The organism is Bacillus sp. CH140a_4T (assembly GCF_008923725.1).
Classification (GTDB): domain Bacteria; phylum Bacillota; class Bacilli; order Bacillales; family Bacillaceae_G; genus Bacillus_A.
This window is the reverse complement of record NZ_WBPF01000005.1, coordinates 446891-562233: the sequence shown is the minus strand read 5'-3', so window position 1 is coordinate 562233 and position 115343 is coordinate 446891. Positions and strand designations below refer to the sequence as shown.

At 33.1% G+C, this 115343-nt stretch carries 91 protein-coding genes, 19 pseudogenes and 1 riboswitch (1 of these 111 cut by a window edge); of the genes and pseudogenes, 78 read left to right on the top strand and 32 right to left on the bottom strand.

From position 1 onward, the window contains the following. From F8162_RS03920 to F8162_RS03905, 4 genes and pseudogenes are all read right to left on the bottom strand, one after another. Positions 1 to 565, bottom strand: a pseudogene (locus tag F8162_RS03920) (IS4 family transposase) (it extends 872 nt beyond the left edge of the window). A 161-nt stretch (positions 566 to 726) separates the two neighbouring features. Next, entirely contained in the window at positions 727 to 1428 is a 702-nt protein-coding gene (locus tag F8162_RS03915; RefSeq protein WP_047956565.1) for a CPBP family intramembrane glutamic endopeptidase, read from the bottom strand. Positions 1429 to 1805: 377 nt separating this feature from the next. Continuing rightward, positions 1806 to 2140: pseudogene (locus F8162_RS03910) on the bottom strand (hypothetical protein). Positions 2141 to 2425: 285 nt separating this feature from the next. Next, positions 2426 to 2818, bottom strand: a complete 393-nt coding sequence (locus F8162_RS03905; RefSeq protein ID WP_151634789.1) for a VOC family protein — start codon at positions 2816 to 2818, stop codon at positions 2426 to 2428. Between the two features lie 111 nt (positions 2819 to 2929). On the opposite strand from F8162_RS03905, the gene F8162_RS03900 reads away from it, so the two are divergent. The 11 genes and pseudogenes from F8162_RS03900 to F8162_RS29220 all read left to right on the top strand — a co-directional run bounded on the left by F8162_RS03900 (position 2930) and on the right by F8162_RS29220 (position 15723). Continuing rightward, positions 2930 to 5239 carry an AAA domain-containing protein gene (locus tag F8162_RS03900; protein WP_151634791.1) on the top strand — a complete coding sequence of 770 codons (2310 nt, stop codon included), beginning with the start codon at positions 2930 to 2932 and terminating at the stop codon, positions 5237 to 5239. A 75-nt stretch (positions 5240 to 5314) separates the two neighbouring features. Beyond that, a riboswitch (SAM riboswitch) is annotated at positions 5315 to 5416 on the top strand. Positions 5417 to 5504: 88 nt separating this feature from the next. Further along, entirely contained in the window at positions 5505 to 6710 is a 1206-nt protein-coding gene (locus F8162_RS03895) for a M20 family metallopeptidase (RefSeq protein WP_151634793.1), read from the top strand. 249 nt (positions 6711 to 6959) lie between these two features. After that, positions 6960 to 8333: a sigma-54 interaction domain-containing protein gene (locus F8162_RS03890; RefSeq protein ID WP_151634796.1), complete on the top strand. Its 1374-nt coding sequence runs from the start codon at positions 6960 to 6962 to the stop codon at positions 8331 to 8333. A gap of 273 nt (positions 8334 to 8606) precedes the next feature. Continuing rightward, positions 8607 to 9563, top strand: a complete 957-nt coding sequence (gene speB / locus F8162_RS03885; RefSeq protein WP_151634798.1) for an agmatinase — start codon at positions 8607 to 8609, stop codon at positions 9561 to 9563. A gap of 23 nt (positions 9564 to 9586) precedes the next feature. Next, positions 9587 to 11011, top strand: a complete 1425-nt coding sequence (locus F8162_RS03880) for a sodium:solute symporter (RefSeq protein WP_151634800.1) — start codon at positions 9587 to 9589, stop codon at positions 11009 to 11011. A 65-nt stretch (positions 11012 to 11076) separates the two neighbouring features. Then, positions 11077 to 12396: an aspartate aminotransferase family protein gene (locus tag F8162_RS03875; RefSeq protein WP_151634802.1), complete on the top strand. Its 1320-nt coding sequence runs from the start codon at positions 11077 to 11079 to the stop codon at positions 12394 to 12396. A 517-nt stretch (positions 12397 to 12913) separates the two neighbouring features. Beyond that, positions 12914 to 13426 (top strand): annotated as a pseudogene (locus tag F8162_RS03870) (GNAT family N-acetyltransferase); the annotation flags it as partial. A 52-nt stretch (positions 13427 to 13478) separates the two neighbouring features. After that, entirely contained in the window at positions 13479 to 14462 is a 984-nt protein-coding gene (locus F8162_RS03865; protein ID WP_151634804.1) for a phosphotransferase enzyme family protein, read from the top strand. Positions 14463 to 14517: 55 nt separating this feature from the next. After that, a complete protein-coding gene (locus tag F8162_RS03860) occupies positions 14518 to 15117 on the top strand; it encodes a DJ-1/PfpI family protein (RefSeq protein ID WP_151634806.1) in 600 nt (199 codons plus the stop codon). Positions 15118 to 15250: 133 nt separating this feature from the next. After that, positions 15251 to 15469 (top strand): annotated as a pseudogene (locus F8162_RS03855) (SAM-dependent methyltransferase); the annotation flags it as partial. 128 nt (positions 15470 to 15597) lie between these two features. After that, entirely contained in the window at positions 15598 to 15723 is a 126-nt protein-coding gene (locus F8162_RS29220) for an exosporium leader peptide-containing protein (RefSeq protein WP_264158318.1), read from the top strand. Between the two features lie 135 nt (positions 15724 to 15858). On the opposite strand, the gene F8162_RS03850 is transcribed toward F8162_RS29220, so the two are convergent. Next, positions 15859 to 16464 carry a hypothetical protein gene (locus tag F8162_RS03850; RefSeq protein ID WP_225990139.1) on the bottom strand — a complete coding sequence of 202 codons (606 nt, stop codon included), beginning with the start codon at positions 16462 to 16464 and terminating at the stop codon, positions 15859 to 15861. Between the two features lie 853 nt (positions 16465 to 17317). Here F8162_RS03850 and F8162_RS03840 point away from each other — a divergent pair. Both F8162_RS03840 and F8162_RS03835 read left to right on the top strand, forming a co-directional pair. Continuing rightward, positions 17318 to 18409 carry a glycosyltransferase gene (locus tag F8162_RS03840; protein WP_151634811.1) on the top strand — a complete coding sequence of 364 codons (1092 nt, stop codon included), beginning with the start codon at positions 17318 to 17320 and terminating at the stop codon, positions 18407 to 18409. A 292-nt stretch (positions 18410 to 18701) separates the two neighbouring features. Continuing rightward, a complete protein-coding gene (locus tag F8162_RS03835) occupies positions 18702 to 18890 on the top strand; it encodes a hypothetical protein (RefSeq protein ID WP_151634813.1) in 189 nt (62 codons plus the stop codon). Between the two features lie 198 nt (positions 18891 to 19088). Here F8162_RS03835 and F8162_RS03830 read toward each other — a convergent pair whose 3' ends face one another. Beyond that, positions 19089 to 19448 (bottom strand): ArsR/SmtB family transcription factor, encoded by a 360-nt coding sequence (locus tag F8162_RS03830; protein WP_151634815.1) that lies wholly within the window; start codon positions 19446 to 19448, stop codon positions 19089 to 19091. 322 nt (positions 19449 to 19770) lie between these two features. Here F8162_RS03830 and F8162_RS03825 point away from each other — a divergent pair, with 322 nt between their 5' ends. The 6 genes from F8162_RS03825 (at position 19771) to menA (ending at position 25733) form a co-directional block, all read left to right on the top strand. Next, positions 19771 to 20520: a metal ABC transporter ATP-binding protein gene (locus tag F8162_RS03825; protein WP_151634817.1), complete on the top strand. Its 750-nt coding sequence runs from the start codon at positions 19771 to 19773 to the stop codon at positions 20518 to 20520. Continuing rightward, complete coding sequence (locus F8162_RS03820; RefSeq protein ID WP_098662346.1) at positions 20517 to 21383, top strand: metal ABC transporter permease; 867 nt, start codon at positions 20517 to 20519, stop codon at positions 21381 to 21383. Before F8162_RS03825 ends, F8162_RS03820 begins: the two co-directional genes overlap by 4 nt. Positions 21384 to 21400: 17 nt before the next feature. After that, complete coding sequence (mntA, locus tag F8162_RS03815) at positions 21401 to 22336, top strand: manganese ABC transporter substrate-binding protein/adhesin MntA (RefSeq protein WP_151634819.1); 936 nt, start codon at positions 21401 to 21403, stop codon at positions 22334 to 22336. Positions 22337 to 22578: 242 nt separating this feature from the next. Then, positions 22579 to 23574, top strand: coding sequence for a glycosyltransferase (locus F8162_RS03810; protein ID WP_151634821.1), 996 nt, complete (start codon positions 22579 to 22581; stop codon positions 23572 to 23574). 167 nt (positions 23575 to 23741) lie between these two features. Further along, positions 23742 to 24626 carry an alpha/beta fold hydrolase gene (locus tag F8162_RS03805; RefSeq protein WP_151634823.1) on the top strand — a complete coding sequence of 295 codons (885 nt, stop codon included), beginning with the start codon at positions 23742 to 23744 and terminating at the stop codon, positions 24624 to 24626. 195 nt (positions 24627 to 24821) lie between these two features. Beyond that, positions 24822 to 25733 carry a 1,4-dihydroxy-2-naphthoate polyprenyltransferase gene (gene menA, locus F8162_RS03800; RefSeq protein ID WP_151634825.1) on the top strand — a complete coding sequence of 304 codons (912 nt, stop codon included), beginning with the start codon at positions 24822 to 24824 and terminating at the stop codon, positions 25731 to 25733. A gap of 80 nt (positions 25734 to 25813) precedes the next feature. Here the strand turns inward: menA and satA are convergent, their stop codons facing one another. Then, positions 25814 to 26365, bottom strand: coding sequence for a streptothricin N-acetyltransferase SatA (satA, locus tag F8162_RS03795; RefSeq protein WP_151634827.1), 552 nt, complete (start codon positions 26363 to 26365; stop codon positions 25814 to 25816). A gap of 252 nt (positions 26366 to 26617) precedes the next feature. Between satA and F8162_RS03785 the strand changes: the two genes are divergently transcribed. From F8162_RS03785 to F8162_RS03770, 4 genes are all read left to right on the top strand, one after another. Beyond that, positions 26618 to 27304 carry a response regulator transcription factor gene (locus F8162_RS03785; protein WP_151634831.1) on the top strand — a complete coding sequence of 229 codons (687 nt, stop codon included), beginning with the start codon at positions 26618 to 26620 and terminating at the stop codon, positions 27302 to 27304. After that, entirely contained in the window at positions 27301 to 29085 is a 1785-nt protein-coding gene (locus F8162_RS03780) for a sensor histidine kinase (RefSeq protein WP_151634833.1), read from the top strand. Before F8162_RS03785 ends, F8162_RS03780 begins: the two co-directional genes overlap by 4 nt. Positions 29086 to 29211: 126 nt before the next feature. Beyond that, positions 29212 to 29895: an N-acetylmuramoyl-L-alanine amidase family protein gene (locus tag F8162_RS03775; RefSeq protein WP_151634835.1), complete on the top strand. Its 684-nt coding sequence runs from the start codon at positions 29212 to 29214 to the stop codon at positions 29893 to 29895. 338 nt (positions 29896 to 30233) lie between these two features. After that, positions 30234 to 31028: a polysaccharide deacetylase family protein gene (locus F8162_RS03770; RefSeq protein ID WP_151634837.1), complete on the top strand. Its 795-nt coding sequence runs from the start codon at positions 30234 to 30236 to the stop codon at positions 31026 to 31028. A 190-nt stretch (positions 31029 to 31218) separates the two neighbouring features. Here F8162_RS03770 and F8162_RS03765 read toward each other — a convergent pair whose 3' ends face one another. Next, positions 31219 to 31767, bottom strand: coding sequence for a TetR/AcrR family transcriptional regulator (locus F8162_RS03765; protein WP_151634839.1), 549 nt, complete (start codon positions 31765 to 31767; stop codon positions 31219 to 31221). Between the two features lie 173 nt (positions 31768 to 31940). Here F8162_RS03765 and F8162_RS03760 point away from each other — a divergent pair, with 173 nt between their 5' ends. Together F8162_RS03760 and F8162_RS03755 are read left to right on the top strand one after the other, a co-directional pair. Next, positions 31941 to 33395: a DHA2 family efflux MFS transporter permease subunit gene (locus F8162_RS03760; RefSeq protein ID WP_151634841.1), complete on the top strand. Its 1455-nt coding sequence runs from the start codon at positions 31941 to 31943 to the stop codon at positions 33393 to 33395. Between the two features lie 263 nt (positions 33396 to 33658). Beyond that, the gene (locus F8162_RS03755) at positions 33659 to 34369 is read left to right on the top strand and encodes an alpha/beta hydrolase (RefSeq protein WP_151634843.1); all 711 of its coding nucleotides are present in this window, start codon (positions 33659 to 33661) and stop codon (positions 34367 to 34369) included. 102 nt (positions 34370 to 34471) lie between these two features. Here the strand turns inward: F8162_RS03755 and F8162_RS03750 are convergent, their stop codons facing one another. Then, positions 34472 to 34837: a YxeA family protein gene (locus F8162_RS03750; protein WP_151634845.1), complete on the bottom strand. Its 366-nt coding sequence runs from the start codon at positions 34835 to 34837 to the stop codon at positions 34472 to 34474. Between the two features lie 618 nt (positions 34838 to 35455). On the opposite strand from F8162_RS03750, the gene F8162_RS03740 reads away from it, so the two are divergent. From F8162_RS03740 to F8162_RS03715, 6 genes and pseudogenes are all read left to right on the top strand, one after another. Then, on the top strand, positions 35456 to 35842 hold the full coding sequence (locus F8162_RS03740) for a general stress protein (RefSeq protein ID WP_151634847.1): 387 nt from the start codon (positions 35456 to 35458) through the stop codon (positions 35840 to 35842). Between the two features lie 85 nt (positions 35843 to 35927). Then, a complete protein-coding gene (locus F8162_RS03735; RefSeq protein WP_151634849.1) occupies positions 35928 to 36269 on the top strand; it encodes a peptidase U61 in 342 nt (113 codons plus the stop codon). A gap of 35 nt (positions 36270 to 36304) precedes the next feature. Beyond that, complete coding sequence (locus tag F8162_RS03730) at positions 36305 to 37330, top strand: ParM/StbA family protein (protein ID WP_151634851.1); 1026 nt, start codon at positions 36305 to 36307, stop codon at positions 37328 to 37330. Positions 37331 to 37635: 305 nt separating this feature from the next. Further along, a complete protein-coding gene (locus tag F8162_RS03725) occupies positions 37636 to 38586 on the top strand; it encodes a magnesium transporter CorA family protein (protein WP_151634853.1) in 951 nt (316 codons plus the stop codon). A 469-nt stretch (positions 38587 to 39055) separates the two neighbouring features. After that, positions 39056 to 39425, top strand: a pseudogene (locus F8162_RS03720) (MarR family winged helix-turn-helix transcriptional regulator). 230 nt (positions 39426 to 39655) lie between these two features. Continuing rightward, positions 39656 to 40534 (top strand): LysR family transcriptional regulator, encoded by an 879-nt coding sequence (locus tag F8162_RS03715; RefSeq protein WP_151634855.1) that lies wholly within the window; start codon positions 39656 to 39658, stop codon positions 40532 to 40534. 320 nt (positions 40535 to 40854) lie between these two features. Here the strand turns inward: F8162_RS03715 and F8162_RS03705 are convergent. The 4 genes and pseudogenes from F8162_RS03705 to ycaC form a co-directional block, all read right to left on the bottom strand. After that, a pseudogene (locus F8162_RS03705) lies at positions 40855 to 42691 on the bottom strand (amidohydrolase). Between the two features lie 13 nt (positions 42692 to 42704). Further along, positions 42705 to 43298, bottom strand: coding sequence for an antibiotic biosynthesis monooxygenase (locus F8162_RS03695; RefSeq protein ID WP_061671943.1), 594 nt, complete (start codon positions 43296 to 43298; stop codon positions 42705 to 42707). Beyond that, complete coding sequence (locus F8162_RS03690) at positions 43295 to 43939, bottom strand: hydrolase (protein ID WP_151634864.1); 645 nt, start codon at positions 43937 to 43939, stop codon at positions 43295 to 43297. Before F8162_RS03690 ends, F8162_RS03695 begins: the two co-directional genes overlap by 4 nt. A 172-nt stretch (positions 43940 to 44111) precedes the next feature. Further along, the gene (gene ycaC / locus F8162_RS03685; protein WP_000131218.1) at positions 44112 to 44756 is read right to left on the bottom strand and encodes an isochorismate family cysteine hydrolase YcaC; all 645 of its coding nucleotides are present in this window, start codon (positions 44754 to 44756) and stop codon (positions 44112 to 44114) included. 506 nt (positions 44757 to 45262) lie between these two features. Between ycaC and F8162_RS03680 the strand changes: the two genes are divergently transcribed. From F8162_RS03680 to F8162_RS03650, 8 genes and pseudogenes are all read left to right on the top strand, one after another. After that, entirely contained in the window at positions 45263 to 46099 is an 837-nt protein-coding gene (locus tag F8162_RS03680; RefSeq protein ID WP_151634866.1) for an alpha/beta fold hydrolase, read from the top strand. A 385-nt stretch (positions 46100 to 46484) separates the two neighbouring features. Continuing rightward, positions 46485 to 48074 carry a bifunctional metallophosphatase/5'-nucleotidase gene (locus tag F8162_RS03675; RefSeq protein ID WP_151634868.1) on the top strand — a complete coding sequence of 530 codons (1590 nt, stop codon included), beginning with the start codon at positions 46485 to 46487 and terminating at the stop codon, positions 48072 to 48074. Positions 48075 to 48510: 436 nt separating this feature from the next. Then, positions 48511 to 49842 (top strand): erythromycin esterase family protein, encoded by a 1332-nt coding sequence (locus F8162_RS03670; RefSeq protein ID WP_151634870.1) that lies wholly within the window; start codon positions 48511 to 48513, stop codon positions 49840 to 49842. A 509-nt stretch (positions 49843 to 50351) separates the two neighbouring features. Beyond that, complete coding sequence (locus tag F8162_RS03665; RefSeq protein ID WP_151634872.1) at positions 50352 to 51509, top strand: serine hydrolase domain-containing protein; 1158 nt, start codon at positions 50352 to 50354, stop codon at positions 51507 to 51509. Between the two features lie 753 nt (positions 51510 to 52262). Then, positions 52263 to 52472: pseudogene (locus F8162_RS03660) on the top strand (hypothetical protein); the annotation flags it as partial. Positions 52473 to 52568: 96 nt separating this feature from the next. Next, positions 52569 to 53554, top strand: a pseudogene (locus F8162_RS03655) (NAD(P)-binding domain-containing protein); the annotation flags it as partial. Between the two features lie 27 nt (positions 53555 to 53581). Next, a pseudogene (locus tag F8162_RS28650) lies at positions 53582 to 53813 on the top strand (protein phosphatase); the annotation flags it as partial. Positions 53814 to 55346: 1533 nt separating this feature from the next. Continuing rightward, positions 55347 to 55676, top strand: coding sequence for a hypothetical protein (locus F8162_RS03650; RefSeq protein ID WP_151634875.1), 330 nt, complete (start codon positions 55347 to 55349; stop codon positions 55674 to 55676). 584 nt (positions 55677 to 56260) lie between these two features. Here F8162_RS03650 and F8162_RS03640 read toward each other — a convergent pair. Further along, positions 56261 to 56530, bottom strand: coding sequence for a transposase (locus tag F8162_RS03640; RefSeq protein ID WP_225316023.1), 270 nt, complete (start codon positions 56528 to 56530; stop codon positions 56261 to 56263). Positions 56531 to 57006: 476 nt separating this feature from the next. Here F8162_RS03640 and F8162_RS03635 point away from each other — a divergent pair, with 476 nt between their 5' ends. Together F8162_RS03635 and F8162_RS03630 are read left to right on the top strand one after the other, a co-directional pair. Further along, complete coding sequence (locus F8162_RS03635) at positions 57007 to 58422, top strand: exosporium leader peptide-containing protein (protein WP_151634878.1); 1416 nt, start codon at positions 57007 to 57009, stop codon at positions 58420 to 58422. Positions 58423 to 58474: 52 nt separating this feature from the next. Then, positions 58475 to 58591, top strand: a pseudogene (locus F8162_RS03630) (IS6 family transposase); the annotation flags it as partial. A gap of 203 nt (positions 58592 to 58794) precedes the next feature. Here F8162_RS03630 and F8162_RS03625 read toward each other — a convergent pair. Then, positions 58795 to 59391: a cupin domain-containing protein gene (locus F8162_RS03625; protein WP_000291468.1), complete on the bottom strand. Its 597-nt coding sequence runs from the start codon at positions 59389 to 59391 to the stop codon at positions 58795 to 58797. 371 nt (positions 59392 to 59762) lie between these two features. Here F8162_RS03625 and F8162_RS29015 point away from each other — a divergent pair, with 371 nt between their 5' ends. The 6 genes and pseudogenes from F8162_RS29015 to F8162_RS03590 all read left to right on the top strand — a co-directional run bounded on the left by F8162_RS29015 (position 59763) and on the right by F8162_RS03590 (position 63191). Then, complete coding sequence (locus tag F8162_RS29015; RefSeq protein WP_000609747.1) at positions 59763 to 59984, top strand: hypothetical protein; 222 nt, start codon at positions 59763 to 59765, stop codon at positions 59982 to 59984. A 192-nt stretch (positions 59985 to 60176) separates the two neighbouring features. Then, positions 60177 to 60835: pseudogene (locus tag F8162_RS03615) on the top strand (acyl-ACP desaturase); the annotation flags it as partial. 217 nt (positions 60836 to 61052) lie between these two features. Next, entirely contained in the window at positions 61053 to 61514 is a 462-nt protein-coding gene (locus F8162_RS03610) for a CarD family transcriptional regulator (protein ID WP_000486312.1), read from the top strand. A 549-nt stretch (positions 61515 to 62063) separates the two neighbouring features. Continuing rightward, positions 62064 to 62210, top strand: coding sequence for a BC1881 family protein (locus F8162_RS03600; RefSeq protein ID WP_000738547.1), 147 nt, complete (start codon positions 62064 to 62066; stop codon positions 62208 to 62210). Positions 62211 to 62507: 297 nt separating this feature from the next. Beyond that, positions 62508 to 62741: a hypothetical protein gene (locus F8162_RS03595; RefSeq protein ID WP_014895257.1), complete on the top strand. Its 234-nt coding sequence runs from the start codon at positions 62508 to 62510 to the stop codon at positions 62739 to 62741. A gap of 227 nt (positions 62742 to 62968) precedes the next feature. Beyond that, positions 62969 to 63191, top strand: a pseudogene (locus tag F8162_RS03590) (DUF2642 domain-containing protein). 67 nt (positions 63192 to 63258) lie between these two features. Here the strand turns inward: F8162_RS03590 and F8162_RS03585 are convergent. Together F8162_RS03585 and F8162_RS03580 are read right to left on the bottom strand one after the other, a co-directional pair. Next, positions 63259 to 63534 carry a hypothetical protein gene (locus F8162_RS03585; protein ID WP_001069278.1) on the bottom strand — a complete coding sequence of 92 codons (276 nt, stop codon included), beginning with the start codon at positions 63532 to 63534 and terminating at the stop codon, positions 63259 to 63261. Between the two features lie 728 nt (positions 63535 to 64262). Then, positions 64263 to 64619, bottom strand: coding sequence for a winged helix-turn-helix transcriptional regulator (locus tag F8162_RS03580; protein ID WP_151634882.1), 357 nt, complete (start codon positions 64617 to 64619; stop codon positions 64263 to 64265). 124 nt (positions 64620 to 64743) lie between these two features. On the opposite strand from F8162_RS03580, the gene F8162_RS03575 reads away from it, so the two are divergent. The 4 genes from F8162_RS03575 (at position 64744) to gshAB (ending at position 69474) form a co-directional block, all read left to right on the top strand. Then, positions 64744 to 65859 (top strand): S-(hydroxymethyl)glutathione dehydrogenase/class III alcohol dehydrogenase, encoded by a 1116-nt coding sequence (locus F8162_RS03575; RefSeq protein ID WP_000842151.1) that lies wholly within the window; start codon positions 64744 to 64746, stop codon positions 65857 to 65859. Positions 65860 to 65863: 4 nt separating this feature from the next. Next, positions 65864 to 66697 (top strand): S-formylglutathione hydrolase, encoded by an 834-nt coding sequence (gene fghA / locus F8162_RS03570; protein WP_151634884.1) that lies wholly within the window; start codon positions 65864 to 65866, stop codon positions 66695 to 66697. A gap of 166 nt (positions 66698 to 66863) precedes the next feature. Continuing rightward, positions 66864 to 67136, top strand: coding sequence for a UDP-N-acetylmuramoylalanyl-D-glutamate--2,6-diaminopimelate ligase (locus tag F8162_RS03565; protein ID WP_151634886.1), 273 nt, complete (start codon positions 66864 to 66866; stop codon positions 67134 to 67136). Positions 67137 to 67206: 70 nt separating this feature from the next. After that, a complete protein-coding gene (gene gshAB / locus F8162_RS03560) occupies positions 67207 to 69474 on the top strand; it encodes a bifunctional glutamate--cysteine ligase GshA/glutathione synthetase GshB (protein WP_151634888.1) in 2268 nt (755 codons plus the stop codon). Between the two features lie 307 nt (positions 69475 to 69781). Here gshAB and F8162_RS03555 read toward each other — a convergent pair whose 3' ends face one another. Next, positions 69782 to 71212 carry an IS4 family transposase gene (locus F8162_RS03555; RefSeq protein ID WP_151634890.1) on the bottom strand — a complete coding sequence of 477 codons (1431 nt, stop codon included), beginning with the start codon at positions 71210 to 71212 and terminating at the stop codon, positions 69782 to 69784. A 234-nt stretch (positions 71213 to 71446) separates the two neighbouring features. Between F8162_RS03555 and F8162_RS03550 the strand changes: the two genes are divergently transcribed. Beyond that, on the top strand, positions 71447 to 72367 hold the full coding sequence (locus tag F8162_RS03550; RefSeq protein ID WP_070147252.1) for a Nif3-like dinuclear metal center hexameric protein: 921 nt from the start codon (positions 71447 to 71449) through the stop codon (positions 72365 to 72367). Positions 72368 to 73235: 868 nt separating this feature from the next. Here F8162_RS03550 and F8162_RS03540 read toward each other — a convergent pair. Both F8162_RS03540 and F8162_RS03535 read right to left on the bottom strand, forming a co-directional pair. Further along, positions 73236 to 74324: a saccharopine dehydrogenase gene (locus F8162_RS03540; RefSeq protein WP_097861305.1), complete on the bottom strand. Its 1089-nt coding sequence runs from the start codon at positions 74322 to 74324 to the stop codon at positions 73236 to 73238. A gap of 120 nt (positions 74325 to 74444) precedes the next feature. After that, positions 74445 to 74756, bottom strand: a complete 312-nt coding sequence (locus F8162_RS03535) for an ArsR/SmtB family transcription factor (protein ID WP_097861304.1) — start codon at positions 74754 to 74756, stop codon at positions 74445 to 74447. 247 nt (positions 74757 to 75003) lie between these two features. On the opposite strand from F8162_RS03535, the pseudogene F8162_RS03525 reads away from it, so the two are divergent. The 3 genes and pseudogenes from F8162_RS03525 to F8162_RS03510 form a co-directional block, all read left to right on the top strand. Beyond that, positions 75004 to 75152 (top strand): annotated as a pseudogene (locus F8162_RS03525) (IS4 family transposase); the annotation flags it as partial. A gap of 1049 nt (positions 75153 to 76201) precedes the next feature. Continuing rightward, positions 76202 to 76713: pseudogene (locus F8162_RS03515) on the top strand (carbonic anhydrase). A gap of 382 nt (positions 76714 to 77095) precedes the next feature. After that, positions 77096 to 78313: an NAD(P)/FAD-dependent oxidoreductase gene (locus F8162_RS03510; protein WP_151634896.1), complete on the top strand. Its 1218-nt coding sequence runs from the start codon at positions 77096 to 77098 to the stop codon at positions 78311 to 78313. Positions 78314 to 78478: 165 nt separating this feature from the next. On the opposite strand, the pseudogene F8162_RS29010 reads toward F8162_RS03510, so the two are convergent. Both F8162_RS29010 and F8162_RS29005 read right to left on the bottom strand, forming a co-directional pair. After that, positions 78479 to 78946 (bottom strand): annotated as a pseudogene (locus tag F8162_RS29010) (Tn3 family transposase); the annotation flags it as partial. After that, a pseudogene (locus F8162_RS29005) lies at positions 78927 to 79349 on the bottom strand (DUF4158 domain-containing protein). The pseudogenes F8162_RS29010 and F8162_RS29005, both read right to left, overlap by 20 nt. 203 nt (positions 79350 to 79552) lie before the next feature. Between F8162_RS29005 and F8162_RS03500 the strand changes: the two are divergent. From F8162_RS03500 to F8162_RS03465, 8 genes are all read left to right on the top strand, one after another. Next, positions 79553 to 80119 carry a recombinase family protein gene (locus F8162_RS03500; RefSeq protein WP_076538635.1) on the top strand — a complete coding sequence of 189 codons (567 nt, stop codon included), beginning with the start codon at positions 79553 to 79555 and terminating at the stop codon, positions 80117 to 80119. A gap of 356 nt (positions 80120 to 80475) precedes the next feature. Next, a complete protein-coding gene (gerXB, locus tag F8162_RS03495; RefSeq protein WP_151635402.1) occupies positions 80476 to 81543 on the top strand; it encodes a spore germination protein GerXB in 1068 nt (355 codons plus the stop codon). A gap of 43 nt (positions 81544 to 81586) precedes the next feature. Beyond that, complete coding sequence (gene gerXA / locus F8162_RS03490; protein WP_097861300.1) at positions 81587 to 83065, top strand: spore germination protein GerXA; 1479 nt, start codon at positions 81587 to 81589, stop codon at positions 83063 to 83065. After that, positions 83052 to 84221, top strand: coding sequence for a Ger(x)C family spore germination protein (locus tag F8162_RS03485; protein WP_076539245.1), 1170 nt, complete (start codon positions 83052 to 83054; stop codon positions 84219 to 84221). Before gerXA ends, F8162_RS03485 begins: the two co-directional genes overlap by 14 nt. 956 nt (positions 84222 to 85177) lie before the next feature. Beyond that, positions 85178 to 86704: an MDR family MFS transporter gene (locus tag F8162_RS03480; protein WP_097861299.1), complete on the top strand. Its 1527-nt coding sequence runs from the start codon at positions 85178 to 85180 to the stop codon at positions 86702 to 86704. A 76-nt stretch (positions 86705 to 86780) separates the two neighbouring features. Further along, positions 86781 to 87362, top strand: a complete 582-nt coding sequence (locus tag F8162_RS03475) for a PadR family transcriptional regulator (RefSeq protein ID WP_151634898.1) — start codon at positions 86781 to 86783, stop codon at positions 87360 to 87362. A gap of 148 nt (positions 87363 to 87510) precedes the next feature. Next, positions 87511 to 88941 carry a cryptochrome/photolyase family protein gene (locus F8162_RS03470; RefSeq protein WP_151634900.1) on the top strand — a complete coding sequence of 477 codons (1431 nt, stop codon included), beginning with the start codon at positions 87511 to 87513 and terminating at the stop codon, positions 88939 to 88941. 111 nt (positions 88942 to 89052) lie between these two features. After that, positions 89053 to 89508 (top strand): TspO/MBR family protein, encoded by a 456-nt coding sequence (locus tag F8162_RS03465; RefSeq protein WP_142245278.1) that lies wholly within the window; start codon positions 89053 to 89055, stop codon positions 89506 to 89508. Positions 89509 to 89628: 120 nt separating this feature from the next. On the opposite strand, the gene F8162_RS03460 is transcribed toward F8162_RS03465, so the two are convergent. Then, positions 89629 to 89991, bottom strand: coding sequence for a carboxymuconolactone decarboxylase family protein (locus F8162_RS03460; RefSeq protein ID WP_076538624.1), 363 nt, complete (start codon positions 89989 to 89991; stop codon positions 89629 to 89631). A gap of 253 nt (positions 89992 to 90244) precedes the next feature. On the opposite strand from F8162_RS03460, the gene F8162_RS03455 reads away from it, so the two are divergent. Continuing rightward, on the top strand, positions 90245 to 90418 hold the full coding sequence (locus tag F8162_RS03455; protein ID WP_071739411.1) for an asparagine synthase: 174 nt from the start codon (positions 90245 to 90247) through the stop codon (positions 90416 to 90418). Positions 90419 to 91119: 701 nt separating this feature from the next. Beyond that, positions 91120 to 91458 (top strand): DUF378 domain-containing protein, encoded by a 339-nt coding sequence (locus tag F8162_RS03450; protein ID WP_000849456.1) that lies wholly within the window; start codon positions 91120 to 91122, stop codon positions 91456 to 91458. A 446-nt stretch (positions 91459 to 91904) separates the two neighbouring features. Here F8162_RS03450 and F8162_RS03445 read toward each other — a convergent pair whose 3' ends face one another. Beyond that, positions 91905 to 92201 carry an ArsR/SmtB family transcription factor gene (locus F8162_RS03445; RefSeq protein ID WP_000063807.1) on the bottom strand — a complete coding sequence of 99 codons (297 nt, stop codon included), beginning with the start codon at positions 92199 to 92201 and terminating at the stop codon, positions 91905 to 91907. Positions 92202 to 92868: 667 nt separating this feature from the next. Between F8162_RS03445 and F8162_RS03440 the strand changes: the two are divergent. Then, a pseudogene (locus tag F8162_RS03440) lies at positions 92869 to 92997 on the top strand (MMPL family transporter); the annotation flags it as partial. A 303-nt stretch (positions 92998 to 93300) separates the two neighbouring features. On the opposite strand, the gene F8162_RS03435 reads toward F8162_RS03440, so the two are convergent. Then, positions 93301 to 94209, bottom strand: a complete 909-nt coding sequence (locus F8162_RS03435) for a TIGR01777 family oxidoreductase (RefSeq protein WP_151634902.1) — start codon at positions 94207 to 94209, stop codon at positions 93301 to 93303. A gap of 581 nt (positions 94210 to 94790) precedes the next feature. Here F8162_RS03435 and F8162_RS03430 point away from each other — a divergent pair. Beyond that, complete coding sequence (locus tag F8162_RS03430; protein WP_076538622.1) at positions 94791 to 95762, top strand: YbgA family protein; 972 nt, start codon at positions 94791 to 94793, stop codon at positions 95760 to 95762. A 340-nt stretch (positions 95763 to 96102) separates the two neighbouring features. Here F8162_RS03430 and F8162_RS03425 read toward each other — a convergent pair whose 3' ends face one another. Beyond that, positions 96103 to 96351, bottom strand: coding sequence for a DUF3243 domain-containing protein (locus tag F8162_RS03425; RefSeq protein WP_000114446.1), 249 nt, complete (start codon positions 96349 to 96351; stop codon positions 96103 to 96105). A 463-nt stretch (positions 96352 to 96814) separates the two neighbouring features. Here F8162_RS03425 and F8162_RS03420 point away from each other — a divergent pair, with 463 nt between their 5' ends. Together F8162_RS03420 and splB are read left to right on the top strand one after the other, a co-directional pair. Next, the gene (locus F8162_RS03420; RefSeq protein ID WP_076538621.1) at positions 96815 to 97078 is read left to right on the top strand and encodes a transcriptional regulator SplA domain-containing protein; all 264 of its coding nucleotides are present in this window, start codon (positions 96815 to 96817) and stop codon (positions 97076 to 97078) included. Further along, positions 97075 to 98103, top strand: coding sequence for a spore photoproduct lyase (gene splB / locus F8162_RS03415; RefSeq protein WP_076538619.1), 1029 nt, complete (start codon positions 97075 to 97077; stop codon positions 98101 to 98103). The genes F8162_RS03420 and splB overlap by 4 nt, the downstream gene beginning before the upstream one ends. Positions 98104 to 98436: 333 nt before the next feature. On the opposite strand, the pseudogene F8162_RS29410 reads toward splB, so the two are convergent. From F8162_RS29410 to F8162_RS03390, 5 genes and pseudogenes are all read right to left on the bottom strand, one after another. Continuing rightward, positions 98437 to 98550, bottom strand: a pseudogene (locus F8162_RS29410) (transcriptional regulator); the annotation flags it as partial. 23 nt (positions 98551 to 98573) lie between these two features. Beyond that, positions 98574 to 99308, bottom strand: coding sequence for a hypothetical protein (locus tag F8162_RS03405; protein WP_074651245.1), 735 nt, complete (start codon positions 99306 to 99308; stop codon positions 98574 to 98576). A gap of 12 nt (positions 99309 to 99320) precedes the next feature. Then, the gene (locus tag F8162_RS03400; protein WP_074651246.1) at positions 99321 to 101048 is read right to left on the bottom strand and encodes a tyrosine-type recombinase/integrase; all 1728 of its coding nucleotides are present in this window, start codon (positions 101046 to 101048) and stop codon (positions 99321 to 99323) included. Positions 101049 to 101141: 93 nt separating this feature from the next. Beyond that, a complete protein-coding gene (locus F8162_RS03395) occupies positions 101142 to 104024 on the bottom strand; it encodes a hypothetical protein (protein WP_151634904.1) in 2883 nt (960 codons plus the stop codon). Next, positions 103990 to 105375 (bottom strand): hypothetical protein, encoded by a 1386-nt coding sequence (locus F8162_RS03390; RefSeq protein ID WP_074651249.1) that lies wholly within the window; start codon positions 105373 to 105375, stop codon positions 103990 to 103992. The genes F8162_RS03395 and F8162_RS03390 overlap by 35 nt, the downstream gene beginning before the upstream one ends. Positions 105376 to 105546: 171 nt before the next feature. Between F8162_RS03390 and F8162_RS03385 the strand changes: the two are divergent. The 3 genes and pseudogenes from F8162_RS03385 to ppsA all read left to right on the top strand — a co-directional run. After that, positions 105547 to 106614 (top strand): annotated as a pseudogene (locus F8162_RS03385) (Y-family DNA polymerase); the annotation flags it as partial. Beyond that, the gene (locus F8162_RS03380) at positions 106611 to 106952 is read left to right on the top strand and encodes a YolD-like family protein (protein ID WP_151634906.1); all 342 of its coding nucleotides are present in this window, start codon (positions 106611 to 106613) and stop codon (positions 106950 to 106952) included. The pseudogene F8162_RS03385 and the gene F8162_RS03380, both read left to right, overlap by 4 nt. Positions 106953 to 107071: 119 nt before the next feature. After that, on the top strand, positions 107072 to 109678 hold the full coding sequence (gene ppsA / locus F8162_RS03375; RefSeq protein WP_151634908.1) for a phosphoenolpyruvate synthase: 2607 nt from the start codon (positions 107072 to 107074) through the stop codon (positions 109676 to 109678). A 57-nt stretch (positions 109679 to 109735) separates the two neighbouring features. Here ppsA and F8162_RS03370 read toward each other — a convergent pair whose 3' ends face one another. Beyond that, positions 109736 to 110353: a TetR/AcrR family transcriptional regulator gene (locus F8162_RS03370; protein ID WP_318826078.1), complete on the bottom strand. Its 618-nt coding sequence runs from the start codon at positions 110351 to 110353 to the stop codon at positions 109736 to 109738. A gap of 171 nt (positions 110354 to 110524) precedes the next feature. On the opposite strand from F8162_RS03370, the gene F8162_RS03365 reads away from it, so the two are divergent. The 6 genes from F8162_RS03365 to F8162_RS28645 all read left to right on the top strand — a co-directional run. Further along, the gene (locus F8162_RS03365; RefSeq protein WP_151634912.1) at positions 110525 to 111706 is read left to right on the top strand and encodes a YhgE/Pip domain-containing protein; all 1182 of its coding nucleotides are present in this window, start codon (positions 110525 to 110527) and stop codon (positions 111704 to 111706) included. Positions 111707 to 111865: 159 nt separating this feature from the next. After that, a complete protein-coding gene (locus F8162_RS03360) occupies positions 111866 to 112300 on the top strand; it encodes a ferritin-like domain-containing protein (RefSeq protein ID WP_048527760.1) in 435 nt (144 codons plus the stop codon). Between the two features lie 232 nt (positions 112301 to 112532). Then, the gene (locus F8162_RS03355; RefSeq protein ID WP_151634914.1) at positions 112533 to 112994 is read left to right on the top strand and encodes a DUF2691 family protein; all 462 of its coding nucleotides are present in this window, start codon (positions 112533 to 112535) and stop codon (positions 112992 to 112994) included. A gap of 26 nt (positions 112995 to 113020) precedes the next feature. Next, complete coding sequence (locus F8162_RS03350) at positions 113021 to 113536, top strand: GNAT family N-acetyltransferase (RefSeq protein WP_151634916.1); 516 nt, start codon at positions 113021 to 113023, stop codon at positions 113534 to 113536. Continuing rightward, on the top strand, positions 113537 to 114415 hold the full coding sequence (locus F8162_RS03345) for an aminoglycoside phosphotransferase family protein (RefSeq protein ID WP_151634918.1): 879 nt from the start codon (positions 113537 to 113539) through the stop codon (positions 114413 to 114415). It begins immediately after the preceding gene. A 241-nt stretch (positions 114416 to 114656) separates the two neighbouring features. Next, positions 114657 to 115343, top strand: a 687-nt coding sequence (locus F8162_RS28645; protein WP_192797599.1) for a hypothetical protein, incomplete at its 3' end; no start/stop codon positions are given.

Below are 115343 nucleotides of genomic sequence, written 5' to 3'. Positions count from 1 at the left end.
AGGTATCTAAGCACTCCGTACCAAATGTTTTGTCATTATTTTTTCCTGGTCCAACTTGAAAGTTAAGAAATTCCCCACTGTGTAGATCATATTCTAATTGGATTTTGATTCCAGCTTTTTGAGCACATCCTCCAGAGCCTGGATATACATTTTCTAAAGCATTTGGCACTTGAAATACGGTGGCATCTAGGATACGAATTCGTTGGAAATAAGAGAAGAAATGGTTAGAAATTTGCGTTTGTTCACATACTTTTTGTTGTAACAGTAAAGAAAAAATATGTTGTAAAAACAAAACTGCTTTTGTATTTAAGCGTTTATTTAAGCCCTCAGGGCTGAGTAGAGTGCCTGTCGCTGCATGAAGCCTACTACATAATCGAACTAAGGGAGCACTTGCCACCCGTTGACTCATCCAAATACAAATAGTAGCTAAGTCTGAGCCAGAAAACTTGCGTTTTCGTTTTACAAACCCAAGTTCTTTTGCTAGTTCTTCTAAAAATACAGGTGTAACATATCGCTGTAATTCTTCCGCAAATGGTTGTAGTTCATCTTGAATCGAGAGATTCATAAGAAAACGTCATCCTTTCTAATCTAGCTTGTTTAGAAAGAATAACGTTTTTTAGTACTTAAGAGTATTAAAATCTCTTAAGTTTATGGGCATGTATGGTGACCCCTAATGCATAAAGAAAAGACACCCAAAGGTGCCTTTCTTCAATTCCTTCATTACGATTATATAAATGTATATAAGTTGTATGTTATATGTCCAATTATTCCTGGGATTATAGAGTTAGTTCTTTTATAAAGTAACCCATCAATTATCCCTGATAAGGTTGCAAAAATAATGAATACAAAGTCATAGTCATGGGCTAAACCAAATAATAAACTGGATATAATTAACCCAGTAAAAAAAGAATACCTGATTTCTAAAAATCTAAGAATAATCCCACGATAAAAGATTTCTTCAAAAACAGGTCCCAATAATACAATTGATAATATAGCAATCATGTATATTGTGAAAGATTGTTCGGGTAATGTTTCTATCCCTAAATTTGTTGCTTGTATATTTGCAGAATCATTTGAGATGAGATTGGTTGCATTAGCCAATAGAATGGTACTTATATTTGCGATCAAAATATATAAATATGTCTTACCTTGATTTAGGGATTTAATGTTAAGTGTAGATAATATTAGATTATAAAAAGGGTTATATTTAAAAATAAAGTAAAGGGTAACTAAAAGTATAGCGAAATCTAATGAAAAATTTTCCAATATCTCCAAACTAGAATTATTGAATGATTGTTTAATTGCATGTGATGAGAATACTATTTTTAATGAAATTCCCAAAATCATTGGTGCAAAAAAAGATATTAATAGTGATCCTAAAATAAATTGCTTCCATGAAATTAGACTTTGATTATGTAAATTAGTCATAGATGTTAAGTCCTTTATATTTTATTGTAGAGTTTTGAGAAATTTGATGAATAATAAAAAAACTATGTTATGAATGTTCATTTTGAATTTTTAGTTATAGTTTAATTATAACTTAAGGTTTGTAAAAATAATAAATTTTAATATTATCTTATATTAAAATTTTCTTCCAGGTGCACCATGTTTATTCCGCATTTTCCTGACGGTACCCCATCGCTATCAAGCTAAGGTTTTGAAGTACCCCCAAAATGAAAATTTTCTTGCTCTGCAGTTAGTTATTTGGAAAAGTCATCTCTTTTTGGTTTTGGGGGTGTTTATTTTTCTTAAGTTGATGGGCATGTGGCGCTACCCCATTAAAAAAAGAAATAGGAGAGAACATCCTATTTCTTTTTATTATTATTATAAAATATAACTGCTAAATCTAAAGTAATGATAATAATTAGAAGTAACAAGTGTATAAGTGCATCAGTTTTACCGTGTAATAAAGACTTTATAAAGACTTTATAAAGAAATTCCATTCTGTTTCATAGGGAGGCTCTGACCAATTTCGTTGCATTCCTAAAGTTATTCCATTTATGAAAAAGATAATACTTAATAGAATTCTTCCAATAAATACGGCAGCTACTTTTAAATTCCAATGCTTTATCTTGATTACATACAGGATTGGAAATAGTATAACTATCCAAAAAATAATAATATAGATTGTATTTACCATTCTTTACTCCTAACAAAATGATTGTTTTTAATATAGGTGAGTTTTCGGATTGAAGGTATGTTTTATTGTTACTAGTTAAAAACAAGGGCTGGAATTCCGGTTCTTTTTCTATCCCGCACAATAAAGCTTTACTTTATCCCGCATTTAACGTGCAGTAAGACCCCCACCTCAAAATTCAGCGAAAGCAAAGAAGTTAGATGGGGGATCAACTGCCCGTAAAAGCCCGATTGGTTTAACTAATAATCAGTGGGGGATGAACAAAACCCCACTGATTAAAGTTTCACTTTATCTCTCCGTTTCAAAAAACTCAATCCATTCTCCATCAGGACCTGCGAAGAATATGTAACGTGTTTCATCTGGTAATGTTTCAATTTCTTCTCCTAGTAAAAAAGTTATTTCGTGTTTCTTGAGTCTTTCGATCTCATCCTCTAATGAATCCACTTTAAAGCAAATGTGATGTACTTTTCCTTCTGCCGGAAGAGAAGAGTTGTAGCCTTCAATGAGTTCGAGTATCGTTTCCTTCGATTCTTCTACACCTAAAAAAGCGAGTTTTAAGTCTGGATTCGGATGCCCCATACGTTTAATGAGTTGTAAGCCAACTACTTCCTCATAAAATGAAATAGATGTTTCTAAGTTTGCGACCATAAGTCCGACGTGTTCAATTCTTCTAACTGGCATGTAGATTCCTTCTTTCTGAAAATTATACACAATATTTTATTGAAAATTAAGAAAATAAGCAAGATAAAAACCTTACAAATTTTAGCGTGTTATATGGTATAGTGAGAAAGTATGTTTGGGGAGAAGGAAGGAGATTATACGATGAATACACCTACTCAAACTCCTTCATTATCGGCAACGATGAAAGAGTGGCATTATGCATTAGCGTATGAAATTAAACATTGGAAAACGATAGGTGGTAGTAAAATTTCTATCATGAACGGTCGTTTTTTATATACAGATTATGAAAGTACAGTATACGTATTTCAGCTTATTTCGGAAGTAAGCTTACCGGAAGGTTCACCAATTCGAATTGAGTTTGATGGTGAGGAAGCGACAGGGGAAGTATTATCTGTACACGGATTAGAAATAGAACTGAAATTAAATGATTATATACAAGGTGAAATACGAGAAGCTGTTTTATACAGTGAACCGTGGCAATTGCTAGAGCAACTACAAGAGCGATTGAAAGAGGCACATAAAGATAAGTTAAAACGTAATCGTATAAAGCGTCTTGTTGATGGGACGAGCAGTCCGAAACATATTGAGAAGATGAAAAATCCGAAAAATGAATTGGCGTATCGTTCGTTTTACAATCCGACAACGTACGTGTGGGGACCGCCTGGAACAGGGAAGTCTTACAATTTATCACGTATTATTTCGGCGCATTATCAAAAAGGAAAATCGGTACTTGTGTTAGCTCATAGTAATGCGGCAGTGGACGTATTAATGAGTGAAGTAACGAAGCAAATTGAGAAGAAAAAGAAATGGACACCTGGCGAAATTGTTCGTTACGGTTATAGTCAACATGAACATATACGAAATCATGAAACATTACTTACGTCGAAGCTAGTTGAAACGACGAACGGATCTTGGGGAGAAGAAAGACTCTATTTAGAAGAGACACGACAAGATCTTCGTGAAAAGATTTTATCATATAAAGCGACTTCTGCTGATAAGAAGCGTATACAAGAGATTGAAAGTGATCTTCGAAAGCAAAAAGCGAAAATTAAAGAAGTAGAAAAAGAATACATTGAAAATGCGAAAGTAATCGGCGCAACATTATCGAAATGTGCCATTGATTCACTTATTTATGAGCGTACATTTGATTTAGTTGTCGTAGATGAAGTGAGTATGGCATATGTTCCGCAAATTGCATTAGCTGCTTCACTTGGAAAACGCATCGTCGTATGTGGTGACTTTTTACAGTTACCTCCAATTGCGATGGCGAATCATGAACTCGTTCGGAAATGGCTCGGGGAAGATATGTTTTACCATGCCGGAATTGTTGAGTCTGTTAATAAATCAGAAGCACATCCAAACCTCTTTATGCTGCAGGAACAAAGACGTATGCATGCGGATATATCGAAGTTTACAAATTCATTTATTTATAAAAATAGAGTATACGATCATCCGTCTGTTTCAGAACGTAAAGAACTTGCGCAATTGCAACCGTTCGCAAATGAGGCAAGTGTTTTATTTGATACGAGTTTAATGGGAGCCTTTTCTTTAAAAGACGCTGCTTCAGGGTCACGTTTTAATATTATGTCTGGTTTAGTAGCGATGCAAATGATGTTAATCGGACTATTAGACGGTGTTCAATCGATCGGTGTTGTTACACCTTACAGGGCACAATCCCGCTTTTTATCAACGTGTATCAGGGAAATATTGCAGAGAACGAAATATCAAAACATACCAGTTTTAGCAGCGACAGTTCATAAGTTTCAAGGGTCTGAAAGAGATATGATTATATTTGATACAGTGGATAGTTATCCGCAAGAACGACCTGGCGTGTTATTCTTTGACCATAAAAACCATCGCCTCGTCAACGTTGCAGTAACGAGAGCGAGAGGGAAGTTCATTCAATTATCGGATTGCCATTATATGCGTAAAAACCTTTCGAGAAAACAAGCGTTATCACAATTAACAGCTCATATAGAACGTCACGGAGATGTGTATGATCGTACGACATCAAGACAATTGTGGGAACGAAAAATTTCGAAACGTTTACGTTGGTTTATGGAAATGAATCTTGAAGAGCCGAAGGGGTTATTGAAAGATATTTTAGCCGCAAAACGAAAAATCATTATTTCACTACCAAGTACAAAGCAAGTGGATAAACGAGTATGGCAAGCGTTAATGCGTACAAATGCGCAAATAACGGTGTATAGTGATGGACCAGTTCCATTGAAAAACGTAAAGTTACAAAGGCAAAATAAAGCATTCCCGTTTATCGTAATCGATGATGAAATCTTTTGGGCAGGCGCACCGCTCACATCACAAATGATATTTGAAGGTAGTACGGAATTTCCGTACGTATGTGCAAGACTGCAAGCACCAGAAACAATTGGTGTATTAAAAGGATTTTTAGATATTCGGTAAATTCGGATAGGAATTCCTTGACTTTTAATCGGAATGAACTTAGAATGAATGTAATTTAATATAATTTTATGAAAATTCTTATCACGAGAGGTGGAGGGACTGGCCCTATGATACCTCGGCAGCGGATTCGTTATGAATACTGTGCCAATTCCAGCAAGGTAACTTGAAAGATAAGAAAGAAGCTCATTTTGACTGTATATGCAGAAGCCTCTTTCTATCTTTTAGAAAGAGGCTTTTTTACGTGAAAATATAAGGGGGAAGAAAAATGGGAGCGACAGGAGTAACGTCACAAAGAAAAATAATTGAAGAGAGCATAGAAAGAAATAAGGAAAAGTACATAGAAACGAGTCACGATATTCATGCGAATCCGGAGATTGGTAACCAAGAGTTTTATGCATCACGAACACTAAGTTTATTACTAGGGAGTGCAGGATTTCAGCTACAGCACAATATAGCAGGACATGAAACAGGTTTTATCGCGCGAAAAAGTTCAGGAAAACAAGGACCAGTTATCGCATTTTTAGCTGAGTATGACGCTTTACCAGGACTCGGTCATGCGTGTGGTCACAATTTAATTGGCACAATTAGCGTTGCAGCAGCAATCGCATTATCAGAAACGCTTGAAGAAATTGGGGGAGAAGTTGTCGTGTTTGGAACACCAGCTGAAGAAGGAGGACCAAACGGTAGTGCAAAAGCGAGTTATGTAAAGGCTGGTTTGTTTAAAGATATTGATGCGGCGCTTATGATTCATCCGAGCGGAAAAACAGCGACAACGAGTCCTTCACTAGCAGTCAATCCATTTGATTTTCATTTCTACGGAAAAACCGCTCATGCTGCAGCTTCACCAGAAGAAGGAATTAACGCATTAGATGCGATTATCCAGCTGTATAACAGCATTAACGCACTTCGCCAACAACTTCCGTCAGATGTGAAAATTCACGGCGTTATTACTGAGGGCGGAAAAGCACCTAACATTATTCCAGACTACGCCGCAGCAAGATTCTTCATCCGCGCAGCAACGAGACAGAGATGTGCGGAAGTAACAGAGAAAGTAAGAAACATCGCAGAAGGAGCAGCGTTAGCAACAGGTACGAAAGTGAAAATTCATCAATTCCAAAATGAAATCGATGAACTACTCGTAACAAAAACATTTAATGACGTCGTAGCCGAAGAACTAGAATTACAAGGTGAAGACGTAAATCAGAAAGAAAGATTTGGCATCGGCTCAACAGACGCAGGAAACGTCAGTCAAGTCGTACCAACAATTCATCCGTACATTAAAATTGGTCCAGACGATTTAATTGCACATACGAATGAATTTAGAGAAGCAGCACGTTCAGAACTTGGAGATAAAGCATTAATTACATCGGCAAAAGCACTAGCAAATACAGCGTATCGATTAATTACGGAAGAAGGGTTGTTAGAGAAAGTGAAGGAGGAGTTTAGAGAGGTGCAGAGGAATCAGGGATAGATAAAAAAAGGAGTGAATTTGACGAGGGAAATGAAAAGCTTACGTTTTTCATTTCGTAAAACATATGCACAATGCAAAAAGGCGACCTTTCGTTCAAACTTGAACGGAAAGTCGCCTTTTTCTTATGCTTTTTTACCTTGTTTCTTTCATTTATGAGAAAGTTTATGCTTTACATTTCTATACAAAATCAAATAAAATATTCATTAATAAATAGATTGAATTTTCTTTATTTTGAACGGTGGTGAAAAATTGTTATATACAGAATTTATTTCTGAAACAGAGACGATATTGGAATCTTTAATGGATGATTTAATCGTAACAGATGTAAATGGGACGATTCTAAAAGCGACACAATTTACCGCTGATAGATATGGAATTAAGTATGAAAGTTTAATCGGTGCTTCTATTTATGAATTGGAACGAACAGGTATTATTACTCCGATTGTGACACCGTTAATCATACAAAAAAGAGAGAAAATCACAGTTGTTCAGCTTACAAAGACAGGAAATAAATTGCTAGTAACGGGAGTACCCTTATTGGATGAGGAAGGCGAAGTATATCGAGTTGTAAGCTACTCTTATGATGTTTCGGATTTGATAGAAATTCAGAAATATTTAGATCATATGCAAGAGGAACTGGAACGTGTGAAAGAGGAAGCTCAACTTGCACTGCGTGAAAAAATTACATCAGTAGGGTTAATTGCCGATGATCCTGCTATGTATAAAGCAATGGAGACAATACATCAAGTTGCAGAGGTGGATGTAAATACAGTTCTACTTGGAGAATCAGGAGTAGGAAAAACAGCTATTGCTCGTTATATTCATGATAAAAGTCCAAGAACATATGGACCTTTTATTGAAGTCAATTGTGCTGCTATACCTGAGTCTTTATTTGAGGCTGAATTCTTTGGGTATGAAGCTGGCTCTTTTACAGGGGCGAAAAAAAATGGAAAACCCGGATTTGCAGAACTTGCTCATGGGGGAACTTTGTTTCTTGATGAAGTAGGAGAGCTTTCACTTGAACAACAAGTAAAACTTCTTAAGCTAATTGAAGAAAGACAATTTTATCGAGTTGGTGGAACAAAGCTGAAGAATGCAGATTTTCGGCTTATTGTCGCAACAAATCGTGATTTAGAAGAGCTGGTAGAGAATAAAAAATTTAGACAAGATTTATATTTTCGTTTATACGTTGTACCAATTTTGATTCCTCCATTACGTGAACGACCTCAAGATATTATGAATTTGATTTATTTATTTTTGAATAAATTTTGTACTCAATATAAAAGGGAGAGGGAATTGGATCAGGCGGTCATACAAATTTTATTACAGCAAAAGTGGAAAGGAAATGTAAGAGAATTAATGAATATAATAGAACGGCTCGTGATTACATCACATTCAAAGCTTATTACGATTGAAAATATACCAGATTACTATAAATCTAAGAGTGGTGATGAATTCGTTACAAAATCGTCTCAAACTCTTACAGAAATACTAGAAATGGTAGAGAAGCAAGTATTATTGGATGCTAAGAGAAAATATAAAACGACTGTGAAAATAGCAGAGAATTTAGCGATAAGTCAGCCCTCTGTAGTAAGAAAATTGAAGAAGTATAAGATAAATTGAAGTTATGAATTGTGAGAAGATGGATGAAATATTTTCGTCCATCTTCTTCTTTTTTCTAAATTGGCATGATAGTTGCATTAATAAACAATACAAAGGAGGAGAGAACATTGCCTTATATCAATACTTATTTTCAATGCTTTAAGATTTAGCACAAGAAAAATAAGTAGGGGATAAATTGATAAGTCAACCTTTATGAGTATGAGGCAAAGAATATCCTAATGTAAGATTTATTTTATTTAAAGTTGTAGAAAAATAAATGGTAGGAGTGAGAAGATGTATAAACCTAAGGACTCTGCTATGTCACCTCGTTTTTGTGGAGTGAAAACGTTTATGAGACTAGAACAAAAAAATACTACTGAAAATGTAGATTTTGCAGTGCTAGGAATTCCTTTTGATACTGCACAGTCGTATCGTGTGGGAGCGCGTTTAGGACCGAATCATATTCGGAATTTTTCAAGTTTATTACGTCCATATAATCCAGATCAGGCAATTGATATTTTTGATTATTGTTCAGGGGTAGACTATGGAGATTTAGATATTGTACCTGGTAATATTCATCGTACATATGACAACATCGTAGAAGGTTTAACACCTTTATTAGAAAAAAGGATTGTACCTATTATATTAGGCGGGGATCATTCTATTTCATTAGGAAATTTAAGAGCATTCGCAAAGAAATTTGGCCCTATAGCTCTTGTTCATTTTGATTCGCATAGTGATACATGGGATCATTACTATGGGGAAAAATATATGCATGGAACTCCATTTCGACGGGCGGTTGAAGAAGGGCTTATTAATGTCGATCATTCTATTCAAGTAGGAATGCGTGGTCCTTTGTATGGACCAAATGATATAGAGGATGCAAGAGAGTTAGGTTTTGAAGTTATCCCAATGAGAGAAGTGCGGAAAATTGGATATACAGAAGTGTTACGGAGAATTCATGAACGAGTAAAGGATGCAGTGACTTTCGTTTCATTTGATATTGATTTTATAGATCCTGCATACGCACCCGGAACGGGAACGCCTGAAATTGGTGGACCTACAACGATTGAAGCAGTGGAACTTATGCAAGGATTAGATGGATTACATATTGCTGGATTTGACTTAGTCGAAGTGTTACCTGCGTATGATAGTGGAGAAATTACAGCAATTGCAGCATCAAGTATTGCATATGAAATGATTACTCTTGTAGCGATGCAAAAAAGACGTAATTTAGTAAGGCTAAAATAGTATGTATTGAAAAGGAGGATGTTATGAATACAGTAGATATATTACTAATGGCTGGTTATTTTATAATTATTATTGGTATTGGTTTTATAGGGGCAAGGAAAGCAAAAACATCTGAAGATTTTATGGTTGCTGGTCGTAGTTTAGGTTTAGTAATGTATCTAGCTTGTTTAGCCGCAGTAATTCTTGGTGGGGCATCTACAATTGGAACTGCAAGATTAGGATATGAATTTGGTATTTCAGGGATATGGCTCGTTGTTATGATTGGAATCGGAATTATTCTATTAGGAATATTTTTAGTGAAGAGAGTATCAAGATTTAAAATAATTACAATCAGTGAACTGTTAGGGTTACGTTTTAATTCACAAACAAGAGTAATTACTTCATTGATTACATTTATATATGTAACGATGATTACTGTAACGCAAGTAATTGGAATGGGGACTATATTAAATGTACTACTAGGGTGGGATATTAAACTTTGTATGTTATTAGGCGGCAGTGTAGTTGTTATGTATACATTACTGGGAGGCATGTGGTCTGTAACGATGACCGATATATTTCAATTTATTGTAATGACAATTGGAGTATTTGCAATTATGTTACCTCTTAGTTTAGAGAAGGCTGGAGGTTGGTCTGCTCTTCAAGAAAAATTACCACATAGTTATTTTGAAATAGCCAACATTGGTGGAGATAAAATTTTCTCGTACTTTCTCTTATATTGTTTAGGGGTACTAATCGGCCAAGATATATGGCAGCGGATTTTTACTGCCAAGACTGTAGGGATTGCGAAAAAAGGTACAATTGGCGCAGGGGTATACTGTCTTTTATATGCTGTTGCAATCAGTATAATTGGTATGTGCGCTGCTGTAGTTTTTCCGAATTTAAGTGATCCACAAAGTGCGTTTATAACAATGGCCATTACAATTTTACCAGTAGGCTTATTAGGGATTGTCATTGCAAGTGTTGTTTCAGCTCTTATGTCAACTGCATCTGCAACACTATTAGCGTCTTCAACATTAATTGTAAACGACATAATAAAAAGTACTACATCTAAGAATATGAGTGAAAAGGCTGTAATTAGAACTTCAAGAATTTTAACGTTAATTATCGGAATATTCGTAATAATTAGCGCTGTCTGGATTCAGGATGTTATTGTAGCGTTAGATGTTGCATATGCAATATTATCTGGATCGGTATTCTTTCCGATAATTTTAGGGCTGTTTTGGAAACGCGTAACAGACAAAGCGGCATTTTACTCTATTATTTTAAGTGCAATTGTCACGATAGTTGGTTTAATTGTACAAGGTCTTTCGGCTACAGATCCAATCTTATATGGGATGGTATGTAGTGTTTTATCAATTTTCATCATTTCGTATTTAACGTCACCAGAATTTGAAAAATATGAAGAGTGGAAAGAACAGCATACAAATGCAGATGCAGATGCATAAGCAGATGAATCAATGATTTTTATATGTAATGGGAAACTGATGTACAATGATAAGGAGGAGTTCAAATGACTACAAATTGGAATCATTTAATTGAAAGAATGCCACAATTACTAGCACCAAGTATGGCAAAAGACCATCCGAATTTACCGGTCGTGAAAGAAGAAGGATGTTACTATTTTGGGCTAGATGGGAGGAAATACCTTGATTTTACATCAGGTATTGCAACGACCAATGTTGGACATCGTCACCCAAAGGTCGTACAAGCAATTAAGGATAGTGCAGAGTGTCTGACTCACGGCCCATCTGGAGTTATCATGTATGAGTCAATTTTACGTCTTGCGGAAGAACTTGGGAAGGTATTGCCTCCTAAGTTAGATTGTTTCTTTTTTGCAAATAGTGGTACAGAAGCGATTGAAGGGGCGATTAAGTTAGCAAAATATGTGACAAAAAGACCGTATGTTATTTCTTTTTTAGGGTGTTTCCATGGGCGATCAATGGGGGCATTAAGTGTAACAACTTCCAAAAGTAAATATCGTAAGTTTTTGCAACCTAATGGGCTAACGTATCAAATTCCATATGCAAATATTAAAGATTGTCCGGAAGGTATTGATCCTGAGAAACACTGTGTTGAAAAACTAGAAAGAGATTTTGAAACTCTGTTTAATCATCAAGTTACACCAGAAGAAGTTGCATGTGTAATTGTAGAGCCTGTGCTAGGGGAAGGGGGATATATTGTTCCACCAGCTGAGTGGCTAAAGAAAGTTCGTGAAATTTGTAATCAGCATGGAATTCTATTAATCTTTGATGAAGTACAAACAGGATTTGGTCGTACAGGTGAATGGTTTGCAGCACAAACATTTGGAGTAACACCAGATATTATGGCAATCGCAAAAGGAATTGCATCAGGATTACCTCTTAGTGCAACGGTTGCGTCGAAAGAGTTGATGCAGGAGTGGCCATTAGGAACACATGGTACAACTTTCGGAGGGAATCCAATTGCATGTGCAGCGGCACTGGCAACTCTTGAGGTAATGAAAGAAGAACGGCTGGTTGAAAATGCGAGAGAAATGGGTGCTTACGCAGTTCAGAAATTGTATAACTTAAAACAAAAACATTCTGTTATTGGAAGTATACGAGCTGTTGGGTTAATGATTGGAATTGAAATTATTAGCCCTGAAACAGGTACACCTAATGGTGAGGGATTATTTAAAATATTAGACATCGCATTAAAAAAAGGTGTACTATTTTACTTCTGTGGAAATTCAAGTGAAGTAATTCGAATGATTCCACCGCTTTCTATAAACAAAGATCAGATTGATGATGGGTTAGCAATTTTAGATGAGGCACTTACAGAATATGAGGAAGAGTTGAAGGTTTTTGTGTAGAATTAAAAAATAATAGATTTCGTTATATTGAGGGAGAAAAAGGAGGAGAATGGTATAGTACACTATGTAAATGGCATCCACTTGTTTTGAAAATAAAAGAAGTAGGTTGTGGATGTCCTAATGAGAACTATAAGACTGAATTGATAGTTTCCAAGTAGTTACATATATATCCCAAACCAAGCTTTATTGTTATAACAATAAAGCTTGGTTTAATTCCTTGCAGATATCTTAAAAACAAAGGATGGGAAACTGTTTTTATAAAATAACAAAAATAAAGGTGAAAATGATTATACTAATACTTTGAAGTCGTCCGAGACACCACCTAGAATTAGTACAATCATTATACATGAAAAAAGCGAAAGCTTCCTCGATTTGACTACTCCCTTTTTTTATGAGATTTTTGAGAAAAAGTCCATGCCCATCAATTCGTTTTGCATTTGAATATCGAAAAAATAGTGACAAACAATAATACGAAAACACCACTAGAGATAGATAAAGTAGTTAATTGGATTAAGAAGAAAAAATATTTCAACATCGTAAAGTAAAGAGTTGGAATCAAAGAGTGTATACGCTCAAGGAAGAGGATTATGAGGGTAATCATGAACCTAAAATTGAACAAGGGTATACAGTGCTAAAAATGAGTAAAGCTCTCTATGAAAATCAAGGGAACGTATTGAAGAATATTGAATTTTTACAATCAAAAATTTTAGAAATTTGGTCTTCAACGGATGAATTTTTTAATGAGGGAATAGGTTATTGTATTGTTTATGACAACATGATTGTAAGTGTTTGTTTTTCAGGATTCGTTTTTGAAAATATACACTGTATAGATATTGAAACGATAGAAGGTCACAAAGGTAGAAAATTAGCTCAAAGGATAGCTCATAGTTTTGTAAAAGAATGTTTGGAGAATCATATCATTCCATATTGGGACTGCATGGAATTAAATAAGCCTTCTGTGGCCGTTGTAGAGAATGTAGGTTTTACAAATGTATTTAATTATGTAGGATATTATTTTCCTTTTGAGTAAATTAAGTGTATTTAGCCTATCATCAAAGGTTTTTACATGGAAGGAGAATAAGGTGAAACAAATAATAAAAGACGTAGTAATAAATTATTTTAAAGAAATTCATACAGTAGTAGTAGAAGAAGAATTACATAAGAACAGTTGGCATACAGATTTGCATTATAAAATCATCGTAAATGGAGAACGATATTCCGCACGGTTTATAAATAGCGATCGAATAAGTAATCCAGCCTTTGGGACGTTATCTAATGAACAATTGAAAGAGCAAGTACGGTTTACGTATTATTTACGAGAGCATGGAATTCCATTTATGCAGATTAAGGAGAATAGGGCGGGAGAGTCATTTATATTTGTTACTTGGAATGATGAACAGTACCAATTTGTATTGTCTACTTGGATTGAAGGAGAACATATTACTCATTGTACAGAAACGATGGCAGAAGTTTTTGGAAAGGAAGCAAGAAAGATACATGATATTTCTAGTATGTTTCAAAGCTTGACTTTTCAAAAGAAATCTCATTTAGATGGATATGGTGAGTTTATAAAGCTGTTAGAAAATAAGAGCAGTACATGTAAGGAATTGCGAGGGTATATAGAGCTCGCTAAGTACCATATAGAATGCGCACATACGAGTGATTTAGAGTTTATCGTACAAACTGATTTAAATCCTTTAAATGTCATATGGGATTCAAATCAATGTGTAAAAGGAATTATAGATTTTGAATCGATTGGATATGTAGATCGTATTGAAGGTTTAGCCTATTTAATAAAATGGTATTCCCGGACAGAAGGAATAGAGTCGCATGAAGTATGTCCAAAAGTTGCTAAAGCATTTCTAGAAGGGTATAAAGCTAGTAACATTTTAACTTCAAATGAGTATGAAAGACTTTCTTCGTTGCTATGGTTATCCGGTAGTTTAAATTGGAATTTTGTTAAAAAGACGATGAGTTTACTAGGTGATGAGAGAGAATTAGAGAAACATTTGAGAGCTTATAAAATAAGAGGAGAAAGACTGTCGTCATTGTTAATTTGTAGATAACATTTACTCTCCTAATTTTGGATGCGAAAAAGAAAGCGTATGAGGTGTTCTAAAAATGAAAATACAAATTGTATTGTTTGACGGTTTCGGAGAGCTTGTCTCCTTTGCACCTTTTGAAGTACTGAAAAGGGCAATAGAAGAAGGCGCCCCGTTTACAGTTGAACTCGTATCAAGTGAACGAAAACGAGAAGTTACTACCTCGTTTGGAGTTACGGTTAAACTACATGATTTTTTACGAATGGATAATCGCCCGGATCTGTTAATTGTACCTGGTGGTGGCTGGAATCATAAAGCTGAGTACGGGGCAAGAAAGCAAGCTGAGCTTGGAACTTTGACTAAAACGATTAGAGAGATGCATAAGGAAGGAACCATTGTTGCTGGAGTTTGTACAGGAGGTATGCTGCTAGCAGCCTCAGGTATATTGAATGGTAAAAAGGTGACGATGCATCATTTGGCACAAGATGAAGTCAGTAAATACGGAGCTGAACTTCTTCCTTATAGAATTGTAGATCAAGGTGATATTATCACTGCAAGAGGGGTTACTTCAGGAGTTGACTTAGGTCTTTGGATTACGGAAAGGTTTGCAAGCTCCAAAATTGCAGCTGCAGTTGAATATAGAATGGAATACGAGCGGCGAGGGATTGTTTGGGGATAATTTGAATTCTTTTTTACTGGCTTAATTATAGGGGGCTTGTTCTAGACCACATCGAAGGAGTAGCTTTTTAATAAAAAAAGTAGTAAGTATATGAGTATGTCCTTCTACACTTCCGCACGTTCATCGTGTTCGCTATAAAATCGTTCATAATAATAAAACATTAACGAAAATGTTTGAAACTGCTGGATTTGAGGTGGTTTTACTTGAGTATTGTGATGAAAATGGGCAATTTTATTACAAAGAATGGGATGCGAATGATGGCGTTATTTTCCGCTCAAAAAGATATGATTTTAGAAATCAAGGAGATCCACTTGGTTTCCCATCGTTAATTATTGATGCGATTAAACGGTAAGTCATTAACGCTATAGTTTTTAATATATAAAAAGAGACATAAAAATGGAGAGCCGCAGCTTTTATTATTATCGTTTTGTCACCCCACTGCATTTATTAGGTATGATAAGTAATTTGCGGAGGTGACGTATGTCAGAAGAAAATGAGTTTAACTCAAATGAGATTCTGCAAGGAGTGGCATTTGATCCAAATTTAATTGGTCCGACAATCCCACTTATTCCACAGGACAAACAGGACCGGTACATATCTACGTAATGAACAATCTAAGTAAAGACGTATCCGTGATTAGTCGGACGATGAATACTCATATCGTAATTTGCATATTTCATCTCATTTTCGATAAAAAAAGACACCCTAAGGTGCCTTTCACAATTTGAATTACTGTATTTGTTAGTTGGCAGGAGATGGAATTCTAGATGCTGCAAAACGTGTTCCGTTACCAGCTAAGAATAGACCAGCTAAACTAGACACAGCAACAACTTCAACTACATCTCCGGCGTTTAGCTGCAAGATATCAACAGTTTCTACAATGTTATCTCTTGTAATAGTTCCTACATTTACTGCACCATGGCTTTCTTTATCGGGGCCTATAGACACACCGTTTACTGAAATAGATACATTTATTTGATAAGGAGTGGTTAGAACAGTTGGTTGAAAATGAACAGATCCTATAATGTTATAAACTCCATCTTTTTTAGGAATAAAGCTGGATGTAGTAGTACTATATTCATTTGCTAAATCAAATTGTTCATTTTGATATAATACTTGGATTGTTTCATTTGCTGCAACTGCTTGGTTAGTAGCACTAGTAGCCCTGAATGCTGATTCCCGTGTATTCTCTCTGTTAGAATTGCAACAATCTACATGCACTTTAATATAAGGATCATCACATTTTTTATATGATGAATAATCGTTACAATCCTCAAAATGATATTGTTTGCGTTGTTTATTCCATGAGCAATTATTATATTTTTCGTAATAGTTGTATTTACCCATCCTATTAAACAATTCTCCTTTCATTAGTAGAGTCATTATTAATAAATGCAACTTGTCCTTTATTTGGAACGGCTTTTAAAGTTTTTAGACGTATAAAGTGATTTATTAATTATGTGTGGTGTCTTCCTGCGACTTGACCCATCGTAATTTTAATAATATGTATTGGACTCTCATCCGATTATTATTTTACTATGTTAAATTATATCTAGTATTGATAAGAAAAAGAGAGCCGTAGCCATTGTTAATGTCATTTTGTCATCCCACTGTATTTATTAGGTATGATAAGTAATTTGTGGAGGTGACGTATGTCAGAAGAAATGAGTTTAACTCACATGAGATTCTGCAAGGAGTGGCATTTGATCAGGTATAGTTCATAACTTTATTTATACAGTTAGATAGTATGCTGGCAATAATTGATTCCATTATGATTCCGTATTTAGCTTTTGGGTCATGGATTGTACTCAAAATTAATCCAATATCTCATTTGAAAATTACATGTAGCATTTTTTTTGAACAACATTAATAAAAATAAACTAAAATGAGGTGATTTTATGGAAGAGAAAAAGCTCCATTTAGGTTGTGGACGGATCATTCTCGAAAACTGGATAAACCTTGATAAAGTTAAACAATATGGAGTAGATGTTGTGCCAATTTAGATGATTGTAAAAATGGAGCAGAGATATTAGATGATGTGAATACGGCGGAATAGGGTTCTTGAAATGAGTGCTATAAGATCAGTTCGAGAACCACAACGTGAACTACTTATATCCCCACTTATTGAGATTCGTTTAGGTACTAAGGTATAGGTAAAGCCTTCGAATTAAAGAAAGATATCTATAACAGAGGTGTTCAGATGGTTACAATTAGTTTATGTATGATTGTAAAAAATGAAGAAAAAACTCTTAATAGATGTTTAGAATCAGTTAAAGGTATCCCAGATGAAATGATTATTGTAGATACAGGCTCAACGGATCAAACGAAACAAATAGCTAGTAAATGGACGAAACAAATTTTAGATTTTAAATGGATAAATGATTTCTCAGCAGCTCGAAACTATTCTTTCCAACAAGCTTCAATGGATTATATTTTATGGTTAGACGCAGATGATATACTTTTACCAGAAGAACGTAAAAAGCTACTTAATTTAAAACAATCACTCGCTCAAAACATTGATGCGGTTTCTATGATTTATCATGCAGAAATTGATAAATTTAATAATATTTTAACAAGTATTCGCCGTAATAGATTAGTTAAAAGAAGTAAAAATTTTCAATGGCACGGAGTTGTTCATGAAAATCTAAGTACTCAAGATCAGTATAATTCTCTCGACAGTGACATCATAGTCACCCATAAAAAAAATTATACTAATAATGAATCAGATCGAAATCTCAAACTGTATGAACAATTTTTGAAAGAAAATAAAGGGGAAATGACGGTTCACGATATATTTCATTATGCCAGAGAATTACATAAACATAAAAAATATAAACAGGCTATTGAATTTTATAACAAGTTCCTAGACTACAAAGATATTCAATTAGAACACAGGCTTTTTGTTATGCATAAATTAGCAAGTTGTTATCATCTAATCGGAAATTTTAAAAAAGAAAAAGAAATCACATTTCAGTCTTTAGAATACGATGTTCCTCAACCCGAATTCAGCTGTCGCCTAGGTGAATTTTTTCTTAAGAATAATCAATTTTCTCAAGCTGTTTATTGGTATAAACAAGCTATAGAAGCACCTTCAGCTCATTCTGCTCTTTTCATCGAACAAAAACCCTTTAAAACTTGGTTACCGCATAAGCAATTAGCTTTTTGTTACTTTCAACTAAAAGACTATAAACAGACTTATCATCATAATAAAATGGTTCTTAGTTTCTTACCAGCGGATGAGGAGACCCTTAATAATATGAAAGTAATCGAGGAGTTAGTGATTACTGATTAACAGTCAAGAGTAGCTAGTAATTGTTGAAGTTCATTGTGCACTGAAAAGGCGGAGTCTCTTTGAAGACTTCGCCTTTGTTTATTCAGAATATCTAGCATTGAACAGAATTCAAAACTAATGCTATTGAGAAAGGGTACGAATATTAAGTTATCACATTTCTATAATGAAACGAACCTATTTATGTAAAATGTCCTTTACAAAGGATACAGATTATAAAGATTGTTGCTTTTTTATAGGTTTCAATAATATATAATACAATAGAGATAGTTAATATAAAAAAGGATGATGATTAATGGGAAAATTATCTTATAGTGGTTTAAAATATGGAGAAAGTGATGTGGAAGTAAAATTATTAGTGGATATACAAAAAGATAGTTTTGAAATCACACATACTAAGGAAGTCTCTCTAGTAATGAATAAAACAGTAGGTGAATATATCGTAGTAAATCGAAATACCTTGAAATTTGAGGTTGTTTCATAATACGAAGAAAATATGGAACAAATAAACTTTTTACGACTGTCTATAGTAGTCTCTTTATAGTTTGAGAAAATAGCAACAATCAATTACACTAAAAAACAGCCATCAATATGGCTGTTTTTTAGTGTAATTGATATTTTGGTTATATTAAGCACTTGGCATCGGTGTCGGAGTAACCATCATTTCTTTACCTTCTCGTCCTTATCTGTCATGAGTGTTTTCTCCTTTTTGAGATAAACAAGCATCGTTTTTATCACATGACGCTACTTCATTTTGTACTTCATGAAAAACGACATCAAACATAGTGAGTAACTGTTCAATTTGCTTATTGCGTAAGGAATAGTGGACGTATTTTCCTTCTTGTCTGCCTAAAATGATTCCGCATCCTTTTAAACAGTTTAGGTGCTGAGATACGTTTGACTGATTTCCTTGAGTGATTTCCACAATTTCAGATACTGTTTTTTCACCATCCATCATACATTGAAGAATTTGTAATCTTGTTTTATCAGCAAAGCCACGGATGAACTTGGCTTTTACATCTGAATCATTTGAGTTGTACAATTGTATCCTCTCCATTCGTATTAGCGATTACTAATATGTTATTCTTTATTCATATTAGCATTGACTAATATGTGTGTCGAAATGAATTGAGAAAAGTTTGATATTTTTGTTTTTTAGAGGCAACTTTTCTCAATATATTCATAAAGTAATAAAAAGCAGTTTACAAATTTGTATCTAGCTTATATAATTTGACTCATAGAAAAAAGTTTCCTCAGGGAAACTTTGGTGTGAATTTACATTCGCATTATATTTTTTTGTTTGGAAGTTGCCTTAGCGCAAAATAATTACATAGATGAAAAAAAGAAAGGGGAACGCATAAAAAATGGATGAGGCTATAATTGTCAAAGATTTGTATGTATCTTATCAAGGGAATCAAGTAGTTCAAAATGTTTCCTTCGATATTGAAAAAGGGAAACTCGTTGGAATTATTGGTCCAAACGGAGCAGGAAAATCTACTTTAATGAAAGCTGTTTTAGATTTAATCCCAAATGATAAGGGATACGTTCAAGTTCTTGGAGAGGATATTCGGAGCGCTAGAAAACATGTTGCATATGTACCGCAAAGGAGTGATATAGATTGGGATTTCCCGATCACAGTTATAGATGTCGTGCTAATTGGAACGTATCCATCTTTAGGTATGATGAAAAGACCGAAGAAAGAACATCGGGATTGGGCTTTTGAATGTTTAAAAAAGGTCGGAATGGAAGAGTTTAAAAATCGTCAAATTGGTGAGCTTTCAGGTGGACAACAACAACGTGTCTTTTTAGCGAGAGCGTTAGCACAAAAGGCAGAGATATTTTTCTTAGATGAACCATTTGTTGGAATTGATGTAACAAGTGAAGAGACAATTATTAAAATTCTTAGAGAATTACGTACAGAAGGGAAAACGATTGTTGTTGTACATCACGATCTAAGTAAAGCAGAGTCCTATTTTGATAAATTACTATTATTGAATAAGAGCTTAATTCATTACGGAGAAGTAAGGCAAGTATTAGAACCAACTGTTATGTCAAAAGCGTATGTGAATCAAGGGATATTCTTTAATAATGCAGCGGAGGTACATTCATCATGAAGATTGTAGAATTTATAGATGCATTAATGCAGTACGGTTTTCTGCAGAAGGCGTTATTAACTTCCGTTATGGTAGGAGTAATTTGCGGTGTAATTGGATGTTTTATTATTTTACGAGGTATGGCTTTAATGGGGGATGCCATTTCACATGCTGTTCTTCCAGGGGTAGCACTTTCTTATATGATTGGTATGAACTATTTCATAGGAGCGGTTTTAACAGGAGTTATTACTGCAGTCGGAATTGGGTTTGTAAGTCAAAATAGTCGAATTAAACATGATATGGCGATAGGGATTATGTTTACATCTGTTTTCGCTGTAGGGATTATTTTAATTACGTTTATGAAGAGTAGTTCGGATTTGTATCATATTTTATTTGGGAATGTTCTATCAGTTCGTTCTTCTGATATGTGGATGACACTTATTATTGGAGTTGTCATTATTGGTCTTGTAATTCTGTTTTATAAAGAACTACTCGTGTCTACTTTCGATCCAACGATGGCGCAAAGTTATGGGTTGCCGAACAAATGGATTCATTACGGCTTAATGATTCTTCTTACAATGGTTACAGTTGCTTCACTTCAAACTGTAGGGATTATTTTAGTTGTCGCTATGCTTATTACACCGGCGGCTACAGCGTATTTATTAACAAACCGTTTATGGGTCATGATTTACTTAGCGGCAGGCATTGGTGCACTTTCATCTGTAGTAGGGCTATATTTTAGTTTCTCTTATAATCTTGCTTCAGGTGCAACGATTGTTCTTGTTGCAACATTCTTGTTCGCATTGGCATTCTTTTTCTCACCGTCACAAGGTTTATTTTGGAGAGCTATTAAAATTAGAAAAAATAGAGCAGAGTTGTCATAATTGATTGGAGGATAAAGATGAAATTTAAAAATTTTTTATTATCGGTAATTTGTATTTTCGTATTTGCATTAACAGCGTGTTCTAGTAACACAAATGGGAAAGAAGAGGGTAGTGGGAAATTAAAAGTTGTAACTACATACTCTATTATATATGATATGGTGAAGCAAATTGGTGGGGATAAAGTTGAGATTCATAGTCTTGTTCCAATTGGGGCTAATCCGCATGAATATGATCCACTACCAAAAGATGTTATGAAAATGACAGATGCAGATATGGTGTTTTACAATGGTTTAAACCTTGAAGAGGGCGGCGCATGGTTTAAAAAGTTATTGAAAACGGCAAATAAATCAGAGAAAGACGCACCGGTTTATAAAGTAAGTGAAGGTGTAGAAGCTATTTATTTAGAAACAAAAGGATTAGAAAAAGAACCAGACCCACATGCATGGATGAACATTAAAAATGGTATTGTATACGCTGAAAACGTGAAGAAAGCATTAATTAAAGAAGATCCTAAAAATAAAGAGTTCTATACTAAAAATGCCGACAAGTATGTAGCGGAACTTCAAAAGCTACATGATGAAACTGTGAACAGAATTCATCAAATCCCAGAGGAAAAACGTTTCTTAATTTCTAGTGAAGGTGCATTTAAATATTTTGGAAAAGCATATGATATTAAGACGGGATACATTTGGGAAATCAACTCAGAAAATCAAGGTACGCCAGATCAAATTAGAGATGTTGTAAGTTTAATTCAAACAAACAAAGTTCCGGCTTTATTTGTTGAAACAAGTGTAGATCGACGTAGTATGGAAACTGTTTCAAAAGAAACAAACGTACCGATTGCGGGTACAATTTTTACAGACTCACTAGGTAAATCAGGTGAGGATGGAGATACTTACTTGAAAATGATGAAATGGAATACAGATACCATTATTAATGGGTTACAAAAGTAAAATCTAGCTAGTGTAACTATTGAAGTTTTATAAGATAAGAGAAGAAAAGCCAGCTCCTAGGAGTTGGCTTTTTCTTCTTTTATGGCAATCTAGAATACAAAAATTTCGTTAGCCTGTGAAATGAGGGAATGCAACATAATGGACATAAACAGTGCTTATAAATATAAAAGAAGATGTTATGAAAATGAATAAAGACGGATAATTTTCCTGTACTTTAATTATGTAGAAATAGGGGGAATGACATGAAAGACACTACTCCTAAGAAAATTTTATTTATTCAATCAGGCATTCCTTTTTATTACCCAATGATCGAAGAAGCTATTTTGAATAGTTTACAAAAGGTAAACAGCAATACAATTATGGTGAATCCAGAACGAGCGATAGAAACCGCATTAAAAATGAAACCGGATTTTATTTTGGTACTAAGTGGTTTAAGCGAGGGATGCATTAATGTCATGCCGGTCCTAAAGAGTGCAGGTTTTACTACTGGACTTTGGTTGACAGATGATCCGTATTATACGGATGTAACACAAAATCTTGTTCCGTATTATGATTACATATTTACGCAAGATTTAAATTGTATCAAGTTTTATAGAGGGATAGGATGTAAGAATGTGTTTCATCTCCCGTTAGCAGCAAATCAACATGTGTTTAAACCTTCTCAGAAAGAAGTTACCTATAAATATGATCTTAGTTTTATAGGTACAGCATTTGAAAATAGAATTGCTTTTGTTGATTCTATTTCAGAGTATTTAGTAGATAAAAACATAAAAATTGTGGGGTTCGGTTGGGAAAAGCTGAAAAATTATGAACGATTAAAGGATAAAATACAACTCTTGCCACTTGCGAAGTATGAAGATGCGTTACAATTTTACGTATCGACTAAAATCAATATAAATTTACACCGTTCACCAAGTGATAAGGAATTGAATTGTAATGCTGCAAATATCCAAGCGTATTCAGTAAATAATAGGACGTTTGAAATTAATGCCGTAGGTTCTTTTCAACTAACTGATATACGACCAGATGTAGTAAAGCATTACATACCAGGTGTTGAAATAGAAACTTTTAATAGTGCACTAGAGTTTATACAAAAAGCGGAGTATTATTTGGAACATGTACAAGAAAGAAATCAAATAGCAAAAAATGGACTGGAACGTACTTTGAAAAATCACACATATGATAGACGTATATTACAACTATTAAGCTACATTAATTTCATAGACGTGAAGATGTAGTCTAACCATTAATTTTAATGATAAGCGTTTGGTGCTTTCTAACTCTCGTATTCTATAAAAATTATTTGCGAAAAAGGGGTTTGGATAATTTTATTGAATTTATTTATTCTGAAAAAACAATTTTGCATTCAAACTAATTTACATCTAATAATTAGAGGAGATTAAAAATGAATCACTTTTTTGTAGAATTTGGTGAATATGAAGCAAGTGTTTGTGAATGGGGAGATAAAAGTAATCCTCAAATCATTTGTTTTCATGGTTTAGGAAGTACAAAATTAAGTTTTATCGAAATAGCGGAACTTTTAAAGGATAATTATCATATCGTATCGTTTGATCTACCTGGACATGGGAAAACACCAAGTTTTGAGAAGGATGAAGATTACGGTGCATCCAATTTAACAAATTGGGTAGTAGCATTACTTGAGCGGATAGGAAAAGAAACATTTCATATAGTAGCACATTCATGGGGAGCAAGTGTTGCGCTTCACTATGCAGCAGAATGTCCAGAAAAAGTGAATAAAATTGTTTTGTTAGATGGTGGTTATCATCATGGGAAAATGAATGCAAATTATTTTGCGAATCTATATAAAGGTGCGAAAGAAGGAGAGTGTCCACCGCGATCATTAGAAGAAGAAATCACCCATTACGAAAAAGATTTTGATGAATACATTTTTGACAGTAAAGAAGCATTCATCCAATCAGAAAAAATGGTTTACAGCAGGTGGTCACCATTAATAGAACGTGCGGTTTATGATTTAATGCGAGAAGAAGATAATAAAGTGAAATGGCATGCTAATGGCGATACCGCTAGAAGTGTAATTAAATTTCAATATACGGTGTATAGAACGTTGAAATCTCATAAAATTAAATGCAATATTTTATTATTGTATTGCGATCTTCCAGATAATTATTTGAAAATAAGAGAATTACAAATAGCGGAATTTAGGAAGTATATTGATATTACGACTAAGCTTTACACAGATACAGGGCACCTAATGCATTGGGGTAGACCAGAAGAGATTGCTGAGGATGTTTTACATTGGTTCATATAAAGAAGGTCCGTTGTTCGAATGTGAGCAACGGACTTTCTTTTGAAAAACTTAATTCAAGAGTGATAGAGGGATAAGCAAGAGCATTACAGTTCTATCACCAATTCTTTTTTTGATATAATAGATGCGTGGCAGAACATAGATAGAAAGATACTGCTAGTAATTTATACTTAAAATGTTGGGAGATTGAACAGAGTTATGGGGAATGAAAAAGAAATTAGTTCCGCTAAATTAATATGGAAGATGACGCGCCCGCATACATTAACGGCGACGTTTTCTCCTGTAATTTTAGGGACCGTGGCATCACTTTATGTTGCCGAAATTGATTGGCTTTTATTTATTGCGATGATGGTTGCATGTTTAGCATTGCAAATCGCAACGAACTTATTTAATGAGTACTATGATTTCAAACGTGGATTAGATACCGCTGATTCTGTTGGCATCGGTGGCGGAATTGTCCGTCACGGATTGAAACCAAAAAATGTGTTAACAGTTGCACTTTTATTGTATGTAGTAGCAGCAATTATTGGAGTTTATATTTGTATGAATAGCAGTTGGTGGTTAGTCGTTATCGGTTTAATTGGGATGGCGGTTGGCTATTTATATACAGGTGGTCCATTACCAATTGCGTACACTCCGTTTGGAGAACTAGTTTCTGGATTGTTAATGGGGACATGCTTTGTACTCATCGCTTTCTTTATTCAAACGAATACGATAACAATTGAAAGTGTATTAATTTCTATTCCAATTGGAATTTTAGTCGGTGCAATCAACATGTCGAATAACATCCGAGATATCGAAGAAGATATTAAAGGTGGAAGAAAGACATTAGTAATCCTCCTTGGGAGAGAAAAAGCAATAGTAACACTAGCTGTAGCCTTTTTCATTGCTTATGTATGGATCGTCGTAATTGTATTGATGGGTTATATAAGCCCTTGGGCATTAGTTATGTTTCTAGGTTTGAGAAAGCCAATCTCTGCCATTCAAAGTTTCCAAAAAGGAGCAAAGGATCCTGGGTATATGCGTATTGCAATGAAATCGACAGCGATGACAAATACGATTTTCGGCTTCTTATTATCAGCAGGATTATTAATTAGTTACCTGTTTTAAATAACTTAACCCCAATTTCTCAATTTTAATGTAGAGAGATTGGGGTTTTATTTTGAGTTTGTTTAACGTTAAGAACATTTTCATTCGAAGTGAAAATACCAATAAATTGCAACTTCATCACTTGTCATATCCAAACCTTTATAAATAAGAAAATCAAATCCACCTATTACAAATCCACATTTTTCATAGAACTTACATGCTGCGACATTATTATTTTGCGTTTCAAGCATGATACCGGGCATGTTGCCTTCTTTTGCCCATTGCTTTGCTTGACCAATTAATCTTTTACCAACCCCGAGTGTACGATGTTTTTTATCCACCGTTATTTCTTCTATGTAAGCATAGTGATTCCAATTCTTTTTCAATACTATGAATCCAATGATTTGGTTATGTAACAGTGCTATGTAAATTATTTGATTGGGTTTATTTATATATTCATTGTACGCCAGTTCTTCATTATCATTTTGTAAATAACTTTTTTCATAACTCGGAGCGTCTTCTACTGTATATTCTATGCGTCTATTTACTTTTGAAAGAGAAAGAATTAACCGTGCATTCACTATAAAACTGTCATCAATCTCCGGGAAATTATCTAAATCATTTGTTTCTAACGCTCTAATTAAAAGGCTCATCTTGATACCTCCAAATAATATTATTTTTTCTGTTTCTTTATGTGATTCAAATTCATTCCAATTACAAAATTATAATAGCATTTCAATAGTAAAGCTATCTCTGCATTTTATCTTTATACCGTTATGCTATTATCTTGATATAACTATGTTATATGTAGTAGTGACGGAAATAGTGAAAGATTTCTAATTGGTTAACATATAAAATGAACTATTTCTTCCTAACAATAAAATGAATCGTGGAGAAGATAAAAGATGCAAAGAACAATTTTAATCGTAGAAGATGAAGATATTTTACGTGAAATTATGAAGGATTACCTACTAAACGAAGGGTATGACGTCTTAGAGGCGATTGATGGGAAAGAAGCATTATCTATATTTGAAGAACATGAGGTGCATTTAATTATTTTAGACATTATGTTACCAGAATTAGATGGTTGGGCGGTTTGTCGGCGAATTCGGAAGAAATCTAATGTACCTATTATTATGTTAACGGCTCGGGTGGATGAGGATGATACTTTACTTGAATTTGAACTAGGAGCAGATGATTATGTTACAAAGCCATATAGTCCTCCTATTTTACTAGCAAGAGCAAAACGGTTAATGGCAAGCCGATATTCTTCCACTGTTAATGTATCAAATGAAGACACATTAACGAGTAGTGGTATCCATGTACATTTCCCTTCTCGTACAGTAACTGTAGATGGGGAAGACATAAGTATGACGCATACAGAATTTGAAATATTAACGTATTTAATGCAAAATCAAGGGATTGTGATTACGAGAGAACAACTAATCAATAAAATTTGGGGTTATGAATTCGCTGGTGATGATCGTACTATTAACAGTCATATTCGTAATTTGCGTCATAAATTAGGAGAAAAAGCAGCTTGTATTGTAACTGTTGTGCGAGCTGGGTATAAATTTGAGGAACAGGTATGAAAAAAGGAATTGTATTAAAGTTATTTATTTTAACAACAGCATTATGCACACTTATTTTAGTAACTATTTTTATTGGACAAACTATATTTTTTAAGCAATACTACGCAAATCGAAAAGTTAATGATATTAAAGCAAATATTCAATCCTTTGAAAAAGCATATGTAAAAGCTGGAGATGATGCGAAAGCAATTCAAGAATTGGAACAAAATTTCTATCAAGAGAATGCGACATGGATTACAACGTTAGATAGTGTAGGTAATATAAAATATGCAAATGATTTTTCTATAGAAATTCAATTAGACCCTAACGAAAATAAGAGGTTTTCTGAACGTTCAATTCACATACCGTTGTATAGTTTTATCAATTTAGAAGATATACCAAGGATGAAATATAGTTTAGAACAAGGGAGTCATATTATTATCGATGGAGTACAGAAGGGGGATATAGTAGTCCCTGCGATGTTAACAATAAAAGAGAAGAATGTTGGGCTGGAGAACAAGCAACTGTCAGAAAGATTGTATGGGCCAAAAGGCGCATCTTCAAAAGAAAGTTCACAATTATATTTAACAGGAAGCATTCAGAACGTGCAATTACCGGAGGAGACTGTAGGAACTACCTTTATATATGGAAATCGTGTGCTTATAGATAGAATAAAACAATTTCAGGTTGATTTATTATTGAATCAAAAATCGAATGATGTTACTTCTACAGAAATAATGGATTACGAAGAAAATGATATTAAATATAAACTTTTAATCAAGCCAACAAAAGATGCAAATGGTAAGACAAACTATATATTTGCTATGACATCATTGCAACCAGTTGATGAAGCGGTACAAATGATTAAGGATTATTATGTATATTTAATTCTCTTTGTACTGATTTTAATTGTTTTAATATCGTTCTATTACTCAAAAAAAATCGCCAAGCCATTATTACAAATAAATGATACTACCAAAAAAATTGCGGGTTTAGATTTCTCAGAGACGATCCCTATTACTACAAAGGATGAAATAGGTGATTTATCACAAAATATTAATACACTTTCTACAGCTTTGCATTCGTATATTCATCAATTGCAGCAAGATATAGAGAAAGAAAAGCAATTAGAAAATACACGTAAAGAATTTATCGCGGGTGTTTCACATGAGTTAAAAACACCTTTAAGTATTATGAAGAGCTGTATTTCAATTTTGGAGGATGGGGTTGCTAGTAATAAAAAGGAGTATTACTTTAAAGCAATGTCAAAAGAAGTAGATAAAATGGATATGCTCATTATTGATATGCTGGAGTTAGCGAAATTCGAATCTGGTACGTATAAAATGGAAATGGATGTTTTCCATATTGATGAGATGATTGATTATATATGTGAGCAATTAACCTCTGATATAACAGCTAAGCAATTACATGTTTATAAAGAACTTTCTAAAATTGAAGTTGTTGCAAACCAGCATCGCATAGAACAAGTTATAACGAACTTTATTACGAATGCGATTCGTTACACACCAGAACAGGAGAATATTATTATTTCTACAATAGAAGAGAATGAACGTGTAAAAGTTTGTGTGGAAAATAAAGGGGCTCATATCGCGCCAGAACATTTAGAAAAAATATGGGATCGTTTTTATCGAGGAGATACGTCTCGTCAACGTTCAAAAGGTGGAACAGGATTGGGCCTTGCTATTTCAAAGAATATTTTAGAGCTACATGGCACGGAATATGGTGTTTCGAATACAGAAGATGGAGTATTATTTTTCTTCTATTTAAATAAAAACGTGTAGAATTTTCGTTCTACACGTTTTGGTCATTTTTAATTAAAATCGACATTATCTGCATTTTATCTTTATCAGCATTCATTACTATTTTCATTAGAGACGGAATGAAAAGTTGATAAGGAGATTGTTAAAATGAAAAAAAGAGCGATATTGCTTTTGTTTATTATATTAATACTGGGTACAGGCGTTAGTTTCATACATGCTAAGGGGTACAAAAATATATCAACAGAGGATTTACGATTAAGAGGAAAAACAATTGTAATTGATCCAGGGCACGGTGGAGGAGATAGAGGGACGAAAGGAAAGAAATTTGGAACGATTGAAAAAGAGCTTAATTTAAAAGTAGCACAAAATATAAAGAAAGAATTAGAAGAAAGAACGGATGCAAAAGTTATATTGACGCGTGAAAAAGATGCGAGTTTACTTTCAGAAACAAAACAAAAGGAAGAATTGCAAGCACGTGTCAAAGTAGTGAAAGAACATACGGCGGATCTTTATATTAGCATTCATCATGATGCTTTTGAGGATACAAATGTAAAAGGAATAACAACTCATTATGGATCTAATAAAAGGAAAGATAAAAAATTAGCTAAGATCGTACAAAAAGCTATTTTTGATCAAAATATAGACAGCCGAGATCGAGGTGTTCATGGCAGTGATTTTCTTGTCTTACGAGAAAATCCTTCTCCGGCTATCTTAATTGAATTAGGGTTTACCTCTAATGCGAGTGATGAAAAAAGAATGAATTCAGAAGAATTCCAAGCAAAATCGCAAAAAGGTATTGTGGATGGCATTATTAATTATTTTACGATGTAATAAAATAGGCAAATAGAAAAATACTATTCTTTCTAAATCTTAATTAGGAAGAGTAGTATTTTTTATTTTTGGTGTATATCCAGTTTTCAAATTAGAAACAAATATTTTTCTAAAGAGTGGATGCAATACGCTATTCTTTAACTGATTTCGACATTATCTGCATTTTATCTTTATCCGGCTCTATTAATCTATTTATTGTAAATACCGGTTGAAACGAATGATTCAGTCGAATAAAGGCTCAGCCTTTTAAATAATGAATATGAAAATGAATAGGGAAAGGATCGAAAAATAATGAAAGAATCGCAAAGTAAGAAAAAACAAGTGTAGTAACGAAGGCAATCATATCTCTAGGAGTTGTTTTAGCGACGACCTTTTTCACATTCTTCTTAATTGGAAATTGGAACTCTACTCCAGCGAAGGGAGTAGCTAATGAAAATAGTAAACAAGTTAATACGCAACGAGAAGAAAAGAAAAAGGAAACACCACCAGCAAAACAGAAAAGACCTGATGGAAAACCGGTAGGAAAGGTTGTTTATTTAACATTCGATGACGGTCCTAGCGAATTAACTGGGAAATTTTTAGATGTACTAAAAGAGCAAAATGTTGCCTCGACATTTTTTATGCAAGGTAGTAATCTACAAAATACAGATTTTCAGGAAAACGTAAAACGAGCAGTAAAAGAAGGGCATTATATTGGTGCACATAGCATGACACATAATAGTGATAAGCTATACAAAAAAGGACAATTTGTACCGGAGATGAAAGAAACGTTAGCTCTTATCCATAATATTACGGGTACAACTCCTAAACTAGTTCGACCGCCATATGGATCTGCACCAGGATTAAAGGGTGAGGAAATTCGTAATCAAATTGTAGAAGCAGCAATAAAAGTTTGGGATTGGACAATAGACTCAAATGATTGGAAATTAAAAGATAATCCAACTCAGATTATTGAAAATGTAAAGAAACAAACAACAGAAGAAGTAGAAGTTGTTTTAATGCATGAAAAGGCGCAAACATTACAAGCTCTTCCTGAAATTATTAAATTTTATAAAGAGCAAGGGTATGAATTTGGGGTATATAATGATGAGGATCATTTTCGTTTAAACTTCCAGAAAGATCAACGTCTATAGTATAAACATAGTTATCTTAAAAGATGTTTGTATTACTAAAACAATAACTAAGACAAAGTCGATTTCCATGAAGTGTACCCCGATTGTTAAGCACATTCTAACAATCGGGGTATTTTTTATATTCAAATTCTCTTAGCGTATGAAATTCGCATTTTTCTACATAGCGAAATAGGACTTACATGCTCTAACCTCATTGTCCTCTGTACATGAAATAAATTTGGTTTGTAATATAATCTGAACTAAAATGAAGTCCATTTCTTATCCACCACATGATGATTCCTACCAATGAAGCGGTTTTAATCTCAATGGCAACATAATCTTCGGGTAGCTCTGTCTCACTATTATTTCTGCGCGTTTCTACTAATTTCTTTATTAATAGAAATAATTGTTCCTCAAAATGATTCATATTAAATAAAATAGATAAATAATTTCGATGAATATATAAATAATCAAGCAATTGTGTTAGCTGTTGTTTTTCTGATAAATTGCTTACGTGTATTAAAGCGGTAATTTTATTAGAAAGTTCGTTTAAAATTTCATCAGTGAGTTGCATGAGTAAATCCTGAATATCTTGGTAGTGTAAGTAAAATGTTGTCCGATTTAATCTAGCTTTGTTTGCTATTTTCTGGACTGTTAAATTTGAAATAGTGGATTCCTCTTGTAATAGGGAATAGACGGCATTTTTGAACATTTCTCTTGAACGAAGTGTACGAGGGTCCTCTTTTTTTGATGTAGACATTTTGAAACTCCTTTATAGATTTTTCTTTGACTTTCTCGACATAGCATATTTTCAATGTCGATTAATGAACATTTTCAACAAAATTGTTTATGGTCAGGAATATGTATCTTTGTTACTATGAATTTTATCGACACTGTGTCAATAATGCAACTATAGAAAAAGGGAGTTTAGAAATGGAGAAGGGAATAACAGAAAAAAATAAAAAAGTTTTATTAATTGTACTAATTGCTGGCTGTTTTTTATCAACATTAAATCAGACGTTACTAAATGTAGCGATGAGTAACTTAATGGAGGTATTTGATGTTACGGCTGCAACTGTACAATGGTTATCAACAGGTTTTATGCTCGTAAACGGTGTGTTAGTACCAATTACGGCGTTTTTAATGAAACGTTTTACAACGAGGCAATTGTTTACTAGCTCAATGTTCTTTTTATTCATTGGAACATTACTGTGTGCCGGTGCTATAAATTTTAGCATGTTATTAACAGGAAGAATGATTCAAGCAATTGGGGCAGGAATTATTATGCCGCTCATGATGACAGTTATTTTATATTTATACCCTAGTGAAAAGCGCGGGAGTATTATGGGAATCATCGGCTTTGCCATTATTTTTGCGCCAGCCATCGCTCCAACATTATCTGGTTTTATCATTGAATATGTATCATGGAGATGGTTATTTATTGGATTAGCTCCATTTGTATTAATCGTCATTATTCTTGCGCTGAAATATTTAATGAACGTTGCAGATACGACAAAAGCAAGTTTGGATATTGTAAGTGCCATTTTATCAACGATTGGTTTTGGTTGTGTTTTATTTGGATTCAGTAGTGCAGGAAGTAAGGGATGGGATCATCCGATTGTTATTACAACAATTATTACTGGGATAATTGTTACAACGCTATTTTGCTTACGTCAAATAAAATCTACTGATCCACTATTAAATTTATCTGTATTTAAGTATAAAATTTTTACTCTTACATCCGTGATAAATGTACTCATCACGATGATTATGTATGCTGATTTAATTCTTTTACCGATATACTTACAAAACGGCCGAGGCTTTACCGCATTTGAATCAGGTTTACTTCTATTACCTGGGGCTGTTATTAATGCATTCTTATCACCTATTACAGGTAAAATGTATGATAAATATGGTGCAAAACCACTCTTTATTACAGGGTTAATATTTATCATTATTTCAATGTGGGGTGTAATTGATTTAACTGAATCCACAACGTATATATATTTAATGGTACGTACTATTATTTTACGAATTGGGTTAAGTTTCATTTCGATGCCTTTAAATACAGCAGGACTAAATGCTTTACCTAGAGAATTAGGTTCACATGGTTCAGCGGTAAATAATACGATTCGTCAATTAGCAGGTGCAATTGGAACAGCGGTTGTTATTACTGTATATACGGCTCAAGTAACTGCACATGCTTCCGAGTTATCTTCGGAAAATGGAAACATTGCAGCTATTCAACTAGCGAAATTATCATCTATTTTCGGCGCAAGTGATGCCTATCTATTTATGTTATTCTTGTCTTTCGTAGCATTAATCTTTGCATGTTTCATGCCTAAAAAAGTGGCAACTCAAAAATTTGAAAGTGAAGCAAGTAATTAGAATCGTTCATAGATTTATTTAGAAAGTATAAGATGAAAGAAAAAGCATGTGATCTAACATTGAGGTCGCTTGTTTTTTCTTTTTATTTGTTTATGAACTTAACTTTATCTTGTCCTACAGAAATGGAAAGATTGATTATGGATGTAGAGCTTTTATTATTTGTCTTAACCTCATTTTTTTGAATAGCAATAACAGATTATTCGACAAGTATATTCATAATAATTTAAAGTATAGAATATACACATCTTAGGGAGGGCATATATGTGAAGAAGTGGATGAAGATTGCGCTGTACTCTTTAGTAGGTATTTTACTTATGGGAAGTATTAGTTTTTTTGTTTGGTCTCAGTTTACTTATAAACCAACGAAAGAGGCGTTGTCGCTAGTAGATGATAAAATGGGTGAAGATAATATAGTATTTGGAGAGAAAGATGCTAAGGTAGGTGTTATTTTTTATCAAGGAGCTAAAGTAGAAGCTGAGGCTTATAGTTACTTAGGAGAAGCTCTTGCAAAAGATGGGCATTTTGTAGTGATGCCTAAGTTACCATTAAACTTAGCGATACTTGGAATCAATGCGGTAGACAGTGTAATTGAACAGTATCCTGAAGTTCAAAAATGGTACGTTGCTGGACATTCGATGGGCGGAGCTATGATTTCTAAGTATGCCTTTCAGAATGAAGACAAGGTAGACGGGATCATTTTCCTAGGTTCGTATCCTGCAGATGATTTCTCTACGAAATCGATTCCGATGTTATCAATTTATGGGGAAGTAGATGCTTTAGCAACTGTAGAAAAAATAGAGAACAATAAAAAGTTAATGTCAAAGAATACTACTATGCACATGATAAAAGGCGGAAACCATGCTCATTTCGGCATGTATGGTGAGCAAAAAGGTGATAATGCAAGCTTAATTACGTCAAAATCACAACGAGATGAAACAGTGAAAGTAATTGAACAATGGTTATTAAAACAATGATAAAGAATTTAATAAATTTATCAAAAAAATGCTTCTTCCTTAAGATAGCCTAATGATAGGTGGGAGAGGCACTCAAGAGCCAGCTCATACGAGTAGGCTCTTTTATTTATCTTCTATCTTCAATTGTCCTCTTATTTTCTCCGGAATATCTTTTTCAGAAATAACATCGTAAGAATACACATACTTTCCTTTCACGTGAATTTTTAAGTATGTTTTTCTTATGAAATCATTAGGAGTATTCGTTCCTACTGTATATTGGTTCTCATTTCTTGCTTCATCAACACCTTTTAGTGAGTACATAGCTCTTCCTTTATGATGATAATCTGGAACGCCGTATCCCTTCGCAATGGCGTATACAGTTTTTTCTTCAGCAATCGGATTAAATCTGTCCAAATCCCCGCGTAATATGAAAGGTAGTAAGTATATAGGAAGGCTTATTCCTATTATGCAAAGTACGAATTTCTTCATGATTGTTTCTCCTCTTATGTATTTACATTTTTCAGTATAGAAAAAATTTCTTATAAATATAGAGGGAAATTCCTTAAGGTTTTCTTAATAAAGTTTAACCGTGTGAAAAAAGATTAACTTGAGTATTAAGCCTACGGAATGAATAGCCAAATAACCTGTTTTCTTTATTTTTTGATGGTAGGTTATTTGGTTTTATATTGGTATGAGTGAATTAAGAAATAAGTGAGATTTAGGAACTAGAATAAATGTATCTTACAGTAATAAGAGGAGTATCTAAATAAATTATAGTGAGAACAATTAAAGAAGGCATCTAATCGGGTGCTTTTTTCTTTTAGAATAGAGAATCCCATGGGGCAGTTACATGTAATGCAGCGCTGTGCTTCTATGTCATTGGAAAATCCAATGATAAAAAAGAGGCTTGTCTTCAAAACAAATTGTTATTTGTAACACTGTTATCAAAGCAAAGTGCTCGTGACATTTCTTTGATATTCAAAAACATTAATAACCTATTGTATGAAGTTTTTTGAAAATTTAGGTTTAACATCTTTAAAATAGGTGTATTACATATTACATAACAACTAAATAAAAAAATAAAAAATCTAAAGGAGGAAAAATACAATGAATAAGAATGAAAGAAAACCGGTGGTTCATGAATATGAAAATGGACAGGAAGTAGTTATGAAAGTAAAAGAGCTAGAATTACAAGGGATTCGCCAAGATGACATTTACGTCTTAACACATGAAAAGCATCTAACAAAAAAGATTGCGGATGATACAAACACAAATACGATTGGAGTAAAAGAACAAGGATTAGGAACAAGTATTATCAACTTTTTCTCCAAAAAAGGGGACGAACTCCGAAATCAAATGGAGGAAATGGGGTTGTCGAAGGAGGAAGCTAATTTATATGAAGAAAAACTAGATCAAGGGAGAATTTTACTTCTAGTAACAGCTGAAACAACAACGGTGAGTGATAGGCAGCTGCAAAACTATCATTCTCTTTAATAGATTGCAACATCTGATAAATAGGTAAGTTAAGTATTTTAGGTTGTAGCATGGAAGAAAATAAAAGTAGAGAAGGGTGAGAAAAATGAAACATACAATATTTAAATATGCTGTGATTGGAATTACGACCGGAGTCATGGTCTCTTTATTAAAAAAAGAAAATCGGAAAGCTATACAAACAACAGGAAAAAGCGTAAAAGACAAACTACAAGAAGGAAACATAAAGGAAACATTAGAGAGGGTAACTGAGACAAGTAAACAATTCTCTGTAAATGCAGCTAATGTTGCAAAACAAACATTACCACAATTGCTTACAGCCACACCGGTTGTCATTTCTACTATTAAAGACTTAACAGAAAACGAAAATAACAAAAAGAAAAAAGACGAAAAGAAATATATGAAAGAAGGGAAAGAAGAGAGTGCTTAGATTTAATTCTAAAAAGAGAAAGTGAGGAAAAAAGTATGAAATCTCTGTATGCAATTGATGTAGGAATTGGCTTTACTAAGCGGGCATATCGACAGGATGTAGATTCTGAGATGACGATTAAGAGTGAAGCTTCCACATTAGCCCCTGTACCTAATCATGCTGAAAGTGAAGATTTAACAAAGGTAAGTTTTATAGACTTAGACTTTGCATACTACATGGGAAATGAAGCACATCAATCTGAAGCTTCATTTCTTCCTCCATTTGACGAAGAAATAGAAAATTATTATGAAAGCGAACGATTTAAACAACAAATATTTGGTTGCATTGCAAAGGATTATAAAGAAAATGTCGTGTTACCTTTAGTTGTTACCGGGCTTCCCGTTACTTGTTTTGGTAGTCAGCATGAGCAATTACAAAATATATTAAAAAAAGAAACTTCCGTGCAAATTGATGGGAAATTTATTAATATTACGGTGGAAAATGTTTTGATTCTTCAGCAACCGGTCGCTTTACATGCCTATTTCTTAAAAGAGGGAATCATTCAGGAACGAGATCGTATCTTAATTATTGATGGTGGATTTCGTACATTAGAAATGACAGATATGAAACAGAATGTCATTTTAAATCATTATGAGACAGAACTAGGATGTAGCAAGCCGTTGAAAAATATTAAGAATATCCTGCAGAATCATGCGGGTGAAAGTAATCAATTGCATATTAACGACATGCCAAAAATATTAGAAAAAGGATATGGAGGTCGAGAAGAAAATCCTCAGACAAGTCAGGTTGATACTTTGATTCAAAAAGAGTTGGATACACACTTCCAAGACGTTATGCGTGTATTACAAGAACAATTTAAGTTAGACCAGTATGACACTATTATTTGGACAGGAGGAATAGTAGATATCCACAAAAAACGAATTGAAAAAATGCAAGGTGAAATTTCTTCTTTCCGTATGGTAGACGCTTCGAAAGAGGCTGCACTTCATGGATACTATATGATTGGAAGTCAAGTATTTGACGACATCACCAATCAATCTGCATATGAATCCAAATTATAATAACGACCGAAATGGATTTCGTTGAATAGAAGTGCCAAATTATGTGGCTTTTTTTCCACATATAATAAATTCTTTATAAGAAAAGATAAAAAGTGCTTGTATAGAGGAAATTTTTAAAATTGAGAATAAAAACAACTAATATATAGGGGGTCTTCCTTGTAACAGAAGAAGATCTCCTATGCCATTTATTTTGTAATTTAGATGATCTAAAAACTTTTCCTCGAAGACATGAATACCTACATACAAATTTCATATTACGGATATTATTCGATCAAACATAAAACTATTCAGAAAGGAAGAATAATATGGAATGCACAAAAATGCCGAAATGGAATTGGTATCATGTGAAAACTAGTGAGCTTGAAAAACTTTCTTCTATAATCCCTCGTGATGTAATATCTTATTTCTCTCAATTTGTAAAGAAAATAAGTTCTCCTTGTGAAAATGGATTATATGTTTATACGTTATCACCAAGTCAAACTTGTGTATATGGTTCGTTTTTATATGATCAAGATAAAAAGGACGCCAAAATTCAAAAATTTCTTCATTATTTCGTAGCTCATGGAACACTGATAACGGTCCAGGAAAAAGAGGAAGAGGATTTCCAAAAGTTAATACATAATGTCCCTATGGGTACAAAAAATTGTAATAGTTCCGCTGAAGGATTATGTGCCATCTTATCAATGTTTATATCTCACTATTTGCGAGAGGTTGACTATTTTGAAAACCATTTTAGAAATGTATTATGGGATTTTTATCATCATAATAACATAGCAGTTTTAGAAAGAATTTATCATATTCGTCATGAATTATTTATGAACACACATGTGTTTCGCTTAATACAAGAAGTGTTACAAGGCCTGGAGGAAGCTTGGTTAGAAAATATAACAAAAACTGTTTGTTATAAACAAACACACTTGAAATTAGAGCGTGGATTACAACTTGTTAAAGAGTACCAAGAAGAATTAGACACGATGATTCATTTACAAGAAGTTGTTTCTTCACATCGTGGGAATGAAATTATGAAAGCTCTTACTGTATTAACTGCTGTGAGTACGCCGTTGACAGCTTTAGGAGCATTGTGGGGTATGAATTTTAAATATATGCCTGAATTAGAATGGAAATATAGCTATTTAATCGCTCTCTTATTTATTATTTTCACAACAGGGGGGATGTATATGTATATGCGATTCAAAGGGTGGACAGGTGATTTATTACGAGTAAAGAAAAAGAAATCTTTTTTTAAATCTAATTAGTCCTGTTTTTAAAAAATATGATAGATATTAACTAGAAATATGGTTAGTAATATTTATTAATAGGGGTAGTGCCATATCCCTATCAAGTTAAAGCTTTGATGTCCCCGCAATGATAAAAATGGTGAATATTTATATGAAAGATTAGAGCTCTCCTTCTTGTAAGAGAGCTCTAATCTTTGTTTAAAAACTATATCATATACATGGGCAGACTCATCATCTGAAATTTGTCCGGAGTGAATCTAGAATATGACAAAAGAGAACTTGCGTTAGAAAACAAGCTCTCTTTAAAAGAAATAACGTAATTGAGGTACTTATATAGTAACAATTGTTTTCTTCTAATTCCATATGTCTTATGTTGAGAAATAAATTATAAGTGGCTTGATAAAGCTAAAATGAATGATTGACATAATATTTTGACGATAATATAATGAATCTCGAATTCAAGATAATTTGTAAAGGGTTGGTAATTGTGATCGTGATTAACGATGAGAGCCTATCTTTAAAGTTATTTGTTATATTATCAAGGGAATTACAGTCAATCACTAAACGTATTGAAAGGGATATAAAAAGTTATGAACTTAATCCAACTGAATTTGCAGTGCTTGAGCTACTATCCAGTAAAGCCAATCAGCCTATAAAAAAATTGGAGACAAAATATTACTTGCAAGTAGTAGTATCACGTATGCGTCAATTACTTCAGAAGGTATTGAATTGGTGGATACTATTTTTCCTCAGCATAAAGAGGGGATTCGGCAAATATTTGGTAGTTTGGACTATATTGAGAAAAAATGATAATTAAACAGTTGAAAAAGTTAGGATATTACGCACAGAAATTGTAAGTTTTTAGAGATTATTTCTGTTTAGTAATATCCTAATTAAATATAAATTAAATATAAATTAAATAAATAGGAGGAAAAATTAATAAATTGTAGTAAATTTGTTGTAATACAAAATAAAGAAATTATGTAATTGCAATTGATATAGTAGGAAAGACAGTTGTTATGTATAACGTATACATATTGTCCTTTTCATTATAAATCTTTCATAAAGCGGAGAGTGGGTATCAAGAATGGAATTACGTCATTTAGAGTATTTTATTCAGGTTTGTAATAATGGTAGTTTTACTAAAGCTGCGGAAGTTTTAGGTATTTCACAGCCGACTTTAAGTCAACAAATCCGTGTGTTAGAAGGGGAGCTTGATACACCCTTGTTTCATCGAGTTGGAAGAGGTATCAAAATGACAGAAGCGGGTAAGCTGCTATTTGATAAAGGAAAATTTATCATGCAACAATTTGATGACGTTTATAATGAAATTTTTGAATTAAAGGGTGTAAAAAGAGGTGTAATTACTATAGGAGGTTTATTAGAGGATCTCACTTATTTAACACCTTATATTATAAAGTTTCAACGACATTATCCCAACATCATAGTAAAAATTATAGAATCCGAAGTTGCTGTAAATCAAATCGTTGGCAAAAATATTGATTTAGGAATTACACGTAGTGCTCAAATTCCAGACAAATTAACAAGCACCCTTCTGTATAGTGAAGAGCTTGTCCTTGTAGTTCCAAAAAACCATCCTTTGAATGAAACATCATTTGTTTCTTTTCGAGAATTAGTAGGGCTGAGTAGAATAATGGTTTCATGTAGTTGTCGTGAATCTATTAAAATATATTGTGAGAGTTTAGGGCTATCTTTATCTGAAGCAAAAATAGAAACAAAATCTTCCATTTCTCTATTGAGCCTTGTATGCAATGGACATGGGGTTGCTATAATACCTCTTTCACTAGTTGAATTTGTTAATAATGATAATTTGAGCATAGTTCGTATTATTGATCCGACACCAAGTCAAGATATTAATCTGATTCACTTTGATGATAAATTTTTAAGTTTTGCAGCACGTATCTTTATGCAAAAGTTACATGATCCTGAAAAAGTATTAGTCTAATAGAAATAATAATGATTATAGTGTGAGAATTAAAAATGATACATAACTCTTGGGATAAGTCCTAAATCACAGTCAAAGGGCAAGTAGATTTATATGTGTGGTATAGTCGCTTCAAATGGGAATGCCATTGACTTTTACTTAAGGGAAAAAGGGCAGACTTTGCACGGAGAGAAGGGTATAAAAATAAGGCAAGTTAATCCATCAACTCTGCGGTCTTATCGCATAGTAATAGATTCCAATAGGGATATACAATGCTATTTCGAATTTACATATCCTTATTATAGAAAGAAAACCACCGGCATTATACTGGTGGTTTTGACTTAGAAAGCAAAGCAAGTACAACCAATACCCCATTTAGTTCCATCTTTTCCTATCACGGTATGAGTGTGTTGATGGAGAGGGTTACTACAACTATGTAACTTGTTATCATGGGAATCGTGAGAAAGTATAGTGTGGGCTAGGTTAGCGCCACCATAACCATAAACTCCCGTCGGTGCCCAATCAGGTGATGCTGGCGGCAATTCAGGTGATAAATTTTTAAATTCATCATTTCCATAAACAACCTGCCCACCCATAATGGTGAGTAATGATTCAAGGTTCTTGATTTCTTCTTCTGGCACAGTAAAGTAGTCAGCAGACAATACAGCAATATCAGCAAACTGACCTACTGCAAGGGTTCCCTTTTTACCTTCATCACCAGAGAACCACGCACTTCCTTTTGAATATAATTCCAGGGCTACTTTTCTATCAAGTTTATTTTTTTCATCGTATATCGAAAGACCACCAATGGTTTTTCCGGCAACCATCCAGTAAAGAGCGACCCAAGGGTTATAGCTGGAAACCCTAGTCGCATCACTACCGGCACCAACAGGTATACCTAGGTCTAACATACGATAAATTGGGGGAGTACGCTTTGCAGCTTCCTTTCCGTATAAATCAACAAAGTATTCACCTTGAAAAGCCATGCGGTCTTGGATGGCAATACCGCCATTTAAAGCCTTAACACGTTCCATACTACGATCTGAGATTGTTTCTGCATGGTCAAACCACCATCTTAGACCATTAAAAGGAATTTCTTTGTTGACTTCCTCAAATACATTTAGGAATCGTGTGATTGACTCGTCATAAGTTGCATGTAAACGGAATGGCCAACGGTTTTCTACCAATAGAGAAATTACTTTCTTTAAGTCAGCTTCCATCATCGTAGCTAGTTCAGGCCGTGGCATTTGAAATTTTTCAAAATCGGCTGCCGAGAATACTAACATTTCTCCAGCACCATTCATTTTATACTTATCAGTTCCTTGACCGGGAGAAACAATTTTTGCCCATGAAGCAAAGTCTTCATATTCATGATTAGGATTTTGCGTAAATAGATTATAAGCAATACGCAAAGTTAATTGTTCTTTCTCAGCTAAATGTTCAACAACTTTGTAGTCATCAGGGTAATTTTGGAAACCACCACCTGCGTCAATGGCACTTGTAATACCTAATCTATTTAATTCGCGCATAAAATGCCGAGTTGAGTTAATCTGGTCGTCAAAATTAAGTATTGGAGCCTTACCCAGACTTGAATAAAGAATAGAAGCATTAGGATTTGCAATTAAAAGGCCCGTTGGATTACCTCGTTTATCCCGCTCAATTAAGCATCCTGGAGGGTCTGGGGTATCTTTTGTGTATCCCAGTGCACGCAGCCCTGCACGATTTACAAGTGCTCTATCGTAAAGATGTAGCACAAAGACAGGCGTATCTTCAGAAACAGCATTAATCTCTTCCAGAGTTGGCAACCGTCTCTCTTTAAATTGAAATTCAGACCAACCTCCAACTACTCTTACCCACTGAGGAGCAGGTGTACGCCTTGCCTGTTCTTTGAGCATTTCGAGAGCTATGGCAAGTGAAGGGACACCTTCCCATCGTAATTCCATATTATAATGAAGACCACCACGAATAACGTGTATATGAGAATCATTCAGGCCTGGAATTGCTCTCTTTCTTTTAAGGTCTATTTTTTTTTGTTTTTTCTGTGGCACTATTAAGAAGCTCATCTCCACCTAATGCAGTTATTAAACCATCAGTTATGGCGATAGCAGATACCTCAGGTTGAGAGGGATCAAGGGTAGTAATTTTTCCGTTATATAAGATCATATCCGGTAAATTCATATTCACACCTCGTCTACTTCCTATTATTTTGTAACCATGGATGAAATAATTTACCGAAAATTGGCATAACTACCCATGATAGCAAGGACACTATACATACAGAAACAAAAAAAGCGGACATAATAGGATTCATATGTTTTATAATAGGTCCTATCAATTTAGGAACTAACATGCTAAGAGGCCATACACCCAGAAGGGTAACGATAGACATTTTCCATTTTGGCGGTGGAATTGGCGTTTTCGGAGTAACAAACCAATAAGCCAAACTGCTTTCAGTTTTGTAAGTTGGATTAGTAACTTGAAATGGTTCTGCCGTTTTTAACAAATCTCGGCGAACATCTGATTCTTGCCAAGCACGTAGATGTTCATACGTATCAAAGCGAAAAATAACAGTATACTCTCTGGATTCATTATTAGGGACTATTAGATTTACGCCTAAATGCCCTGGGAATTTAGTAGCGGCAGCTTCGATTTCATGTCTCCATGTTTCAAACTGTTTTTCTTTACCTTGTTGAATTTCCCATGTAACAATCGTTGTTACTGGATCAGCAGTATCCATTGTGTTCTCTGTATGAGTCTCTTCGACAGCTATTCCTTCATGCTTCATATTTTCCTGCTTGGAAGCGCGCCATGCACCATAGTATATGCGTATTCTACACCTTGACCATAAGCACCAGTGTGTTCCTTTACAATCTCCATTACAGCATCATAAGTGTCTTTGTATGCCCAGTCACGTTGGTATTCAAGTAAAACTTGAATTGCTGTCACTGGAATTGCACCAGCTTGTTCTACACGACGCATAGCAGCGTTATGTGCTGTCAAACTAGTACCACCTGAAGCATCATCAACTGCATACACCTCATAGCCAGCTTTAATTGCTTCAAGCACAGGGAATGCAAGGCAAACTTCAGTCCAAAGTGCTGCAAATATTAATTTCTTTCTACCTGTTGCTTTAACTGCTTCAACAAATTTTTGATCTTCCCAAGAGTTCATTGAACTGCGTTCTATAATTTCATGGTTTGGGAATATGTCAAGAATTTGTGGCCAAAAATAACCAGAAAAGCTGCGTGTCTCCACTGTAGTAAGAATAGTAGGTACGTTAAAAGTTTTTGCTGATTTAGCAAGCAACATAACGTTATTAATCAATGTTTGTCTATCAATACTTGCAACTCCAAAAGTCATTTGAGGTTGAAAATCAATCAAAATTAAGGCACTGTTCTCTGGATTTAATAATTCTAAATTACTCATAATAAAATGCTCCTTTTTTTATTATTTGCAAAAAGTTAATTTAAGCTGTAATCATAAAAATAAAAGCTTTGCTATACTTTTTAATTTACAATTTAGTGCTGATTTAATCAGCACTAAATCTATACTATCTACTTTAAAAAAAGTAATTTAAAGCTATTTCTTTGGAATATATTTATGCATTTTGTTTACTAAGATCTCGTTGAGCTCCCAAATAGCTTCCAATTATATTTTGATAACCTGGAAGATTACTAGCAAGTAAATTGCCAAAACCTTCAACATCGTTGCGCCAATCGCGTTGTAATTCGCAAGCTACGCTAAACCAGTTCATAAGTTGTACGCCATTATGTGCCATACGCGTATTGGCAGCATCTGCAACTTGTTTACTGAAAGTTCCTGAAGCATCAGTAACAGCAAATACTTCATAGCCAGCTTTTATAGCGGAAAGTGCCGGGAAAGCAACACAAACGTCCGTAACTACGCCCGCGATAATAAGTTGTTTTTTTCCAGTTTCTTCGATTGCTTTTACAAAATCATCATTATCCCATGCGTTAATTTGTCCAGGTCGAGCTATTTTTTGTGCGTGAGGAAAAAGATCAACCAATTCTTGCATTAAAGGTCCATTAGGTCCGTTTTCAAAGCTAGTTGTTAAAATAACTGGTAAATCAAAAAACTTAGCAGTGTGAGCAAGCGCTAAAACATTGTTCTTAAATTCATCAACACCATAGTCACGTACTAGTCCGGACATAAGACCAGTTTGATGATCTACTAAAAGCACGACAGCATCATCTTTGTTAATACGAGAATAGAGATCAGTCATTATGTATTCCTCCTAAAAATTAAGTAATCGAAGAAATTCTAAACAGTGGAATATCATTCTAAATTTCTTCGTTTGTTACGATTAGTTTGTAACTAAACTGACCGTTAATATGAGTTATAGCAGCATTCACGGAACATGAAGCGCTATACAAATTTATAGTATTTGAAAACTAATTGGTTAATCAATTCTAAATTATCTATAATTTGTATAGGTGGTAACTATAGTTATTTTCATTATAAAATTAATTGGTTTTACCTATACATTCTATAGATAGAACGATATTGATAGTCTCCTATTTTTGTTATTAGAATTGAATATGAAGAATGTTTAGCAAATACTTCGTGATGAAAAAGGTATGAGATGAGGAAGTGTTCCATAAACAGAAAATGAATTTATCGGAACAATAGAGTTTCATGCTTAGCGTTCACAATATAAATGTGCATAAATAGGTTATGAGATTCATCGGATTATTAAAGAAAAGGATAAATTTTAAAGGAGGTAGGAGAATGGCAAAAATTACTGTAGGAACCGAAAATCAAGCACCAATTGAGATATATTATGAGGATTATGGTATAGGGAAACCAGTTGTACTCATTCATGGTTGGCCGTTAAGTGGTCGATCTTGGGAATACCAAGTTCCCGCTCTTGTTGAGGCTGGATACAGAGTTATAACATATGATCGTCGAGGTTTTGGAAAATCATCTCAGCCGTGGGAAGGGTATGAATATGATACCTTTACTTCTGATTTACATCAACTATTAGAACAGTTAGAGCTTCAAAATGTCACACTTGTTGGTTTTTCTATGGGTGGAGGTGAGGTAGCCAGGTATATTGGGAAATATGGAACTAATAGAGTAGAGAAGGCTGTATTTGCAGGAGCTGTACCACCATTCCTTTACAAGTCAGCAAATCATCCTGAGGGTGTATTAGATGATGTAGCAATTCAAGGATTTGAAAATGGAGTAAAAAGTGATCGCCTAGCATTCCTTGATGAGTTTACGAAAGGATTTTTTGCTGCTGGAGATCGAACTGACTTAGTTAGTGAACCATTTCGACTTTACAATAGGGATATCGCTGCGGGTGCATCACCTAAAGGAACACTAGATTGTATCGCTGCTTTCAGCAAAACAGACTTCAGAGGCGATTTAGCCAAGGTTAATATACCTACCCTTGTTATTCATGGTGATTCAGATGCAACTGTACCATTTGAATATAGTGGGAAATTAACACATGAAGCAATACCTAATTCTAAAGTAACGTTAATAAAGGGTGGTCCACATGGGCTAAATGCAACGCATGCCAAAGAATTTAATGAAGCACTCCTATTATTTTTAAAAGACTGATTACAACTATATAATTGTTAATTGATAAATTATAAACAAGTAAAAATAAAGCTTTATAAAAGATGCTCTTGGATAAATCCAGGAGCATCTTTTTAAATGGTGATATTGAGATGTTAGGTTGATAAAACTCCATTAGTTTCGAATTGAATATTCTTCTTACCAGCTAAAATGTATGGATTAGCTTTTTCTAGGTCTCTTAGGTGGATTGCTATATTACTATCAAGATAATATTTTGAATAATCCTCAAGAGAAAGAAGTTTTTTGTCAGAAAACAATAAAATTTTATTAATTTTTATAATTAGTTGAATTTTTATAGAAATAATTCTCTTAATATATTAAAATAACATCGTATTATGTCAGATTTTAATTAGGGGAGAGAAATTTTATGTTGAAAAAAATCATTCCAGTTGCTTTAGCACTAAGTACAGTTACTTTTACTAGTGTATTTGCTGCGCCTTCAGCCCAAGCAAGTACAGGACCAAACCGATACATAGATGTGCAAATGCTCGGTATTAACGATTTTCATGGGCAACTAGACACTGTAAAAAAAATTAACAATAAAGATGCAGGGGGAATTGAGTACTTAGGGGCTTATTTACGTGATCGTGAAAAACAAAATCCAAATACATTAAAGGTACATGCTGGCGATGTTGTTGGAGCAAGTACTCCTGTTTCAGCATTATTACAAGACGAGCCTACGATTGAATTTCTAAATGATTTGAAATTCGATGTTGGGACTATAGGAAACCATGAATTTGATGAAGGTGTTGCGGAAATGAACCGCCTTATTTATGGTGGATACCATGAAAAAACAGGGAATTTTAAAGGAGCAAAATTCCCATATGTTGCCGCAAATTTCCATAATAAATCCACTGGTCGTTTATTTTTACCACCATTCACTATAAAAAAGGTACAAGGAGTTCCTGTTGGATTTATCGGAGTCGTAACAACGGATGTTCCTAACCTTGTTATGCCTACTATGCTAAAGAATGTGGAAATTACAGATGAAGTTGAAGCTATTAACAAATCCGTAAAGCAATTAAAAAAACTAGGCGTTAAATCTATCGTTGTTCTTGCGCATAACGGAGGTACAACAGATGGGAACGGCGTAACAAATGGTGATATCGTCCGATTAGCAAATGAGACTGATTCAGAAGTCGATGTTATTTTTGGTGGGCATAGCCACACTTATGTAAATGGAACTGTTAATAATAAACTTGTCGTACAAGCAAATTCTTACGGTATGGCTTTTGCTGATGTTGATGTAAAGATTGATCGTAAAACACAAGATATTGTTGAGAAAAAAGCAGAAATTGTTACAACTTACCATGAAGGCATGGAGCCTGATAAAAAAATAAAGAAGAAGATGGAGAAATATCAAGCGAAAATCGCACCTCTTGTTAATGAAGTTGTAGGTAAGTCTATTGCTCCACTAGATCGCAAACTCAATACGGCTGGTGAATCTACTCTTGGAAATTTAGTTGCTGATGCCCAGCGTACAACAATGCAATCTCAAATTGCACTTATGAATCCTGGTGGTATTCGTAATGACTTAGATGCTGGTGATATTACATGGGGAGAGATATATGGTATTCAACCATTCGGAAATCAATTAATAAAAGTAAATTTAACAGGCCAAGACATTCGTGATATTTTAAATCAACAATGGCAAAAAGACATAACAAGAATGCTTCAAATTTCAGGGATCCAATACACTTGGGATGCGAACAAGCCTAATGGAGAAAAAGTAACAAGTATTCGCTTAACAAATGGAGAAGAAATCATTCCTTCTAAAACTTACAGCGTCGTTGCTAACGCATTTTTAGCTTCAGGTGGAGATGGATTTGTATCCTTTAAAAACGGTAAAGATGCTGAAACAGGACCAACTGACTTTGAAGCATTAGTAGATTATATAAAAAAATCAAAAGAACCAATTCAGTCTATTATTGATGGAAGAATTCAAAAAATAAATTAGTTTTTTATTAATCTCACAAAAAATAGATTACCTGTACACTATACTTTTTCGTGTGCAGGTAATCTATTTTTTGTGGGTTTGAAATAAAGTCTTACTGTGGCCAATGGGTATACCGTCTAGATGCAGAGTGCCGAAAAAAATGAAGTAAACAAAAAATCACCCCTAAACTAACCCTATGATAAAGAGAATACATTGCAAAAAACAAAATTTGGAACTTCCTATTAGCCCAATATTAACTACACTACAATAGATTGAAGCTCATGTAGTTTTATATTCGTATGAGTGAATTAAGGATTTCTTAAGAACCTATTAAGGAATAAGAGAGTTTTAGGGATTAGAATAAATGTATCTTAACAGTAATAAGAAAGGTAATGGTTGAAACGGTAGTCTTTATAGTATGTCAAAAATTAATGAAGAAGTATTTCAGGAGGTTTTTATGAAAAAGAAAATAATTATTGCACTTAGTGCTTCTGCTATAATACTGACTAATTTTGTAGGAAGTACTTATGCAGATTCGAAAACAGAAGTTTCTGTTACAGCTCCATACAATACAAATCAAATAGCGGAATGGTTAGAAGCACATGCAAAACCTTTAAAAACAACTAATCCAACTGCATCTCTTAATGATTTAAAACCACTTAAGAATATGGTAGGTTCAGCTTCAATCGTAGGTTTAGGTGAAGCTACGCATGGGGCTCATGAAGTTTTTACGATGAAACACCGCATTGTTAAATACTTAGTATCTGAAAAGGGCTTTACCAACTTAGTTTTAGAAGAGGGATGGGACAGAGCTTTGGAACTTGATAAATATGTTCTTACTGGTAAGGGAAACCCAAGCCAACACCTATCACCTACATTTAAAACGAAAGAAATGTTGGATTTACTTGATTGGATTCGGCAATATAATGCTAATCCAAAACATAAATCTAAAGTGCGTGTCATCGGGATGGATATTCAATCAGTAAATGAGAATGTTTATAATAATATAATAGAATATATAAAAAGAACCAATTCAGATTTTGTGCCTAGAATAGAAGCGAAGATAAAAGGTCTTATTCCTGTAACAAAGGATATGAATACTTTTGAGAGCCTTTCGAAAAAAGAAAAAGAAAAGTATATTTCAGATACTAAACAAATCAGTGCTTTATTAGAACAAAATAAAAGTTATCTAAATGGAAAATCCAAAGAGTTCGCATGGATAAAACAAAATGCCCGTATTATTGAACAGTTTACTACAATGTTAGCGTCACCTCCTGATAAACCATCGGATATGTTTTTGAAACATGATATCGCAATGTATGAAAATGCAAAGTGGACTGAAGAACATTTAGGAAAAACCATTGTTTGGGGACATAATGGGCACGTTTCGAAAACAAATATGATACCTTTTATATACCCTAAAGTAGCAGGGCAACATTTAGCAGAATATTATGGGAAACGGTATGTATCTATTGGAACGTCAGTTTACGAAGGACAATATAATGTTTATAATAGTGACGGTGAATTTGGCCCATATGGAACATTAAAATCAGATGATCCAAAAAGTTATAACTACATCTTTGGACAGGTCAAAAAAGATCAATTTTTTATTGATTTACGTAAGGCGAACGGAGTGACAAAAACTTGGTTAAACGAACAACATCCAATTTTCGCTGGGATAGCTACCGAAGGACCTGATAGACCAAAAACTGTTGATATATCACTAGGTAAATCATTTGATATACTCGTTCAAATTCAAAAAGTGAGTCCATCTCAACTGCATCAATAAAATTAGAATAATGTGCCTAAATGACAACGTGAGAAGTGTTTCATATAACACTATGAAATTTGTGTTGACAGAACAAGGAGAATAATTTTATTAGGGAAAAATGGAATTTTAACCTGTTAAGACTAAAATATATCTTCAATATTTAAAGCGCAAAAAACACCGAAGCGATAAACATCGGTGTTTTTTTGCGCTTTCGGGCACAGATGCTCCTTCAATCTTATTATTTTAGAAGCGATTTCGAATGTAAGGAATTTGTAAGGGATAGGTAAGGAAAAAGAGATTTTCTTTGTGTAGGATAAAAATATAAGGAGGCGTGAAAAGGGGAAACAAGTACGGCCTACATATAAAACAATCAGTAACAAGAGTGTTTCAAGGACAAGAAGTATTTTCTATGGTTAATACGCATGTGGAAAAAGAGGGATTTACCGATTGTTAGGACGCAATGGTGATTTGTGAAAATAAATGATGAGTACGATAATTACAATTTAAATAGAGGAGATGAATACTTTATGAAAACACGCAATAAAATTACATGCGCAAGTCTAGCACTTTTAATAGCTGGAAGTTCCCTGTTATACATAACACCAACCTCAATTGTAAAAGCAGAACCTATCCAAAATGTATCTAGTTCTTTACAAACTAATATTCAATACGATCGTACTTCCGTTAAGAAAGCAATGCGGGATGCACTGCAACTTGGATACCCGGGAATACTCGCTCAAATTTCTAAGGGTAGTAAAACTTGGAGTTATGCCGCTGGGATAGCGGATCTAAGAACAAAGAAACCAATGAAAGCAGATTTTCGCTTTCGCATTGGCAGTGTGACGAAAACGTTCATTGCAACAGTTCTACTTCAATTTTCTGGGGAGAACCGTTTGAATCTAGACGATTCCATTGAAAAATGGTTGCCTGGTGTCATTCAAGGAAACGGATATGATGGCAACCAGATTACGATTCGGCAAATTTTGAATCATACAAGTGGTATTGCTGACTATATAAATTCAAAAGACTTTGATATTATGGATACAAAAAAATCGTATACGGCTGAAGAATTCGTAAAGATGGGGATTTCACTTCCGCCAGACTTTGCTCCAGGAAAGGGTTGGTCTTATTCAAACACAGGATACGTAGTACTGGGAATTCTTATTGAAAAAGTAACTGGAAATAGCTATGCGGAAGAGGTTGAAAAGCGGATTATTGAACCGCTTGATTTGTCAAATACATTCCTACCTGGCAATTCAAGCGTGATTCCAGGCACCAAGCATGCCCGTGGCTATTTCCAACTAGACGGAGCAAGTGAGCTAAAAGATGTTACTTATATTAACCCAGGTAGCTCGGATGGAGATATGATTTCTACTGCTGACGACTTAAACAAATTCTTCTCTTACTTACTCAGTGGCAAATTACTGAAGGAACAGCAACTAAAACAAATGCTTACTACAGTGCCTACAGAAAGAGAAGGAACCGGATATGGCCTTGGAATCTTTGAAACTAAGCTTCCGAACTGTGTCTCGGTATGGGGACACAGAGGTGGCGTTCTAGGGTTTTCCACTTTTGTTGGTGGAACACTTGGAGGCAAGCATACAGTGGCCATCAATTTAAACAGCTTTAACCTTAGTAATCCTGATCCTTTTAAAAGTATTTTACTTGCTGAATTTAGCAAGTAGGCAAAAAGGAAAATCGGATAAATTTTGTTATTTGTAATTTCAATCGGAATAGATTACTGATTGAAATTAGTATAGAGGGGATTAAGTATCTAGAAACAATCAAACTAATCATGAGAGATAGCTAAGTAAAAGGATTTGTTTATGCATTGGCGGATTAAAAGAGAACAGATATAATGAGTGATTATTATGTATATACTATTGTATTTGTATGGGTATTATCACTAATTGTAAATTTGTATAAGGTGCGAAGTCTAATTTAAGACTTCGCAATTTTGCTGTGTGATAGCTTTTATTATGAAGCTATTAACAATAGAAAAAAGGAGAATGTAACTAGTCATACGGATGAATCTTGGTACATGCGCTATGTAGGAGATTTTGCTGAAAAAATATACAAGAAAAAATCAAATTTAGAGGAATATATGTATTAGAGAGAGGAAAGCTGAAGTAAATTAAAAATCTTTGCTTTTTTTGTTTTGGGAATAGTATTTTATTATCTTCACACATATAAGAAACAAAGGAATTTATATAAATTATGTTTTGGTAATAAGGGTTTAATTGGTTTGTTTTGGTAGTTTTATGCTTATGAGTTACTTGAAATTCTAGCGGTTTTGTATACATAGTTTTTCCTGTCTTAATTGATAGCGCACAGATATAACGGTTATTTTAACCAAAATTTTCATAAAAATACCTTCAAAAAGAACATAAGTTCGTGTATAATGAGAACGAATGTTCTTTTTGTTAGGAGTGATAACCTTGTATGATTATTCTCTTTTACCGAATCGTATTATTCTTTGTGTAGATCTTCGTAGCTTTTATGCAAGTGTTTCATGTATTAAAAAAGGACTCGATCCACGTTATACAAAATTGGCAGTCGTAGGAGATGTAAAGCGAAGCGGATCAATCGTATTAGCGGCAACACCGCCATTAAAAGCGTTAGGAATTAAGAAAATGGCTAGATTTTATATTGCTATTTTTTATAGAGTTAAATTAAAATTAATAACTATATCAAAGGTTATCTTAATTTTTCTCAAAAGAAGAAAAGTTTTTGAAGCAAAATTTGATATGCAGAGAATGAAAAAGTTACCAGTAGCCATTATTGGAGGAGGCCCTGTAGGGGGCTGCAGCTGCACATTTAGCAAAATAAGGTGAATCATTCATCTTATTAGAAGGTGGAGACAAGATAGGATTAAACATTCTGACATGGGGCCATGTGCGGGTATCCTCACCTTAGCAATATAACATTGATAAAGCGGCTTTGTCTCTTCTTGAACAGTGTGGCTGGGAGTCACCAGAAATAAAAGCATTGCCAACAGGGAAAGAAATTGTAGAACAATCCTTACAGCCGCTGGAGACCCTTCCAAAATCAAACGATTCATTTGAATACTAAAGTACTATCTATAGGTAGGAAAGACACAGATAAAATGAAAACAGCGAATCGTGAAAAAATTCCATTCATGATTTATACAAAAAAAGAAGGTGTACTGCAAGTTTATGAAGCTAGAGTGGTGTTAGATGCCATAGGTACGTGGGGAAATCCAAATCCGTCAAATTCTAATGGTATTTGGTTGAAAGAAGAACAATCTTTTAACGAGCATATTTTTTATGGTATTCCAGATATCTTAGGAAATGAACAAAAGCGATATGCTAATAAGCATGTAGCTGTTGTGGGAAGTGGTCATTCTGCAATCAATGCTTTGTTAGAGTTGGCAAAATTAAAGGAATTCTATCCAGAAACTAAGATTATATGGATCATGGGAAAGCAACGTGTGGAAGAAGCATACGGAGGAGAGGGAAAAGATGCTCTGGAAGCGTGTGGCGTCTTGGGTAGCCGTATTCATCAATTGGTTGATGAAGGAAGCGGTGAGGTAATGACACTATATAAAATTCAATACGTAGTTAGAACGAAAAATGGAATGGACATTGTAGGTCATCAAGGTGAACAAGAAATAAAAATTACTGATGTCCATGAGATGATTGTAAATACAGGTAATCTTATATCGTTGGTTGGGCTTCCATTAATCCATACAGTCATCGATGCGCCTACCAGGGAGAAATTATTAGGCTAATGGGGGTCTGTTAAAAATGCAATTGGAGCCGTTAAAGAAGCTGTAGAGCGAGGAGGGAAAAGTATTTTTCCGTTGCTCTGGTGGATGAAATCGTACAGGGACAGTTGCAACTGGATTATTAGTAAAATTAGGCCATGCATCTAACGTAGAAGAAGCGGAACAAAAAGCAAAAAAAATCCGTTCAAGCATTAATATCAAACCAGAAATGAAACAAGTATTGAAACGTTTATATGTATAATTCATCTAAGTCTCAAAAACATTACCGTTTTTGAGACTTTATTATTTTATGAATTTGATATATGGGACAATCAAATAAAAATTCTGTAAAATTAAAATTGAAGAAAATAAACAGACTCCGTAAAGTTTGTAATTTAGTTACTTTAGTATAGAAGAATAAGATGGGACGCTGTATGCGATGAAAGTCGCACGTACAGTGTTAAGTAGGGGGAAAGATGAAGATAACCTCAAAGTCTTACCCATCGCAATGATTAGTATGTAAAAAGAGCACCTGATCAGGGTGCTCCGCCCAAAATTATGAACAACAATCCATAACAATATATGTTGCTTTTGCCTAATGGTGATAATCTTATAAATTCATTAACGAAATTCTTATTGAATATAGAAAAAGACAATAGCCGGAGGGGTATTGTCTAAAGAAAAGTGGAGTGGAACTAAAATATTAGTTGAAGACATAACAGGTTATTTAAAATATATGTATTGCTTCAAAAAGTATACATTAAAAATAAAAGGTGCTTTTTAAGGCGCTCAATGGCCAAGATACATCTTGGAAAAAGGTGATTACAATTATATCGTATGTGTACGTATGGTTTATGTGCAACCTTTAAACTAAATCATGATTTAACAACAAATAAAAAGAGCGCATTTTTATATGCACCCTTAGTAAGGTATGTGAATGTCTCATGAGATATAAAAAATTCAGAAAATCGTAATCAGATTTTTACGAGTGAATTTTTTATATTGTATGCCTTACTTGGAGTTATGGAGCCTGTCATTAAAGAATAAAGAGCGCCTTGAGAGAAAGACGCTCTGCCCAAAACTAATATTGAAAAAGAATACCCATAATATTGTATGTAGGTTTTTTGTGTAGGTGCGAGTTTAAATAAAATCTTTATCTTGCGTAAAAAAGGCTAGGATTGATCCTAGCGCTCAATAAAAGGTTGTGTCACATGGGAAATGAGAAAAGATAATAAGCAAATTCACTTATTTCGAATGTAGTATATAACGTTTTTAAGGAGAAAAGCAAGAAATTCAGTAATGTTTACAGATGTATTACGCGAGCATGAAGATGTTGATGAATTATAAAATCGTTATTTCAATAATGTTTCATAAATGTATCAGAAATGTGAACAAAGCGTTTCTTCATAACAAAGAAAAAGAGCACACATATAAGTATGCCCTTTGACAAGAAAGGTAGATTGATATAAATGGATGCCTCCATAAATATCATATGCCTGTCCAATTAAAAGGTGAAAAAAATTTAAGGTAATCATGAATTTATTGGTAAAAATACTGGTAAATATGTCCGGTTTTATGGTCGTTAATTTGAACAAAACGCTATTTGAATTAATGTGGAAAATACCATATGTAACCTAAAATAATTAAGCAAGTAATTCCTAGTGTAATTAATAAATATTTAAGGATTGTGAGTACTGTTTTCATTGAATACCACCTAAACTTTTAATTATTTTAGGTATTTAGTCAGGTATTTATGTATATAAAAATTTCATTTTGTAGAAAAGTGGTGAAATAGATGTACATTGACACATTAAGAAGTAAATTGAAGAAAGATTGCAGAGGAAAAGCGATGGTCCGTAATACAGGATTAGTACACTTCTATATTTACCTGGCAAACTCAGATGATATTTTTACAGCAAGAAGCAGTGTCCGAGGATTTAATGAAGTTTGTGGGACGAAAGTTACATACAACGGACGTACAGAGCATATTGATGGAAGTTTATATAACTACTGTATTCATGGTTGGGATGCAAATCAAAAGGAGCAACTAGCAAAAGCTAACTGCTCCTTTTCCCAAAAAAGGTTCCGGGCTGCAAACACTGTTAAGAAAGCAGCTTATGAGTAGTATGTACAAAATCGTGAATATTATTAGGATAAAAAAGAGCGCCTTCGAACAGCGCTTTTCCTCGGAGTGTGTAGTGCAAGGATACTTCATGAAGGTTTTTAAGAAATAAAATGAATGAGCTTACAACTGAAAAGATGGGGCTACACAATAACATATGAAAATGCTGTAGTAGGAGTGACAATCAACTCTAAATAAAAGAGCAGTTAGCAAAAGCTAACTGCTCCAAACAGGGATGTGTCTCTAGATGTAATTATAGTATGAACGGAATTTCAATGCATATAAAAAGCCATTGTTTTAAACAGTAATTGAACAAAACGCTGGCTTTTTATTATTTTTCAGAACTGTTTTTTATAAAAAAGTCTGATTAATTGAATTTTCCGTATACCACTAACGCACCATTTAGTTTAATAAGAATGAATGGATTTAAACTTTCTTCCAATAAAGTTAGTAGGTACGGGGATGAGTTCTATTTCTCTTGACCAAACAGAGAGTTGAATAATGTTGTGAGTCTCATGAGCAATTATATAGTGTAATCCAGCGCACTCCAAATATTTGATTATATCGTCTTGCAAACTGAAAACGTGTTAGTTTTGGTTGCTAGCAAAGAAGGTTGCTTCCTTTTTTGAAAATTCATTTTCCTTTTTTAATGACAGGATTTCACTTCGTAAAGAACGCAGTTCTTTCATATCAGATACCTCATCATCAAAAAATGGGGAAGAATATTTTTTTATCCATGCATTTAGTGTCCCGTTCCCCAGGTCAAATTCTCTTTGAATACTGGAAATTGTACCCCCTTCTTTAACCACCAATTCAATACATTGTTTTTTAAACATTTCATCATACTGTTTTTTCATCTGAAACACCTCTCATATAGAATAATTTATCTCTATACTATGTTTCAGTTTTACTGTATCCCCTCATAATGCTGTGATTAATATCTCATACTGTATGGCTGTCTTTTTTAGGTGCAGTCCCTTCTTGAAAAGGTGTTATTGTTTTAGAGAGGCAATTTCTCTCGCGAATTGCAAGATTTTTAAGTTTTTTGTTTTTCTATTCAGAATTGGTACATAGTTGATTAGAAGCAAATGTTTTAGATAACATAATAACTTGTTTGCCATACGATTTTGATTTATTTTCACTCATTTCTTGTGTCTGTTTTTAAGGTTGTAACTTAGTTTAAGATGCTTCGCAACAGGACCGAACAGAGTCTTTTATTTTTTGCTTTTTCATAATATAGGTAAATTGGCGAATCTCCTCACATAAAATACCATAGAGGCAAAATCGCTTTCCTCATCTAAGGAATGAGCATACTCTGTTTGGAGGTGTTAAGATGTTCGATAATCAAAATGAACATAGGAAATGGGAAGGGATTCAGGTTGGAGCTTTGGATTCTAATTTGGTGGGGCCAACGTTTCCAGCAATTCCTTCATTTACTTTCCCAACTGGGCCAGCCGGCCCAACTGGAAAAACTGGTCCAACGGGAGAAACAGGCCCAACGGGAGAAACAGGCCCAACGGGAGAAACAGGCCTAACGGGAGAAACAGGCTCAACGGGAGAAACAGGCCCAACGGGAGAAACAGGCCCAACGGGAGAAACAGGTACCATGGTTTTAACAGGGGTTGGAGATCCCACATGCGCTATTGGAAATTTAGGAGATATTTACATTGACCTATCCACAGGGAGAACATATTATAAGCTCTCTCAGCCAGTGCCTCCAATGGTCAGAGCTATTCCAGCACCTACCGGTGCCACAATTCCTGTGGGTTCAACGCAGACTTATACTACAATTGATGCAGCTTTAGCTGTCGCTAATAATGGTGACAGGTTATTACTTGACGCTGAGACCTTTATAATTACATCCACTGTTACTGTTAATAAATCGGTAACGATTGAGGGTCAAGGAATAGGGGCAACTACCGTCATTACTACCTTGAATACTGTAATCTCTATGTTTAATGTTACAGTATCTAACGTTATTTTTCGTAATATGTCAATTGTCCAAAATTTCCCTTCTGTTTTGAGTGTAGAGTCTGTTATTTCAATTAATAATTTGTTAGCAACAGGAATATATGTTGATAGTTGTGAAATTTCAGTATGCGAACTCGGTATCGCCATTAAAGCAACTGAATTCCAAATAACAAATTGTAATTTTACCTATGCACCCGCTGCTTCACCTAACAACGGATACTTCTATATCATTATTTCCTCTACTTCAGGGCAAAGTATTATTGACGGTAACACCTTTGTGTCTGACTCAGGTAACACGAGATGCAGATTTATCATCATAACCAATATAACCGTTAATTCAGGCACACTTCAAGGGAATTTAGTAATAAGCAATAATACACAAGACAACTTATCTCCGGCTACATTAAGACACCTGTTAGATATCGAGGAATTTGTTGGTACAAATTTTGGTTTGTTTCTTTTAAACAACACAACAGTAAATGAAGGAAATGTACCTGTTTTATTGTTTAACGCGGACTTTACTATATTTAAATTCATAGAAGTTAATGGTAACAGTATCCAAAATACTGCCGGAAAGGGAATTATCGGAATTGACTCGAGTTCTATCGGTCAAACACCTATTTTTAGTTCGGGTAATACAATTGCAAATCAATTTTTCACTCTAGGATGGGCTTCTGCGACCATTCCACTTAGTTTTATTGTGGGGTATAATACAACGGTAATCTCAGAGCCACCTAACCTGCCATTAACTAGTTGTTATTGGCTTATGTTGATTTGATACTGTATAGATGTAATTTAGAAGTTTAATATGTTACTATGACCCCCAAACAAGACCACCAAAATATTTGAATAACATTGTAGAACAAGAGCATCACTTTATTAAGAAACGTGTACATTCTATATTAAGAGTCAAGTTTTTTCACACAGCTATATCCTTGCAGAAGTAGGTGACATGTTTTGGTTTTTATGAAGTATAAGAAACCGTCAGAAAAAGTAGAGATTGAATATCGATGTAATTTCGAAAAAATAAGATCATTACTTTTGGGAACACAACTTTATTAGAGTTTCTTGCAAAGTCTTTATGTATAGATTAATAAAAAAGAATGCACACAGATTAAAATGTGCATTCTTTTTTATTAATAAAGCTTGATTAATAACTAACTGTATTCTTATTGCTATGACTATAACTTTCTTCCATAGCCAATGCATCTGCTTTAGTAACATGAACGGTACCAAATGGATGATTTGGAGGAGCGTATATCGAGTAAAGTTTTAACGGAATATTACCTGTATTAGTTACATTATGCCATGTTCCCGCAGGTATCATTATTGCAAAATCATCATAGACATTTCTTTTAAAGTTTAAATTATCTTTACTCTTGCCCATTTGAACAATCCCCTGACCTTGTTCAATACGTAAAAATTGATCGACATTAGGATGTATTTCCAAGCCAATATCTTCGCCAATATTGATGCTCATTAAGGTAACTTGTAAATGTTTACCTGTCCATAAAGCAGTACGATACTTATTGTTTTGTTTTGTTGCTTCATTTATATTAACAACAAATGGTTCTGATCCATAATCTGTTAACGAAATACTTCCAACACCGTCGGAAAAACTAAAAGAATCAAATCTGTTTGCATACTCTATCTCATTGGGGAAAGTCCAGTAAACAGGCGGTCTTCCATAGTTATACGGTACATTAACATAATAAGGACATGGATACATAAAAGGAATATAGTACATTTTTATCAACCCTTCACGATTTTATAAAATTATCCTATGCACTGGTTAAGTTAATGTACTTAGACTAAAGGTAACTTTTGTAAAGAAGGCTTTTTAGCATAAAAGGGGTACGGAAACAATTATGGATTTCAGGGGGGAATCTGGAATTAAATCCTATATTTTAATTTTGATAAGTCAATTTGAGAGCTTCTAAAGCATTTAAAATAAACAACTTGCTATATTATTAATAGCGTATATCCTATTCATAATGCTTGGTATGAATAGGTTTATCTCATTATCGTTATAAATCTGCATAATCCTGATGTGACACGGTTTAGTTTTTAGACATATTATATAAATGTTTATTTAATTATTAACTGAGGTGAATTATTATGATAAATCCTTACTGTATTAAAAACAGGGCAATAGGCTCAGTCTATACAACCCATGGAGCTCAATCAACAATGCATGCAGTATATCATGCAATGCAGCATATGCCATATTATCAACATCCCGCTATACCTTATTATGAAACCATACAATATCATCCCTCTATAGAATATACACCTCAAAGTATATATCCTACCATTTTTACAACAATTCCACTTTATTAATCATCCTTCTGTTTTTAATTACTTTTAAACTGTATATACAACCACTGGGGAACTCTTCCCAAAATCCTCGTTTTTGGTCTGTTTGGCTTGGCAACACCCTTGATATAGAGCATTAAGACAACTTGTCTTGATACTCTATATAGGAATGTAAATAAAAAAAGAGTGTAGATATCTATACTCTTTTTTCTCTAACTATCTGAGACTTTTAAAGGGTCTCTTTCTGTTATTACAGATTTTATACATACTTAGACTTCAGAAGAGGATTAACATTCGAATTTATGATATATTTACTACTCACTCGAAGTGTGAACTCTAAACGATCACATGAATTATAAGAAAGTCAGTCGTTGAGGGTGGATTTTAGCCTGATTTTCATACACCAATCGAAGCGATGACGTATAACGACGCTACAAGAACTTGCAACGGTGGTGTTTTACAATAATGTTGCTAAGATTGCAAGTAAGCATGATCCAGATCTTGCTACATTATTAAGCCGTCTTGCAAAAGAGGAAACTCTTCAATATGCGTTTTATCGAGACGTCATTCGAACACATTTAGAATTGGAATCTAATTATTGCTATTATATTGCCAATGTGATTAGGAATTTTAAAATGCGAGGTGCTGTCATGCCTAATTTTGAAAATAGAATGGCTGTAATTGCAAAAGAAGCGAATTATGGACCACTACATCAAGTACTTGATGTAGTGGTTGATTATTGGGGGTTAAAAGACTTACGACCAATTGCACCTTTAGCTGAAAAAGCAAAAATTGAGATTTTGGAATACCACATAAGATTGAAAAAAATACGTGATCGATTTGGTCGTTTTCAAGGAAAAACTGATCTACGTTAATGAGTAGAGATTTTAGAATATAAGCGGGGGAATTCCCCTTCCCTTTATGGGGAATCTGACACACTCCCTATTGTTTTTGGGATGTTTTTTACTTAATTTAATTTTTTGTTAAAAAGTTATTGACGATAAAAATAATTTTATGATATTATAAAATATTTGATAAAAAATAACATATGTGTTAAGGTTAAGGAAGTTACCATATATGGAGGTGGATTATATGTTTCAAATTGGCGATAACATTGTTTATCCAATGCACGGAGCAGGTATAATTGAAGCCATAGAAGAAAAAGAATTCTCAGGAAAAAAACAACAGTATTATGTTATAAAAATGTCAATCAGTAATATGCAAGTCATGATTCCTATGGGTAAAATACTAAGTTCGAGTATACGCCCAGTTACTGATATACTTGCATTAAAACACATTATACACATTTTTCAGCATGGAGAATCAGATAAATTATTGCCGTGGAAACAAAGGTATAAAGTGAATACGGACAAAATAAAAACGGGTGAAATACAAGATGGTGCTGAAGTTGTACGTGATTTAATGCGTATGAAGAAAGAAAAGGCACTGAATACAAGCGAAAAAAAAATGTTGGATAACGCACATGAATTTTTGATTAGTGAACTAGGATTAATTAAAGGAATCACTGAAAATCAAATAAAAAGTTTCTGTTAAGATTCATTATAGATAATGTATTACATCCCCCGGAAATATCCTGAATTTTTCGGGAATATGATGATTATTAAAAGTAAATCATTTCAAAGACATTCAGCTTCTTCAACTCACTTTTAGAGTAGGAACCTCTTTTTGTTATTACTTCAATCTTATCCATTTTTATTTTTAAATTTCTTTTACGAACGTTCAAAGTTTCATCAAATAACTTGATTAAATAGTCACTTGATTTTTGCAATCCTGATTCACACTGGCACGGACAAGGATCCGTAAGGATGAAAGAGAGGTAGGGCTTTCATTGTTTTAGGTAATATATTATCTAAGTCATTATTTCTAGAAGAAAAAACAATTAATCTCACCGCTATCTCTTTAAGAGTTCCTTACATCTACTGAGACAGTGAATAGTAATTGTTTATCTTCTTTACGTAAAATTGATAAACGAACTGGTAACACCATATGGTCAACTACAAAAAATGGTTTCCAGACCAGGAAACCATTTTTAATCTTATTTACATAACAATAGTAAATTAAGCAGTAAGAAGGAGTGCACACATGAAAAAAATGTTAACAAAAGAATTAAGTAATGAATTAAAGAAGCGAGAAGGGATTATTTCTATTACAGTTGAGCCTTATGAAAAAATCGAAGTTGGTGGAATTCGTGTAGATGGACCAGCTGTGATTCTAATTAATCAAGAATAGCTAAAAATAGTTGAATGAACGAAAAAAAGGATCAGCCTTTACGAGAAGGGAAGATCCTTTTTGTTTGCTACGGCTAATAACAGGATATACATATATTCCATCTGATGTGATGGGGTTCAAAGGAAGGAGAGGGTGGGGATTATCATAGTGGAAAGCTTAATATTGGTAGGATTTCTTTTTATTTTATATACATTAGTTGATCAAAAACAAACTAAGTATTTGAAACGATAGATTGTTTTCTTTTTAAGAGCGGGATTTATCTTATAGTGAAACGGATAATTTAAAGGAGGAATTTAGATGGATGCAAGGAAAGAACGCATAAAATACGAGAAGATGTCAAAGAATTATGATCGTATTTATTTAGTTTCGTTTATCCTATTAATTGTACTTGTTTGTAGTAGTGTGATTATCATAGGAGCTACAGGAGGAAAATATGGAGTGTTTTTATTGTTGGCAATTTTACTTAACGCACGTATTACGAAAGAATCTCAAAAAAAGTATGAGCAGTACTCTAATAAAGGACGTATTTAAAATGATACATATCTTGAAAGGATATACATTCAAAGTATCCCTATATCATCACCTATTAACTAGTAAAAGTAACTTTATATAAATAATTTTTTGCAATTTAGGAATAGAAAATGCACCTTATTAAAATGTTATTTTCGTTCATATAATGAATTATCCTTCTAGCATATTTATAAGATTTATATCATTTATTAAGAGAAAGAATGTAAGTTAGAAAGGAGTCTTATAGAATGTGTTATTTGGAGGGAAATGACTTTAGTGAGAAATATATGGTAAGTATACTTAATCACTACGTATATCAGACATTACAATCGGTAATTGGTAAACATGTGGTTATTGAAACGGTAAGAGGAAAGTTAAAGGGTGTGAAACCAGATCATTTGCTCATTGAAGATACAGTACCGTTATATTGTACGCATTCAACAAATTGTATGGATTATGCCAAAACAATAATCAAAATACATCTAATTGGATTTATAGCAGATTAGCGTCATAGACGACTGAATAAAAACACAGGGTTTTATCTCTGTGTTTCTTCAAATTTTCGTTTTTGAATATATCCTTGAGCATGAATAATTTCTTCCTGAAGTTCTTTTAATTCTGCCGTTGATCCTGATTCAATCCTCATGTAAGTAGTAACTAAACTAATCATCATATCCATCTTCTCTACTATATTTTGAATGACCTGTTCAGATTGCTCTTTTTTAGGGTGTTGTATTGCTGTTAATACATCTTCTATATAATTATTCTTTCTTTGCTGGATATCATAAATAAACTGTTTTGTGTTTGGATTCATTTGTTGTTCCTCCATTTTGGATATGTTTCTATTGTATCATGTTTGAATAGAAAATATTGGATCCTCCTAAATTTACATCTGTCTCACACATCTACTCAAATATACAAACTACTTCTTTAACGTACAGGGAATCAATTAAAATGTGGTCAATAATGTGTATTGATGATTTTGATTTTTTGTTGTTACTAGCTCGTTAAAAAATACCCCTATTTATACATTGTCTATGTAAATAATGAAAATAGAGATAAATAAACATTGATAAGGAGTGAGATTTTTTGTTTTTGATGTATTTACATTTATTAGCTTGATAGTACGGTGCTAATCCTTAATGGAATAAAAAAAGTCCTAGGGGAACTAGGACCAAAAGTGAAGTATCATCTTTGAAGCGAAAGTAAAAGATGGACACGTAATTGCAATAAAATAATTTTAATATTTAGAAATGAATATATCGATGAAATTTTCATTTTACAAAAAAATTCAAAAACAAACAAATAATTGTGCTTACAGCCTAAATAAAGCATATGGGCCGAATATTCCTTAGAGTAGGAAATTCGGCTCATTTTATGTCGGAATTTGCTTAGCGTATATTTTCGTTAATTATCTTAACTAGTCGTTACGTATGACTTTACAGCATTCGATGCAAAGTTATCGGTTTTTTGTATGCAAATTTATGGATTAAGTCATACAATTACGCACTATTTTTAATGAATCAATATTTACTTGTTTCTTCAACTAAGTTCGTCCGAATCTTTTTCTAGAAAATCACTAAAGTCATCTCCCCAATCACAGATGGCTGTTACAACATTCTCTAGTTGATGACCAATTTTACTAAGTTCATACTCAACCTTAGGAGGTACTACGGGGTATACACATCGAGTAATTATTTTATCATCTTCTAATTCTCTCAATTGTCTAATCAACATACGTTGATTAACTTCAGGTAGCTTTTTTTGTATTTCACTTAATCTTAATGGGGAACGTTGTAACAAACACCATATAATTGCTATTTTCCAACGACCGCCAATCACAGATAAAGCCAAATCTTTTCCAGTAAAAAATTCTTTGTCCTTATAATGAATAACCATTAATTTTCAGTCCTTTCTCTTTAAAAATGTTTATAGTGACAAATATGTCAGTATTGTAATTAAGATTATAAGGTGTAATCTTAGTAGTGTAAACATTAATAAACAAAAGAAAGTAGGGATTCATTTGAAAAGTAGAGCTGCTGTTGCATTTAAGCCAGGAGAGCCACTTCAAATCGTAGAAATCGATGTAGAAGAGCCAAAAGCAAAAGAGGTATTAGTAAAAATATTATATACTTCTGTCTGTCATACAGATGCTTTTACATTATCAGGTGACGACCCAGAAGGAGTATTTCCTGCTGTATTAGGTCATGAAGGTGCCGGTGTTGTCGTTTCAGTAGGTGATGAAGTTACTTCACTAAAACCTGGTGATCATGTTATTCCACTATATACACCTGAATGCGGAGAATGTAAATTCTGTCGTTCTGGTAAAACAAACCTATGTAGTGCTGTACGAGAAACACAAGGTAAAGGTTTAATGCCTGATGGAACAACTCGCTTCTCTTATAACGGAGAGCCACTTTATCATTACATGGGAACTAGTACATTCAGTGAATATACAGTTGTGAATGAAATTAATTTAGCAAAAATCGACGAAAACGCTCCGTTAGATAAAGTTGCCTTATTAGGGTGTGGTGTAACGACAGGTATTGGTGCTGTACACAACACTGCAAAAGTCGAAGAAGGAGCTGTGACAGCTGTATTTGGTTTAGGAGCGATTGGATTAGCTGCTATTCAAGGACTAGTTCAAGCGAAAGCAAGCCGAATTATTGCAGTTGACCTGAATCCTCAAAAATGGGAACTAGCTAAAAAAATGGGAGCGACTGATTTTGTGAACCCTGCAGATTATGATCGCCCAATTCAAGAAGTTATAGTCGAAATGACAGACGGAGGCGTGGACTATAGCTTTGAATGTATTGGTAATGTTGAAGTAATGAAGTCTGCTCTTGAAGCATGTCATAAAGGTTGGGGCGAAAGTATTATTATCGGTGTAGCTGGTGCTGGTAAAGAGATTCATACTCGTCCATTCCAATTAGTAACGGGCCGAGTATGGCGTGGATCAGCCTTTGGTGGAGTTAAAGGAAGATCTGAGCTTCCAGAAATGGTTGAAGATTATATGCAAGGTGATATTGATTTAGATTCATTTATTACTCATCATTTAGAATTTAAAGATATCAATGAGGCATTTGATTTATTGCACAAAGGTGAATCCATTCGTACGATTTTAACTTATGGAGAGTGAGAGAATGAGTCTTACATGTATTGAACAACATCGTTCTTTCGAGGGAGAGCAACGGAAATATAGTCATTATTCAGAAGTTTTGCAATGTGATATGAAATTTAGTATCTATTTACCATCAAATAAAGAAAAGAAAAAAATCCCGCTTATATGGTGGTTATCTGGTTTAACCTGTACAGATGATAATTTTAGTCAAAAAAGTGGATTTCAGCGTTTGGCTGAAAAACATCAAGTTGCAGTAATCATGCCAGATACTTCACCGCGTGGAGAACACGTTTCAGATGTTGCAGCATGGGATCTTGGACAAGGAGCAGGTTTTTATGTAAATGCTACCGAGGAGCCTTGGACAAAGCATTATAAAATGTATTCCTATATAGTAGATGAGTTAACATCCATTGCTTCGACTATTGTACCTAACTTTTCAGGTGAAGAAAGCATAATGGGACATTCAATGGGAGGGCACGGGGCGTTAGTGATTGGTTTAAAAAATGCTCAGAGATTCAAAGCGATTTCTGCTTTTTCGCCAATCCTAACCCCTAGTCAAGTTCCATGGGGAATAAATGCTTTCACCTCTTATTTAGGTGAAGACAAAAATTCTTGGAAACAATGGGATGCTTCAGAATTAATTAAAGAAGACACGATTCCACCTATTCTTATTATGCAAGGTAGTCAAGACGAGTTTTATCCAAAACAATTGGAAGAGCATATTTTCTTAGAGAATGCTCAAAAAAATAGTCAAATGGTAACTTATAAAAAAATGGAGGGCTATGATCATAGCTACTTCTTTATTTCCACTTTCTTAAATGAGCATTTCTCTTTCCATATGAAGTATTTAAGATGATTCTTATTTACAACAATAGCCACTTCCAATGGCATACGAAGTATTTAAGTTTACATCAAAATATAGTAACAAAAGTATCCGCATGTAGAGATGTGGGTACTTTTGATTATTATATTTTGTCATATTATATCGTTTGTAAAAACAAATAAATTGGGAGGAAGAGTTCATGTGGATTAAAAAAATGTTATTTAATTACCGTGTTAAACCATCCTTATTAAAATCTCGTTATGAGATTGAAAAGGAAAATCGACAAGTTGACTTATTTGAAAGTTCAACTGAAACGTCTAAACCCGTTTCGATAATAGATACAAGATCATACATTCAGCCTAATACTAAAACATTAGAAGACGTAATTAATTACTTAGCAGCTATCCACGAAATACCTTCTCTCTCTGTGGATAAGAATAAAATGCTTTGGCCATTAATATCCAAATGCTGAATGTAAAAAACAGCTATAATTTTGTCGCTTTCTATATCAAATATTTGAGTTGATGGGGGGTACCGTTTATATGGAAATGAAAAAAATGTTAAACAATGACCGTATTAAACCATATGTATTAAAAGCACGTTTTGGCGTTGAAAAAGAAAGTCAACGAGTTGATCTATCAGGAAGTTTAGCTAAAACAGAACATCCCAATAGTATTTCAGTAAGAGATGATCATCCTTATATTCAGCGGGATTTCTCTGAAACACAGATGGAACTAATTACACCTGTTACCGAGACACTAGGAGATTTATTTAATTACTTAGCAGCTATCCATGATGTAGCCTATCGTTCTATGGGGGAAAACGAAATGCTTTGGCCATTAAGCATGCCACCACAGTTGCCCGAAAAAGAAGAAGATATTGTTATTGCGAAACTTAATAATCATGAAAATGTTTTATATCGTCGATATTTATCTAATTCTTATGGTAGACGAAAACAAATGATTAGTGGTATTCATTACAATTTTGAATTTAGTGATGATTTGATTCAGGCATTATTTGAATTACAATCAGAAATAAAGGATTATTATCAATTTAAAACAGAAATTTATCTGAAAGTCACAAGGAATTATTTACACTATCGATGGTTAATAACTTATTTTTTTGGTGCTTCTCCTAGTAGTGAAAAGAATTTCTTTGAAATAAATCCTTTAAATGGCGCCGTAAGAAGCATTAGAAATAGTAAACATGGTTATAGTAATGAAAATGATGTTCAAGTATCCTATAGTAGTTTACAGAACTATATATCTGATGTTTCTTCGCTGGTGAATAAAGGGGTTTTATTAGAAGAAAAAGAATTTTATGCCTCTGTCCGTTTAAGGGGCGGTCCTCAAGTTTCAGATTTAAAAAATCATGGTATTCGTTATATTGAATTAAGAAACTTAGATTTAAATCCTTTTGAAACATATGGAATTAGCCATGAACAAGCAGAATTTCTACATCTTTTCCTTATCTATTTACTCTGGATTGACCAAGACGATAATAATGATGAATGGGTAAAAATCGGTGACTTTCAAAATAATGTAGTGGCTCTTGAACATCCGTTAGAACATACGCAATTTAAAACAGATGCTGAGCGTATTATTGATGAAATGGAACATTTAACAGGGCTGTTAGACATAACAATTTCGAATACCTTGTTTGTTAACTTGAGAGAAATGCTAACAGATCCAAGTAAAACTTTAGCTGGAAGACTTTATAAAGAGAGTATAAAAAGTAGTCAAAGTCAGGTAGCTTACCGTATTGCTAAAGAAAATTATAAAAAAGCATGGGATAAACCATATCAACTATCAGGATTTACTGACATGGAGTTGTCTACACAAATTTTAATGTTTGATGCTATTCAACAAGGAATACAAGTAGACGTTTTAGATCGACAAGATCAATTTTTAAAACTACAGCTAGGAAATCATGTTGAATATGTGAAAAATGGGAATATGACAAGTAAAGATAGTTATGTATCACCATTAATTATGGAAAATAAAACAGTAACAAAGAAAATTCTTCAACAGCATGGATTTCGTGTACCAATAGGTGAGGAATTTAGTGATATAGAAAAAGCTTTACGTTCCTATGATATATCTGCAGGAAAGCCTTTTGTCGTTAAACCAAAAACAACAAATTATGGTTTAGGAATATCTATCTTTAAAGAAGACGGAGCAAGTTACGAAGACTATCAAAAAGCACTCACATTAGCATTTAAAGAGGACTCATCAGTATTAATAGAAGAATTTATTAATGGAACAGAATATCGATTTTTTGTGCTAGATGACAAAGTTTCTGCCGTTTTATTACGAATTCCTGCCAATGTTATAGGAGACGGTTCACATACGATTGAAGAGTTAGTCGCTCAAAAGAACCTGAATTCATTAAGAGGAATGGACCATAGAACACCTTTAGAAAATATACAATTAGGTGAATTAGAGGTCCTAATGCTTAAAGCTCAAGGGTATCGAAAAGATTCAATTCCAACAAGTGATGAAATTGTTTTCCTGCGAGAAAATTCTAATGTCAGTACAGGTGGAGACTCAATTGATGTGACAGATCAAATTCCCGATGATTATAAGAAAATTGCCGTAGATGCTGTGTCGGCACTTGGAGCTAATATTAGTGGTATTGATTTGATTATTGAAAATACAGAAGTTCCTGCAGCTAATAAAAATGCTTATGGAATTATTGAGGCAAACTTTAATCCATCGATGTATATGCATATATATCCGTATAAAGGTAAATCCAGACGTTTAACTATCTGTATATTAAATTATTTATTCCCTGAACTATCAAAAAAATAATTTAGAAGTTTTCGAGATGTTAGAGGGATTAGTACAAAAATTGTAAATGATGTAACAAATGGAGACATTACTTTTTAATTAATTGGGACCTCTGAGAGGTCCCAATTTAAATTATTATTTTAGAAACAGGCTTATGAGAAATGAGTTATTGGAATGCAAGTTTGAAGAAGATAAAATAGGGGGCATATCACATGCCCATCAAGCTAATCAAGTAATTTACTAGATATGAAATGATCCTTGGTTCAAAACTAACAATTGATAGAAAAGTAGGCATACTAAAGAAGCCTATTAAAATCTGATTTTTTCGCTAGGCAGTTTGTCTATGCTTCACCGTCGTTTTATACACAATCCCTAGAATATCAAAGACGGTCATTTTCTTATACCGATGACATTTACGACCGTTCTTTTTGAGCAATAGATAAAGACGATGCAAAATTTTTAAAAGTTGTTCTGTGCCAATGGCTATCGCTTGAAAAAGTAACGGAAAGTAATCTTTAATCATATAAATCGCTTTGTATTCACTTAGCTCCTGATTTGTTTTTTCAAGCAGAAACTGTCGCATTTGAAACATCGTAGAAGAACAGAGGAGAATGCCGATGAGTTGTCCATATAAATGGCACTCTAGGCGCTCTCTTTTAATATTTTTACATTCATCAATTTCAAAAAATGACTTCCACGTTTTAAACAAAATTTCAATCTGCCAGCGAAGTGAATACAGTGAGTGCACGTAGTTCGTTGGTACTCCTTCTAAAGACGTGTTCGTAATATATACATTCATCCCCATTAAACGCTTACTTTTATCCTTCATGACAATGCCTTTTTTCTTTTCACGTATCGCTTGGTTTTTTAGGCGTGTTTGCGTTTGATTATCGGTTAAACGATGGATAATGACACGTGCTGGAAGTTTTTGATTTTGGCCAATGTATGCCTCGGTAATTTCTATCGTTTCACCAGGGATTAGATCTGACATCATTTGTGTCATATCAAGCTGGATGTATTCTGTTTGCTTTTTTAACGTGCTGTTGTTGAAGTATTCTGGCTCAGGGTTCTTGATATAAATCCGCGTATTCAGCTTCAACCGCGAGATGTAGTAAGCTCCTTTATCATGAATAGTTTGTAAGTCTCCTAAATCGAAGTAACCAAGATCACGTAAACACAAATCGCCGGTCTCTACGGTTTCAAGGCAGATGGTACCGTATGTTTTATCATTATTCTTTCCTGGTCCAAGCTGCACGTTAAGAAATTGACCACTAAGTAAATTATATTCCAATTGGATTTTTACGCCTGCCGTATTACTACTTCCACCTGAACCTTGATAGTCAGTGGCGAAATGATCAGGCAGTTGAAACACTGCTGCATCCAAAATACGGATACGATTGAAAGTAGAGATCATGTGTGCAGAAAGTGAGTGATTTGAACAGAGTTTTTGTTTGAGAAGAGAAGTAAAGACTTCTCGAAGAAATGCGACAGCTGCTGGATTAAAGCGTTGATTCAGTCCTTCTGAGCTCATAAGTACCCCAGTGGAAACTTCTAACTGACTACACAATTGTGTAAGTGATGTGCTAGCAATTTCTTGACTAAGCCATACGCAAAGGGCAATGAGTTCTTTTGCTTGATACTTACTAGATCGTTGTACAAAGCCAACTTGTTTGGCAATATCTTGTAGGACCACTGGAGATAAAAAGTATTGTAGCTCTTGAGCGAAAAGATTCAATCTATTTGAAATGATAGGATTCATCAAAACGCCATCCTTTCTTATAAACTGTTTACAATAAGCATAGCGTTTTTTCATTTTGAAGGTATGATTTTAACTTTGCTTGAAGGGAATTTGGAGGGACCACTTTAAACAACAGGAGTGATTTTTTCATGAAGAAAAATGGGTTTTTTATGTTAAAATATTTAAAAGAATATAATAATTTTTATTTTTCTAACCGTTTGTATTGAATTATAAAATTTTTGGGGGAATAATCTTATGGTTAAACTAAGTGAAATAGTGTCTAAACTGGACATTGAACTTGATATAAAATCATTTGGGAAGGATTCTGCTTTCAGTCAATTCATACCAATGGTCTATGAACCTTTAAAGTTTGACTGGAAATCAGTTTTTGAAAAAGACTTTGTGGAATTATTTAATGGTCTAATGTTAAAAGGGGATGCAAATGTAAAGAAAATTTTTCTTGCCGTTTTCCCTACAGATGAAGTGTTGGAACGTTTTATAGAAGAAAGTAATAGCGGAGACTTACTTTTTATGCACCATCCCTTATTGATGGAATGTGGAGATCCAAAAGGAGCATGGGGCAAAGGCTTTGTTCCTATAAAAGAAAAATACATTAAACAAATAAAAGAAAAGGAATTATCATTCTATACATGCCATGTACCGATGGATTATCATGCCAATTTAGGTACAAGTGTAGCTATTGCTAAACAATTAAATGCAGAAATTATTGATGGGTTTTTAACAAGTTCTATAAATAATGAAGACCTAGTTCTAATTTGTAACATTGAAGAAAAGAGTACAAGTGAACTAACTTCTCACTTAAAAGAAATATTCGATATTCCATATGTTGATTTTGAAGGTAAGAACATAAATAACGTAAAGAAAATAGCTATCGTTGCAGGTTGTGGCGACAAAGTAAGTTGGATGGAGGAAGCTGAAAAAAGAGGAGTTCAAGCTTATATCACTGGCGAAATCCATTGCCATATTGATAACGAATATGGTAAACAAAGATACAAACAAATGATGGATTATGTTTCTAATACTTCGATGTCTTTAATCGGCGTTTCCCATTCTGCATCAGAATATCTTGTCCATAAAACATTGATGAAGGAATGGTTTGAGAATAACTTTGATATTGAAACAGTTTTAATTCCACAGGAAAAATGGTGGTTATAAAGTTATTAAGTGATATTTAAAAGAGCTTGGGAATTCAAGCTCTTTTTTGCGAATTTAGCTGAGAATTATATCGTGAAAACGAGGTGCTTTAGTCTGTGCTTCTTGCTGAAGTTTTAAGTTTAGCACCCCAAAAATGAAAAAAACAAGCGGAATTTTCATAAATAACTGTAAAAAAGTAAAATTCTCGTTATGGGGGTGTCTCAAAATCTTAGCTTGATGGGCATGGGGGCATATCAGTGAAAAATTTAGAAAGATATTTTGACTTATTTGATTAATCAAGAACAAGTGAAAAAGGGATACAGCCGAGATATACATGTTATCTATACTTAGGAGTAAAAACCTTAATTTAAATACATGTAAACAATGTGTTTGACAACGATCCTTGCAACATCGAAGTCTACAACCGTTCGTTGCCCTCAAGGTAACTAAATATATTGTTTACTTAGTTAAGATATCAAATATTTAACGTATCTTATCACTCAATTTTTCTTCTTAGAATACTTTAAATACTCCTGATTTTCATAGTATAGATAATACACGTACCTTGGATGTACCCCAACGTAATAGTTGATATAAAACTTACGTTAAGCAAATTTTCACTATTTGATTCTTTAAAAAAAGTAGTAAACTAAGTAATCGGTTCCTTAACGTACAGGAATCAGTTTAAATATGTCTAAAATGTGTCTAAACGTACAATTTTCTTTTTTGGGTATGGTAACCCACATCCATCAACTTAAGAATTTTATAACACCGCAAAACGAGAGAATGTACATTTTCACATGAAGATGTACATTCTCTCGTTTTGGAGATATTTGTATTTCTTATCTGGATAGCCATATGTGTACTACCAAGTATAGAACGGTACTTTTTATATATTTTCTTTCGTAATAGTGACCCCATATTCTCTATAAAAATCTATAATTACAGATGCATTCACACCCAAATCTAATAGATTTTCCGGAAAGTAAATTTCCGAACCCCAAACCACAATATCAGATGTTTGTAAAATTTTCTCTGCTTGGACAGCCGCTCCTAAAGCCGTAAGATGTGTCTGTCCCAACGGATCGGATATGTTCACACATCGTCTATGCAATACACCAGTAGCATCATAACCTTTAAGGTGAATAACTATGTTATGTGCACTTCCACTTCCGGGTTTATAAAGAATATTTTTTCGTAAGTCATTAAATTTTTCTCCACTAATCAGTTTCCAAATTCCTGTATTCACCAGAGAAACCAGTCCATATGTAGATATTTTACTATCAAAAGCAATCCGAAAGTTAGCCGAAACAGCATGAATTGATTCTGGCAGGGTTACGTGATCAGGAGTATCCAAACGATAACATTTGGTTATATAACCGTTGGGAAAGCGGACTTTGATTGGATCAGTCATTGGATAAGCCTGTCGCATTCCCTCTGGAGCTTTGACTTCAAATGGAATCGTTAACCGGTCCATATATGCTGTTGAATTTGGTCCTGCTTTGTCTTGAAGAGAATATAGTGCGTTGATATCAACCGTAACCTCTTGAAGATCTTTTGAATACATTTTAGCAAAAAGGGCTGCTGTCCCTCCCATCCACCCTGAAGCTAATACAACAGGGGATTGGACCTCAACATTTTTTAATCGATCAATAGAACTCTTAAAACGTTCAGTCCAACGAGTAATGTCAACCAATGGAATTTTTTTTTGAACTGCAGATAGAAGTAGTCTATCTTGCGGGTCATTAACCGCATTAACAACTAATGTGAAATTATCATCCAAATTTCTTAACGGATCATCTAATGTGTTGTCTACAGCGACTATTTTTACCCTATCTGATTCAAAAGGTAACGCTTTCCCTAAAGTTCTTCCTCCTAATCTAATTTCCAAATCAGGATGTCGATCATGTAAAATTTGAGCAATTTGACTACCAACAACACCATACCCACCAACAATTAATACTGTTTTCTTATTCATCTGAAACCTCCATTTTAATTAGTGTGAGATCATAAGTTTAAATAATTAAAAACTTAAACCTTTTAACATAATGTCGCTAAAAAAAGGGACAAAAGCTGTCCCTAAACTATAAATGAGTACCTAATTCTTACATTCATCTTCAACTAAAGAAACAAGTTCTTTTAAAAGATTTATTGTTTCATTAAATTCAAGACAATAAAACATTTCAGTGCCTTTTTTCTGAACTCGAAGTAACCCTGATTGTTTCAATATTTTCAAATGATGAGATACAGTAGGTCTTGACATGGGAATATGCTCCGCAATTTGCGTCACATTCAAGCTATCTTTATCAATTAAAAGCGATACAATTTGCTGACGAGTTGGATCTCCCAACCCTTGGAAACATGGTCTTAAATTTTCTAAAATATGCATTACTTTATCATTACAGTTCATTTCGCTAACATTACCTTCCGTTTAATAATTTAATCATTTAAACGTATTATAAATTACATTGCTATCTAATGCAATAAAGAAGTAGCACCAACTTTAATTATAAATATTGAAAGTTTCATAAACAGCCATTATCAATTTTCCAGATTTGTAAGAATGTCAGTTCTTTTTTTTGTAACAATTGTCAAATTTATTCCAGCTACAACCAGGACAAACCCACGAAATTTACGAAGCTTATATCGGATTGTATCAAGAGCTTTCAACTCAAGTAATCCTGCTTCGCCTGTTTATCCTCCTACAGAAAAACGGCGAAAGTTCCACTGTTATGAAAAAAAGAAAGTCTTTAATATTTTAGATGTTGTCTATAATTGTACTCTGTGTCACAAGAAAACAGCATAGCAATAAATAAAATGACCTAAATTCTCATAAATGACTGTTGTAGTGATATAAAATTTTTGTTTTAGGGATACTTCAAAATATTCCTTAAGTTGATGGATGTGTGGTTCAGCCCCTTGGGGTGCGCTCCAAGGGGCTGAAGTTTGAGAAGTAATACTTTGTTGGAAGTATCTTATATATTTTAACATCAAATTAATAAATGTTTCAATCGTTATATAATGATTGAAACATTTTATGGGAACAATTCCCTTGTAATGTATAGTAATATGGTAATTATTATCATGTGAAATTATGGGGTTAACGGGTGGATTTAAATGAAATTTCTCTTAAATAAAAAAGAGGTCCTAGAGACCAGGACCACAATTGAAGTATCATTTTTAAAGTGAAAGTATAAAGATTGATGTGAGTTTATCTTAGCGTAAATCTATAAATAATGAAATAATAATATTTAAATGTTTATGTCTTTAACAAAAATAAAAAGAGTGCTTTTATATACACTCTTCAAAAGGTAGGTGAATGTCTTATGAACTATTAATAAACCAAAAATTGTAATCAGATTTTCATGAGTAAATTTTTAATATAATATGTGTTAATTAGATTTATGGAGCCTGTCATCAATGGAAAGGAAAGTGTAATTTGAACTGAATTTTTAATGGGCCTAGGGACTAGTACTAAAGTAAAGATTGACACGTGATTGTAATAACGTGATTTTTAATATTAGGAAATAAAAATATTAAAGAAATTTCACAAAAATGTCCAAGAGTCAACGAATAATTGTGCTCCTAGATAAGAATTTTGGAATCATATGAGTAAAAAGCGTTGATACAAGAATATATGTTTGTTCAGTTTGAATATGAAAAGTTTTGAAAAATAAAGAGTGCTTTTTTAGGTACTTTATGACCAAGACTCATATCCATAAAAGGTGACAAAGATAAATAGAAGAAACCCCGATTGTCTGCGGGGCTTCTAAGGGTAATTGTCAAGTAATAACGTACTCGACTAATTAACAATACCATGAATTTTTTTGTGGAAATACTGGTAAATGTGTCCAAATGAATTCGAAGAATAAAAAGTTTTATTGTTAATAGACATTGAAAACGGAATAGAGGCTATTATTAAACAAATAACTAACGTTCAACGAGAAAACATGTTGACTATACGCAGCTACTATTCTGTAATTGCACATCCTTATGGAGATATAATGAGATCTGTTATTATTGCTATTTATCAAGAGAATGTTGAAGAAATTTTTGTTGTAGGAATAGAGGACAAAGAAACTTCTTCAGTTAATCTACAAACTCAACGTGATTTTACAAAAGATAATATAGAATTAGACTATCTCTTTAAAAATTGCATGCCTGAATTTTCAAATGGTACCCTTAATGAATGGCTGATTAGACAAGAAAATGTTAGTGAAAATATTGAGAAGAGTATAGATGCGATTCTTCATCATCCACTAGTGCCTCCTGATGTTAAAGTTCATGGTTTCATGATTGATAAAACAGGTGGAAAAGAAACAGTTTTTAAAATTCCTGCTAATAAAGTATTTGAATACATTAATTAATTCAATAAAATGAATAAAAATTCACTCTTATATATAAATTATCAATAGGTAAGTACCTTTTATTTATTGGATATTATAATATATTAAATTTTTGGGCTTGCGTCCTTAAAAAGAGCAAAAGAAAGCCTCTATAAATGGATATCTTTTGCTCTTTTTGTTAGATATTTTAATGTATTTTATAAGAAGTACTGAGTATGTACATAATTTAAATAAAAAACTTTGTGGCGTTTTTTGAAAAAATGTTCTTTAAGATAAGTCTATTAGATTTATAAGAATTTTTATTAATGATAGCAAGAATAATTTTAATAAGAAGTATATAGTAAGAATGATTTGGAGATACAGATGGGGATATAACTATTTTATTTAGGATGGTGCCATTAAAATGGATTTACAGAAAGGGAAATTATATTGGAACACGACTTTTTCTAATACACCTTCTTATCCTCGTTTGGACGAAGATATAAAATGTGACGTACTAATAATAGGAGCAGGAAGTTCGGGTGCTCAATCCGCATACTATTTGAGTGAATCAGATTTAAATATTGTTATCGTTGATAAAAGAAAGGTAGGACATGGAAGTAACCTTACAAATACAGCACTTATTCAATATTTAGGAGATAAGATGTTTTTTGAACTTGTAAATACATTTGGAGAAGAGTATGCAGTTAAGCATATGAAATTATGTGAACAAGCCATTAATGATATTGAATATGCTGATCAAAACTTGCCTTATTGCTCTGATTTTAAACGACGTGACAGTTTATATTATGCAAGTTATGAAGAGGATATAAAGAAATTAGAAAAAGAACTGTATTATTTACATAAGCATGATTTTAAAGCGACTTGGCTATCAGAGGAACAAATTGGACAGAGATATCCATTTAAAAAACGTGCAGCTATTTATACGTATAATGATGGTGAAATAAATCCTTATAAATTTACACATAGTTTATTAGAACAAGCTTCTAATAAAGGAGTTCAAATTTATGAAGATACAGAGATTGTTGGCAAAAAGTTAAAGAAAGAATGTGCTATCTTTTATACAAAGGGGGGCAATTCTATTACTGCCAATAAAGTAATTGTGGCTGCAGGATATGAAGGATTGGAATTGAAAAAGGAAAAGAACGCTACACTGATTAGCTCATATGCAGTTGTTACTAATCCTGTAGAAGATTTATCTTCTTGGTATAAACGTACTCTCATTTGGGAAACTGCGAGACCATATATTTATATGAGAACTACTGCAGATAACAGGATTATTATAGGTGGGCTAGATGAAGATACAAACATTGCTCAAGAAAGAGATTCAAAATTAATCCATAAAAAAGAGAAATTAGTAAATGAATTTAATAAGCTCTTTCCCAATATAACAGTTGAACCTGAATTTTATTTAAGTGCTTTTTATGGTGGTACTCATGATGGTTTACCTATAATTGGAATGTATGAAGAGTTTCCAAATTGTCACTTTATCTATGCGTATGGAGATAATGGATTAGTATATAGTATGGTACTTTCTAAAATTGTTCGAGATATAATTATTAACGGTTCAAGTCCGGATTTGAATTTATATTTACAAACTAGACCAAAACTAAATGAGTAAGCTATATGTATGCAAAATTAAGGTAGTATAAAAAAGTAATAGTTTTTACGGTTTTAATTACTTTATAGGGGTCACACGACCGAAAAAAGAAAATTGTACGTTAAGGAATATTTTTACATATTATTAAGAAATAAAAACACAGAGAAAATAATTTTCCCTGTGTTTTTATTTCTGTTTTATTCTATTTTTCCGTAGTGGCCGTAAGTTTTCAAAATTCAATTCTTGATTTAAATTCAAAATATAATCTCCTGTAAGTGCGATATGTTCCCAGCCTAATGGAGAGATGTGCTGAATATATTCCTCTGGAATATGAATACCATTATTCCGTAACGTTTCAATTGCACGAGAGATATAGATAGAATTCCAAGTTACAATCGCAGAAATAATGAGTTGAAGTCCACTTGTACGATGCAATTGATCTTCATAGGATTGGTCACGAATTTCTCCTAATTGATTAAAAAATGCAGCTCTAGCCAAAGAATTTTTACTTTCGCCTTTATGTAATTCAACCTGAACTTTTCTTCTGTGTTCAGGATCTTGTATCCACTTTAACATATATAAACTTCTTTCTATTCGGCCGATTTCACGAAGTGCGATAGATAAACTATTCTGTCTAGGGTAAGATGATAATTTTGCGTTTTCTCATTTCCTGAATAAGAGCTTCTACCAGTAAATACCCGTTTGCTGTTTTCATTGCTAGAGGGAGAAGCCACCGTGCTAATTCACGGTATTCTCTCAGAGTAAAAGTACGTAAATTGTAAAGATTCCGTATTTTATTTACATGCTCTCGCCGTGTGGTATCTCGAGTACGTGCGTAATTTTGTACCTCTCAAGAGGCTACACCTATTTGTTTTGCAAGAAAATTCACAAGAAATTGTGGGATTTTTTCTTTAGCCAATAAAGGCCTCCCTGGAAAACGAAGATAAGAAATTTGAATAGCAAATCCCAATCGGTTGTGATCACCACGCTGTTGATTAACGATTTGTAATTCCTCATCAGATAAGGTATAACATCGAATTAATTCACGTTCACTCATCTCACTTGGAATTTCATAAAAAATGTTCTTTGTATATCTGTAAGAAGTTCTCTTGTTTTCAATATTGGATTCCTTTCTTCTAAAAAAATCAATTATTATCAATAGAGTATACCCTATTGATAATGTTTTGTTTCCTTGATAATAAAGGGTTCACAGACTATCAATAGCGCTTATCAAAAATAAAGAGAAAAAAGGTGAAAAAAATGATATATGGATATGCTCGTGTCAGTGCACAAGATCAAAATTTAGATACACAAATTGAACATCTTCTAAAATATGGAGTTGATAAGATTGTTAAAGAGAAAATTAGCGGTGTAAGTCAAGAAAAAATAGAATTAGATGATTTACTTTCTCAATTACTAAAAGGAGATACGCTGGTGGTAACAAGAATGGACCGACTAGGACGGAATACAATTCAATTGCTACAATTTGTTGAACATCTACGTGAAAAAGGCGTACACTTTGCGGTTTTAAATTTAGGAATTGATACAAGAACTCCAACAGGAAAATTCTTTTTAACAGTTATGTCAGCCTTTAGTGAGTTAGACCGAGAAATGATTAAGGAAAAACAAATTGCTGGAATCAAACTTGCAAAACAAAAAGGAGTTTACCGGGGGAGAATAAAAAAATATACAGCACAACATGCAGGAATGAACCATGCGATTGAATTACGCCAACAAACGAAGAAAACAATTAAAGAAATTTGTGCTATCACAGGTGTAAGTCAAGCTGCGTTATATCGGAAATTAAGAGAATTGAAAAAAAGATGAAAAGACGATTCTTTAAATAGAAAAGAGTCGCCTTTTCATGTGAAAATATTTCTTAAAGAAAAAACTTAACAAATCAAGAGCATTACATAAGCAATTTTCAATTGTTTTTTCGGTTTTAGTGCAAGAATGATTTCATAGAATTTCTAATCTAAACATTCAATGATTTTGAAAATACATCCTTCGCAATCTAAAAATGTTTAATGTTCGTAATTAACCTTATATTTTGATACCATTTGAGCCTTGCACCAGAGCCGAATATTGCAAATAGGGATGCATGTTGAATAAATGTGTAACGAGCCGAGTATAATACTAACATTTCTTTATGACAAAATATGGTGGTGGATATGGCGAAGCAGATGGTTAATTTTTTTCAGATTGCTCTTGTCCTTATTGGTAGTACTGGAATTATTAATCATGTCATTATAATTCCGATGTTATTAGATCATTCTGGTCGAGATTCCTGGATCTCAATTATAATTTTGAGTTTAGTGTATATCATTTGGATTCCTTGTGTATTTATCGTTCATAAATATACAAGGGAAGAACATTTATTCTCGTGGTTAATGCGAAATTATGGCGGATTTATCACATATCCATTGCTTTCTATAATTGTTTTATATTTAATTATTCTAGGCACAGTCACATTAAAAGAAACACTAACATTCTTCTCTTTTTATTTACCAGAAACACCTAGAATATTATTGGGAGTACTTTTATCGATTATCTGTTTTTATAATATACAAAGAGGGGTTCAATCTATTGCACTCACAACAGGCATTTTATTGCCGGTTGTATTTTTGCTTGGATTTTTTGTAATGATCGCAAACTTTCCACATAAAGATTATTCTTTACTTAAACCGATAATGGAGCATGGGATAGACCCAGTAATAAAAGGGATGATTTATCCAGCTGCAGGTTTTATTGAACTAATTTTCATTCTTTTTTTACAACATCATATGCGAACCAAAATTAAATTATCTCAATTGATTATAGTCGGAATCATTTTAGCTGGTATTACACTAGGTCCTACCATGGCAGCTATTGTAGAGTTTGGTCCATTTGTGGCTGCAAATCAGAGATATCCAGCCTTTGAAGAATGGCGACTTGTGTCAATTGGGAAGTATATTGAACATCTAGACTTTCTTTCTGTGTACCAGTGGCTTGTAGGGGTTTTTATTCGTATATCACTCGTTATTTTTCTCATTCCAGACGTGTTACAAGTTACAAAACGGAAAGCGAGTAATCAAATTAGGTTTGCATTGCTTATGTTTATGGTGATTATTTGTATACTACCCATCAGTGATGCCAGTTTTTATTGGTTTTTATCTTATGTTTTTTTACCAATTTCAGCAATAGGGTTATTCTTGTTTTCTATGCTTTTACTTGTATTTGTTTGGGTCTCTAAAAATAAGAAAAGAGCTTAGAATATTATATATTCGGTTAATGGATGTAAAGGGGATAATATAGATGAAAAGAACAGTGGAAGTAAATGAATCCTTACTCCGTGTATGGTTTGAAGGCTGCAAAGATGTAAAAATAATGAACCGTAAATGGTGTGAAGATACAACTACAACAACGATTTTATTGGTGTATTGTCAACATGTAATTGATCATACAAAGTTAAAGCAAGCGATAGCTCCTGAAATGTGTAACGACCTTTTACAGAGCTCATTTAAAGATTCAAATCTTCTAGCATCTAACTCTCAGTTCCCGGTAACAACGTTAGAGTTAGAAAACTCAAACGAAAATGTTTCTCGAATGCTATTTGAAGGAAAGCTACTTATTATTTTTCAAGAATATAAACGAGGGTACACAATTGATATTGCGAAATTACCTACAAGATCTATTGAACAATCCAATACAGAAATGACAATTCGTGGAAGCCGGGATGGGTTTGTTGAAGAACTTAGTACAAATATAGGTTTAATTAGAAAAAGGCTCAAAACAAGCTCACTTAGCTACGATGAATTTATTATTGGAGAAAGGACGCAAACAAAGGTGGGACTTTTGTATCTAAAAGATGTAGCATCACAAGAAACAATTAGTCAAGTTCAATTAAAGCTAAAAGAAATTAATATTGATGGTGTGGTTTCAAGTGCCCAGATCGAAGAATTCATTACGGGGAATCAATTTAGTTTATTTCCTTTAATTGAATATACAGGTAGACCAGATTATGCAGTGAATTGTTTGTTGCATGGGCGCTTTATTCTATTAGTTGATAGTTCACCGACTGCAACGATTGCACCAGTTTCTTTCCCGTTTTTTGTAAATACTGCTGAAGATCAAAATTATTTTTACTTATTCGGTAGTTTTATACGATTATTAAGTCTTTTGGGAATAGGGATATCTATATTCCTTCCTGGATTTTGGGTAGCCTTAGTTACATATCACCCTGATCAAATTCCTTACACATTATTAGCTACATTAAGCTTATCAAGAGAAGGGATTCCTTTTCCGGCTCCATTAGAGGGACTGATTATGATTACCTTATTTGAACTGCTAAGACAAGCAGGCCTACGTATTCCTACTGCATTTGGACAAACTTTATCTGTGGTAGGTGGGTTAATTATCGGACAAGCAGCTATAAGTTCTGGATTTGTTTCACCATCGATGGTCGTCATGATAGCAATTTCCGTTGTTTCAACCTTTACTTTAGTCAATCAATCATTTACTGGGTCATTAAGTATTTTGCGGTATGGTGTTTTTTTAATGTCTTCTTTTTTAGGAATCATAGGTTTTATATTTTCCATACTTGTAATTGTAATACACGTAGCAAATTTACGTTCATTCGGTCTCCCATTTCTCGCGCCATATTCCCCTCCCGTGTTTAGTAGTATGTTACCATCCACATTTCGGATTCCTTTCACAAAGATGAAGAAGCGACCAAAAGAACTTCATACGCATGATAATACAAGGCAAAGGACAAATAATGATGAAAATAAATAGAAAAGTTGGGCTATTCCTTCTCATGTTTCTTTTTTTACTCACAGGTTGTTGGGATAGACGAGAATTAGAGCATGTTTTATTTATAAATACCCTAGGAATTGACTTTAAAGACAATCATTATATTATTTATCCGCAGTTTATTAATTTTACCAATATGGCGAAAGAAGAAGGAACCGCAAGTCGTAATTACAGTCCCGTTTATATTGGAAAAGGGGAAGGGAAAATTTTATATGACACAGCTTTTGATTTTTATAAAAGTACACAACAGCAAGTTTCATGGGAACATATTAAAAGTATCGTTGTGACGGAAAGATTCCTCAAAAATGGTAATTTAAATCAACTTAATGATTTTCTCTCTCGTTTTTTTCAGTTTCGAAACACGATGTGGGTATTTGGAACAACGGAACCATTAGAAAACATACTAGCAACGAATAATATATTTAATATTTCTTCTTTATATACTCTTATGAATTTACCACAAGAAACGATTAGACAATATGCAAGTGTGGATCCCTTGCGACTGTATACGTTTCGATCCAATTATTATGAGCCCGGAATGACAACTCGGATTCCTTTTTTAGCTACAACTACAGAACATTGGAAAAAGGGGCATAAACCATTCCGGATGTTAGAATTTAATGGATATGGTTGTATAGCTGCTAAGTCCTATGTCAATCATTTAAATGATTCTGATATAGCAGGAGTTCGGTGGACTAACAAAAATACAAATCGAGCCCCTTTACTATTAAAATTTAAGAATCAAGCCATTGGAGAAATCACATTAAAAAATCCTAAAATAGATACGAAAGTTTCTATAGAAAAAGGAAAACCACATATTGTCATGAATATCCGGCTAGAAGGCGATATGTATCAAGTAATGAAGTCGATGCCTATACATAAGGTTAAAAAAATTGCTGAGAATCTAGTTGAAAAAGAAATTAGAATGACCTATCAAACAGGGATGGAAAAGGGGATTGATGTTTATCAATTATCCCATCTACTATATCGTGATCAGCTAACTTTATGGAAGAAATATCAAAAAAAAGGAATGATACCTCTTCAAAACAATACATTAGATCTGAACGTTTCAATAAATATATCCACCAATGGGAAATCGAAAGTCACACCTATAAAAAATGTTGAGGCTCAGGGATAATCAGTTTTGATAGTAAATAAATTACAATTAAAAAGATTCGCTGCCGGAAATATCGGATATGGCTTCTCCCATGTTTTCGTGTAAATAATTTTGTTAATCACAAATCTATTCTTAAGAAAATATATAGAAAAGTGGGGACAGTTCTTTTATCCATCTACGAGAGCATCCGTACGATCCATTACTTGTTACTGGTTCTGTTGCAAGCATTCAATAAAGTTAAAATATACAACAAAATATGAGGTTACTTATAAACACTATACATATTTTGATTAATAATACCCGTAATTTTTATTTGGTTTTTCAGAGCAGTATTTTCACAATCATTGAATGTTCAGGTTGAAAATTTTATGAAATCATTTTTGCGCCAAAACCTAATATTGACCAAAGTCAGTATTTAGGTGTAATAGAGCAGAAATTGTGGTTCTGGTGCAAAAAAATACAGCGCTTGCGCGATGAGTTTTCCATAAAATGATGATTTTCATTTGCCAACGGGGTGAGTAGAAACCATGTATTTTCTCCATTCGAACAATGCCCTCAACAGTAGTAAATTTAGAAACAATCATTAAGAGCATCAATGAAGATGATATTTTAACCAGGCTAAAACAAGAGCATTTACTTGAAGAAAAATACTCAATTAAGAGGATTCGTGCAATTAAAGGTGAAATCCAACCATCTTATCTCTGGAAGTAAGAGATTGAAAAAATATAAAAAGGCGATTCTTTATATTTAAAGAATCGCCTTTTTATGTAAAATATTCCTTAACGTACAATTTTCTTTTTTGGGTCTTGTGACCCCTTATATAGGAATCAATTCTACAATTGTAATCTCTCCAATATATTTGGGGGTATTTATTTTTTTAATGATTTATTGAAAAATAGTCTAATTAGACTATAATAAGTGTATAGTTTAATTAGACTATTTATTTTGTTGAGTGTGAAAAAAAGGAGGAAAGAGGTATGGTTGCAAAAGAGAGCAACTTACGCTTAGTGATAGCTGGGTTAATGCTAGGCATTTTAATGGCTGCAATGGATAATACAATTGTTGCCACTTCAATTGGTACAATTGTCTCAGATTTGGGTGGATTGGATAAATTCATCTGGGTTACTTCTGCTTATATGGTTGCAGTTATGGCTGGTATGCCTATTTTTGGGAAATTATCTGATATGTATGGTAGAAAGAGGTTTTATATTTTTGGTTTATTAATCTTCTTAATTGGTTCTGCATTATGTGGTACTGCGCAAAGTATTGTTCAGCTAAGTATTTATCGTGCAATTCAAGGTATAGGTGGGGGGGCACTGATGCCAATCGCCTTTACCATTGTATTTGATATTTTTCCTATTGAAAAAAGAGGGAAAATGACTGGATTATTAGGGGCCGTATTTGGTTCTTCAAGTGTATTAGGACCTTTATTAGGTGCGTATATAACAGAAAATATTAGTTGGCATTGGATTTTTTACGTCAATATTCCAATTGGTCTAATGTCATTAATTTTTATTTTAAAAGCTTATAAAGAAAATAATCCACCTACTAAGCAAAATATTGATTGGTGGGGGGCGATAACACTCGTCATAGCAGTAATTAGCTTAATGTTCGCTTTAGAATTGGGAGGAAAAGAATTTAAGTGGGATTCGATACAAACCATTGGGTTATTTGCATCGTTTATTGTATTTTTTGTTGGCTTCCTATTGGTAGAAAGAAAAGTGAAAGATCCGATAATATCATTTTGGATGTTTAAGCGTAAGGAGTTTGCAATATCACAAATTATTACGTTTTTCTATGGAGCAACATTTGTTATTTTAACAGTATTTATTCCTATTTTTGTTCAGGCTGTATATGGTGGAACAGCAACTAATGCTGGATTAATTTTAACCCCAATGATGTTAGGTTCTGTAGTAGGTAGTGCAATTGGTGGAATATTTCAAACGAAAATTAGTTACCGCAACTTGATGCTACTATCTGTAATATCCTTTGGGATAGGTATGTATTTATTAGGAACGATGGATCCGCAAACAAGCCGTGTGCTTTTAACGATATACATGATTATAACGGGATTTGGAGTTGGATTTTCGTTCTCTTTGCTTCCCACAGTTTCTATTCATAATATGGAACCGAGATTTCGTGGTTCAGCTACTTCAACAAATTCATTCTTTCGTTCACTAGGTATGACAATTGGAGTAACGATTTTTGGCTCCATTCAAAATAGTGCCTTTACAGCTAACTTAAAGGATGCTTTTAAGGGAATAGAATACGGTTCCAGCATGTTAAATAATCTAGGTGATCCAAGTACAATATTTCGCTCAGATGTAAGGTCCAGTATCCCTACTTTTATTCTTGAAAAAATTATAGCTGCTATGTCATCTTCAATTACTACTGTATTTCTATTAGCTTTAATTCCAATTACAGTTTCGTTTATAGCAATATTATTTATGGGGAATGTCAAAGCAGGTACAAAGAATAATGATAAAGTAAATGTAAAGTCATAAATTTTATAAAACAAAAAGATTCTTTACTTATTTTTAGCTTATACTATTGGTATAGGTTATTAAGGAGTGGAGAGTTATGAATACAAAGCTTTTTATGCTGGGTCTTCTTATGGAGAAAAATAGGCATCCGTATGAAGTCCAGCAACTTTTAAAAAATAGTGAAATGAAATACTATATAAAAATTACTAAAGGCTCTTTATATTACACATTTGAGCAACTTGAAAAGAAGGGCTTTATAGAAATTGTTGATATTATTCGTAATGAACAACGTCCTGAACGAACTATCTATGGTATTACTACAAGTGGTAAACAAGAATTTGAGCATTTATTATTAGAACAAATGATAAAGCAAGAGGATATGCATCGTCCTATATACGAAGCATTACTTTTTGCACAGCATGGTGATGACAGATTAATTCTAGAACAGCTAAGAATTAAAATATCTCAACTAACCTTATACCTTACTACTCTTCAAAAAGTGTATGAGAACAAATACGGAAAAGAGAGCATGGGTAAATTATATATACTATCTAGTGTTATTTTACATCTAAAAACGGAGCTGAAAGTCTTGGGGAATTTATATGCTAATATGAAAAATAAAAAAATAGGCAGTATAGGAAATGACGTACTTAGAGATATTGAAAATCAATGTTTGTAGGCATAAGTATTATAATGTAAAGAGAGGTATAATACTTACTATTAGTAGGACTAATAGTGGATTGTATGTCGCTAAATGAGATGAAAAGTTCACATCAGATTTTTTTATTAAGTAAAGGATTATCGTATCGAAATTAGAAGGGATGACTATGCAAAAAAAAATTATTGTTATGTTTCAAAAAGATTTTCGTTTATATGATAACCCAGCTCTATTTGAGGCTGTTCAGTCTGGTGAGGTTCTTCCGGTATATATACAAGATGCAACTTTTTCAATAGGAAGTGCGGCAAAGTGGTGGTTGCACCATGCTGTAATAGATGTAAAGAAGCGACTTGAGGCATTGGGCTCTACTTTAATAATTCGTAAAGGACGTACGGAGGAAGAAATACTTTCTCTCATAGAACAATTAGATATAACGGCTGTATATTGGAATATTTGTTATGACCCGGACAGATTACAATCTAATCAAAAAATGAAAATGATGTTAGAAGATAAAGGTATTATCTGTAAAGAATTTAATTCACATTTATTATTAGAACCGTGGATTATTAAAAAGAAAGATAACACTGAATATAAGGTGTTTACGCCTTTTTACAATGCATTTCAAAAGCAGGTAATACCTAAACCTATTAGCAGAGTGCAGAATATAAAGTGGGGAAACTCTTTACCAGCAAGCTTATCTGTTTCAGAATTACACTTGTTGCCGACTATACTGTGGACATCTCATATGGAAGTAATATGGGATCCGACAGAAGAAGGGGCATATAAAACATTCAAGAAATTTTTCTCTAGTAAATTAGTCTCTTATAGTGAAGGAAGAGATTTTCCAGATCAAAATGTCCATTCGATGTTGGCACCGTATCTTTCATTTGGTCAAATATCAGTAAAGCTAATGTTTCATTACTTAATAAATAAAAGTATCGAAAGACAATGTAGTCTTTTTGAAAAACAAGTTAATAGCTTTATACGTCAATTAATTTGGCGAGAGTTTTCTTATTATTTACTATATCATTATCCATTTACAGTATATAGACCTCTTAATAAGAGCTTTGAAAATTTCCCGTGGGATAAGGAAGAGGAGTTATTAAGAGTATGGCAAAAGGGGAAAACGGGTTATCCGTTTATTGATGCGGGAATGCGAGAACTATGGCAAACAGGTTTTATGCATAACCGGGCAAGAATGGCTGTAGCCTCTTTTCTTGTAAAGCATTTGTTAATTCCGTGGCAAGAAGGAGCAAAATGGTTTATGGATACACTACTAGATGCTGATATTGCAAATAATACAATGGGATGGCAATGGGTTGCTGGAAGTGGAGCAGATGCATCACCGTACTTTCGTATTTTTAACCCCATCACACAAGGAGAAAAGTTTGATAAAGATGGAGAGTATATAAGAAGATGGGTACCAGAATTAAGAGATATCCCAAACAAATATATACATAAACCTTGGGAAGCACCTGAGCATATTTTACAAAAAGCCAATATAAAACTTGGTGATACATATCCTTTTCCGATTGTTGATCATAAGGCAGCACGAGAGAGAGCCCTTTGTGCATATAAAAGTATGAAAGAATTTGTATGAAATAGGTTAAACAATATGTATTTGGAATTTAAATAATAGAATTTTATCCATTACAAGGACATACTAATCATATAAAGTTTCTATAATCTTCTAGTAAAAAGGAGAATGTTTGTGAAAAAATCTAGTATTATAGTGTTCTTACTAACGTATGGTTTGTTTTATGTTTCTAGTGTTTTATTCCCTATTGATCGTACTTGGTATAATGCGTTAGAAAAGCCGTCTTGGACACCTCCTGGTATGACAATCGGAATGATATGGGCTGTATTATTTGGACTTATTGCATTATCAGTTGCAATTATTTACAACAACTATGGATTCAAGCCAAAAACATTTTGGTTTTTATTCCTTTTAAATTATATATTCAATCAAGCGTTCAGCTACTTTCAATTTAGCCAAAAGAATTTGTTTTTAGCAACAGTAGATTGTTTACTAGTCGCTATTACTACGTTACTTCTCATTATGTTTTCTTCCAATTTATCTAAAGTATCGGCATGGTTGCTAATCCCATATTTTTTATGGGCTACATTTGCTACATATTTATCTTGGACAATTTATAGTATAAATTAAAGACGTAAATGAAAACTTGAGCACAAAGAAAATGCTCAAGTTTTTTATTTTTATTAGTAAATATATAGGAGGTGCCGGGAAAACACACGAATTTTTACCCTCAAGTGAATTTTTTAGCAATTAATTATGGTTATTTAATTCTTTTATACATTCTTGAACAAGTGTGACTGCCTGACTCATAGTGGGGCCTCCGCCAAATGCTGCTGTTACTCCAACTGTTTCAAGAATTTCTTGTTCTGAAGCACCTTGATCAATACATCCTTTTGTATGATAAATGATGCAATACTCATCTTGAGAATAAAGACTTATACCCAATGCAATCAATTGTTTTTCTTTCTTTGATAACGTACCATCTTTGAAACACTCTTCTGTAAAAGAATGGAATTTATCAGTGAGTTTGGGCATTTTTTCAGCAAATACACCTAATCCATATTTGTATTGTAATAGTGCAGCTTCAGTAGAAGTTTTATCTTTATATTCCATTTTAAATTCAACTCCATATTCAGTGTGTATTAAACAAAGATTAGTATGGGCGTAAATAGTTTTGATTAATCATAATTGTAAATAAAAAACAGATACTAATTTTAAAATTAAATACAAAAGGTGAATACTGTGACATTGTTCATAAAAATCCACATAATTTTGATCAAAAGTAAAATACTAATAGATGTATTAATGCTGTACTTCTAAAGCATTAATACAAAATTATTAACTACGATACAAGGAGGCAATCACTGTGGATATTCGTGAAGGATTAATTCCAACAGCACTAGGTACAGCAGTGACAGCAGCAGGTTATGTTCTTAAACAAACTCGTGGAACTAATAAAATGATTGCAAATACAGTGTTTGGATTTGGTTTAGCTCACGTTGTTTTAGGTGTAATTGATCTTGTAGAACATCGTGGTTAGAATGGAAAGCAAGCATATTAATGCTTGCTTTTTTCATAATTTAATTAAAATTTGTATTTAAATGAAGTAATTCAATAAATTAAACCAAAATATTTATGGTACTTATAAGGAATGTTAATTAATTTAAATTTTTATAAAAATATTTTATCGAGGTTAAAGGGATGGATTGCTTTAAGAAAGGATATAATATTTTGGGCATATGTAATTTCCTTAGCTGTGTAAGATAGTTTAGTCTTTAACCATGCTTAAGTACTGCTTAGAAAAATTATATATAATAAAGCAGCCTGTAATTTTACGGCCCGCTTTACTCACTTGTTATGAAAGGTTAACTATTTATGCTAACACTTAAATAGTTTCTATATAGTATAAATACAATATATTATAGTATGCAAAAAAGGGTGCTTGTGATTCATTCTGAGGATAAAAATACCTACACGTTTAATATTTATTTTATGTATTAAAGTAGTAAGAAATATTAATAATAAATATGAACTTTAGTAATGCTGTGAAGTAACATGAAAGTTACTATTTAATCATAATATTAATTATTAAGTGTCTACTCATATTTTACGTTATGGAATTTAATATGTTGATGGTAAGTATATGGTATGCATAATGTTTTATGAAGAAGCATAGCTAAGGATTCATAAAAATATTGATCTGCATAATATTATCAAATTATTAAAGGAAGTGTTAAATAAATGAAAACTATACAGCGGATTGCTTTAGCATTAATTATTATCGGTGCTATTAATTGGGGATTAATTGGATTTTTTAAGTTTGATTTAGTAGCTGCAATATTCGGTGGACAAGGCGCCTTTTTATCGCGGGTTGTATTTGCTCTTGTTGGTTTAAGTGGATTAATGTGCATAACTCTTTTATTTCAGCTAATGAGGGACGTAAATCAGGATTTCAATTATAACAAATCAACAGAAATAAATTATGGTACCGAATTTGGTGAAGAAACAGATATAGTAGATCTTAGAGAATCTTCAAATCAAAACTATACATCTAAACAACGTAATTCTCTGGATGATTAATAAAATGCTTATTACATCCATTACTGAACGAGAAATTCTAAGACCATAAAGTGAGTCGTGAAATCGTTGCTGTTATCTCATAACACTTCAGTAACCATTAGTGTAGAAATAATAGCTAGAATCTTTCTTTATTTAATATTCATCTAACTTATGTGATAAATATAACATTTATTCAAATGTTATATTTATGAAACATTCATATGTTATGTTGGGTAAGTCCTTTTTTGAATCATATTCATTCTATAAAAATCCCTAGCCTCCTCTAGGGGTTTTTACGTTCAATTGAAAATGAAGAATAGTGTCTTATTTCTCAATGTGTAAAATTTTTAAACGCGATAAAATAATATACGAATGAATTCCAATACACATATTATTAAATTTAAGATGGTTCAAGTTGGAGGAAGGAATCAGAGGGTGTCTTCCTCCATTGACACTAAGTTTAATTTTTAATTTAACAATTCTAATAAAAAAATAATATCAATGGTTTTTTTCTCTTCTACTTTGCAATAGATTTTTGTACCCTTCCGCTCACTACTGATAACCTTGCTTATCGTTAATTTTTTTAAATGTTGTAGAATTTTATATTCTGCAATTTGTGTTGCTGCACTAAGTTGAGAAACTGTCATAACACCATTTTTAATCAATTCACTAACAATCAATAAACGATTTGAATTACCCAGCATTTCAAGGATTTTAGCACTCCTTTCAAAATGACTATAATCCATATTAAAATCATTAGACATAATGTTTACCCTCCTGGACCATCACAAATAATAATTAAGAAATATTTAAATAACACTTTTCTGAAAATTACTATAAAGATACAATAAATTCAAATTATAAGAAATAGTTTTCAGGCATTTTCTCTTTTTTAGCACTTCTATTTATATGTAAATATGTTAAAATATTATATGAAAGATTCAAGGTGTATTTTTAGTTTTTAAAATGATGTTATTAAAATTAAGATGGTTTAAGTGTAAGAAAGGCACCTTAAGGTGTCTTTTTTTATTGGGTAGTTACACGATTACTGTCATAGACCGCAAAATAAACCACAGAGTTGAAAAATCTCTGTGGTTCTTTAAATTTCCTATCATTGATTACCGAATAAAGATAATGTGTTAATATTCTGATTTTTTTGGGATTGCAATTCAATATTACGAAGTGTTATTAGGTCATCAATATTAATATCTTTATAAGTATCTGCTATTTTTTCTATTGATAATTCAATACATAGTAAATCGTTATTTAGTTTAGATCCAGAAGTAGAATAACTTGAAGGTATTATTTTTCTCGTCTAAATAGTCTTTTTCCAAGTATTACTTCAAAATCTTTTATTGATCGATTAACAGTTGGTGTAATTCGATATGTCTCGTGTGTGTTAGGTAATATTAAGCTAATTCACCAATCTAAGTACTTGTTCAATTTGGAATTATTACGGCAATAGGAGTAATGTTGGATACATTCATTGTTAGGTCTCTTCTTGACCCTGCCAGTACGTTGATTCTAGGATGGTTCAAATTTTGTTCAGGTGAAATCTAGAATGGAAAAGAGAGAGAATGTGGATGCTTAATACAATAATGAAATGAATATAGAATTTTTCAGAAGTTGCGAATATGGATTTTTTAGAAATACAATATATTTTAGGGAAGTAAAGGTAGATATCTTTTTATAAGAGATGCCTACCTTTTATCATTTTGTTATTAAGAAAATTCCTTAATTAATCTCTTAAAAGGTGGAGAAATCTTCTAAATCTCACATAGATTAAAGTTTAAAATATGTATTTCTAATCTTCCGCAATTTTATTGCCATATTTTAAATATAGATAAGTTGTATTTTGAAGTACTACATTGTAGATGGAATTATATTTTGTAATGCATGTTCTAATGTTAAAAATTTATATTGATATCCGTGTTCAATAGCTTTTTGAGGTAATACGTGCTGTCCTTCTAATATCAGCATGCTCATTTCTCCCAGTAAAGTATGGAGGATAAAAGAAGGGACTGGCAGCCAATGTGGGCGCCCTGTAATTTTTGCCATATTTTTCCCGAATTCTTTCATAGTAGCTGGTGTTGGTGCTGTAATATTAAGAGGTCCTTTTACCTCCTTTTTGTTGATAGCAAAATCAATTATACGTACGGCATCATCTATGTGAATCCATGATAACCATTGGTTTCCGGTTCCGATTGTACCCCCAATATACAATTGATAGGGAAGGAGCATTTTTGGAAAAGCACCTCCATCTTTACCTAATACAATACCGAATCTAGTGTAAATAGTACGTATTCCGAGTGATTTAGCTTGAGATGCTGCTTGTTCCCATAAAGATACTGTAGTTGCTAAAAAATCATTTCCCGGAGTTTCGTGTTCCTCTGTGAAAGACTGCTTTTGAGATGCCCCGTAGTATCCAATAGCACTGGCATTAATGAAAGTTTGAGGTTTTATTTCAAGGGTGTGTAATTGCTTAATAAGTCCTTTTGTAGTTTGGAACCTACTCTCTAAAATCTTTTCTTTTTGTTTCTTTGTCCATCTACCGTTATTAATAGATTCTCCAGCTAGATTAATGACAACATCAATAGACGAAAAAGGAAATGTATTTGAATTAGCATCCCATTTTACATATTGAATATTAGAAGTTGAAAAATCATCTATCTTTTTCCGTGTAAGAATATAAACTGTATGCCCCTCATTGCTAAGAAAATTTGAAAGATGTCTACCAATAAATCCACTTCCACCACAAATTGCAATTTTCAATAAAATTCCCTCCTCATTATATTAATTCTAAAAAAAATTGTGACTATGTTAAAATAACAGTGAAAAGTATGATTGTCATTACAGAAATCAAAGTAGAGGAATTTAGAGATAATACTTGGAAAAGCCATCATCTCTAAATGTATTTTCAAACTATTACATACCAATATATTTATGATAAAAAACTTTTAATTTTTTATATGTTTGGACAAAAAGTCCTTTTAATTAAAAGGGCCCAATTTTTATAAAAAGAAAACTGTTAAGTCAAGGTGCTCAAGAATTGATTCTTAGACACAGTTTACAAGAGGATTCGATGGGAAAGCAAATTAAAAATACTCTTACCTTTATGGGGAAAAGGGTTTTCTCAAAAATGTTCTTTTTTAAACCAAAAAAAATAAAAATAAATGTTCAAATGTTTTATTAAACAAATACCAATTTTATAGAATATCGATATTCTTGACAATTCTAACAACATTACGGAATATTTTTATATTGGATGTAAAACACTGTAATGATGGCATAAAAGTTTAAAAGATAATTTAATACTTAATATATTGCTGATTAAATCCTAAGGAGGCAATAACATGCAGAGACAATTTCCTAAACCAAAAGTGGTTGTGAGTAAATGCTTGGAATTTGATACCTGTCGTTATAACGGAGATATGATTTTTGATGTTACAATTCAAAATTTAAAACCATTTGTTACATTTATTCCTGTATGTCCTGAAGTAGAAATTGGATTGGGTATACCTCGTGAAACAATTCGAATCATTGAGGAGAATGGCGTTCAAAAACTTGTGCAGCCTTCTACAAGAAAAGATTTAACAGAACAAATGCAGCATTTTTCTAATTATTTTTTAAGTACATTACCAGATGTCGATGGATTTATTTTAAAAAGTCGATCTCCAAGTTGTGGAATAAAAGATGTGAATATCTATACGGGGTATGAAAAGTCACCAACGAAAGGAAAAGGTCCTGGCATATTTGGTGGGGCTGTACTAAGAAAATTATCTCATATTGCAGTAGAAGAGGAAGGGAGATTGTCAAATTTCACTATTCGAGAACATTTTTTCACAAAATTATTTACAATTACTCATTTTAGAAGAATCAAACAAAATGGAAATTTAGAAGAATTGATTGCTTTTCAATCCGTTTATAAGTATTTATTCATGGCATATAATCAGTCAAAACAAAAAGAGTTAGGCAGAATTATTGCCAATCACAAAAAAGATAAAGTTGAGAGCATATTTAAAAAATATGAGGAAATGTTATATGAATTATTAAAAAGAACACCTCGTTATACATCACATGTAAACGTATGTCAGCATATCTTTGGTTATTTTAAGAAGAATTTGAAAAATCAAGAAAAAGAGCATTTTTTAACACTTCTTCAAAAGTATAAAGAAAAAAAGATACCGCTTAGCAGTTTGCTCTCTGTATTAAAATCATGGGCTCTTCGTTTTGAAGAACAATATTTATTAAGGCAAACCTATTTTGAACCTTATCCAGAAACCTTAGTAGAAATTTCAGATTCAGGAAAGGGCAGAGATTACTAAGGAGAACTACAAATTCCTTTGCTGTTTTAGAACAAAATAGAAATTTTCGTGTATAAGTGATAGGAATCAATGACAAAGATTACTTGTTTGCTTACATAACATACTGAAAAGCTATTATACTTTCACTTCTAGTAGCATCAACTTTTATAGAAAATAAGCGTACAACAAAAACATATAGTTATTTGATATACACACTGTAATTTAAGTTTTCGTATAAAACCAGTTACATAAAATAAATCAAATATTAAACACATTTCTATATGAAAAGAGTATGGGAGTCTAAAAAAATAAATAGTCACACTCTTTTCATATAGAAGTGTGACTAAAAATGCATAATTGTTTATTTATGTTGGACAAACTTCACCATTAAATTGGCAATTGTATGTTGTTCCTGTTCATTAGCAACTTTCCAAAGCTCAGCTAATAGTTTTTCTTGGTCATTTCGCGCCTCTACTTCATTTGCCAAATAATCACCTACACGGAATGCCATATCTGAAACTGCCTCACCAGCAATTCCTTTTCCTTCGGCTTGTTCTAATCGTTCTCCTAAAAAGCTTTTCCATTGATCAAAATTGTCTAGCACTGACATAATTAATCACCTCACTTTTAAGTAATAGAACCATACTTACTTTGTGCAAATTCTTATTTTATATGTAAAAATTTTTATTTTAACAATGTCAACCATCGTTTACCCCAATTAAGTTGGTTTTGGTGTAACAAATTTAAAGGACTAAAAAATGTTCTTTCAAACTAGGCCATTGTGGTACTAATACTTCAAATAGATATGTACTCAGTACGAAGAAAGAGAATTAAGAGTGTACTATTTTTTTAAGAATATTTTAGTCCTGATAAAGGAAATTCTATTTGGTTTCTGCTCTTAAGTTAATCGGTTATGAGCGTGTGGGGATATCTTTCCATAGCGTCAATCATAAATGTAATTCAAAATAAAGATTCTTCTTGATAAAAGTAGACATATTTTTATGGACTATAGGAAAAAATTTAGAATGTATTACTTTGCACATTACAATTTTTTTTAAAGAAAAGGTGATTGAATGGAGCTTTCTAATGAAAGTAAAACTTATTATGCTGGAGATATTGTCTATATTTTTTATCGAAATCCCCACACTCAAGATGTAGCAAATATACAAGCCGCAGCAGTTGTAAATAACCCTGAGAGACCAAATGAATTAGCGTTGTTCCTTTACGAAACGTATTATCCACTAACAAATGAGATGGCGGTTTATTCTACGGAAGAAGAGGCAAACCAAGCGTACACTTACTATTATGGTGATATTCCAGAGGGGATGTTGGAATGAATAAGCCATTTATGCCTAAGCTCGTATATTTTGAACCTAAAGCATTAGATTATCCTTTGGGGAAAGAGCTGTTTGAGAAGTTTTCAAAGATGGATGTTGAAATTCGACATACTACTTCCCATAATCAAGTAAGAGATTTGCCAGGCGATAATGATTTTCAAAAGTATCGATTAGCAAAATCTACACTTGTTGTTGGTGTTAGAAAAACGCTGAAATTTGATACTTCCAAACCTTCAGCGGAGTATGCAATTCCTTTTGCAACAGGGTGTATGGGACATTGTCATTATTGCTATTTACAGACAACAATGGGAAGTAAGCCATATATCCGTACTTATGTAAATGTTGATGAAATCTTAGAAGCCGCTGACAAATACATGGAGGCTCGTGAGCCAGAATTAACCAGATTTGAAGCTTCTTGTACATCAGATATTGTAGGAATTGATCACTTAACACATACGCTAAAACGGGCAATTGAGCATTTTGGGGAATCAAAATACGGAAAGCTGAGGTTTGTTACAAAATTTCATCATGTAGATCATTTACTTGATGCAAAACATAATGGAAAAACAAGATTTCGATTTAGTGTAAATGCTGATTATGTTATTAAAAACTTTGAACCAGGTACGTCCCCTTTAGCTAAACGAATTGAAGCAGCAGGAAAAGTAGCTAGAGCAGGATACCCATTAGGGTTCATAGTGGCTCCTATTTATCTTCATGAAGGTTGGCAGAACGGGTATTTTCTTATGTTTGAACGTCTAGATGCTGAATTACCTCTTGATGTAAGAGATGACATTACATTTGAATTTATTCAACATCGTTTTACAAAGCCTGCAAAGAGAGTGATTGAAAAAAATTATCCTATGACAAAATTAGAATTAGATGAAGAGAGAAGAAGATATAAATGGGGGAAATATGGAATTGGTAAATATATTTATCAAAAAGAAGAAGAAGATGATATAAAAAATCAACTTTATTCATATATGAATAAATTTTTTCCAAATGCAAAATTAGAGTATTTTACATAATATAATGGAGATTCTTAATATAAAAAGTTTAATTAAAAATATGCGTTTAAAGTTCAAAATTGCATGTATGTTCATTTAGTCTAAAGTTAATGTTATAAATTAAAAAATGTAAAAAGTTATCCTTTCTAAATGTGTTAGAAAGGATAACTTTTTTATTAAATGGTATTAAATTTCTTAAGTTCAAAAGTGGATAAGAAGTACTTTACATTTCAGCTGTAGATAAAATACAGATATTTCTTATGCGCGAGGAAATCTTTTTAGTAATTTTAGATGATTTAAAACATTTATTGTAAGTAAATGTTTTGATTATTATTTAAGGACATGTTGCAGTCATTATTTTATACTGTTCCTTTCTACGAACTCAGAGAAGCTATGAATAAACTTTAGGATGAATTGCAATTCATCAATATTTTTTTGATGTATTAGAGAAGTAATGATACTCAGAAATTTAGTTATAATTGTTACTGGATTTAATTCCGTAATTTTTTCCAGTTAGCTAAGATAGGGGATTCTTCTTTTACAATTTTTTTTAGACTATTTTTTTCTTCGTTATTTTTGAGGGTTAAATCAGGATCGAGAAATGAGTGAAGGTCGTCCAAATTATCAAAAGCCTTCTGATTTTTTGATACAGATATTTGATTTTTTAAGCCGTACTTTACTCTATATTTTTCGACACCACTATGATGAGCCATTTCTAAGGTCATTTTTTCATATTTTTTAATCGTTCCTTCCAGTTCAGATATTTCAAGTTTTAGTGAATTAATTTGCTTCTCAAGTATATTATTTTGCAATTTAAAGTCATTATTTTTGGTTAACGATTCATGTAGTAAATTTTCACATGTTAACAAATGTTCTAAAAGCTTTGGTTTATCATGCATATACTTATCAACGATATCAGAAAAATTAGGTATTTCATGATGATCACCTAATTCTGACACGATTTTAATAGTAATTGGTTCGTTTGCTAGATTAATTATTTCTCTTCCCCAGTTACTCCAAACATCTTTATTATATGTTGATGGAAATTCATCGGGTTTTATTTTATTCATTTCTTCTGAAAATCTTACTAAATGAGAGATTTTAATTATTCCTGAAGGATTTCTTTCTCTGTAAAGATAAACTAATTTCTTTAATCTAGTTTGTTCCGCCGGATTGTCATATTTTCTTTTACGTCCAGCACCTTTGGGATTTTTTAATTTGCTCAATTATCTCACCTTTTACTCGAAAATTTTTGAAATAAGTACAGCATAATCATGTATTTCACTGTTTGTTAATTTAGACTCTCTAGCCAGTTCAGCTAGTTCTAAAGGATTTACTCTACAAGATTTATATTCTATTTTAATATCTTTATAAATTCTCGATAGTGTGTGTGCTCTAATTTTTAGTTTTTTGCTGTATTCAGTTTTTAATTCAACAATTTCTTTAAAATTACTTTCTATTTCTTCACGAGGGATCCAATTTTTAGAGCAGAAAATGCAAATTCTTGATTCACATCGTCTTAATTCATCTGTGCAATAGCCAATTTCGACTTCCTCTTTATACTCAAACATTTCCTCAGGAGCTAAGGACCTGTTAATTAAATCCTTTATTACAAGCGTGGAGTTATAGTTTGTATCCCTAGATGAATTTGTTAAACGATTTAATAATGTTGCTTCATACGCTTTGGAATCTATAAAAAATTCAATATGCTTTTGATAGTGGTATTGTGATTCAATATGTTGATGACCAGCCATACGTGCAATAGTTAATGGATTAAATCCTTGAATCATCATACTACAAATTGCAAAATGTCTTGTGTCATTCGGTTGGATTTTGATAATTTGTTTCTCAGCAGTAAATTCACTCAAACCATCATTAGATCTTAATTTTATTACGCTATTTTTTTCTTTTAGCCACTTTGATTTGTCTATTGGTTCCAGACCATATATATCCTTTAAAACTTCAGAATAAAAAGCATGTAGTAAATTATTAAACATATAAAGAAAAAAATGGTTTTGATTTAATATCCTACGTTTTGATTGTGTAGGATAGTTTAATGTACTACGATATACAGCAGCTGATATAAGAGTGGTTGTTTCACCGTACGAATCTGAAATGTGAATATAGCGTTTTATGAGATTGTAGAGCTCTTTAGAAATCGGTAGGGTATTAGGTACTTCAAAAGTTTTTGATGTAGCTTTTTGTTTTTGTCTAGGCAAAGTTATAAAAAAATCATTACCTTGAATAGATAGGCAGTTTCTTTTAATAGAACAAAACTCAGAAGGTCTCATTGGTATAACAGATGTTAATTTCCACCACAATAAAACTGGGAAAAACTTCAGTTCTAATTTTTCATCCCAAACGTTAGAGAATGAAGTAAGGATAAAACTAAACCTGATAATGTCTTTATAAGGGGGGAGGTCTCTGGTATTAGAAAAGAAAAACTTAGATACTATTGACCGTAATTGATTTGAAAATAATTCTATTTTAGATTTAGTTACTTGACTACCATATATGTAGTCCAAGAAATTTATTCCGGAAATTAAAACGTTGTATCGAACTGATAATTTAAATTCATTTAAAGAAGCTTCTATTTCATCGATATCAAGGCATGATAAATAATTTGTAAGAAGCAAAAAATTTTTTAAGTTATTTAAATACACTGTTGCAGAACTAGGTGCTACTGTCAGTAAATAATTTAAAATCCAACACTTGGCTTTAATTTTAATTTCAGTATCCAAGATGTCCTGAAAATTAAAATATTTACGTATATTTAGTTCTTTGTTATTTATTAAAACCCAGGAATCATCATCGAATTTTCCATCTAAAAAAACTTTGTTTAAAGTAAGTTCTGCAATAATTTCTTTTGCATTTTCAATTGAATGCTCTTTTAGAAACTCATCCTCCGAAAATTCCTGAGGATAATTAATTCCATATAAGTTACCTTGAATTTTCATTTGTGACAAGAAAAGATCACTCCTCTATAAGGTTTAATTGCTGTACAAAGACATTTTCTCCGCCAGTATAAAAACTAAATACATAGTCCTCACCAAATTTTTCTATTGCTTTAATAAGAAGGTTTTGTAATTTAAAATAGTATTTTGTTCTCTTTGTTTTACTCCATTTTTGTTTGTATTTTTATACCTTTGAATGCTATCATCAAATTCATTGAATATGGAGGTTAGTGCATAAACGTTATGCACTGCAAAGGGACATTGATTACAACTAAACATGTTAGATGGTCTATGACAATTAGGATAAATTAAACATTGTGCATCTAAGTTTTTTGATGGCATATGTCCTAAATACATTTTTCGCATGTGTTCAAATGCTTGATCTGGGGTTAAGGATAAGAGTTTATCCATTAAATTTTGTTCTTCATCGTTCATTACTTTAGATAAAAAATAAGAAAAATTTTCAACCTCAAATGGTTCGAAAAATCGTTTGAGTTGGCAAATGTCTAGTGTTCTTTGGGATAACGTACTTTCACGCTTATCTGTAAGAAGTTCAATTAAATGGTCATATAAAAAGCCAAATTCTCCTCGAGAAAATAAGTGGAGAGAGATTGTATTTCCTCCATCACTTATGTATTCCTTTGTAACTTCAGTTTTATGTTTACGTAATTTCATCACTAGTTCAAATGCTGAATTACCTTTCCCTTTTTTCTCTTGAATAGAATAAAATAAATGTTCCATCAATGAACGGTTAGCGATTAAAGGAGAAAATTTAATGTGTTTTAGATTCATATTTCTTCCAAAAAAATGATTAAAATCACTCCCTTTAATAGTATTCTTCTTTTTTCTTTCGGTCGTAAAGTCCATTATTGTTGGAATATTAGACTTCCGTCTATGAAATTCACAAATACACAATGCAGTTACCATTGGTTCAAGTAGATCAAGATTGCATGTGAAATCCCTAGGCATTCCGTTTTTAGCTGTAACTAAATTATAACTACGGATAATATTTATAATTTTTTGTGCCTTAGGTTTAGTAATTTTATGATGCGTAAGCCAATCAATGTTAGGGATACCAATAATTTCAGGCTGTATAGGGGGTATTCGAAAAACATCACTAGGTCTCCAAGCGTTAGTTAAGAGTATTATGACGAATAACCATAAATTTGCATACTGTTTATCAATAATAGCTTGATGTAAGTGTGCATCGATTTTCTGTGCATACTTATAAATTTCTAGCCAATCATCAAAACAAAGTTTTTCTTGTTCTTTTTTAAGCCTTTGTTTACGTGGATTGGGTAACTTTTTTAGTGAATATCTACATAATCTTTCTTTTTCTATAAAAGTTAAGATCCTCCATAAACAGGTTTTATGATGTGTTGAGGAGCATTTCTCAATAAATAACTGTACTTCAGTATTATCGAAAAGATAGAGTTCTTTTTTGAGGGGATATTTAATTAAATATTCTATCGCAATTAGATATTCTCTTTTATAACTGTTTAATGTATCAGGGTTAGCTTGTTTTGCTGAAAGATTTTGCTCAGTAAAAGACTTTAAGAGATCTACGGTTTCTTTAAGGCTTTCAGGAAATTTTCTTAAATCAATAAATGATTTTATATAATCGCTAAGGCTAAGGTGCGATTGTTTAAAAATAAGGTGAGATAGTTCTGGGTTATCTAAAAAAAGTTGTGCTTCTTGTTTATCATATAGATAACTACTTAAAATATTGGTGAAAAACTTCATATGCAACGGTACTTTTATAGAAGAGATAGGGATGTATTGAAAGTTATTTGGTAACTGTAATTTTTTTAATAATTCAGCGCGTGTATAATATTTTTCTCTCAGTTTTATTATTTCTTTTAAGTAATTATCGACTTCTTTTTTGCTGATTTTCCAAAACTCTTCTTGATTAATGGGTTCTATATAATCTTTAAAAAGGTTCTTATATTCAGATTTTTGCAGCAGTTTATATAAGGTTTTTTCAGTTCTTGAGGAAAGAGATGCGATACCTTTTAAAGTATAGTAGTCATAGATAGTAGAAGGGATATTGGGATTCGGAGAGTAAGCCTTTTCTATACTTTTTAAGTCATATCTTTCTAAAAGTTTAAATGCTTTTTCTTTTTTTATGTATATTTGTTTACTTATAATGAGCTTGTCATTGTTTGAAAAAACCGAAAGTAAATGTATGTGTGAAAGTTTTAACTTATTCTCTATATGCTCTAGCTTCAAATACTTATTTTCCAATAAATCTAAAAATGAATGAACAGACTCTTTTGTTATCCAAAATGTATTGTTGCCAGCATTTTCATTAATTATTCCATATTCCGTTTTCCGAAAGGTTAAAAACCCTTCTTCAACTAGAGCCATAATTGAACATAAGCTACTTTCAGCGTATCCAAGCATTTTTTTTACTGCAGAAACTGAATAATGCTCTTCTAAAAAGGTCTGTTCTTCTGCGGCGACTGCTTCTAGTTCTTCGATAGGATAATACAAGCCGCGTTCACTAATATTAGGAGGAGCTATAATAGGATTTAATTTTTTGATTTTTGTATAATATTTAATTCTAGCAAATCCAAAACCATATCTTTTATTAGCTTCTTTTGTGGAAATATGAGTAGAAAATAGTACTCTTTTTTTATCTAAAGTATTTCTAAAGGTGAGGGAGGATTCTTTTGTGATGAAAATATACTTTCCGTTGATCGGAAAAGTTAATTTTATTATTTCAAGAAGGTGAAATTCTTCAGGGAAATGCGATTGAAGATTCTGAATGCCGGTATACTTCGGTATCTGTACAAATTTTGTAAAATCATTGATGTTGAAAGAAGTATCAATTATTCCTTTTTCATAATCTAAGTATTGTAGTATGGAATCTTGCTGATAATATTTTCCGTTAAACTTAATTAGGTTTAATTCTGCTAACCGTCTAACTTTATCTGCACTGAAACCAGTTAACTCAATAACTTCTTTCTGTATTAGTAATCGACTCAAAATTTACAGCACCCTCTCTTAAAATGGAATTTATAAAATTATTGTTATATTGCTGTGCTAAACTAATTGCTTCTTCATCTAAATTATCGTTGGTGTTCATATTCTCTTGATACATCTGTTGTAAACCTTCTTGTATTTCTTCACGAATTGCTTCTTTGCTCATATAAACAAGGGCAGATTCAAGACTTTTATCTCCTCGAAGAATAGCTAACTCAGCTGGACTTTTAACGATCTTTGCCATCAGATTAGTATATATTCGTCGACCAATATGCGTCCCCCAGGTATTAGATGAAAGTAGAGAGAAATAAGCAGGCATTTTCTTTTTTACAGTCATTAAAAATTTACGCTTAACTTTATTAAAACGAGCATCATAAGTATCACCACTCATTGGATTACCATTATTATCAACAAATAGCGCATTATGTCTGTTCGATTTTTGTAACGTTTCTAATCGTATCTTCAAACTTTTTAAAATAGGGACTGAAATAGTTGGGATAACTTGAATGGGTTGTATAGGGAAAAGTTTAGTATCTCTTTTAACTGAGCAAGATGAAATATCATTTAATCTTTCCCATATATAAGGTTTGTAGCCTATCCTAACAGATAAACCATGTTCTCCATTAGGACCGATTTCGCGAAGGTCACTTCGTAAGACATTAACAACTTCACCTCTGCGTAATCCACCAAATATTTGTAGATAAATCCCAAAAGAAATTTCTGGCGCTACCAAATCAGATACTTCTAATAATAAAGTAATTAATTGGGGGTGAGGGAAGTGCTCTAGTTTAAATTCATGTCTTGTAACGTTTTTTGCTGGGAGTGAAAAACCATTTCCAATAAAAATAGAGCTAATTATTTCTTTATTATTTGCTTTGTATGTATGTTTTTCAATAACATCTGCTAATGCACCTTGAAGGATGTGTTGATCTTTTAAGAATTTAAAAAAATATCTTAAGTACAGATCTGCATGTTCTAAAGTCCCTCTAGACCTGTATACGCTATTTCTATCTTTCTTTTTTTTATATTTAGTGGTTTTTAAATAATTCAAGAAATCAACACCATGTGATAAGGTAAGTTGTTTTAAAGAACTTATTTGATAAGTACTGTATTTTTCAATTAATAGCCAATTTAAGAACTGTACAATGACATCAGCAGCTCTTTTTTGCGAGTTAAAATTGTGATCTGTTTTCCCATAGCGTTGTTTAATAAAATTGGTTGTAGGGTGAACTCTAAAAAACTTAGTCTTAGTGTCTTCAACAACTATAGTTGCATACTCCACTTGATAGTCATTTCCAATATCGACACATGCTTTCTTCACACTGAACTTGATATTTCTATTATTCGGATCCAATAGCATCCTCCTTTAGTAATCTAACCAATGCTTAAAGTCCTCCTAATTGATTAATCTCTTAAAATATCATCTTGAGATAAATTAAGTTTATCTGTAAATTACCTGTTAATCAACATATAATTCAGAATATTTATTTTAAATTTTAATTATTAGCGAAATCACCCACATAAAAGATTGTACGAAATACCGAAGCGGCCAGATATTATTATTATTGTGAATCCGATTATGCATACGTATATGAAGTGTTCAACTTACATAACAGGTTTAGCTTTACAGTATGTTGCGCCGGAAGACTTCCATCAATATAGTATTGATGAGTTTTTTATGGACATGACCGCAAGTATTCATTTGTTTGCGAGTAATCCGTGCGAGTTTGCATTAAAGTTCAAGCGAGAAATATATGAGCGTACACGGATTGAAAGTACGATTGGTATTGGTCCGAATTTATTATTGAGTAAAGTAGCGATGGATGTGGAAGCGAAAAAGAATAAAGATGGAATAACGCAGTGGACGTATGACGATATACCCGAGAAGTTATGGAGTATTAGACCGCTCAGTAAATTTTGGGGTATATCGTATAAAACGGAAATGAAATTAAATCGAAAAGGTATACATACGATTGGGGATTTAGCGCAGTACCCTTTGAAATATTTAAAACAATCATTTGGTGTAATAGGAGAAGAATTACACTTGCATAGTAACGGGATTGATTTTAGCAGAATAGCAGAGAAATATGTTCCAGCAACAACATCTATAGCGAAAAGCCAAATATTATTTCGTGATTATTCGATAGAAGAGTTCATCGTTATTTTACTAGAGCATGTAGAAGAAGTTTGTTACAGATTGAGAAGGGAAAAGAAATATGCACAAACGATTCATTTTTCAGTTGGATATAGTAAGGAATACGGAGGAGGAATAAAAAAAGCACATACGTTAAATAGAGCAACAAATTTAACGATGGACATTTACAATGTTTGTACCTATTTTTTATACGAGAGGCATACAGGAGAGCCGATTCGATCGATAAGCCTTTCCTTAACAAATTTAATACATGAAGGAGAAGAGCAAATTTCGCTTTTCGATAACATTATACAAAGAGAGAAAGAAATGAGATTAACGAAGGTTATGGACGAAATTCGAACAAGATTTGGTAAAAACAGTATTTTACGTGGAATTTCCTACACAAGCGTCGCAACAACAAGATATAGAAACACATTATTAGGAGGACACAAATCGTGAAGAATGCTAATATGCCAAAAGGAAGAGGAATGGTAAAGTGGCAACCGTTTGCTAGTATGCCAGAGCAGTTCGTCTGTATTAAAGAAATGATACAGGAGCAAACAAAAGTCCCGCGTCCAATCTTAACGCAAGATGCAAAAGAAAGGATTGAAAATAACCTGTTAATTTCATATTTAGGTGAGGAAGAGGTTTTACTTACATATTATAAAGATGGCTATCTATATAAAAATTACATAACAGTAGCTGATATAAATCCGTTAAATAAGACGATTACTTGTAAGGATGCTTTTCATAATCAAAGGATATTTAAGTTTGGTGATGTAATTGAAGTGAATTAGAGGGGGAATATCTCTTCCTAACTTAATTATATCATGTAAATCAAGTTCGAAATAGACTGTTTATTCGTATTTACTACTGCTACAATCAAGAACACATGCATAATAAGGAGAGATGTTACATGAGTTCTTTCGTTCTCGATTTTCAGGAAATAGGAAAAACGCAGCTTTCACTCGTTGGTGGAAAAGGTTTGAATTTAGGGAAGTTATCCAACATTCAAGGGATACAAGTGCCAGAAGGATTTTGTGTTACAACGGTAGGATATGAAAAGGCCATCGAGCAAAATGAAGAGTTTCACACTTTGTTGCAGCAATTAACAAAGTTGAAAAAGGAAGAGCGAGCTCAAATTGATGAAATTAGCAAGAAGATTAGAGAAGTCATTATGACAGTAAAAATCCCTTCTGATGTAGTGGAAGCGGTAGCTCATTATCTCTCACGTTTTGGAAATGAACATGCGTATGCCGTACGTTCTAGTGCTACGGCTGAAGATTTACCGTATGCCTCGTTTGCTGGTCAACAAGATACGTATTTAAATATTATCGGAGAAAAAGCGATTTTACAGCATGTAAGAAAGTGTTGGGCTTCTTTATTTACAGAGCGCGCAGTTATGTACCGCATGCAAAATGGGTTTGAACATAATCAAGTTTCTATATGTGTTGTCGTTCAAAAGATGGTTTTCCCTGAGGCATCGGGCATTTTATTTACTGCTGATCCGGTTACTTCTAACCGAAAGGTATTATCAATTGATGCAAGTTTTGGACTTGGTGAGGCATTAGTATCAGGACTGGTCTCTGCCGATAATTATAAAGTAAAAGAAGGCGAAATTACCGGAAAGATGATAGCAACTAAAAAATTAGCTATTTATGCCTTACAAGAGGGCGGAACAGAAACGAAACAGATTGATCTGGCTCAGCAAAAAATTCAAACATTGTCTGAACAACAAATTTTACAACTAGCACAGATCGGAAGACAGATTGAAGCTTATTTTGGTTGTCCGCAAGATATTGAATGGTGTTTAGTGGATGATACATTTTATATTGTCCAAAGTCGCCCAATCACGACTTTATATCCAATACCAGAAGTAAATGATGAGGAAAATCATGTGTATGTATCGGTTGGTCACCAGCAAATGATGACCGATGCGATGAAACCACTAGGGTTATCTTTTTTCTTGTTAACGACTAATGCTCCTATGCGTAAAGCGGGAGGAAGGCTGTTTGTGGATGCTACGCAACAATTAGCTTCACCTGCTAGCAGAGATTACTTAATAAACACTTTAGGAAAATCGGATCCGCTCGTAAGAGATGCATTAACGACTATAATCGAGCGAGATAATTTTATTAAAATGTTATCGGATGATGAAAAAGAAAAGAGTGTCAGGAAAAGCACGCCATCAGCAAGCTCGCAACAACAAATTGAAACCGACCGGGTAATCGTTACGAGTTTAATAAAGAATAGTCAAGCATCGATCGAAGAGCTAAAACGAAACATGAAAACGAAATCAGGGGTGGATGTACTCCATTTTATTTTGGAAGATATGCAGCAATTAAAGAAAGTATTATTTAACCCGCAAAGTATGGCTGTCATTATGGCAGGTATGAATGCTTCAACATGGATGAATGAAAAAATGGAGCAATGGTTAGGCGAAAAGAATGCAGCAGACACACTTTCTCAATCCGTACAAAATAATATTACGTCTGAAATGGGGCTAGCATTAATGGATGTTGCTGATGTGATTCGGCCATATCCAGAAGTTATTGCGTATTTACAACATGTAGAAAATGATAGCTTTTTAGATGAAGTAGTTCAATTTAAAGGCGGAGAAAAAGCTCGAGAGGCAATCGATGCTTTTCTAAATAAATACGGAATGAGATGCAGCGGAGAAATCGATATTACGAAAACGCGCTGGAGTGAAAAGCCAACAACCATTATCCCGATGATTTTAAATAATATAAGAGATTTTGAATATGGTGCGAGTAAACGGAAATTTGCAGAAGGACTGCAAGAAGCTTTGAAAAAAGAAGAAGAGTTAGTGGAGCGATTGCAGTACTTGCCGGATGGAAAACAAAAAGTAGAAGAAACGAAGCGAATGATTCGAAACATCCGTAATTTTATTGGTTATCGTGAATATCCAAAATACGGCATGATTAATCGTTATTTCATATATAAGCAGGCATTATTGAAAGAAGCTGAGCAACTTGTGCAGAGCGGTGTCATTCGTGAAATCGATGATATATACTATCTAACTTTTGAAGAGCTTCATGAAGTCGTTCGCACGAATAAACTAGATTACAAGGTTATTCATCAACAAAAAAATGAGTACAAATTATATGAAAAACTAACACCTCCGCGCGTTATGACGTCTGATGGAGAAATCATTACAGGTAAGTATAAACGAGAAAACCTCCCAGCTGATGTGATTGTAGGTTTGCCTGTTTCTTCAGGAGTTATAGAGGGGAGAGCTCGCGTTATTTTAAGTATGGAAGAAGCGAATTTAGAAGAGGGCGATATATTAGTTACTGCTTTTACTGATCCTGGCTGGACACCATTATTTGTGTCTATAAAAGGGTTAGTGACTGAAGTTGGTGGACTTATGACGCACGGAGCAGTGATTGCACGTGAATACGGATTACCAGCAGTCGTCGGAGTAGAGAATGCTACGAAATTAATAAAAGACGGACAACGAATTCGAGTACATGGAACAGAAGGATATATTGAAGTGTTGTAATGAAACAAAAGATCATCCGCTATTATAGTGGATGATCTTTTGTCATATATAGCTGGCTCATTTCTTTAAACCGGCCGCATAAAAAGGTCCATGAACAGCGATTGTTGATAAAATACGAGCAATTTCCTCAGGTGTTTCTTTTTGTCCGTTATTTAACCATTGCTGAATAACACCAATATGAGCAGATGCCATATAAGAAGCTAGATATTGGCTTGGGACAAGTAAATTCTCCTTATTAATGAGAGCGCCATTCGTATCTTCAAATATTGTTTTCCACATAAAGTCTTTCAGTTTTGTTTGGAAAGACAAATCTCCTTTTGGACTTAATACAGCTCTCATAAAATCACTATTTTCATTTAGAAATTCAAGAATAGAAGTGATAAGTATAAACGGCATTGTTGGGGAAGGATTGGACCCAAGATCCGCAATAACTTCAGGCAATCTCTGCTTGGCAATGCTAGAAAACTCATGCATAATTTCTTCTTGGCATTTCGTCATTAAATCAAATTTATCTTGATAGTGCGCATAGAAAGTACCACGATTTATGTTCGCTCTCGTTGTAATATCTTTCACTGTAATGGCGTCAAAACCTTTTTCTTCAATTAATTCCACAAATGCATTTCGTATAGCAGTTTTCGTACGAACAACACGTAAATCTAAATTACTATCGCGCAAAGCATGTCCCTCCTTAATTTTAGCCAACACATTTCAAGGATGTGTCTTATAACCGACACATTCACAATTTTTGATTATTGTATAAGGTTCAACTCGAACATATAATTCAAAATATAAATAAACAACACGTTGTTGGTTATTATAAATCAAATGTAAGGAGGAGAAAAGAAAATGTTTAAAAATAAACTTTTATTGGTATCACCAATTATTGCACTACTTGTTGTTTTTGTTTTTTCATTAACGTTATTTCCAACGGTTCAACCTCAGCCGAAAAATTTGCCAATCGCAATTGTAAATGAGGATCAAGGAGTAGAAATTCCGAATCAACCGAAGATGAATATGGGGCAAACGATTGTTGATAATATGAAAAAGACATCAAAATCAGAGGAAGAACCTGCGGTGAAGTGGGTAGAAGTGAAAAATAAAGAAGCAGTTCAAAAAGGCTTAAATAATCAAGAGTATTACGCAGCATTAGTTATTCCGAAAGACTTTAGTACAAAACAAGCATCATTACGAACACCACAGCCATCTTCGCCAGAGGTAGAAATATTCATAAATCAAGGAATGAATACAGCGGCTTCAACTATGGCAGGGCAAATGTTACATGCGATCGTTGATAATATGAATATTACTGTTCGTACACAACTATTAGAAGGATTGAAAGCAAAAGGAGCTACATTAACAGCGGAACAAGTTTCAAATGTAGTAACACCGATTACAAAGAAAGTGACAAACGTAAATGAAATCGGCAAAAATAGTGCGAACGGTAACTCGCCAATTTCTTTATTTCAGCCGTTATGGATTGCAAGTTTAGCGAGTGCGGCAATTATCTTTATTGCGATAAGTAAAATTCCAGTAGGTACAAGAAAAGAAAACTTTGTATTAAAACTAAAGCAAATCATAACAGGGGCTGTCGCGGCACTTGTCATTGGGTTCGGTCTTACATGGATTGCAGATGATATGATAGGTTTAAATATTTCAAATTTCACTGATACAGCACTGTTTTTATCTATTACATCCTTTAGTTTCTTCTTAATGATATCGGCGGTACTTTCATTAGTTGGACTAAAGGGAATCGGTTTATTCGCTCTCTTACTATTCTTCGGTGCACCTTTATTATCATTAGCACCGGAAATGTTGTCTCCATTTTACCAAGACTGGGTGTACGCATGGTTGCCAATGCGATTTATGATTGAAGGACTTAGAGAAATCTTCTTCTTTGGAAAAGGATTAAGCTGGAGTACACCCCTTACTGTGCTCGTTTGGATTGGGGTAATAAGTATGGTTATTATTTTAGCGTCTGCTTTCAAACGTAGTGTAGTAAAGGAACATAAAACGGAAGTAAATGTATAAAAGATAAAAGCGTTTCACTAGGAGTGAAGCGTTTTTATCTTTTATTAACTTATAGGTTAAAGGGAATAAAAAAGTTCGGATTTGCAGTTACTTTTTGTATACATGCTCCTGCTATTTAAAATTGCATAAAATGTTATGCGGAATAATGGAGGGGATACGATGTATAATTCGAATTATTATGATTCGTATAGGCAAAATGATAAGCTGATTCGTGATATTGAGAAAGCAATTAACGGAGAGTTTAGTGCTATAAATTGTTATGCGAAATTAGCTAATATGGCTCCAAATACGGCGGAACGAAATCAAATTCTTGAGATTCGTAACGATGAAATAAAGCATTTCCATCATTTTGTACAAATCTATACAAATTTAACGGGTCAGCAGCCGAAACCACAAATTACGGAAGAATGTCCAAATACGTACTTACAAGGATTAGAATTCGCAATACAAGATGAACAGAAGACAGTAGATTTTTATTTGGAAATTTCAGACGAAACATCGGATGCACATCTGAAAGAGTTGTTGCGCAGAATAGCTGCAGATGAACAAAATCATGCGGTGTGGTTTTTATATTATTTTGTGAAGACAAAGTGAGCATTAAGAATGAATGGCTGATGTGATGAATATATTAGAATTTATTTTAAAGCGGGGTGCAACAATTGCATGAAAAACTTAAATATAAGCATAAAGAAACCGTCTTATAAGTGGTGGGACGGTTTTTTCGCGGTGAAAAACAAGTTACATAGATATCGACAAAATATAGTAATTGAATTTGGTATATAATGTATGAAATGAAAACGAAAATAAATAAGCTAGGAGCAAATAAATGAAAAGAGGAATTACAGTAGATATTCCAAATGAATATGATAATTTACTTTGGAAAGTGTTAAAGCCAATTGATATTTCTTCATATGATTGGTGGGTAGGGAGTGAGGAGTCATATCTAATAGCACGTGGTGGATTGGAAGAGGCATTATTTCCAGAAGAACCAAGTATAGTGGAAGGATCAGATTTGAAAACTTTATTTAAAGACAATATATATTATGTTATTTTTGCAGATTTAAAAGCGTATTCAAAAGGAGAGGAAGTAGTAGATATTGAGACATATGAAGAATTTAAAGAGAGTAAGTGTGAATTAGTTTTACTAGTTGCGGATTGTACATACGTCACAATTTACGCTAAAGATCAAAAAAAGATTGAATTGATGTATGAAAACGCAAGGAATCAAGGTTATTATGTTGAATACGTTACCGACGAAAATGACGGTAGAACGCGTTTATCAGTATGATAGCGATAGGAAAGGGGAACAGCGATATGGAGAGAAATACAGTTAAAGAATATACAATTCGAACTGCTACTGAAGAGGAAAGCAATAGCATCATCACTCTATTAAAAGAAGTAGCAGAGTGGCTACAACATAAAGAAGTAGATCAATGGCAGTATTTGTTAGGTGGAGAGGCTACGGCTGAAATATTAGAAGGTATAAGAGGGGAATATACATATGTGGTTACGAAAGAAGATGAAATTATCGGTACGGTTACAGTATCTCCTAAACAAAATGAATGGGATGAACGTATTTTTGGTAAGGAGGAAGTTTCTAATTCTTTATACATTCATAGATTTGCGGTGAAACGGAAGTATAAGGGAAATGGAATTGGAGAATGGATTTTACAGTGGGTAGATGAGAATGTACAACATGACAAAGAGTTTTTGAAACTAGATTGTGTTGGACATAATCGTACGTTGAATAATTTTTATAAGAAAAATGGTTTTGAATATGTTGGGAGTACAGATGGACTTAGTAAGTTTCAAAAGAGAAGGGGTAAGTGAATGAATTTAATTAACACAGAGTTAGTTAAAAGGTTAGTACAAGAACAGTTTCCAAAATGGGCACATTTAGAAGTGAAGCCTGTAAAGTTTAGTGGACATGATAATAGAACGTTTCACTTAGGGGATGAGATGAGTGTCAGATTGCCAAGTGATGCAGCATATGCACCGCAAGTAGAGAAAGAAAATAAGTGGCTACCTATATTAAGTAGGGAACTTTCTTTACCGATTTCTACACCACTTGCGAAAGGAAATCCATCTGAATTGTATCCATGGCCTTGGTCTATTAATAAGTGGATAGAGGGAGAAACAGTTAAGAAACAAAATGTCCGTGATTTAAATGAATTTGCGGTGGACTTAGGCTCATTTTTAGTAGAATTGCAATCCATTGATGCGAGTAACGGACCGATAGCCGGAGCGCATAATTTTTACAGAGGCGGGCTTATATCTGTATATGATGAAGAGGCGAGAGATGCTATCGAAAATAATAAGGACGTTTTTGATGAAACTGTATTAAAGCACCTTTGGGATGTAGCACTTCAGTCAACATGGAACCGTAAGCCAGTTTGGGTTCATGGAGATGTTGCACCTGGAAACTTACTCGTTAAGGACGGAAAGCTTTGTGCCGTAATTGATTTTGGTATTTTAGGAGTAGGTGATCCAGCTTGTGATGCAACGATGGCATGGATATTTTTTGATAAGAATAGCAGAAATGTATTTAAAGAAGTATTGCGCTTAGATGAAGAAACGTGGAATAGAGCAAGAGGATGGGGACTTTGGAAAGCGTTAATTACATATGATGCGAATAAGACTAGTGATAAGGCAGTTGCAGAAGAATCGTATCGTGTCATTCGAGTGATTGTGGATGATTATGGGATGTAATATAAAAAAGCCGCTTTTGTTTGTAGGATTCAAAAGAGGCTTTTTTATATTATTAATCGATACTTAGAGTGCTTTTATCTTTTAAAATGTAATCGTTTTCGAATTGCACTGCTACAATTGATGGATCTTTTTTACCGCCTGATGGATTAATATGGTGAATTCATATTTTGTATTTGTAAATTGATATATTAATATATTTATGTTAATGTAAGTTAATATCACTTCATAGGAGGAGTCATCATTGAAAGCACTGTTTAAAATTACTGTAGTACTCATAGTAACGTTATTATTGATTTTTCTTTTTCCTGCTACTATAAATTGTATTTTTGGTGAGAATACCCTAAAAATATTAATGATTATAATCTATTCTTTTGGTGTTTGTATTTTTATTTATATTCAAAAATTTTCGTTATGGTTTGTTAAATTTTGTTTGGGAATTATTTATAAAAAGAAACAAAATAAAATGACGCTATTTCAATGGACGGGAATTACACGCAGTGTAGATGCTCAAATTAAAAAAATTATAGATAATAGTATTGCGAAAAATGACGCTATTGATAACCTTACGACGATAAAAAATAGAATACGACTTCATTTCCAAGACGATATTGAGAAAATGAAGACTTTTAAATTGTATTTAAAAGTGATAGTTGAAGATACAACAGCAACGACGTTTAAAACTTTTATATTAGGTATGCTATCGAGTGGATTTATAAGTTTAATAGTGCAAAATAAGCTCCATATGGTATTTCTTATGGATGTAAATTTAAAAAAAGAAGTAGGAGAAACGTTTTATTATACAGTTGGTGGAATATATACATGGATTATTATTAGTTGCATAGCGACATGGTTATTGATAATTTCTGATAGAGCAAGAGAACGAATTTTAATAGAATGTATAGACATGAGTATTAATGAAGTAGAAAAG

Bases quoted from the DNA above. Each gene is read 5' to 3' on its own strand.
- F8162_RS03915 (WP_047956565.1), bottom strand. From the start codon at position 1,428: ATGACTAATTTACATAATCAAAGTCTAATTTCATGGAAGCAATTTATT.
- F8162_RS03905 (WP_151634789.1), bottom strand. From the start codon at position 2,818: ATGCCAGTTAGAAGAATTGAACACGTCGGACTTATGGTCGCAAACTTA.
- F8162_RS03900 (WP_151634791.1), top strand. From the start codon at position 2,930: ATGTTTGGGGAGAAGGAAGGAGATTATACGATGAATACACCTACTCAA.
- F8162_RS03895 (WP_151634793.1), top strand. From the start codon at position 5,505: ATGGGAGCGACAGGAGTAACGTCACAAAGAAAAATAATTGAAGAGAGC.
- speB (WP_151634798.1), top strand. From the start codon at position 8,607: ATGTATAAACCTAAGGACTCTGCTATGTCACCTCGTTTTTGTGGAGTG.
- F8162_RS03880 (WP_151634800.1), top strand. From the start codon at position 9,587: ATGAATACAGTAGATATATTACTAATGGCTGGTTATTTTATAATTATT.
- F8162_RS03875 (WP_151634802.1), top strand. From the start codon at position 11,077: ATGACTACAAATTGGAATCATTTAATTGAAAGAATGCCACAATTACTA.
- F8162_RS03860 (WP_151634806.1), top strand. From the start codon at position 14,518: ATGAAAATACAAATTGTATTGTTTGACGGTTTCGGAGAGCTTGTCTCC.
- F8162_RS29220 (WP_264158318.1), top strand. From the start codon at position 15,598: ATGTCAGAAGAAAATGAGTTTAACTCAAATGAGATTCTGCAAGGAGTG.
- F8162_RS03850 (WP_225990139.1), bottom strand. From the start codon at position 16,464: ATGGGTAAATACAACTATTACGAAAAATATAATAATTGCTCATGGAAT.
- F8162_RS03840 (WP_151634811.1), top strand. From the start codon at position 17,318: ATGGTTACAATTAGTTTATGTATGATTGTAAAAAATGAAGAAAAAACT.
- F8162_RS03835 (WP_151634813.1), top strand. From the start codon at position 18,702: ATGGGAAAATTATCTTATAGTGGTTTAAAATATGGAGAAAGTGATGTG.
- F8162_RS03825 (WP_151634817.1), top strand. From the start codon at position 19,771: ATGGATGAGGCTATAATTGTCAAAGATTTGTATGTATCTTATCAAGGG.
- F8162_RS03820 (WP_098662346.1), top strand. From the start codon at position 20,517: ATGAAGATTGTAGAATTTATAGATGCATTAATGCAGTACGGTTTTCTG.
- mntA (WP_151634819.1), top strand. From the start codon at position 21,401: ATGAAATTTAAAAATTTTTTATTATCGGTAATTTGTATTTTCGTATTT.
- F8162_RS03810 (WP_151634821.1), top strand. From the start codon at position 22,579: ATGAAAGACACTACTCCTAAGAAAATTTTATTTATTCAATCAGGCATT.
- F8162_RS03805 (WP_151634823.1), top strand. From the start codon at position 23,742: ATGAATCACTTTTTTGTAGAATTTGGTGAATATGAAGCAAGTGTTTGT.
- menA (WP_151634825.1), top strand. From the start codon at position 24,822: ATGGGGAATGAAAAAGAAATTAGTTCCGCTAAATTAATATGGAAGATG.
- satA (WP_151634827.1), bottom strand. From the start codon at position 26,365: ATGAGCCTTTTAATTAGAGCGTTAGAAACAAATGATTTAGATAATTTC.
- F8162_RS03785 (WP_151634831.1), top strand. From the start codon at position 26,618: ATGCAAAGAACAATTTTAATCGTAGAAGATGAAGATATTTTACGTGAA.
- F8162_RS03780 (WP_151634833.1), top strand. From the start codon at position 27,301: ATGAAAAAAGGAATTGTATTAAAGTTATTTATTTTAACAACAGCATTA.
- F8162_RS03775 (WP_151634835.1), top strand. From the start codon at position 29,212: ATGAAAAAAAGAGCGATATTGCTTTTGTTTATTATATTAATACTGGGT.
- F8162_RS03765 (WP_151634839.1), bottom strand. From the start codon at position 31,767: ATGTCTACATCAAAAAAAGAGGACCCTCGTACACTTCGTTCAAGAGAA.
- F8162_RS03760 (WP_151634841.1), top strand. From the start codon at position 31,941: ATGGAGAAGGGAATAACAGAAAAAAATAAAAAAGTTTTATTAATTGTA.
- F8162_RS03750 (WP_151634845.1), bottom strand. From the start codon at position 34,837: ATGAAGAAATTCGTACTTTGCATAATAGGAATAAGCCTTCCTATATAC.
- F8162_RS03740 (WP_151634847.1), top strand. From the start codon at position 35,456: ATGAATAAGAATGAAAGAAAACCGGTGGTTCATGAATATGAAAATGGA.
- F8162_RS03735 (WP_151634849.1), top strand. From the start codon at position 35,928: ATGAAACATACAATATTTAAATATGCTGTGATTGGAATTACGACCGGA.
- F8162_RS03730 (WP_151634851.1), top strand. From the start codon at position 36,305: ATGAAATCTCTGTATGCAATTGATGTAGGAATTGGCTTTACTAAGCGG.
- F8162_RS03725 (WP_151634853.1), top strand. From the start codon at position 37,636: ATGGAATGCACAAAAATGCCGAAATGGAATTGGTATCATGTGAAAACT.
- F8162_RS03715 (WP_151634855.1), top strand. From the start codon at position 39,656: ATGGAATTACGTCATTTAGAGTATTTTATTCAGGTTTGTAATAATGGT.
- F8162_RS03695 (WP_061671943.1), bottom strand. From the start codon at position 43,298: ATGAAGCATGAAGGAATAGCTGTCGAAGAGACTCATACAGAGAACACA.
- F8162_RS03690 (WP_151634864.1), bottom strand. From the start codon at position 43,939: ATGAGTAATTTAGAATTATTAAATCCAGAGAACAGTGCCTTAATTTTG.
- ycaC (WP_000131218.1), bottom strand. From the start codon at position 44,756: ATGACTGATCTCTATTCTCGTATTAACAAAGATGATGCTGTCGTGCTT.
- F8162_RS03680 (WP_151634866.1), top strand. From the start codon at position 45,263: ATGGCAAAAATTACTGTAGGAACCGAAAATCAAGCACCAATTGAGATA.
- F8162_RS03675 (WP_151634868.1), top strand. From the start codon at position 46,485: ATGTTGAAAAAAATCATTCCAGTTGCTTTAGCACTAAGTACAGTTACT.
- F8162_RS03670 (WP_151634870.1), top strand. From the start codon at position 48,511: ATGAAAAAGAAAATAATTATTGCACTTAGTGCTTCTGCTATAATACTG.
- F8162_RS03665 (WP_151634872.1), top strand. From the start codon at position 50,352: ATGAAAACACGCAATAAAATTACATGCGCAAGTCTAGCACTTTTAATA.
- F8162_RS03650 (WP_151634875.1), top strand. From the start codon at position 55,347: ATGTACATTGACACATTAAGAAGTAAATTGAAGAAAGATTGCAGAGGA.
- F8162_RS03640 (WP_225316023.1), bottom strand. From the start codon at position 56,530: ATGAAAAAACAGTATGATGAAATGTTTAAAAAACAATGTATTGAATTG.
- F8162_RS03635 (WP_151634878.1), top strand. From the start codon at position 57,007: ATGTTCGATAATCAAAATGAACATAGGAAATGGGAAGGGATTCAGGTT.
- F8162_RS03625 (WP_000291468.1), bottom strand. From the start codon at position 59,391: ATGTACTATATTCCTTTTATGTATCCATGTCCTTATTATGTTAATGTA.
- F8162_RS29015 (WP_000609747.1), top strand. From the start codon at position 59,763: ATGATAAATCCTTACTGTATTAAAAACAGGGCAATAGGCTCAGTCTAT.
- F8162_RS03610 (WP_000486312.1), top strand. From the start codon at position 61,053: ATGTTTCAAATTGGCGATAACATTGTTTATCCAATGCACGGAGCAGGT.
- F8162_RS03600 (WP_000738547.1), top strand. From the start codon at position 62,064: ATGAAAAAAATGTTAACAAAAGAATTAAGTAATGAATTAAAGAAGCGA.
- F8162_RS03595 (WP_014895257.1), top strand. From the start codon at position 62,508: ATGGATGCAAGGAAAGAACGCATAAAATACGAGAAGATGTCAAAGAAT.
- F8162_RS03585 (WP_001069278.1), bottom strand. From the start codon at position 63,534: ATGAATCCAAACACAAAACAGTTTATTTATGATATCCAGCAAAGAAAG.
- F8162_RS03580 (WP_151634882.1), bottom strand. From the start codon at position 64,619: ATGGTTATTCATTATAAGGACAAAGAATTTTTTACTGGAAAAGATTTG.
- fghA (WP_151634884.1), top strand. From the start codon at position 65,864: ATGAGTCTTACATGTATTGAACAACATCGTTCTTTCGAGGGAGAGCAA.
- F8162_RS03565 (WP_151634886.1), top strand. From the start codon at position 66,864: ATGTGGATTAAAAAAATGTTATTTAATTACCGTGTTAAACCATCCTTA.
- gshAB (WP_151634888.1), top strand. From the start codon at position 67,207: ATGGAAATGAAAAAAATGTTAAACAATGACCGTATTAAACCATATGTA.
- F8162_RS03555 (WP_151634890.1), bottom strand. From the start codon at position 71,212: ATGAATCCTATCATTTCAAATAGATTGAATCTTTTCGCTCAAGAGCTA.
- F8162_RS03550 (WP_070147252.1), top strand. From the start codon at position 71,447: ATGGTTAAACTAAGTGAAATAGTGTCTAAACTGGACATTGAACTTGAT.
- F8162_RS03540 (WP_097861305.1), bottom strand. From the start codon at position 74,324: ATGAATAAGAAAACAGTATTAATTGTTGGTGGGTATGGTGTTGTTGGT.
- F8162_RS03535 (WP_097861304.1), bottom strand. From the start codon at position 74,756: ATGAACTGTAATGATAAAGTAATGCATATTTTAGAAAATTTAAGACCA.
- F8162_RS03510 (WP_151634896.1), top strand. From the start codon at position 77,096: ATGGATTTACAGAAAGGGAAATTATATTGGAACACGACTTTTTCTAAT.
- F8162_RS03500 (WP_076538635.1), top strand. From the start codon at position 79,553: ATGATATATGGATATGCTCGTGTCAGTGCACAAGATCAAAATTTAGAT.
- gerXB (WP_151635402.1), top strand. From the start codon at position 80,476: ATGGTTAATTTTTTTCAGATTGCTCTTGTCCTTATTGGTAGTACTGGA.
- gerXA (WP_097861300.1), top strand. From the start codon at position 81,587: ATGAAAAGAACAGTGGAAGTAAATGAATCCTTACTCCGTGTATGGTTT.
- F8162_RS03485 (WP_076539245.1), top strand. From the start codon at position 83,052: ATGAAAATAAATAGAAAAGTTGGGCTATTCCTTCTCATGTTTCTTTTT.
- F8162_RS03480 (WP_097861299.1), top strand. From the start codon at position 85,178: ATGGTTGCAAAAGAGAGCAACTTACGCTTAGTGATAGCTGGGTTAATG.
- F8162_RS03475 (WP_151634898.1), top strand. From the start codon at position 86,781: ATGAATACAAAGCTTTTTATGCTGGGTCTTCTTATGGAGAAAAATAGG.
- F8162_RS03470 (WP_151634900.1), top strand. From the start codon at position 87,511: ATGCAAAAAAAAATTATTGTTATGTTTCAAAAAGATTTTCGTTTATAT.
- F8162_RS03460 (WP_076538624.1), bottom strand. From the start codon at position 89,991: ATGGAATATAAAGATAAAACTTCTACTGAAGCTGCACTATTACAATAC.
- F8162_RS03450 (WP_000849456.1), top strand. From the start codon at position 91,120: ATGAAAACTATACAGCGGATTGCTTTAGCATTAATTATTATCGGTGCT.
- F8162_RS03445 (WP_000063807.1), bottom strand. From the start codon at position 92,201: ATGTCTAATGATTTTAATATGGATTATAGTCATTTTGAAAGGAGTGCT.
- F8162_RS03430 (WP_076538622.1), top strand. From the start codon at position 94,791: ATGCAGAGACAATTTCCTAAACCAAAAGTGGTTGTGAGTAAATGCTTG.
- F8162_RS03425 (WP_000114446.1), bottom strand. From the start codon at position 96,351: ATGTCAGTGCTAGACAATTTTGATCAATGGAAAAGCTTTTTAGGAGAA.
- F8162_RS03420 (WP_076538621.1), top strand. From the start codon at position 96,815: ATGGAGCTTTCTAATGAAAGTAAAACTTATTATGCTGGAGATATTGTC.
- splB (WP_076538619.1), top strand. From the start codon at position 97,075: ATGAATAAGCCATTTATGCCTAAGCTCGTATATTTTGAACCTAAAGCA.
- ppsA (WP_151634908.1), top strand. From the start codon at position 107,072: ATGAGTTCTTTCGTTCTCGATTTTCAGGAAATAGGAAAAACGCAGCTT.
- F8162_RS03365 (WP_151634912.1), top strand. From the start codon at position 110,525: ATGTTTAAAAATAAACTTTTATTGGTATCACCAATTATTGCACTACTT.
- F8162_RS03360 (WP_048527760.1), top strand. From the start codon at position 111,866: ATGTATAATTCGAATTATTATGATTCGTATAGGCAAAATGATAAGCTG.
- F8162_RS03355 (WP_151634914.1), top strand. From the start codon at position 112,533: ATGAAAAGAGGAATTACAGTAGATATTCCAAATGAATATGATAATTTA.
- F8162_RS03350 (WP_151634916.1), top strand. From the start codon at position 113,021: ATGGAGAGAAATACAGTTAAAGAATATACAATTCGAACTGCTACTGAA.
- F8162_RS03345 (WP_151634918.1), top strand. From the start codon at position 113,537: ATGAATTTAATTAACACAGAGTTAGTTAAAAGGTTAGTACAAGAACAG.